Raw genomic sequence first — 115,343 nt, forward strand, 5'->3', positions numbered from 1 at the left:
ATATGCCGGCTATGAGGCTTTGAAAGCTGAAGATATTGCCGATGCCATCGCCTACTGTGTGAATGCTCCGAAACATGTAATGATTTCTGATATGACCATTTATCCAAGTGCACAGAGTGAGCCGAGAACAATCTACAGGAAATAGTTAAAATAAAGACATAAATTTGCAGAATATTCGGAGCAATAGCGTCTCCGTAATTTTGCCATCAGCTTAAAATAAAAGAGATGAAAATTCTATATCTGGAAACCTCTTCCAAAAACTGCTCTGTAGCCATTTCAGACAATGAAAAGCTCCTGTGTCTGTGCGAAGAAGTTTCCGAAAACTATAAGCAGTCTGAAAGTCTCCATACCTTTGTAGAATGGGCACTTGAGGGAGCCGGTCTTACCATGAAAGACATTGAGGCCGTTTCATTAGGTAAAGGACCTGGATCCTATACCGGCTTAAGAATAGGTGCAGCTTCTGCAAAAGGTTTCTGCTACGGGCTGAAAGTCCCGTTGATTGCAGTGAATTCTTTAGAAAGCATGATAGAGCCTTTTTTAGGCAAAAACTACGATTATATCGTGCCATTAATCGATGCAAGGAGAATGGAGGTTTATACAGCCGTTTATGATGGCGAAACAGGAAAAGAACTGTCTCAGACTGAAGCCAAGATTTTAGACGAAACTTCTTTTGAAGAATTTAAAGATAAAAAAGTGATTTTTGTGGGCGACGGAGCAAAGAAAGCTAAAGAAATTCTGCACCTTCCGGACGCAGAGTTTAAGGATGACGTCTACCCTTCTGCACAATACCTGATCAAAAGAAGCCTAGAAAAGATTGGGCAAAAGGATTTTGAAGATATTGCCTACTTTGAACCCTTCTATCTCAAAGATTTCCATGGAGTAAAGAAAAAGAAATCGTCAGATTCTATATGACATAAAAAAGCGAAGAGTAAATCTTCGCTTTTTTTTATGTTTATTTGGGCATTTCAGGAACACCATCAGGAATTTTTTCTTTATCCTTTTTCAGTTTTTGTTTAGGCTTTTTAGGCTCAGTGTCTATGCCCTGTACGGACTGCTGAAGCAGGGTATTATCATTTCCGGCAGGACTCTGAGGAATACCGTTATTCATATCCTGTACCGGCTGTGTTGGCATTTGTGGTTGCTGTTGAAGAGAGTTTCCTTTATTATCCGTTGCCTGGAAAGAAAGCTCACTTTTCAGATAATTCAGCATTTCCTTTGCCTTTATGCCTTCCGGGGTTTTAGAATAATTCAGGGCGATCTGCTCAAGCTGCAGGATCATCACCTCTTTTCCGCTGGTTTTTCCGGTATTGAAAGCATTCAATAGGTGGAATTTAGGAACAAGGGCATCCTTAGGATATTTCTGTATCGTCTGATCTATAATATCACGGCTTTCTCCGAACTTTTCAGATTCATAGAGAGCATAAGCCTTCTTATATTCGCTTTCAACATCCTCCGATGACTTTACGAATGAATTATTCTTAGGATTTCTTGCAAATTCTGCATAAGAGGTATATGGATAATCGGTCAAAAGGATCTGTTTTGCTCTTTCAGAAGCCTGAGGATTCTTTTGGTAATTCATTGCAAAGATTTCATAAAGAGCCTGAAGCATTACTTTTTCCTCAGGTTTTACGTCAACAAGGTCATATAGTGTCTTTGTTGCCAAAGGAGTATTTGTAAAATAATTCTGGTACATTACACCCAACCCTAGCGAAGCGGTATCTCTGTCTTTCTTTAGCTGGCCCAGTTTTTCCTGATCTGTAGGAATCTGTTCAATATAGTAGGTTGGCTCAAAACGTCTTGGATTAGGTGCTGAAGTCACACCAAGAGCTTCATTTTTCATGTCCTCAATAGTCGCCATTTTTTTAGAATACCGCCAGTTATCAGCTAACGCTCTGTCGCCCCAAATCTGTTTAAACGAAGATGTCCCTTTGCTTATTGTTCCTGTATTGCTGAAATAAAAGCCTTTGGTAGTTACCCCAAAATCTTCAAAAGAATTGGCATTATTGGCAAAAATTGAATTGGCATTGTAATCTCCGCTATCAAAACCTTTGCTTCTTTCTGCACGTATTCTCTCCTGCTCTTCTTTTTCTTCCTTAGCTTTCAGTTTAGCGATATACTTCGAAAAAAAGTCGGTTTTCTGAGAATCATTCATCTTTGCTAAAGAAAGAATACTGTCGTTCTTCTTAATCAGATAATAGTTTTTGGAGATCTTTTTAATATATTCAGACTGGTCTTTTAAAAGGATCTTAGAAGGCTCATAGGTCATCACCGTAAGAGCAGAATCATAGTACGTTCCTGCCCCGATATAATCATTTTTTTCAAGATAGCTCTTCCCTATTTCATAATACGTAAGGCCTCTTACCTGTGGATCTGATACCTTCTCAAACAGAGATTTTTTGAAGAACTCCTGAGCTTCCTCTTTTTTTCCTGCCTTGTTGGCCATTAAGCCCAGAGCATAGTAAAATTCGTTCTTTCTGGAGCCGTAAGTTCCTTTTTTACTGATACCCTCCAGGTAGTTTTTGGCTCCGTTATAATCCCCTTTTCCATTGAAAGTTTTAGCAATGGCAATTTGGGATTTTACTTCAAATTCAAAGTCGTTGGCATATTTATAAGCCTGGGTAAAGCTTTCACGCGCTTTATCATTTTGACCCAGGTTTTCGGAAACCTGTCCTCTCAGATAAGCTATCCTGCTTTTCAATTTTCTGTCGGAATTCAGTTCAAAAGCCCTGTCCAGTTCAGCTCCTGCCTCCTCCAGCTTCCCTGCGTCCAGAAGAGCTTCAGAATGATAAATGCTCAGCAGTTTTGCATAGCTTTTATTAATGTCCTCTCCCTTCAGTTTGGCAAAAGTTTCGTTGGCCTTATGATAATCCTTGATCTGTGCATAAGCTACTCCCTGATAAATTCTTGCTAAAGGAAGTCTTTTATCATCCTTCATGTGGGTGAAAACATAGTTCAGGGCATCCAGAGCCTGTACAGCTTTGTTCTGGTAGATCCTGGACTGTACAAGAATCATATAGGCGTCAAAAATCTTCTTATTTTTTTCTTCGCCGTTTCTGATAACTGAGTATTTATTGATCGCTTTCTGCGCCTTTGCCTCTGCAATTTCTAAAGTGGTCGCTCCTTTATTCTGAAGCTCATCAGGCATTCCGGGCGTTGCATTTCCCTGCGCGCCGGGCAATCCGGGTGGCATTCCAGGAGCTCCTCTTTCAGAAGAAGATCTGGTCACTTCAGCCATTTTCATGGAATTTTCAGCGAAAGCGGTGGATTGTCCCAAATCGCTTCCCAAAGGCTGGTCTTCAAACGTAAGGATAGGAATGTAAGGAGCATAAAAATTGTCTTTGTGTTCCTTATCTCTGCTCGTAAATTCACTGTTTAACGCATCTTTTGCATTAAAAAGGGTATTATAATATGTGTTGAATCCTTTCATGAATTTTGATCGCTGTTCCGGCTTTTTGGTCTTGGTAGCACAGGAAGCAACGATACACATGATTAAAAGGAATAAAATATTCTTTTTCATTATTCAATATAACTCTCTTATCTGCTTTTTATTATAAGCAGCTGATGATTTTGTAAAAATAACAAAATTTTGTAATGAATAATATTTATATTTCTTTCAAAATTTTATAAACCAAATGAGTAGGAAGTCCCATGATGGTATAAAAGCTTCCGTTCATCTTGCTGATCTTTGCCATACCCAGCCATTCCTGTATGCCATAGCTTCCTGCTTTGTCGAAAGGCCTGTAATTCTGAATGTAATATTCTATTTCATCATCTGTAATTTCGTCCAATTCTACATCTGCAACATCGGTTTCAGTCCATGTTTTATTAACGGATTTTATGGTAATTCCTGTATAAACCTGATGAGTTTTCCCTGAAAGCGAACGCAGCATATGCCTGGCTTCATTCTCATCTTTCGGTTTTCCAAGGATCTGATTATCTATTGCAACTACAGTATCGGCAGTTAACAGTACTTCATCATCAGTTAATTCCCTGAATGCTGCCGCCTTTAAATCAGACAGATAGGCTGCCGCCTCTCCTATTTCGATATCTTCAGGAAGAATTTCTTCACAATCTATTTTGATGACCTCAAAATCGAAGCCTAAGCTTGAAAGCAGCTCTTTTCTTCTCGGTGACTGGGATGCTAAAAGTAATTTCATAGTGTTATACGGATTGCGTATTATCATCATGCCAGTTCCCCTGAACTTTCATCACCTGCTCTATCACATCACGTACTGCTCCGCTGCCCCCTTTTTTAGCTGAAATATAGTCAGATATTCCTTTTACTTCTGGAACAGCATTTTCAGGACATGCTGAAATAGCGGAATTCTCCATGATATGGATATCGGGAAGATCGTCTCCCATCGTCAGAATCTCTTCGTTTTTAAGATTGTATTTCTTTTTAAAGTCTTCAAAATCAACCATCTTATCATGTGATTTTGGATAATAGTCCTCTATTCCAAGATAGGTGATCCTGTGTTTCACCATTTCATCATTTCCGCCAGTGATTACTCCTATTAAATAATTGTTTTTTAATGCTTTAACTACTGCATAACCGTCCAGGACATTCATTACCCTGCACATATTTCCGCCCGGAAGCAGATAAACACTTCCGTCTGTAAAAACTCCGTCTACATCAAATACAAACGCCTTTATATCTTTTAATTTCTCTTTATAGCTCATACATTTTTTGAATAGAATGATTCATTGTTTTATAAATCTTAAGACTTTCGTCTTTTAACAGCTGTTCATGTGATTCCAGTATCCTTACATCATTTCTTACGGCAGGCCCTGTTTGTGCATCTTTAGGCTCGATCTCATGAATTTTCTGCACCGTTTCATCAATCAGAGGCAGAAAATAGTTAAATGGAATTTCCTGCGAGTCTGAAATCTCCTTTGCTTTTGCAAAAAGATGATTGACAAAATTGCAGGCAAAAACCGCAGTAAGATGGATGTATTTTCTTTGCTCGTGGCTGCTTTCCATCACATTCTCTGAAATTTTGGAAGCAATTTCAAAAAGAAGCTGTTTATCCTGTTCATTCTCAGTTTCTATAAAGAACGGGATTTTCTCATAATCAAGCTCTTTCGATTTTGAAAACGTCTGCAAAGGATAGAAACTGGATTTCCTGTACTCTCCTTTCAGAATCTCTTTCGGAAGAGATCCTGAAGTATGGGCAACCAGACAGTCTTTCTTTGTAATAATCTGAGAAACATTTTCCACAGAATTATCGCTTACGCAGATGATATACAGGTCTGCATCTTGAAGGTGCTCAGTAGAATAAGGAACGTTAAGTTCCCTGGAAATTTTTTTCAGTTCTTCGCTGTTCCTTCCAAAAACCTGCAGTAATGGAATGTTTTTCAGGCTAAAAGCCTTTGCCATGTGATAAGCCACATTTCCGGAACCTATAATTACAGTTTGCATCTAACAAAGATAAGATTTTAAAGGAAGACGGATGCAGGCCATGGAAGTTTATTGATGAAATGCTTGTTGCCTGTTGTGTAAGGTTCACGGTATAACGATCTGATATTATTTTAAATATTTGGACCGAAAATTGAATAAGTAATTTAACTTTCGGCTATTTTTGTAATCCAAAACAGTGAAAGCATCTTATGAAGATTAAGGACGCGGAAATTATTTCGTTGATGCAGAATCCACGGACCCAGGAAAAAGGTGTCCGTGCCTTGATGGATGCTTATCAAAGCAGATTGTACTGGCACATCAGAAGAATTATTGTGGATGGAGACCTTGCCCAGGATACGCTGCAGGAGACTTTTATTAAAGCCTACCAGAATTTTCACCAGTTTAAAAATGACAGCCAGCTATATACCTGGCTTTATAGAATTGCTACGAACGAAGCATTGCAGCAGGTCAATAAGCTGAAGAAAATGCAGAAGACGGATGAAGATCCCGAGTATTATATGCAGAACCTGGTGGCCGACAATACGGAAGGAGATGCAGAAGAAATACAGAAGCTGCTCCAGAACGCCATACAAAGCCTGCCCGAAAAGCAGAAACTGGTATTTATGATGCGGTATTATGATGATTTGCCCTATGAAGAGATCTCTAAAATTGTAGATATGTCTGTAGGGACGCTAAAGACCAATTATCATTATGCCAAACAAAAGATAGAAGAGTATATTAAAGAAAATTACGAGAGATAATTTTTTGAACAAACAAAGATGAAAGAGTTCGACATAGAAAAACTAGAACGAAAGAATATTTACAAAGTTCCGGATCATTTATTTGAAAATATCCAGAATAATGTAATGAACGAAGTGAAAGCGAATAAAAAGGCACCGGTTTTCAAGCTGAACTGGATGTATGCCGCTGCGGCATCGCTGGCTTTGATATTCGGGGCAACGTATGTTTTTAATTCTGATAATGACCAGTCGAAAGATGTGTTGAATTCAAAAACATTGGCTGTTAACAATCATCAGCCTAAAACAGAAAGCGAACGCGCTTATGAAACTCTGGAAGCAGATTTAACTTCTGTTGAAAATAATAATCAAACAGGTAGTAATCAGGGAACTAAAACCGTTTCATATACTCCTAAAAAAGATGTTGAAAACAGAACGGCCCCGCAACCGGTGAAAGCTGTTGGTAAAAAAGAAGAAATTAAAATGAATGAATATCTGGATTCGTTTTCTAACTCTGAGATATCAGAACTGGCAAGTAATTCAACCCAGGACGTTTATTTGGATTTATATAATTAAAGAAAGATGAAAAAGATATTATTTGCACTTTTTATTATTTATGGTTTTGGTCTAAATGCACAAAATGCGCAGACTACAGATTATGACTGGAAAAAAATGGACCCTAAACAAAGAAAAGAGGTAATAAACAATCTTTCTCCTGAAGAGAGAAAAGAACTTCTTAAGAAGTTTAGGAACAATATGGTGGTGGAAAATCTTGAAATTGACGCGAGCGATAAAACAGAATTTACGCAGCTTTATAACGAATATTTGGATAATCAAAAGCAGATAAAAAGCCAGTTTAATCCTGATTTCAACCCGGAAACATTATCCGATGATGAAGCCAAAGCAAAGCTTCAGCAGAGTTTTGAAGTAGGACAGAAACTGCTTGATAACAGAAAGAAATATGCTGACAAGATGCAGCAGGTGATTCCTTGCCAAAAAGTATTGAAACTGTTCCAGTCTGAGGGAATGATGAGAGATAAGATGAATGAGAGAAAACCTCACAGCGGACGTAATAATAGTATGGCAAAGCCCAAACAAAACCCATAATAGTTTATTTTTTTAATGTTGGACGGCTCTTACAGACAATTGTTTGTGAGAGCCGTTTAGTTTTAAAAGGATTTCATAGTTTTACGGAAAATTCAAATATGAAAAAAGTATTATTGTTTTTAATCTTTTCAGCTCTATTATCGGCTCAGAAAGCCGAAATCATTAAACTGGATCAAAATATTAAGGATAAAAAAGGGCTTACCAGATCATTGACTCTGATAGATAACCGGATGGATAAAACGATTGGTACCATTATCGGTAAAAAAGAAACAGCAGAAATTAAGTTTGATACTGAAGATCTGAAAAGTCACTTCGAAAATTGGTTTTCACAGGATAATAAAGTAAAAGGGAATAATGATATTACTTTAATTCTTGAAGAGCTAAAATTTTATAATGAACAGGATCCAGGACAAAAAGAAGTCTTTGGAAAAGCTAAGATTAAGATAGCAAGTTTTCTGAAAAGAAATGATAAATATTACTTTATAAACCGTTTTGAAAATGTCATTGTTTCAGATTCTAAAAATAATGGAAACATGCCGAAGTTTTTGGCTCAGCAGATCTCTACTGTTTTTTTAGAATTTATTAAAGCCTCATATTCCAATATTGTTTCCGGTGCTATGATTCCTGAAAATGAATTGAGTAATTACACGGCTTATCTCAATAAAAATTTTAAAGCCTATAATGAGCCTCAATTAAAAGAGGGTGTATATAAAAACTTTAAAAGTTTCTACGAGCAAAAACCGGAACCGGGATATTCTATTATTAAAAACCGAAAAGGAAAATTGGTAAATGTTAAGGATCGTGACTTTTCAGTTCCGCTCAGTGAAATTTATTGCTATGTAGATTCAGGAAAGGCGTATAGGGCCATACCTTTGGGATTTGTAGAAATGTCAAAAGGAAATAGGGGTTTTTATATCATTTCATCAAGAGCGCAGCTTGCCATTCAAAAAATGACAGGTGGAATGATGGTAGGAGCACTTGCGGGAGGTGTTGTCGGAGCACTCGTAGGTGGCGCAATTGATTCCGGAACCTCTCATACCGCTGTAATAAACGGGGCAAAAACAGCAACCTCTACAAAGGTTTATATAGATTCTTTAACAGGTGCTTATGTGTTTGAAAAATAAATTTCACGCTGTAAATTAAACCGAGATAATGTCTCGCTTTTTTTTATCTTTGCAAATTACAACGTTCTTAAATGAAAAACATACGAAATTTTTGCATAATCGCTCATATTGACCACGGTAAAAGTACTTTGGCGGACCGTCTTTTGGAGTATACCAATACAGTTACTCAAAGAGAACTGCAGTCTCAGACCCTGGATGATATGGATTTGGAGAAAGAACGTGGGATTACCATCAAATCTCACGCGATCCAGATGGATTATGAGTATAAAGGAGAAAAATATATCTTAAACCTTATTGATACTCCGGGACACGTAGACTTTTCTTACGAGGTTTCCCGTTCCATTGCTGCCTGCGAAGGTGCACTTCTTATTGTAGATGCTGCACAGAGTATTCAGGCACAGACCATCAGTAACCTTTATCTGGCATTAGAAAATGATTTGGAAATTATTCCAATTCTGAACAAGATAGACCTTCCGTCAGCAAATCCTGAAGAAGTTACCGACGAAATCATGGGCCTTTTAGGCTGTAAATATGAAGACGTCCTTAGGGTTTCCGGAAAAACAGGAGAAGGAGTTCATGATTTGCTTGAGCAGATTGTGAATAGAATTCCAGCTCCCGTCGGAGATCCGAAAGCGCCGTTACAGGCATTGATCTTTGATTCTGTTTACAACCCGTTCAGAGGGATTGAAGCTTATTTCAAAGTGGTAAACGGAAGTATTTCTAAAAATGAGAAAATCAAATTTTTCGCGACAGGAAAAGAATATGGTGCTGATGAAGTAGGAACGTTAAAGCTAAAGCAGGTTCCGAAGAAAACAATTGAATGTGGTGATGTAGGTTACATTATTTCCGGGATTAAAGATGCCAGAGAAGTGAAAGTAGGTGATACCATTACCTCTTTTGTGAATCCAGCCACAGCTGCGATTGACGGTTTTGAAGAAGTAAAACCAATGGTTTTCGCAGGAATTTATCCTATTGAATCAGAAGATTTTGAAGAATTAAGATTCTCATTGGAAAAATTGAGACTGAATGATGCCTCCCTGGTTTTCGAACCGGAAAGTTCGGCGGCACTTGGTTTCGGTTTCCGTTGCGGATTCCTGGGAATGCTTCACATGGAAATCGTACAGGAACGTCTGGAAAGAGAATTTGATATGAACGTAATTACTACGGTTCCCAACGTTTCCTATCACGGATATTCTAAAAAAGATCCTGAAACGGCCATTTTAATCAACAACCCATCTGAAATGATTGATCCCAATCTTTTAGATAGAGTTGAAGAACCGTATATAAAAGCTTCCATTATTACTAAATCTGATTTCGTAGGAGCTGTAATGACGCTTTGTATTGAAAAAAGAGGGGAGATTGTCAACCAGAGTTATTTAACGGCAGACAGGGTAGAGCTAACATTCAATATGCCTTTGGCAGAGGTTGTTTTCGACTTTTATGACCGTCTGAAATCAATTTCCAAAGGATATGCGTCATTCGATTATTCTCCAATCGGTATGCGTTCTTCCAAATTGGTTAAAATGGATATTCTGATCAATGGTGATATGGTAGATGCCCTTTCTTCACTGATTCATGACAGCAACGCTTATTACATCGGTAAAAAAATGTGTGAAAAACTTCGTGAACTGATTCCTAGACAGCAGTTTGATATTGCAGTTCAGGCAGCATTGGGAGCGAAAGTTATTGCCAGAGAAACCATTAAAGCCTTAAGAAAAGACGTTACTGCAAAATGTTACGGAGGAGATATTTCCAGAAAACGTAAACTTCTTGAAAAACAGAAAGAAGGTAAGAAAAAAATGAAACAGATCGGAAGGGTAGAAGTCCCTCAGTCTGCATTCATGGCTGTATTAAAATTGAATGATTAATATAAAAAAGACCGGTAATTTTTACCGGTCTTTTATTTTTCAGAAAGTTCGCTGCTTCTCCGTCAGATTGGCCTGTATTACCAAAGCTCCGAGGCCGAGAATTACTTCAGCGATTCCCAAAGTCCGTATAAGGTTGACTCCGCATACAATACATTCAGGTTCCGGGAAAGGCTTTTTTCCCACAACAATGATCAAAACTCCTCCTAAGATGATAATGACCACGATAAAGACTCTTAATAATGTTTTCATGATGGTATAAATTTTATTTCTATACCAAAGTTGAGCATATCTGTTATGAAATCATTAAGGAAAATCACTGTTTCAGGAAAGTGGTTTCACCGTTTTATTATTTCTTTTTGGTGAATTTTATCTCCATGGTCTTATATCCCTTTCCCGTTTTAGAATCTGGGCCATACATTTCCATTGTGTGATTGTTGGCATCGATGAAAGTGTAAGTCTCTCTGAAATCACAGTCTTTTCCGGGTCTTGCGGGATCAGTCATTTTACCTTTCAGCTCAATAGACTTTTTAGAAGGGTTCCAGTCGCCTTCCGCATGCATAATACCTGTTCCCATATTATCGATCCAGGTGCTTACAAACTTTTTCTTGGCATTATCATAGCCCATGATGCTCATTCCTTCAAACGGCATTCCCATAAAGCTTCCTTTAAAAGTACTGTGCTGATATCTGCCGTCGAAAATCATTTTATTGATACATTCGGATTGGCTTGTGATGGGTTGCGCACCATTTTCCATCCAGCTTGTTGTTGCTCCGGTCCAGTTTCCGTCATATAATGCTAATGTTTTGTGCATTTCACCAGGGGTGGCATATTCCATCCAGGCTTTGGTTGCAGTAGCAGAATCTACAGGTTTCCATTCTGCAGAATCAGTTTTAGCGTTGTCTTTCTCAGGTACGGGCTTTCCTTTTTCACAAGCGATCAAAAGAAATGTAACTGATAATAGTAACAGTAGATTTTTCATAATTGTTTAGTTTTAAGTAGGTTATTGTGAAATAAAGGTAGTTAATTTTATTAAGTGCTCAATTCTTTTTTGATGTCATTTATAAATCTTATCTTTGTGTATTCATAACGCAAACTAGATTATGGCCTCTCCAAAAAAAATTCAGGATATTAAAGTGGCGGTTGATGCCGTTATTTTCGGATACTTTGATAAGCAGGATCTTCAGCTACTTTTGATCAAAAGAAAGATTGATCCTTTCAAAGGAGGCTGGGCGCTTCCCGGAGGCCTTGTCCTGGATGATGAAAACCTGGATGATGCAGTGAAAAGAGAACTTCACGAAGAGGCGGGCATAAAGCCCGATTTTCTGGAGCAGCTCTATACTTTTGGTAACGTAGGCCGTGATCCGAGAAACAGAGTGGTTTCTGTGGCTTATTTAGGCCTTGTAAACCCTTCTTACCATGAACTTTTTGCAGACTCTGATGCGGAAGATGCCCAGTGGTTCAGTGTAAACAAGCTCCCGTCACTTGCCTTTGACCATAGATCTATTATTGATATTGCGTTAAACAGACTTCGTACCAAACTTCAGTACCAGCCTATTGGTTTTAATCTCCTGAATGAAGAATTTCCCTTTTCCGATCTTGAAAACCTTTACAGAACTATTGTTGGCCGCGAAATAGACCGCCGGAATTTCCGTAAAAAGATCATGAGCTACGGTTTGCTGAATGAAACTGACAACGTTAAAAAAGAAGGCAGCGGCAGGCCGGGAAAACTTTTTACATTCAAAAAAGAGAAGTATGAAGAGCTTGAAAAAGAAGGCTTCTATTTCGAGATCAAATAACTGTTATCAGGTTATCTCAGTCTCTATAAAAATTCTCATATTATCATCCAAAATAAATAACCTAAAATTTTAGTTTATATTGTATTTATGCTGTTGGTGAAAACATTTGTGCCATTAGTATTTCATGCATTTCAAATTTTATAACTGATTATCAGTTATTTATGGTTTTAGTGTTGAAATAACGCAAATATATTTTGTGTCTGAACTGATATTGTTTTACATTTGTGTAATAATAACACAATTATGAAATACACATTACAACATATCATTGAGAAATTTCAGAGAAAAGAGAAGCTTGAATTTCTGTTTTTCTGGGGACATACGGTAAAAGATGAGATCAGCAAATCATGTTTCAGTCAGTGGTTTCCAATAGAGTTTGAAGAAAATGGTACAATCTATAAAACAGCGGAGCATTATATGATGGCCGGAAAGGCAAAGTTATTTAATGACCAGCAGATCTTAGAAAAGGTTTTAAGATCTGAAACACCTAATCAGGCCAAAAGCTTAGGAAGAAAAGTGAAAAATTTTGATCCGAAACTTTGGGATGACCATAAATATGAAATTGTTAAGAGAGCCAATGTTCTGAAATTTTCTCAGAACACAAAGTTTAAAGATTTTTTATTGTCAACTGATGGTAAGGTTCTAGTAGAAGCCAGTCCTTATGATAGAATTTGGGGAATTGGAATGCTTGAAACTGATTCCAGAACTATGGATCCGAATCATTGGGAAGGACAAAATCTACTTGGTTTTGCTTTAATGGAAGTGAGAGATGAATTAAGAAAATAAGATAATTATCAAACACAAAAATTATTATGGAAAAGACAGAACTGCACCCACAGATATTTCTTATTGAAGATTTTCTGACCTCTGATGAATGCGATCATTATATCACAATGGTACAGGGAGAAGTATTTGAAGAAGCTAAGATCAATATGAATGGCCGCCAGATGATGAGTAAAGACATAAGAAATAACGACAGGCTGATGCTCTTTGATAGTAATTTGGCTGACAAGCTTTTTACAAAAGCGGCAGAATTTCTTCCGCAGGAACAGGAAAATTATAGCCTGAAGAATTTTAATGAAATGATCAGAGTTTATAAGTATTCTCCTGGACAAAGATTCAAAATGCATCGGGACGGAAGTTATATCCGTAATGAAAATGAAAAAAGCTTCTACACCTTTATGATCTATCTGAATGATGACTTTGAAGGTGGAGAAACAGAATTTGAGAATTTATTCACGGTTGCTCCAAAGAAAGGAACTGCACTGGTTTTTTACCATCCTTTAAGACACGAAGGAAAAACGCTCATCAGCGGTCAGAAATATGTTTTAAGAACCGATGTAATGTATTCCAATAAGTAATCATCTGCAAAGAAATAGGCATTACCATGTCTTTCCTTATTAGCGTAAAAACAACACAAACAAAAATGGAAAACGAACTAAAACCAAGATTCATCCAGTCATTACAGAGGAATAATGATCAGATAAGAGAAGACCGGGCACGGACCATCGGAGCAGACTCCGAATTGATCTACAGGCGCCGGGTTGAAGATATAGAACTGAAAATAAAGAGACTGGAACGCGAGCAGGAAGGACTTATTGATATCAGTCCTTTAGACAGAAACAGCCTGACATTTGCTGATTTTCAGCCGGAAGCATTTGTTCAGAAAGACATAGAATATTCATTAACAATCAGAAATTTAAATATTCAGCTGGAAGTCGCAGTAAAGAGATTCGAATATTTATTTGGTAAAACATTTTAATTATGGGAGGTACAAGATACGATATGGATGCTCGTTTCGACAGAGCAAGAAAAGCAGGTTACGGATCCAAATCCGCAGGTGAAATTTTCACTCAGAACGCCAAAAGAATGGCACATGAATCTATGAATCCCAAGGGAGTTTCTTTCAGAGAATCCAGAGATTCAGAAGTGCACCCCAATTCTGTTCCAATCATTTTAGGATTGGATGTGACAGGTAGTATGGGACATATTCCTCATGAACTCATTAAAGAAGGACTTCCAAAATTAATGGGCGGGATTATCCAGGGAGGTGTTCCTGATCCGGCGCTGTTGTTTTTAGGAATTGGAGATCATGAATATGATAATTATCCTTTACAGGTCGGGCAGTTTGAATCCGGAGACGAAGAACTTGATATGTGGCTTACCCGTACCTATATTGAATCCGGCGGTGGCGGAAATGCCGGAGAAAGTTATCTTCTGGCTTGGTATTTTGCCGCTTTTCATACCAGAACGGATGCATTTGAAAAGAGAAATCAAAAAGGAATTTTGTTTACAGTGGGTGACGAACCCTGCTTAAAAAAACTTCCGGCATCAGCTGTCAGAGAAATTATGGGGGCCGGTCAGCAGACCTATACGCACCACGAATTACTGGAAGAAGTCAGAAAGCGGTACGAAGTCTATCACATCAGTGTTCTGCATTCCGATCAGGCCATGAGAGCAGATAGAGGTTGGAAAGAATTATTAGGTCAAAATTGTCTTTCAATAGCCGATCATAGAGAAATTCCAAATGTAATTAAAGGAATTATCTGCGAGACATTTAAAAATAAGATTTTCGGAGCAACAGATAAAAATGGATTTGACAATATTCAAATGTTTTAAGTCATGAAAAAAGCACAAATAGTAATAGGACTGGGTTTTGGTGATGAAGGAAAGGGAATCACTACAGATTTCCTCGCACAGCAAAACCCGGAGTCTGTTGTCATCAGGTTTTCAGGAGGGCAGCAGGCAGCTCATACGGTGATGATTGAGGATAAAAAGCATATTCATTCCAGCTTTGCAAGTGGAGCACTTCGCGGGCTGCCGTCTTATTTTACAGAACACTGTACCTTTAATCCGGTATTCTTACTGAATGAAAGAAAGGAATTAATAGAAAAAAACGGGAATACTGAACTGCATATTCATCCACTGGCCAAAGTAACCACTCCGTTTGATGTCTGGCAAAACAGAACCAATGTAAAAAACCTGGAGCACGGAACCTGCGGAAAAGGAATCGGAGCAACGATGAAAAGACACGAAAGCCCGTACAAACTATTTGCAGCCGATTTAATAGCTCCAAGATCAATGTTGATCGAAAAATTAAAAGGAATAGCTTATTACTATGGTTTTATGAATGATAATCAGCTGAAAGAAGCACTTCAGGATTTTCTGAATGCGGTAGATCAGATCGACTGGAAAATAGATGGTTATAACTATCTGAACTCATTTGAAAACTTAATTTTTGAGGGAAGCCAGGGAATTCTTCTGGATATGGATCACGGGGTATTTCCCAATGTAACCTATGCCCATACCACTTCAAAAAACGCTTATGAAATCTGCAGGCTGTTGAAAATTGAGGATATTGAGATGTATTACGTGACCAGGATCTACTCCACACGTCACGGAAGCGGATGGATGAGCAATGAAAAAGAATTGTTGCTGAAAAATAATGAGGAGGAAACATGTGTCTTCAATGATTATCAGAAAGAGCTCCGATTTGGAGATTTAGATTATGATTTGTTGAATTATGCCCTTCTTTTAGATGGAGCTTATGTTGCAACAACCAAAAAAAATCTGATCGTGACGTGTCTTGATCAGGCTGATGAACTATTTAAAATAGAAAAATTAGAAACAAAATTTGATACAGTCTACGGATCTTATTCTCCGTATTCAAAAGACTTCAAACAAATTTTTTAAACCAAATAATGGTTTTATATTTAATGGCAGAAAGGAGCCGAATACCCATAGAATAATGAAAGAATTTGAAATAAGAGCAGATTACAGCAGCAATACAATTGTGATATATCAGTCATACAATGAGCAGATTGCAAAATCTGCCATGATGAATCAGAAGTTTTCTGCTCCTTTTTCATTCAACAGGATGACATGGATCAAGCCTTCTTTTCTCTGGATGATGGAAAGGAGTAGTTACGGACAAAAATCCGGACAGGAATGTACGCTGGCCATCCATATTAAAAGAAAAGCATGGGAAAAAGCGCTAAGCAAAGCCATTTTAACTTCTCCTGAAAAAAGGGTATATCCCAATCCGGGAAACTGGGAAAAAGACTTTGAAAAGGCTGAGGTTTATGTACAATGGGATCCGGAAAGGAATATCAAAGGTAATAAACTGGAGTATCGTTCCATTCAGGTAGGCATCAGCCGGTATCTGATTGAGGAATTTAATAATGATTGGATCGTTAAAATAGAAGATTATACACCTTTGGTAAAAAAAATCTTAAGTTTCACGAAATCCGGAGAATATGATAAGGCCAAAAAACTTTTACCCAATGAAAAAGTATATCCATTGCCGGCTGAGCTTGCTCATACAATAGGGGCAAGTATTTAAAAATAAAAACTATGAAACAATACTTTTTGACTTAAAGCTACAGAACTAATGAAAGAGATACAATATTTAAAAGGAGATGCCACCAATCCTCAAACGGAAAGAAATAAGATCATCACTCATATATGTAATGATATTGGAGGTTGGGGAAGGGGTTTTGTGATTGCGATTTCTAAAAGATGGGAACAGCCTGAAATAGAGTATAGAAAATGGTTTAAAAGTGGAGAAAATTTTAATCTTGGTGAAATCCAGCTCGTTGAGGTTGAAACTGATATTTGGATTTGTAATATGATCGGGCAGCATAAAATTAGGACCAGTTCAAACGGAATTCCCCCAATACGATATGATGCTGTAGAAGAATGTTTGGAAAAACTAACCCATAAGGCCTTAAAACTTAATGCAGAAGTGCATATGCCCAGAATCGGATGTGGTTTGGCAGGAGGAAAATGGGACGAGATAGAACCCATTATTGAAAAAACATTAGTCAGAAATAATATCTCGGTATATGTTTATGACTTTGAATAACAGAAGAAATAAATGGATTAAAAGTTTTACCAAGAAAGAAGAAACATAAAACCGGTTGAAGAAATAGTAATGAAACTTAAATTAAAAAAATATAAAGAACAACTACAGAATTGGCCTCAAAAGGGCTATCACATCATGGCTCAATATGATGAAGATAAAATCATTGTCTATCAGTCTTACCGAAAGGAAATTGGAGATTTTGCATTTGAAAATCAATATTTTGGAGGGAAATTTAGTCTGGAAAGAATGACATGGATAAAACCTAATTTCCTTTGGATGATGTATCGAAACGGATGGGGAACCAAAGAAGGCCAAGAATATGTTTTGGCGATTCATCTGAAAATGTCTGCTTTTAAAAGGTATTTAGAAAATGCAGTCTATTCTTCCTTTAATGATAAGCTAGGAATTTCCCGTGAAGAATGGCAGAATCAGGTGAAACAATCTTCTGTACGATTACAATGGGACCCGGATCATGATCCTTTTGGAAACAAGCTGGAGAGAAGAGCGATACAAATAGGTTTGAGAATGAATTTACCCGTTCTTTTGCTCAGGAAGATATTTTGTTAATTGAAAATATTTCAGATTTTGTAAAAGAGCAGTATCAGTTTGTTTTAAAGGATGATTTGGAAAATCTGATTATTCCTGAAGAAAAACCTCTGTTATTCAATCAGGAAAGATTAAATGAAAAGCTAAGATTAGATCAAAACGAATTGCTATGAACATTGAAGTTATAAAAGCAGACATCACAAAAATCCCGGCAGACATTATTGTCAACGCAGCCAATTCCTCATTGCTTGGAGGGGGTGGAGTGGACGGAGCAATTCATCGCGCAGGGGGAAAGCAGATATTGGAAGAGTGTATCCGGATCAGGAACCGCCAGGGAAAATGCAATACGGGAGAAGCTGTGGTAACTTCAGCAGGAAATCTTCCGGCGAAGTATGTCATTCATACAGTAGGGCCCATCTGGAATGGAGATGTTGAAAAAATGTCAAAGCTTTTATCAAATTGCTATAAAAACTCTTTAGAACTGGCAGAAAGTCTCGGTGTTAAAACCATTGTTTTTCCAAATATCAGTACCGGAGTCTATAAATTTCCAAAAGAACTGGCTGGAAAAATTGCCCTAGAAACAGTACATAAATTTCAGTCGGAGAATATTGAGAAAGTTATTTTTGTATGCTTTGATGACGAAAATGAAATGATTTACAAAAAATTATTAGACTAAAACACATGAAAAAACTAACCATATTAAGCGGTGCAGGAATTAGTGCCGAAAGCGGAATAAAAACTTTCAGGGACGGAGATGGTCTCTGGGAAAATCATAATATAACCGATGTGGCAAGTCCGGAAGGATGGCGAAAAGACAGGGAACTGGTGCTGGAATTTTACAATCAGAGAAGAAGACAGCTTCATGAAGTACAGCCCAACGAAGCCCATCAATTGTTGGCAGAACTTGAAAAATATTTTGAGGTTCAGATCATTACCCAAAATATAGATGATCTGCACGAAAGAGCCGGATCAACCAATATTCTTCACATTCACGGAGAATTGTTCAAATCCTGTTCTTGTAACAATAAAAACCTGATCTATGAACAGAAAGGGGATATCCGGATCGGCGATAAAGCAGAAGATGGAGCCCAATTAAGACCATTTATCGTTTGGTTTGGAGAAGATGTTCCTTTGTACAAGACCGCACAGGAAAAGGTAAAAGAAACGGACATTTTGGTCGTTATCGGAACCTCTCTGCAGGTATATCCGGCAGCAGGATTGATTCATGAAATCAAGGACGACTGTCTGCTCGTGGTCATCAATCCCAACGAAACAGGATTCGGATACGGACAAAGAGCCATAGTGATGAAAGAATCTGCAACAAGAGGTATGCAGCTGCTGTTTGATAAACTGGTAAATTTAGCCTGATGAAAAATAGGGTAAAAGCCGGAATTTTTGGAGTCTGCATCGGGGATGCACTTGGGGTTCCGGTAGAATTTAAAAAAAGAGAAGATTTAAAAAGATTTCCGGTTACAGGTTATCTGGAATATATGTCTTGGAACCAACCAAAAGGAACGTGGAGCGATGACAGTTCACTAACGCTTTGTCTTGCAGAAGAGCTCACAAAAGGGTATAATTTAGAAAAGATCGGGCAAAGCTTTGTCAAATGGAACAAATATGGGCATTGGACTGCTCACGGAAGACTTTTTGATATTGGTGGAACTACAAGGCATTCCATTGCAAGATTGATCAAAGGCGAAAGTGCAAAGTTTTCCGGAAATATTTTTGAGGAAGATAACGGGAATGGTTCTTTGATGAGAATTCTTCCCTTGGCTTTTTATCTTAAAGATGAAGAAAATATCGAGAAACTGTATCAAACGGTAAAAGAGGTTTCTGCAATTACCCACGGGCATTTCCGTTCTGTTTTTGCATGTTTCATTTATGTTATTTTCGCCATAGAATTGATCAAAGGAAAAAAGAGAAAAGAAGCTTATATTCGTATGCAGAAGGCAGCCTTGGAATATTCAGAAATTCAATGTTTTAACCCTAAAGAGATAGAGCTTTATTATAGGGTTTTAAAAAACGATATTTCGGCTTATCCGGAAGAAGAAATAAAAAGCGGAGGTTATGTCCTCCACAGCCTAGAAGCTTCCCTGTGGTGTTTTTTAAACTCTGAAACCTATGCTGAAGCTGTATTGAAAGCCGTGAACCTGGGTGAAGACACGGATACAACCGGAGCGATCACAGGAGGAATAGCAGGAATTTATTACGGTTTTGAAAATATTCCGGAAGAATGGATTGCTGAACTGGTAAGAAAAAATGATATTGAAGTTTTATGTGAAAAGCTTCAGAAAAAATTAATACTATAAAAACACGATACTATGAATGAAGCAGAAAACAAAAGAATAAGCAAATTTCTAAGCCTTATTCTCAGACACCAGCCGGAAACCATACAGCTGAAACTGGATGAAAACGGTTGGGCAGATGTTGATGAACTGATTGCAAAATCGGCAAAAGGCAGAATGCATTTTACTTTCGAAGATCTGGAAGAAGTGGTAGAAACCAATAATAAAAAACGCTTCGCTTTTAATGAAGATAAAACCATGATCAGAGCCAGCCAGGGACATTCCATTGATATAGATCTGGCCCTGAACGCAGTACAGCCACCCGGCTTCCTGTATCACGGAACAGCAGAAATCAACATTTCTTCCATTCTGGAAAAAGGAATTGATAAAAGAAGCCGCCAGCATGTTCATTTAAGTGCAGATAAGGAAACAGCGGCAAAAGTAGGAATGCGCCATGGAAAACCAGTTATTCTGACCATCAGAACCAAAGAAATGCATGATGAGGGGATACCTTTCTATCTTTCGGCAAACAGAGTGTGGCTGACGGATTTTGTAGATCCCAAATATATTTCAAAATAAAGATGATGAGCAGAACATTAGTCATTGGTGACATCCACGGAGGTTTTAAAGCACTGAAACAGGTTTTTGAAAGAGCAGGAGTTACAGCGGAAGATCAACTTATTTTTCTCGGCGACTATGTAGACGGCTGGGGTGAATCTTCACAGATTATCCAGTTTCTGATGGAGCTTTCCGAAAAGCAGGAATGCATCTTCATCAAGGGCAATCATGATGTCTGGTGTGAGGACTGGATGTCCCTTGGAGAAGCCCCGGATGTTTGGCTCTTCAACGGGGGAAAAAGTACCGTCGAAAGTTATAATGACTACTCATTGGAAGATCTGGCTTTACATCTTGAATTCTTTCAAAGAATGAAAAATTACCATGTAGATGATAAAAACCGGCTGTTTATTCATGCAGGTTATTCCTCCATGCATGGCCCTGAAAAGGAAGTCTATTCCAGTAATTACCGCTGGGACAGAACTTTGTGGGAAACTGCAGTCGCAATGGACAGGAAATTGGCCAAAAATTCAGAGCTTTATCCCAAAAGACTGCTTTTGTACAGTGAAATATTTATAGGACACACGCCAACGTTAGATATAGGAGTTAGCCACCCTGTCAACAAGACCAACGTCTGGAATATGGATACCGGAGCCGCTTTCACCGGATCCCTGTCAATAATGGATATTGACACCAAAGAATTCTGGCAGAGCGATCCCCTTCCGTCTTTATACCCTGACGAAAAGGGAAGGAATAATGATATCACAGGCAATAAAAGCCTTTGAACGATTTTTATCCAGGGATCAAATTACAAACGGAAATTTCTGATTTTCTTGCGCCTTAAAAAATCATTAGGAGCAAAAAACCTTATGTCCTTGCCTCAATCCAACCTCACAGAATGGCCTCAATAAATCCACAATTTCCCTTTCTCACCCAAATCATATTAAGTAATTTTGAAGTTTAAAAACTGCTTCAATGAAACTGAAATACCTCCTGATTTTTCTAAGCACATCATTATTTTTAGCCCAAAACTCATTTCAAACCCCTTTTGAAAAAGGAAATAAAAACCAAACGGTTACTTATGACGAAATGAACAGCTACTATCAGAACCTGGCTAAAAGCTTTAGCACCATCCAATATCTTAAAAAAGGAGAAGATGATAACGGAAAGGCTATTTATGTGGTCATTTACAATCCTTTTTCCGAAAAAGACATGGAAAAACTGAGAAAAGATAAAGCCATTCTTTTCGTAAACAACGGAATTCACCCCGGTGAGCCTGATGGAATTGATGCTACCATGATGCTTATGCGTGATCTCGCGACCGGTAAAATAAAAACACCGCAGAACTTTATTATTGCCGCTATTTCTGCCTATAACGTCAGTGGAATGCTGAACAGAGGTTCTCATTCCAGAGCCAATCAGAACGGCCCGGAGCAGTATGGTTTCAGAGGAAATGCCAGAAATTACGACCTGAACAGGGATTTCATTAAAGCAGATTCAAAAAATGCCCGAAGCTTTCAGGAAATTTATCAATGGCTGCAGCCTGATGTTTTTATTGATAACCATGTCAGTAACGGGGCTGATTATCAGTATACTTTCACGTATATTTCAACCTTTAAGGAACGCCTTGGAAATACATTGGGCAATTATTTTTATAATGATTATCAGGCCAAAAACCTTGAAGATTTGAAAAAGCTGGGCTACGAAAGCACTCCTTATGTCAATATTCACGGAGATATTCCGGATGAAGGATTTGCGGCTTTCGAAGACTCTCCGAGATATTCTACAGGCTACACATCGCTGTTTAATTCCCTGGGAACCGTTCCTGAAACACATATGCTGAAACAATATGATAAAAGGGTGGATGCGACGTACAAATACATGCTGGTGAATCTTCAGAATTTAGACAAAGATTACAAAAAAATAAAACAGCTTCGAATTGAAAATGTAAAGCAGTACAAAGCAGGAATGCAGTACGGAATACGCTGGAAGATAGATTCTACCCAATTTTCTACAATGGATTTTAAAGGATATGACGGGAAATACAAGGCGAGTGATATTTCCGGAAAGCCAAGGCTGTATTACGACAGAAACAAGCCTTTTACAAAGAAAATAAAGCTTTTTACCACGGCAGTTCCTGTCGGGTTTGTCAAAATCCCGAAATATTATGTAGTTCCGCAATCCCAATACCGCGTGATTGAAGAACTGAAAAGAAATAAGATCCAAATGACAGCACTCAGGAAAGACAGCACGGCAACAGTTGAGGCTTATAAGATCAAAGACTTTAAAACCGTAAAAAACCCTTACGAAGGACATTATCTTCATTATGATACCACCGTGGAAACAGCAAAAAGAACCCTGAGTTTTTCGGCAGGAGACTATGTAATTCCGACAAATCAGCCTGGCGTAAAATATATCGTTGAAACGCTTGAACCTGAGGCTTTAGACTCATTTTTTAACTGGAATTTCTTTGATGGAATCCTGGCGCAGAAAGAATATTATTCCGCCTATATCTTTGAAGATACCGCTTCTGAATTATTGAAATCAGATAAAAAGCTGAAAGATGCTTTTGAGGCTAAAAAATCATCAGATCAAAAGTTTACGGACGACGGAGCTGCCCAACTCGACTGGATCTACAGAAATTCTCCCTACTTCGAAGAAAAGACATTCAGACAATACCCGGTTTACAGAATTTTATAAATATTTTTTTTGATTTAAAATGTTGATAACCAGAATCTAATTTACAGGTTTTACACGCACGCAATTAGGGTGTTTTTCCTCATAGATTTGATCATACTCTGGCGAAATTTGCTTTATAAAACCAATAAAAACTATAGTTATGGCAACTAAAAAGCATTTTTTCGTTTCACTGGAAGGAGTAGATCTTTCGGATGAACAATTGAAAAACATTGACAGAGGAATTCAGAATGTAGTTCTTTCTGAACTTTCAAAGATTGATAATACACAGGCTTTCGGAGCCCACAGAGATTTCAAAGGACTCTTAAGACCCATGAAAATAAAAGACTGGTTTCCCTGGGGCATCATTATTTTCAAACCGGGAATTGATATTCAGAGCCAGGTGAAAACCATTCAGTCCCAGATAAAAAGCTATGGAGGCTAATTCCGATACTTCAAAAAAGATGTGTCCCAGTTACATAGGAAAAGTTGGGGCACAGCTTTTCGGAGTGGTCAGCAAAGACGGGAAAGTACAGTTTATCACACCACTCGCCGTCACAGAAGATTTTCTGAAGCAGAATCAAGGTAAAAACAGTCTTGAACAAAGATTCCGTTTTACCGGGAAATGTGTTGAAAAAGGCTGCGCACAATGGGATAAGGAAGAATCTAAATGTTCTCTTTCCCGGAAGGTTCAGAATTTGGATTTCCATAAAGAAAAAGAGCTTGTTTTTTGCCCGATCAGGTCGCAATGCAGATGGTTTTCCCAGGATGGAAAAGAAGCCTGCTTTTCCTGCAATGAGGTGACAAGAAATATGGAAGAGCTCCTTGTAAATGTGCAGCAATAAAAAAGACGCTTCAAACTGAAACGTCTTTTTGTTTTATCTTGGTAAGCCTCTTTTTAAAGCAATTTCTGCCCTTTTAACGGCCACTTTTTCTTTCCAGTCCATGTATTTCTTTTTGAAATTCGACTTCATAATATCGTCAAATTTACGCTGTACGGTAAGGTTCCATAAAGAATGGGCTTTTACCGCCCAGGATTTATCCCATGCTCTTAAAGAGATGGAGAAACTTCCGTCCAGATATTTCATCCAGTGCCACCATCCTGTTGGCATGAAAAGCGTATCACCATGCTCAAGGAAACACTCAATTCCCTCTACGCCGTCCAGGGCAGGATACTTCTCAAAATCAGGATTGTCTATATCATAATCTTCCAGCGCATAGGTTGCATAAGGAAGCCGGTAAAGCCTTTCCTTCCACTTGTATTCAAACAGCTTTACATGTTTTCTTCCATTGAAATGGGTGTGGAAAATATGTGCCATATCAATGTCAAAATGAAGAAACGTTACAGAACCTTTTCCTCCAAAAAACATAGATGGATATTTATCCAGAAAACCTCCCATCAGTGCTTTAGGAGAAATATAGTCTTCCAGTAATTTTTTAGCGTGTTTTATAGGGTCAAAAAAGAAGATTCTCAGATCCGTAGGCTCTTTTTGGATAAGATCTATATAATCTGCGAATTTCATTTTTGTGGTAGGCGTATTGATGGGCGCTGCAGGATCAGCTTTCTTGGAATCATAAAGAGGAACTTCCACATCACCTACTGCTTCTTTTACATAATCCATAGTCCACTTCTGGTAAGCAGGCCAGTTTCTTGCCATATTTTTAATGACAACGGGCCTTCTGGGCTTTAGATATTTTTCCGTAAACTCTTCCTGAGTAATATCATCTACAACATCTATAGGCTTTAAAATAATTCCCATTCTATAAATTTTATGTTACAAAATTATTAAATAAATATATATGAATCAGTGTTTAGCTATTTTTTAATCTATGATTCAAATCATTTTTAACTATTTAGACTAAATAAAAAATTAAAAAAGCCATTTCTTTCTTAAAAACTCTTAGCTATTGCTCAATTTTAGCTATTATTTATTCAAAAATACCATAAACGGGCAAATGAGAGATTAAAATCATGTTCAAATTTTGCAACCATATTTTAAAGAATTGACAAGCCAAACAAATTTTTGAAACGAAATTTACATATTCCTGTCTCAATAGTTTTGTTTAAAACACAGGATTTATAAAAATATCACTAAGTTTATAGTGTTAAGCATTTAACCTTTATCATTAAAATACATCTTTATAAAAGTGTAACAAAAAACACAAGCTACGAACTAATTAAGCAAATAATAAATTATGAGAAGAAAGATTTCTTTATTTCTGATGCTTTTTTTCACGGTGCTCTCGTTTGCACAGAAAACGGTGTCAGGGAAAATTACTGATGAAGACGGATCTGCTATTCCCAGTGCCAGTGTTACCATAGAAGAACCGGGCAAAGATGCTATTTTGGCATACGGAATCACCAATTCCAAGGGAGAATATAAAGTGACTTTTACCTCTGCGGAGCCTAATGTTGATCTGAAAGTAAAAGCATTCAACCAAAAACCACTGACTAAACAGATCAGTAACAGCGACCAGACTCTGACTTTCAAAATGCAGTCTGAAGCTACAGAAATAAAAGAAGTCCAGCTGAAAACAAAGATGATCACCGCAAGAGGCGATACCATTGCGTATGATCTTAAAGCTTTTGACAGTAAAAACGACAGAACGCTTGCCGATGTAATGAGAAAAATTCCCGGTATTGAAGTGAATAAAGACGGAACAATTCTTTATCAGGGAAATGCCATCAATAAGTTTTATGTTAACGGAAAAGACCTGATGGAAGGCGGATATGGAACAATCAACAACTCGCTTCCCAAAGATGCAGTACAGAAAGTGGAAGTCCTTGAAAACCACCAGCCGGTAAAAATTCTTCAGGATAAAGTGCCTTCTGAACAGGCGGCAATCAATATTAAGCTGAAAAATTCGGTTACCATGACCGGAAGAGGAGAAGTGGGAACCGGTTTTGGAGATCCGTGGCTATGGAATGTTAAATTAACACCCATGTTTTTTGGACAGAAAAGCCAGTGGGTGGTGAATTACAAAACCAACAATATGGGTGAGCAGGTGGAAAATGAAGGAAATATCTTAGCTTTCGGAAACAGATTTGAAGGAAGAAGAACCAATACTACTCAAAATGACTGGCTGAATGTAGAAAATGCAAGTACACCCAATCTTCCGGTAAAAAGATATTTGATGAACAATGTGCATTATCTTTCGGCAAATTATCTTACCAATATCGACAAGAAGAAAGAATGGGAGCTTAAAGCCAATGCCAACTATACCAATAATGCAGTTGAAAGAGAATCTTACAGCCAGACAGATTATTTTGGAGGAAGCTCCAATATGGTAAACATTCTGAATAATTTTTATACAGATAAGGCAAAAGGGGAATTAATATTTACAAAAAATGCTAAAAAAGGATTCTTTAAAAACACCACAAGCTTTTCTCAGTTTTGGAACGCCGACAGAGGAATGGTTGACAGAACGGATGCCGCAAACGGAGTGAAAAGACATGCCGATGAAGCGATAGAATCTCCAACAACATCTTTCCAGAACTCCCTGAGCACCATTATACCATGGAAAGAAAAAATGGTGAATCTTTTATCTTTTATAAGTTATCAGACAGACAAACAGACATTGAAAGTTTTCCCGGCCTCTTATCTGGACATTCCGGGATTCACTCCTGAACCTAAGAACTTTGCGAAACAAAACCTGAGACTTAAAACGATTGAAGCCAATCATTCTGCCAATATTGGATTCTCTACAAAAGGATGGACATTCACTCCGGAAATCGGATTTAATTTTAAGACAACAGATTTAGTTTCAGATTTATCAAATATTATTACAACAGGAGCGCTTCCGGAAGCCTATAGTAATGATCTTACCTATACTACAGCAACACCTTACGGAAGCCTGGGCGTAAATTATAAAAATGATTCATGGATGGTGTATGCCAATTTTCCTGTAAATTCTAATAACATTAAAGCGGAAGATCCATTAAGAAATGTTGCTAAAGATGTGAATAAAGTAACTTTTGAACCAAGCGTGTTTGCACAGTATACTTTTGCTTCTTTTTGGAAAGCTTCGGTAAATGCTAATATCAATAACAATTTTGGAGAAATAAATACAGCTTATTCAGGGTTCTTGATGACCTCACCAAGCGGAATCAGTGCAATGGATATCAATAATCCTATACCTCAGAATAATAATAAATCTGCAGGAACAAGACTGGAATACCGAAACCCTTTGAATAATTTATTCTTTAATATCAATTACAGATTTTCAGATGCCAAAAGAAACCTGATTTCAAACCCGTTGATTAATGGAGCAGGTTATACCGTAATGCAATATATAGAACAGGATAATCATGTATTAAATAATGGCTATAGTGTGGAAGTGGGAAAATACTTTCCAAAATTTAAAACAAATGCTTCTCTTAGCTACAGCAACAATACTGCAAAATCTGATGCCTTCCTGAATAATAATTCATTTACAAACAACAACAACAGCCAGTCTTACGGAATTAAATTCAACAATACTTATTTCAGCTGGATGAGCTTAGATTACAATGCAAGTATTTCCAGAACAAAACAAACCAGCACAGGAAATATAAACTCCAGTGCTACCAGAACCGGATTTACCCATAATCTTGGGGCGTTTTTCTATCCGGTAGAAAATCATACTTTTGGATTCAACTGGGATCAGGTCAATACAAATGCGGCAGATCAAAAATACCACAACGGATTCTATGACGTTTCATATCAGTTTACCTGGTCAAAAAAGAAAATTGATTTTGAACTTAAATGGATGAATATAGCCAACAAAAAAGTATTCGAAACCTATGATATCAATACTACCAATATTACTTTTACAAGATATCAGCTTCGTCCAAGCCAGGTTATGTTTACCGTAAAATTTAATTTCAAGTAACAATAAAAAATAAAACACAAAACCCAATCTCAAAGAGGTTGGGTTTTTATTTGAGACATATATTCGTCCGGATTTTACTAAAAGCTCTGATGATCTGCAGATGGACCATAGCTTCCGGGAAGAGGGATGTCATTAAGTCTGTAATACACTCCCAGCTGCGCTCTGTGATGCGTAATTTGATTTAAAGAATGGCGGATAGAGCCGTATTTGGTCCACTTTGCCACTTCATGACCATTGTTTTTCAGGGCCCAGGTTTCATTCAGGTCTTCTTCCCTGGCATTGTCAAGTGATTGCTGTGCAGATTTAAAGTTCTCATCAAGGGTCTGCAGAAGGTCTTCCTTTGTAGAAAGGTGCTTAGGCTGAAAATCTCCCTTCGCAAAATCCAGATCCGAAGTTTTCAGCATCACATCCGGCCATCCGAAAATTTCGGAAATATGAGTGGCAAGAGGCATCATTTTCATACTTTTCTCATGAGGAGCATAGTCGTTTTTTTCTTCAGGGTAAACTTCGAAAAATTTCCGGGTTGTCTGGTACTCGGTTTCAAGTTCATCTTTAAATTGTGATAAAGTATCCATAATATTTGTTTTTAAGTATTTAAAGATAAGGGTTTTAAGAAATAAAATGTGGTAAGAAAATCATAATTTTATTCCATAGCTGAGAGATAGTTCATTGGTCCTGGAAATTCTGGCCATATTACAATGAACAGTATGTAGGGTATGTCGCTAGTCATCAACGATCTACGCCGGTTTAAATAAAATTTTGAAAAAAAACTGTAACATATGACAACAATTGATAACTAATTAATAAACGTTATTACAATGAAAAATCTATTTTCTGTATTCTTTATCGCTCTTTTTGCCTTGGCATCGGCGCAGGATTCAAAAGAATCAAAAGAGACAGCAAACCGCTTCTTCTATGAACTGACTTTTAAGCCGAAGAAGGATTCTGCTAAGATGGATAAAGTAATTACAATCCTGGATATTACAGACAAAAACAGGTCCATTTATCAGGATTATACAGTGATCGCTCAGGATTCTATTATGAAAGTTGAAATTGAAGCCATGCAGAAAGCAGGCATCATGAAAGATTTGTCAAAAACCATTAAAACTCCTAAAATTTCAGCCAGAATATACAAATCATATCCAGGCATGAAAGTGCAGTATGTAGATAAAATAGCGAGCGGATTTACACCAGCTAATATTGGATATAGTGAAGACTTAAAATTCAACTGGAATATCCTTAATGATAAACAAAAAATAGGAGAGTACAACACTCAAAAAGCGACCACTGAATTCGGAGGAAGAAAATGGACCGCCTGGTTCAGTACAGACCTGCCGTTTCAGGATGGGCCTTATAAATTCTTTGGACTTCCTGGTTTAATTGTTAAAATTGAAGATGATCAGAAAAATTACTCTTGGGTTTTACAGGGAAACAAGAAAGTGAAAGACTATACGGAATATTCTTATATTGAAAATCTGATGCAGGCAAAAGGTGGAAAAGTTAATGAGCTGTCAAGGGAAAAGTTTGAAAAAACATTCAGCGATTTCAAAAAAGATCCTTTTGCATCCATAAGACCTATGATGACTCAGGAAATGCTGTCCAAAACAGTTCCGGGAATGGATGGTACAGTTGGCGATATGGTGAAAAAGCAGGAGAAGCAGTACAAAGACTTTTACAGCGCCAATGATAATCCAATAGAAATATCATCAGCACAGGACGACAAAAAGAAAAAATAAGCATTCATATCAACTAAATTATATTCTGAATCAACCCAGATACAACAATGTATTTGGGTTGATTTTTTATCTACCATGAATATTTTGCAGATTTACAGTAATTTATATTAAAGATATTCTCAATTATAGGCGGAAATTTAAAATTTTGCCTACTTTTTTAAAAAATAAATCACAATACTTTGAAATTTGCACCTTCTTTTATATGTTTGCCAGACCATAAATTAAAGATTTTAGATTAAAGTGTATGTGCAGCTTTAGAGGCTGCAGGATATCAATTAAATCAGAAATAAGAATTAGTAAAACATTCATATCAGCTAAATTATATTTTGAATCAACCCGGATACAGCAATGTATTTGGGTTGATTTCTTTCATACCTTTTCGTTATTTAGATTAAATTTAAATAGCGTATATTTGCCCTTACAAAAATTCAGGCTTTGAAACAGATTGACTTACATAAATTAAGTGGTTTCCCTAAAAACAAAATGGGGAAGATTTTAGGGTATGATAACGATTACCTAAAAATGCCAAACAAGATCATAGAAATGGGACTTTTGCCGGAAACTATTTTCAGAATATTGTACCAGGCACCCTTCAATGGTCCCATGTATGTAGAATTTGGAGAAGAAAAAAGCCGTATTGCTCTTCGTGAAGAAGAGGGAGAATATATCATTGTTGAAGAATTGAATTAATGCAGGAAAATAAGAAAAAACAGGTCCTTTTAGTCGGGAACCCTAATGTTGGAAAGTCTACGGTTTTCAATGCGCTGTGCAACAAAAAACAGAAGACCGGAAACTATGCAGGAGTTACCGTTGCAAGCCATTCCGGAAATTATACCTATAAAAATGAGGAGGTTGAGGTAATCGACCTGCCGGGCTCATACAGCGTTTATCCAAGTTCGGAAGACGAGGCTATTTTTTCCAAATTTCTTATAGATGAGCAGAAAAACTATGAAGGCGTAATCTATATTCTTGAAGCATTAAGTTTAAAAAGAGGATTGCTTCTTTTCCAGCAGATACAGGATCTTGGTATTCCTATGATTTTGGTGGTCAATCAGATCGATCAGGCAGCAAGAAGAGGAATTAGCATTGATATCCAGAAATTCTCTGATGCCCTGGGAATCAAAATTATTCAGACCAATGCTAAAGAACAGATTGGAATAGAAGAAATCAAAGAAGCTGTCCTGAAAGAAGGATTTAAAAAAGCAGATAAGATCTCCTTTGAAACGCCAAACGAACATAAAGATTTTATTCAAAAGATAGCAGCCCACAAAGGTCTCGACAACGAATATAAAGCCTGGATGAGCCTTTCATTAGGCTCCGATCTCGGAAGAATAGAATCCATAAAAGACCTTCTTAACCAGCCCGATTCTAAAAGTCTCGTTCCCAAACGGCTTCAGGTTCAGGAAACGGTAAGAAGATACCAGAGTGTAGATAAAATACTGGCGGATGTAATCTCTAAAAAAGCCCAGTTCAAAGAGCTTTTAACTGAAAAATTAGATAAAGTCCTGGTTCACAAATTCTGGGGCTATGTTGTTTTTCTCCTGATCCTGCTGATTATTTTCCAAAGTGTTTTCTTCCTGGCAGAATATCCGATGAACTGGATCGATGATTCATTCTCATGGCTGGCTGCTTTTACGGGAGAACACCTGCCGGAAGGGCCTATCAATTCACTGATTTCAAGTGGAATTATTCCCGGAATCGGAGGAATTGTAGTTTTTGCCCCACAGATTGGTATTTTATTGTACTTTCTGTATTTACTGGAAGATTCAGGATATATGGCGAGAGTGGTATTCCTCATGGACAGGCTGCTGCGTCCTTTCGGACTGAATGGCAAAAGTATTGTACCCCTGGTATCAGGAACTGCCTGTGCTATTCCTGCAGTGATCTCTACAAGAAATATTGAAAATGTAAAAGAAAGACTCTTAACCATATTGGTTACTCCTTTTATGACCTGTTCCGCAAGACTGCCGGTATACAGCATCATTATCGGACTGATCATTTCTGACGGATCATTCCTTGGAATTAAATATAAAGCGCTGGTGCTGATGGGAATGTACCTTTTAGGCTTCCTGGTAGCGCTGTTTTCAGCGGCAGTTTTGAAAAGATTTATAAAAAATAAAGAAAAGACCTATCTTGTGATGGATCTGCCTACCTATAAAAAACCACTTTTCGGATACGATCTCAAAATGGTGCTGGGTAAGGTTTGGGACTTCGTTACAGGAGCAGGAAAGATTATTTTTATTGTAAGCATCATTGTCTGGTTTTTAAGCTACTTCGGACCCAAACAGAATCCCAATCAGTTGGTGGCAACGAATGTAGAACTTGATCATTCTTATCTTGCCAAAATGGGTAAGGGAATTGAACCCCTTATTGAGCCTCTTGGCTACGACTGGAAGATGGGCGTGGGAATACTGACAAGTTTTGTGGCCAGAGAAGTTTTCGTGGGAACCATGTCTACGCTCTACAGCCTGGATGATGATGCTCCGGAGGTGAAAGTAATAGATAAAATGAGACGAGATGTAAAACCTGACGGTGAAAAAGTGTTCAGCTTCGCAACAGGTATTTCCGTGCTTTTATTTTATGCATTTGCAATGCAGTGTGTTTCTACGCTTGCAGTAGTCTACAGAGAAACCAAAAGCTGGAAATGGACCGGCTTTCAGGTTGTGATGATGACCGGTTTGGCATATTTTGTGTCGTTGATAGCTTATCAGATTTTAAAATAATGGATACCTCATTAATTTTTCAGTATGTAATCATCATACTGATCGTTGCATTCGCCTGTTACTCTTTATTTAAAGTACTCAGAAAGAATTTTGCGCCGAAAAAATTCAGTTCCAAAAGAACCAACTGCGACAAAGACTGCGGTTGCTCCTGATCTGCTTTTAAGCTTATAATTGAAAAAATTGTAGTAATTTCATTCTCTGAAACTAAAACCCAATTCCATTTGAGCACGAAATCAGCAGCTGTCTTTTTATTCTCTCTTCTAACCGTTTGGGCAAACGCCCAGATCGACACCACTAAAATAAAGTCCTATGCAGATCAGATAATGGTCCGTGTAAATCTAGACACCAATATTGAAAAATATGTTTTTACTGAAGGTCCTGAGGATAACCCTTTAGAAACCATCTTTTCCATCAACAATAAAACAAGAGCTTCATTTTCTATTGATTATAGGATTATAAGTGCAACGGTTTCATTTACACCCGGTTTCCTTCCCGGCAATAATGATGATAACCTCAAAGGAAGCAGTTCTTATGCTGACCTGAGATTCAGGTTTTTTCCGAAAAAGTTTATCCAGACCGTTTATTACAAAAATGTAAAAGGGTTTTACATGGAAAATATGAGCGACTTTTTCCCGGACTGGAAAGAAGGAAGAGATCCATATTTTCAGTTTCCGGATCTGAGGGTTCAGAGCTTTGGAGGATCTACAGCCTATGTGCTGAAAGATCATTTTTCTCTGAAAAGTATTTACACACAGGGTGAATGGCAGAAAGAAAGCCGTGGAAGCTGGGTGCCCATTGTAGATTATGACCTTTCTATATTCAGAGATATTTTAAACGGACAGAAAAGCAAGGAAACCCAGTACAGTTTCGGAGGAAGCATGGGATACTTTTACAATTGGGTGCTGGGTGCTAAAAAAAGAGTGAATATTGCTCCCCATATATCGCTGGGGCTAGGCGGAATGTTTTCCAACAGCTGGGATATCCATGATGACGGGACAAAATTCAACAAGCAAAATACCCAGTATTTAACACTGAAGTTTGCGACAGGACTTCATATAGGATATAATACGGACAGATTCCTTTTCGGAGGGAAATTTAATGTCAATGCTTATGCCTATAATCAAAGCAATAACCAGAATGTGCAAAATAACAATCTATACGGACTGCTTTACATAGGCTATCGTTTTCCGCCACCGAAGGTTATCAAAAGGAATTATGATAAGGTTCAGAAAAAGATTCCCATCCTATAACTTATTGGGTCTTTTAAGTATCTTTGCTACTGAAACCAATTAAAAAAATATAAAAAGAATGTCGTTAATAAAATCTATTTCCGGGATCAGAGGAACGATCGGCGGAAAAGTAAATGATAACTTAACCCCTCTGGATGTCGTGAAATTTGCATCAGCATTTGGAACATGGCTTCAGAATACACAGAATAAGAAGGATTTAACTCTTGTCATAGGAAGAGATGCCAGAATTTCCGGGGAAATGGTTTCTTCGCTGGTAACAGCTACCCTGCAGGGATTGGGAATACATGTGGTAGATCTTGGACTTTCTACAACACCAACGGTGGAGATAATGGTTCCCGAACTTAATGCAGACGGAGGAATTATCCTGACTGCTTCCCACAATCCAAAACAATGGAACGCTCTTAAACTATTGAATGGTAAAGGAGAGTTCATCAGCGGAGATGATGGCGCAAAAGTACTGGCCCTTGCCGAAAGTGAAGATTTTAATTACGCAGAAGTTGATGATCTTGGAAAATATGAAACAAGAAATGATGCTTTTGATATTCATATTCAGCAGATTTTGGATCTTCCGATGGTAGACGTTGAAGCTATTAAAGCTAAAAAGTTCAAAATTGTTCTCGATGCGGTAAATTCTACAGGAGGAATTGCAATTCCAATGCTGTTAGACAAATTAGGCTGTGAGACGATAAAGCTATACTGCGAACCGAACGGACAGTTCCCGCACAACCCAGAACCACTGAAGGAACATTTGGGAGATATCTGTGAGCTTGTCAAAAAAGAAAATGCAGATCTAGGAATCGTTGTAGATCCGGATGTGGACAGATTAGCATTAATTGATGAAAAAGGAGAAATGTTCGGGGAAGAATATACCCTGGTGGCTGTGGCAGATTATTTACTGAAACATAAAAAAGGAGTTGCCATATCAAACCTTTCTTCAAGCCGCGCGTTGAGAGATGTGGCCAGAAGCCATGATTCAGAATACTTTGCCAGTGCTGTAGGAGAAGTAAACGTAGTGAACCTGATGAAAGAGAAAAACGCTGTAATTGGTGGGGAAGGAAACGGAGGAATCATCTACCCTGATCTTCATTACGGAAGAGACTCTTTAGTGGGTGCTGCCTTATTTTTAACTCATCTGGCCAAAGAAAACAAAACGGTTTCCCAGTTAAGAGCCGGATATCCGGAATACTTCATGGGCAAAAAGAAAATAGAGCTGACACCGGAGATCAATGTGGATGATATCTTAGCCAAGATGGAAAAAGAATATCAGAATGAAGAGGTTTCCACCGTGGACGGCGTTAAGATTGACTTTGAAAAGAACTGGGTTCACCTGAGAAAATCCAATACGGAACCCATCATCAGAATTTATACTGAGGCCCATTCACAGGAAGAAGCTGACAAGCTTGGAGACGATATCATCGCTAAAATTAAAAGCTTGATTTAAAATAAAAACAGGAACGGAACAGAAATGCTCCGTTCTTTTTTTGTTGAATCTTTTTTAATATCCCCGAAAAGAAGAACGCAAACAGGATAAATAAATCAGTTTTGAATTTGAAATTGGTGCCGGAAATGGATCATCATCACTATTTAACCACAATTTCCGTTTTTTATCCACAATCCTTTTATCTGTTTTCTTTTTTTACTATCTTTAATATAGAAATTTATGAAAAAATAATTCAAAAAAAAGTTGCAACTTTGCATAAACATTTGAATTTCAGTTTCAGAGGTTATTATTAATTAAAAAGTTTGCCGAGGTTTGTAAGCATATTCAGACATCGGGCCGACAAAGACAACACTATTGGAAGAGTATTTTGGAAATGAACTTGTAAAAAAGTTCGAGGAAATGATGGAAAATAATGATGAATTCTACTTCGATACCGAAGAGCTAGAAGACATTATTGTTTATTATTTGGAGCTGGGAGATTTTAACTACGCAGACAATGCTGTTAATTATGGACTTAAGCTTCATCCCAATTCATTGGATATCAAGATCAAAAGACTTGAGATTCTTTTGGAATGGGAAGATTATAATACCGCAAAAGAGCTCATTGACGAATTGAAAGGTTCATCCATGGAGAATACAGACTTTATGGTCTGCTATGCGAAGTATTATTCGAACCTGGGAAATCCCAGAAAAGCCATTGACATCTGCAAAAAAGCCTTAGAACTGCAGGAAGAAGAAAACTTCCTCCACAACTTTATTGCGGATGAATATGTAAACCTTGGAGATCCCTTTAACGCGCTTAAACACTACAGAAAAGCTCTGAAAGAAGATCCTATGGATGAGTATTCTCTCGAAAACTGTATGATCTGCTTCAGCGACCTGAATAAGAGCGAGGAGGCTATTGCCTTTCTTAATGAATATTTAGATGAATTTGCCTATTCCGAAACCGCATGGTTCGAATACGGACAGTTTTACTTCAACAGAAAGAATTATGAAGAAGCCATAAAAGGATATGATTACCTTTTGGCCATCAATTCAAGTTCTGTAGGAGTGTATGCCAATAAAGCAGCCTGCTATGAAGCCCTGGGACAGTTCCAGAAGGCAGTAGAAGTATATGAGGAAATGCTTGAGCTTGAATATACCAAGGCATTTACATTTTATAAGATAGGACTGTGTTATAAAGCGCAGAAACAATCCATAATGGCCTTAAATGCATTCCAGAAATCATTGAGAGAAGACCCACAGTTTTATCTTGCAATGATGGAACAGTCTTATCTCTATGAAGAAATGGGAGGGATGAAGGAAGCCCTGCATTTTGCAAAAGAAGCCACCCAGCTGAATGACAGCAATCTTGATTATCAGAAAAGACTGGCGTTTCTGTTCATTGATTCCGGAAAATTTGAAGAAAGCCTTGCCTGTCTGAAAAAGCTGGTAGATGCAGAGCCTTCAAGATTTTATAACTGGTATGCCTATTCAGAAGTTTTGATGCTTCTCGGAGAATATGAAGAAGCGGTGACTATTCTGGATAACGCCTTGAAGGTGCATGACAGGGCAGAGCTTTATTATCAGCTCAGTAACTGTTATTTCAACCTTAGAAATCCGGAAAAAGGAGCAGAATCTCTTCAGAAAGCTTTAAATATTGACGCATCGCTTGCCCAGGATATGCAGAAAAAATATCCTTTCATCAAAGATGAAGTAAAGAAGGTCAAAGCCAAAGTAAAGAAGAAGAAGAATTCCTAGAAGTTGGAAGAAGGAAATTTACTTGAAAGATCTGTCTTAATTCTCCTTAACAGCTTAAAGACTCTTAATGGTTTAGATTAACAATCATAAATAATTAATCCTGCAGCAATGCAGGATTTTTAGTTGATACAAGTTTAAAATAAGAATCTATTTTCTTAATAGTAAGGAAAATGCATTTCCCTATCCCTAGTATTACTTATCAATAAGTGAAACGGCTTTGTTTATCTTAAAAATCAACAGAATGCTTTATAAAACTTTGTTTATCATTGCGTTTAATCTTAACCCTAATCCAGGTTAAATAATCTCCTTTATATCTTTATTACAGTTTTAAAAGCACAAAAAACCTTACTTTTTTACAGCAACGGATTTAGCTCTTAAAAAAATAAGTCCACCAATAATCACCCCAGCCCCTATAAACTGTAAGAAGCTCAGTTTTTCACCATCTAAGAAGCCCCAGATAATAGCAACGATGGGCATCAGCAGGGTTACCGTGGACGCAAATAGCGGTGTAGATACCTTCAGCAGCCGGTAATTTAAAGTCATAGCCAACCCGGTTCCAAAGATGGATAATAAGCCTACAAACATCAGCCCCAGCATATTGTCCTCATTAAAACTGAATGTTGAAAAGAATCCCGTGAATGTTAAAGCAATAAGAGAAGGAAAAAATAAAACAAATGAGAAAACAAACGCTGATAAAATAGTGGAAGAAACATCCATAAGTTTAGACTTCACCGTGGTTGTGCTTACAGCATAGCACAGTGTGGCCAATAACAACAGTAATATCGGAATGAGTTTAAACTTTCCGCCTTCTCCGTCTCCTCCGAAAGCCAGTAAGCAGACTCCGGCAAAGCTGATCATTGTTCCCACGATCTGCCTTTTGGTTGTGTCAAACTTCCAGATCAGCGCGCCTACAATGATCACGAAGATAGGCATCATAGAGTTGATAATTCCGGCGATACTGCTGCTCACTTCCGTTTCCGCAATCGGAAACAGGAACATAGGAATGAAATTTCCTGTAAATGCAGCCAGAATAAGCCACTTCAGATGCTTTTTGGGAAACAGCTTATATTTTGAAATTGCGACCGGCATTAAAATAATTCCGGCGATCAGAACCCGGAGTGCTCCAACCTGATATGGACTGAAGTGCTCAAGAGACTTTTTGATCAAAATAAAAGACGAGCCCCAGATAACAGTTAATATAATAAGAAGGACCCATTTTTCTCTATCTGCGTTCATTGTTTTTGTGTAAGATGTTTAAAAATTCTTTTTTAGGAATCATTTTTGCGCCTAAGCTTTCCAGGTGCTCTGTATGGGATTGACAGTCAATGAGATCAATGTTTTCTTTATTGCTTTCCACAAAATGAATAAAGCCGGCTTTAGAAGCATTGCTTACTTTCGCAAACATACTTTCACCACAGAAAACATTCCCGATCTTAAGCCCGTAAAAACCTCCAACGAGTTCTCCATTCTGCCATACCTCGATACTTTTGGCAAGACCATATTCATGAAGCTGAATAAAAGATTCCATCAGCTCGTCCGAAAGCCATGTCCCTGTCTGCCCCTTTCTGCTGGCTTGCTGGCAGTTTAAAATAACCTCCCTGAAGTTTTTGTTCTCCGAAAATGTAAAAATACCCCTGTTCAGTATTTTCCGCATCGATTTGGAAACTTTCAGCTCCTCAGGAAACAGGACAAATCTTGGATCCGGGCACCACCACAATATTTCTTCTCCGGGATTGTACCACGGAAAGATCCCTAACTGATAGGCAAACCAAACCCGCTCTGTAGACAGGTCTCCTCCAAAGGCAACCAGCCCGTCGTGACCGTCATAAAGTTCAGGATCAGGGAAAGAAATTTCGTTTTCGTCTAATCGGACCATTTTTTTGGAAAAAAAATCCCACTTGGGAAAGCAGGATTTATATTAGATCTTATTTTTTTAATTAAAAAGGTAAATCATCATCATCGTCACCAGCGAAAGGATTTTCATTGGAAACCGGAGATGCAGATTGAGAAGGAGAGGCCTGAGTAGGCTCAGATCCGTTGTCCATTACTTTTTCAATTTTCCATCCTGTGATAGAGTTGAAATATTTAGTTTCACCCTGAGGAGAAACCCATTCTCTTCCTCTGATGTTGATTCCCACTTTTACATTTTCGCCTTCCTTAAGATTATCTAATAAACTGATCTTATCAGACAAAAATTCTATGTTTATCGGCTGTGGATACTGTTCCTGGGTTAAAATAACCATTTCTCTCTTTTGAAAGCCACTTGCAAATGTCTGAGCATCAAAAAGTTTCTTTACCGTTCCTTGTAATTCCATATTGTAATTATTAACGTTGTAAAAGTAAGAAAATGAAATGTAATAATTAGGGGACCTGAAAAAAAATGTGAGAATTTTAATTTTTTTTTCTGAAAAGTTTGGAGACAATAGAAAAAGTCCTATATTTGCACTCACAAAAACGAAGCAAGCTCTTTAAAATAAACAAAAACAAACCAGCGGATGTGGTGTAATTGGTAGCCACGCCAGACTTAGGATCTGGTGCCGTGAGGCGTGGGGGTTCGAGTCCCTTCATCCGCACTATGCGAAAATAGCTCAGCTGGTAGAGCACAACCTTGCCAAGGTTGGGGTCGCGGGTTCGAATCCCGTTTTTCGCTCCACACCTGCCCTGGTGGTGGAACTGGTAGACACGCAGGACTTAAAATCCTGTGTTCGTAAGAACGTGCGGGTTCAAGTCCCGCCCGGGGTACTAAACTCTCTGTTGATCTCAACGGAGAGTTTTTTTATTTTTAAAAGGTTTGTCAAATCTGTTTATTTATTCATTGTTTGTGAGTTTTTATATTTTTTTAGTTCTTATTTTAAAGCAAAATGTTTTATATTTGTAGCTGTAAAAGGAATAAGTTCTTTACATAAAAAACAACCGGCGGATGTGGTGTAATTGGTAGCCACGCCAGACTTAGGATCTGGTGCCGTGAGGCGTGGGGGTTCGAGTCCCTTCATCCGCACTTTGCGAAAAAACTCTCTGTATTATTTACAGAGAGTTTTTTGTTATGCCTTTCATATAAAACGTTTCGAATATTTAGAGTCTTAGATGATGCGTCTCGGTTAAACTGGAAATTCTCAGGCTTTTTGTTTAATCTGTACCCAAGATAATAGTAACTTCTGTATCTGTATCCTTAATGGAATACTCCATAATTTTGTTATACTAAAACAGAGTATTATGGAAACTATTATTCGAAACCAGCAGCTTCAGTATGCTGACGTCTATATTTCAGATATGCAGTCTCTGAAAAATATTTTTCTGCAGTCACAGAATCTGTCCAGATTAAACCATCATTTCGGCGTACCCTTTCTTTTGGCTAAGAAAAGGAATGAGATTCTGGGTTTTGCAAGTCTGGTCATTAATGAAAAAGGAAAGATTACATTTAAAATCTATGGGAAAGGCAGCCTTACAGATTCTGAAAAAAGAAATTTTAATCTTCAGGCAGAGCACTATTTTAATAAAAACAATTCAGCGAATTTTCGTAATGCAGAACAGCTGAAAAGCAGTATCAGCAGAATGATCAGCTGGCTGAATTTGGGCTGAAACTTCAATAAAGTTGTACATTTACTTAAAACCGAGGCTTTATGTCAAAAGACGTTCTCTATCTTAAAATAGCAAAATCTGTCACCGAGCAGATCAAAAGTGATACGCTGCAGTTGGGTGACAGGCTCCCTTCACTAAGAAGTGCTCAAAAACTCTATAATGTCAGTCTGAATACTGTAAAACAGGCTTATATGGAACTGGAAAGCCGATCTTTAGTGGAATCCCGTCCTAAATATGGCTATTTTGTGAGCCAGACTTCTCAAAGAAAACTGGCCTTGCCTTCGGTGGCTCCCATGAAAGTGGCGGAAAAGAAAAATACGCCGGAAGATCTTATTGATAAAGTATTCGGAACTATTGACGGAACAGATGTTACCCACTTTGCCTTAGGAATTCCGGGGAAAAGCTTCCTGCCTTTAGCGAAGCTTAAAAAATGTATGATCAATGTGATTAAAAGAAAGAATGACAGCGGTACAGACTATGAGTCGGTACAGGGAAGCGAATATCTCCGTCGAGAAGCCGCCAAATGGGCTCTGGTGCTGGAAGGGAAAATTTCAGAAGATGATCTTGTTATCACCTCGGGAGCGATGAATGCGGTATATACCTGCCTGATGGCCGTGACGAAGCCCGGAGATTCTGTAGCGGTAGAAAGTCCGGTTTATTTTGGGGTACTTCAGGCGATCCGGCAGCTGGGTCTGAAGGTAGTGGAAATTCCTACCCATCCTATTTATGGAGTAGACCTGGATGCCTTGAAAAAAGTGCTGCCTACACTTTCTGCCTGCTGTTTTGTAACGAATTTCAATAATCCGCTGGGCTTTCAGATGCCCGATGAAAACAAAAAGGAACTGGTAAGGATGATCACGGAATATAATATTCCTCTGATTGAAGATGATATATACGGAAACCTGTATTTTGGTTCAGAAAGGCCAAAACCGTGTAAATTTTATGATGAAGCAGGTCTCGTGATGTGGATAGGATCTGTTTCTAAGACGCTGGCACCGGGCTACCGTGTGGGATGGGTCGCTCCCGGAAAATTCAAAGAAACGGTAATCCGGCAGAAGTTGGTACAGACTGTATGCGGTCCTTCACTGTATCCGGATGTGATTGCCGATTTTCTTGAACACGGCCGCTATGACCACCATTTGAGAATGTTCAGAAATAAGCTGTATGCGAATTATCTTCAGATTCAGAAATCGGTGACCCAGTATTTCCCGGATAATACCAAGATTTCGGAGCCGAAAGGCGGCTTTATGTTGTGGCTGGAATTGGATAAAAGAATATGTACGGAAGACCTTTATGATGAAGCAATGAGTCAGAAAATAAGCTTTGCTCCCGGAAGGATGTTTTCTCAATACAATCAGTACCAGAACTGTATGCGCCTGAATTATGCCCTGGAATGGACGGACAGGGTAGAAAGTGATCTTGAAAAACTGGCAAAAATGGTAAAGAAAAGAATATAATTAACACTATAGTAATGAATAATATAAACAATGAAGTAAAAATCATAGCCTATGATCCTCAATATAAAGAGGCTTTCAAGGCATTAAATGAAGAATGGATCAAAACATTCTTTACCATGGAGGGTGGTGATCACAAACTACTGGATAATCCTGAAGAGCAGATCATAAACAAAGGAGGATATATTGTTTTTGCAATATTGGATAATGAAGCTGTCGGAACATGTGCTTTGGTGAAAATATCCGATGAGCCTCTCAGATTTGAGCTCTCAAAGATGGCTGTAAGCCCTAAAGCCCAGGGAAAGAAAATTGGATATCTGGTAGGGCAGGCCCTGGTGGATAAAGCCAGAGGATTAAATGCGGAAAGTGTTTCCCTTGAAACAAATTCTGTGCTTGTTCCTGCGATAAAATTATATGAAAAGCTTGGTTTTAAACATATGCCAGTGTGTGGCTCAGCTTATAGCCGTTGTAATAGACAGATGCTGCTGGAATTTAATGTTTAGAAGAGGCTGAAATTAGTTAAGGAAGCTTTGTTATCTAAGATTTCCTCTGCTTATAAGGTTTCGCTTTCTCCTTTTTTGTCTCACGTCTATTCACTCTTTTTCCCTATTTTTGTGAAATTCCTTATTTCAATGAAAAAGATTATCCTCATCGAAGACGAAACCAGCGTAGTCTCTTTTATAAAGAAAGGGCTTCAGGAAAACGGGTACGAAGTTTCCGTAGCTTTTGACGGGCGTACAGGTGTGCAGCTGGTGCAGGCCAACGATTTTGATATGGTAATTCTGGACATTATGCTGCCGGAAATGAATGGTCTGGATGTTTGCAAAGAAATAAGGAAAACCAATCAGCATGTTCCGATTCTGTTTTTAACGGCCCTGGGAACCTCCGAAAATATTGTTTTGGGCCTGGAAAGTGGCGGCGATGATTATCTCGTAAAACCTTTCAAATTCATTGAACTGGTAGCCCGTGTAAAATCACTGTTGAGAAGGAGTAACGGAATAAGCCCTCAGGAAACTGCCGAACCGGAGCCTGATAACGAGCATGTGTTCCAGTTTTCTGACCTGGTTGTTAATGATTACACAAAAAAAGTGACCCGCGCCGGGGATGAAATTTCGTTAACTTCTACAGAATATAAGCTCCTGCTGTACTTTCTGAATAATCCCGAAAAAGTAATTTCCAGAGCTGAAATTCTGGATGCGGTATGGGGTGTCAATTATGAGCTGGGAACCAATGTGGTAGATGTTTACGTAAATTATTTAAGGAAAAAGCTGGATAGCCAGGATGATAATAAGCTGATCCATACCGTGATAGGAATGGGATATGTACTGAAAAAGCCTTAATGGATGTTTAATAAAGTTGTTACAAATCAGACCAAAACAATGGTGCTCTTAATGCTGGTATTTACTGCCATCATTCTGCTGTTCAGTGGGCTGGTTTACTTTTCTATTGTCAACTTTTCACACCAAAGGTTTTACGAGCTGCTGAAGATCCGTACAACGACCATTGTTCAGATCGAAAAAAGTAAGGACCATCTTGATCTTCCCGAAAACTATATCCTCAACGGCCTCAATGATGAGGAGCTTCCTATGGAAAGAGATTATGTTTTTGCGGTTCCGGCGGATTCCAATTTCAGAAAGATCTCGCAGGAGGTTCATATTCCGGACTATTTTTTCAAAAGTATCGTCAGAAAAGGGGAGGCCAATTATAATGACAAAGAATTCTATTATATCGGGCAGACCTTCAAGTATGATGATAAAGATTATATAGCCATTGCTTCTGCCAAGAATCACTATGTAATCTATTACCTGGGGTTTTTAAAGAGAACACTGATTACCTGTATTGTGCTGTCCCTGTTCTTCAGTATGATCTTTTCTTTTTATCTGTCTAAAACTTTATTCAGGCCCATCTTAAAGATTACAGGTAAGGTAAAAGAGATCAGCTCCGAAAATCTTCACCTTAGGCTGGAACCGCAACCGGATAATAAGGAGCTTAATGAGCTGGTAGATACTTTCAACGGAATGCTGAACCGTATAGAAACCTCATTTGAAACCCAAAACCACCTGATCGGGAATGTTTCCCACGAACTGAGAACACCTCTTACCTCGATCATGGGAGAAGCGGATGTCGCTCTTTCTATTGGCAGAACCGCTGAGGAATACAAAGAAACCCTGGAAATTATCCTTGATGAAGCAGAAAAGCTGGATAAAAAAATCAAGGCCTTATTAATGATTGCTCAGACCGGTTTCGACGGGAAGATCCAGAAAATTGATAAAGTAAGAATAGATCAGCTGCTTTGGGATGTCATTGAAACATTAAGAAAGATCGATTCAAGGAACAATATCTACCTGGATATCAGTATGCTGCCTGATAATCCTAAAAAATTAAAAGTACAGGGCAACGAACAGCTGCTCCACCTTGCGGTAGCCAATATCATCAATAACGGCTGTAAATATTCTAATTTCCAGCAGGTAAAAGTTTCGCTGGGTGCCACGGATACAGATGTTTATATCATTGTAAAAGACTTTGGGATCGGGATTCCGGAGGTAGAAATGAACAAAATCTATGATCCGTTCTTCAGGGCTTCCAATACCAAGAATTATGAAGGCTACGGAATAGGGCTTCCGCTGGCAAGAAATATTGTAAGAATGCACAACGGCGAGCTGATCGTGAGTTCTCACGAAAACCAGGGAACCACTGTACAGATGCGTTTTCCTAATTTCTATAGTACAAGACCGGAAGGATCTTAATAGCAAAATCAATTAAAAAAAAGAAAAAATCTGCCCAATCTCTTAAATCTGCGAGAGAAATCTACATGCTTTCTATTTTCATTACTCCGAAAAGCTAAGCATTTCAATCTCAAATTCTCTTATGTTAACTCCTGTTAACAATATTCTAATCTCATTTTAATCTCTTTAATCACATTTTAATTCCGTTCCAAAGAGCTTCTAATCTTGCCGCTTTAGTTTTGTATCATCAAAATATGACAACAAACCTAAATCTAAAAGATATGACCAAAACAATCTTAATCGCCACGGATTACTCTCTTGAGTCACTGAATATATTAAAAAAAGTGCTGAAAGAGAAAGAGGCCTCGGAAGACCAGAATCAGTATACTATTTTTTTGGTTTCAGGATATGAAACCGGAGATTCCATCAGAGACCTTCTTTTCAATACAAAAAGCACCATTTTTAATAAGATCAGGCCGCAGGAATTCTGTGATGCCTATGGAATTATCAGAAATAAGTATCCGCATTTAGTTAATAAAATAGTCTGCGATATTTTCACGGGAAGCTTTCAGAGAACATTCAACAATTATGTGAAGGCGGAGAATATTGAGGAAGCTTACTATTCACCGTCTATTAAGAGTAAAGGCAAAGGAAAGTTTGATATAACCCCTTACATAAAAAAATGCAGAGCGCTTCAGGCCCGGGAAATTAAGGTGGAAATTGCTGAGAGGCTTCCGGAAAGAGGAAGACTGGCTGAAGTCTTCGTGGAGGTCTGAGAAAAAAAGAAAACACAACCATATAAAAGATAAAAAAATGTTAAGAAATTATAGTAACAGCCGAACGTTGGGAGACAATATCAGATTGGGAACGCTGACTGCATTCACTGCAGGGACTATAAATATTGCCTCTCTGTTAATATTTCTCTCTTTTACATCGAACGTAACAGGGCATTATGCCATCTTAGCAGCCGAAATCAGCAAAGGAAACTGGGCGCAGGTAGCCGTGGTGGGAGCGTGGATCTTCCTGTTCTTCTTCGGAAGCTTCCTGTCCAACTTCATCGTGATCAACTTCAATAAAAAGAGTAAATATTTTGCCCATTCCATGCCGATTGTTTTGGAAATCATATGCTTACTGTTTGTGGGGATATATGGTCAGTTTTACTATCAGAAAACACTGGAAGAGACTGAATATCTGGTAGCGCTGATGCTTTTTGCCACAGGCCTTCAGAACGGCCTTACAGCAAGTATCTCCAATTTCTCGGTGAAAACGACCCACCTTACAGGTACCACTACCGACCTTGGAATCCTGCTTTCCATGTTTACCCAGAAAAAATACAGAAAGAATGGTGAGCTGATCGGAAGGGCAAAATTACTTTTGAGTATTATGGCGGCCTATGTTTTGGGAGCTGTTTTCTCGGGACTTACGTATTATTATCTTGAATTCAGGGTATTTTATGTGATCAGCCTCTGTCTTTTAATGGTAATCGGATATGATGCCTATAAGATTCATATAAGACATTTTAATACCAAATACCGGTATAGCAGAATTTATAAAAAACCTAATGTGCTGGCCTATCTGTACGACAAAGTTCACGGTATTCCCAAAAGAAAAGAAAAAAGAACGCTTGCCTTTGATAAATAAGCGATAAAATAAATAATATCAAATTTTGTAAACTAGCTGTGCAACACTCTTTTTCGATCATAGAAAAAGGGTGTTTTTATTAGGTACAGGCTGGAAACCAGAATCAATCAAAGATTGATTCGGTTAAGCATATGTCTTATCCATGGACTTAGTCAGTGGTGCAGCCACATCTCTTTGCTCAACTGAAAACTAAAGCAGTTCAGCTTTAAACTTTGCGTTAAAAAAGTCCAGCCGTCGGTATTCGGGATTCAAAAATGTGATGAAAATGTTGATAATTAAATTTTAATTCACGGTTTTAATGTTTTAATTCCGGTTTTCATTGACTATTTTTGTAAGTTGATTATACGTTTTATGTCAGATATTATTCAGCTTTTACCGGATCATGTAGCTAACCAAATTGCGGCAGGAGAAGTGGTGCAGAGACCTGCGTCCATTGTGAAGGAACTTTTGGAGAATGCTATTGATGCAGGAGCATCCAAGATAGAATTGATTATCAGGGATGCCGGAAAAAACCTGATCCAGGTGGTGGATGATGGTAAAGGAATGTCTGAGACCGATGCCAGAATGGCGTTTGAAAGACATGCTACGTCAAAGATCAAAGGAACAGAAGATATTTTCAAGATCGTTACAAAAGGATTTCGGGGTGAGGCGCTGGCTTCTATCGCTGCCGTTTCCCAGGTCGAACTGAGGACAAAGCAGAATGATGCGAAAATCGGTACGAATATCTACATTGAAGGCGGTGTTTTTCAGTTCCAGGATCCGATACAGACTGCCGACGGGTCTAATTTCCTGGTTAAGAACCTGTTTTACAATGTTCCGGCCAGAAGAAAGTTCCTTAAGAATAATAATGTTGAATTCAGACATGTTATTGATGAATTCCAGCGTGTTGCCCTGGCTCATGAAAACCTGGAGTTTTCCCTGTTTCATGATGACGAGGCGGTTTTCAGATTAAGAAAAGGAAGCCAGATGCAGCGTATTGTGGATGTTTTCGGACGTAAACTGCAGCCGCAGCTGATTCCTATCAAAGAAGATATTATCTGGTGTAAGCTTCACGGATTTGTTGCGAAACCGGAAGGCGCTAAAAAATCCAGAGGTGAGCAGTTTCTTTTCGTGAACGGAAGATATTTCAGAAGCCCGTATTTCAATAAAGCGGTTCAGGAAGCTTTCGAAGGACTGCTTCTGCCGGGTTATGTCCCTACATTTTTCTTGTATCTTGAGATGGATCCGGAAAAAATAGACGTAAATATCCACCCTCAGAAAACCGAGGTGAAATTTGAAGACGAACATCTTATTTTTGCTCTTCTCCGTTCCACCATTAAAAGATCCCTGGGAATTTACAACGTTTCTCCAAGCCTTGATTTTGATAAAGATCCTGAAATGGATGCGATGATGAATAAACCTTTTCCAAGCAAGGGAAACGGCAGCGGGGGAGTGATTAAGATGCCGGAAATTATAGTAGACAAAGACTACAACCCGTTTATTGAAGAAAGGAACGTGCGTCCCGAGGAAATCCAGAACCTTACGGAAATGTACCACCAGAATATTACAGCAGAACCCTCAAAGATTAATTTATTTGAAGACGAAGATTTTGATGAGGATCTGATGAGGCTGCCGAATGGGTACTGGCTGTTCAATAAAGGCGATGTGACCCTGATGCTGGACCTTGGAAGAATGCACCGGCTGGTCGTATCTGAAAATAATAAAAGCTCAAAGAAGCCCAATCTCAATCCAAACAGCCATACGCTTCTGTTTTCTCTTGAGTATCATATGAACGAAATAGAAAAGAGTAAATACAATTCTTTCAAAAAATTTCTTCCTGAACTCGGGTTTGACATGAAAATTGCACATGAAAGTGTGCTGAGGATAGATGCTCTTCCCGAAGGATTGAAAGAAACCCAGGCCATGAAGTTCCTGGAGAACCTTTTTGAGATCCTGGAATATAAGACTGAAGAAGAATTTATGCAGTTTTATCTCAACCAGTGGAACAAGATGCATTCGAAATCAAGGTTTGACTTTATCTATAAAAAAGATGCGGAACAGGTGATCAAAGATTTTACAGCTTTAGGCTTCCCGGAATTTTTACCGGATGGCAAAAGATGCTTTTACGAAGTTCCGTTTAATGATTTTAAAAACAAATTTTAAAAATGTTTAACAATATACCCCCCATCACCAGGAATATTATCATTATCAATGTTATTGTATTCGTTGGGACTTATTTTCTTGGAAACCAGGTAATTGGTTATCTTGCCGGTTTTTACCCTTTTTCTCCGTTTTTTCATTCATGGCAGATCATTACACACATGTTTATGCATGGAAGCATCATGCACATTCTGTTTAATATGCTCACCCTGTACAGCTTTGGGCCTATCCTGGAGCAGTCGTTAGGTGATAAAAAATATTTAATTCTCTATTTTCTAAGTGGATTAGGGGCATTTTTCCTTTTTAATCTATGGAATTTTGTTGAGGCGCAGCAGTTGACGAGTGAATTGCAGCAGCTCGGATTCAATGTCAATGCTTATTTATCCGGAGCAAGCGTAGGATTTAATGGAGATGCGGCATCAGTTCTTAAGCAGAAAGAACTGTTGGAGAGTTTAAAAGGGATTGTAGCAACGCCTATGGTTGGTGCTTCCGGAGCTATTTTCGGAGTAGTAACGGCCTTTGCCACGCTTTATCCTGATTCAAAAATCATGATGATGTTTATTCCTATTCCTATAAAGGTAAAATACCTGATGCCTATCGTTATTGTGGTGTCCATCTATCTGGGAGTTTCCGGAAATGGAGGAGGTATTGCCCATCTTGCCCACGTTGGAGGAGCGCTAGTTGGCTGGATTCTTGCAAGGATCTGGAAGAAACATCTGTATAGATTCAATTAGAAATATCTGTGAAAGTTTTCCGTCTTATTATACTGATCCTGCATGTAGGCGTTTTGTTCCTGCTGCTCTGTACCTTTCTGAATGCCTATGTTCCGCCTAAAATATTTCCGTGGTTCAATCTGCTTTCCTTAGGTTTTCCTATCCTTATTGTCATCTATGCTGTATTTACGCTTTTCTGGCTTTTCAGCTGGAAAAAGAGAACGTTTGTATTTATGCTGGCCGGACTTATTTTTATGCACCCCGTACAGAGATGGGTGAACTTTTCCTCTGATAAAAAAGGAACAGAAGATCTTAAGGTCATCACGTTTAATGTAAAAGCAGGCTTAATGGGAGCCTCTGACATTGAAAGATTTCTGAACAGTGCCAATGCAGATGTCGTTATGCTGCAGGAGGCCGGTAAAAAAGTTTCTGTTAAAGATAGGGAAGTGATTGATAAGAATGGAATTCTTAAAATCTTTTCAAAACATAAAATTATAGATTCCAAAGAGCTTATCAAGAGCGATTATGAAAGTAATAATGCTTATGCTTCCCAGGCAGATATAGAGATTAGGGGTAAAATATACCGTTTCATCAATATTTATTTAGAACCCTTTAAATTTGAAAAAGGGATGATTAAAATGGATGGTGTTCAAGAAGAAGACGAAAGAAAGCTGAAAAATATTGTTAAAAGGCTTATTCCGGTTTTTAAAAAACATCAGGATCAGGTAAGTGCGATTAGAGAAGGAATTGAAAATTCGCCCTATCCTGTGATTGTTATGGGAGATCTCAATTCCGTTCCCAATTCTTATGAATATTATCATTTATCCGAAGGGCTGGAAGATGCCTTCCTGAAAGCAGGAAAGGGAAGCGCAACAAGCTTCCATGACTATAAATTTCCAATAAGAATAGATTATATTTTTACCTCGAAAAGCATCCGGCCGGTTACTTATAAAGTGGACCGGACTATTAAGCTTTCAGATCATTATCCGGTGATAGGAACATTTTCAATAAACAACTAATAATCATAAAATTAGTTAAATTGGCGGCCTTGGTAAGGTTTTTGATAAAAAAAATGTATCCTAGACCGTTATTTCATGAAGCTGAGCCAATTACTGCTGTTTATACATATCGCTGTTGCCGTGTTGCTGCTGTGCACATTAGGCAATGCATGGATTCCGCCTAACTTTTTGGGCAGCCTTAACCTTCTTTCGCTGGGGTTCCCTTATCTGATCATAATATATGTTCTGCTGACACTTGTCTGGGTTTTTAAAAGAAAGAAAATAGCTATTGCCTTTGTATTGGGTAGCCTTCTTTTCTATAATCCGGTAAGAAGATGGGTGAATTTCTCTCCAAAAACAGAAAGTTTAAAGTCGATCAGAGATATTAAAGTAATTACATTTAATGTGAAATACGGAGATTTCGGCTGGGATAAAGTAACAAAGTACATTACGGATCAGGATGCAGATATCATTCTTGTTCAGGAAAAGGATACCAACAGAGCAATACAGCGTGATATGATAAAATATCCATCAGTTATTCTGAAGACAAAACATAAAATCTTAAGACAGGAACAGCTGATTGAAGATAAGGCAAGAGGGAACTCTTTCTATGCCGATGTCGATATTAACGGAAAAATTATAAGAGTGGTTACCGTTTACCTGGAACCTTTCAGGCTTCACAAATCAATGCTTAAATTTGATGGTTTTGCAAAGGTAGGAGGAAAAATTACCAATCTTCTCTCCCATATGACACCAACTTTTAAGGCCCATGAAGATCAGATCAGAAAGATCAGAAAAGTAATTGATTTTTCCCCTTATCCCGTAATCCTGGCAGGAGATTTTAATTCGGTGCCTAATTCCTATGAATATTATAGTCTGGGAAAAGATCTTCAGGACGCTTTTGTTACTGTAGGAAATGGGGCTTCTACCAGCTTTCATGATTACAAAGTTCCGCTTAGGATCGACTATATATTTACTTCAAAATCTATTATTCCTTTAAGCTATAAAGTGGATCATGCTGTAAAATTATCGGATCATTATCCTGTAATTGCAGAATTTCTGCTAAATTAGTTCCATGAAAAATTTACTGTCTGCAGTTTTTGTGGTGTCACTGCTATTAACGGCCTGTTCAAAGAAAGAAACTCCGGGTTTCGCTGCTGAGCAGAATGTGAAAATTCATTATGATACGGCAGCGGTGGATTCATTTTCAGCAGGAGCAACATCAATAGATATTGTGCGCCAGATCAGAATGTCCTCACAGAAATACCAGGATTCTATAAAACAGGCTGAAAAACTTCAGAAAGAAGAACAGAAGCTGAAAGAAGAGCTTGAAAAAGAAAACAAAAAAAAGCTGGAAGAGGACAAGAAGAAGACGGAAGCAGATAAGAAACAGAAAACAGCTGACAGCCCACCAACCAACGGCGTAAAACCACAATAAAATACATTTAAAAAAATATACAATATGAAAAAACAAATTTTAGCAGCAGCTGCGGTAGCAGTATTCGCTGTGTCATGCACAAAATCAACGACTAAAACAGAACAGGTTGAAAACGCGGACGGATCTTTAACAACCACTACAACAACGGTTTCAGAAACACCTTCTGCAGTGATTGATACCGCTAAAATAGATAAGGCTAAAGAAGATGTAAAAACTAAAGTTGATGCAGCTGGAAATAAAATAGACGATGCCGCTCAAAAAGCTAAAGAAGATCTTAATAAGGCCGGAAAAGATATCAAAGCCGGAGCTCAGGAAGTTGGCCAGGATGTAAAAGATGCTGCTGCAAAAGGAGCCGCCAAAGTAGAAGAGGGAGCAAAAAAGCTGAAAGAAGATCTAAATAAATAGTGATACTAATATACAGAAAACGCAGTCAAATTTCGACTGCGTTTTTTATGAGATATATTTTTCTTTTAAGGGAGAACGCGAAATTCTCTCTTAATGGTAAAGTAGCTTCTACCGTTTAAAATCCAATGGTGCTCATCTTTCTGTATCTGAACTTACTTTACGGCAAATTTACATATTATTAAGTTCCAGTAGAGGGTCTATATATTCCCTGTCATTGCTCAGTCTCGGGACTTTATTCTGGCCGCCGAGTTTTCCTTTAGATTCCAGCCAGCGGTAAAAAAGATCCGGTTTTGCAATGTGGACAATTGGTCTTTTCAGGGTCAGATTATTATACCTTTTGGCTTCATAGTCCGAATTAATTGTTTTCAGATGATGATCAAAAGCATCGGTAAAACGTTCCAAGTCATCCGGATGCCGGCTGAATTCAAAAATCCATTCATGGGCGCCGCTTTCATTTTCTTTCATGAAAACAGGAGCTCCAGTAAAATCGGTGATGCTTGCCCCGGTAACTTCACAGGCTTTGGTAAGGGCAGACTCCACATTGGTGATCATAAGTTCTTCTCCAAACGCATTGATATAATGCTTGGTTCTTCCCGTAATTTTTATTCTGAAAGGATTGGTTGAGGTAAATACAACCGTGTCCCCGATCAGATATCTCCACAGTCCTCCGTTTGTTGTGATCACCAGTGCATAATTTTTTCCCACTTCAACATCTTCCAGGCTTACCACTTTCGGATTGGAAAAATGAAACTGATCCATCGGAATAAACTCGTAAAAAATACCATAATCCAGCATCAGCAGCATTTCATCGCTGTCAGATCTGTCCTGTATGCCGAAGAAACCTTCAGAAGCATTGTAAATTTCATAGTAATTGATCTTTTTTCCGATGATCTGCCTGTACTGGTCCTTGTAGGGTTTAAAGCTGATTCCACCGTGAAAAAAGACCTCTAAATTAGGCCACAGCTCAGAAATACTTCCGCTGCCCGTCTCTTTTAAAACTCTTTGAAGGAGAACCATCATCCAGCTTGGTACTCCAAGGATACTTCCCACATCTTCATTTTTTACTTCCGATGTAATGGCTTTAAGCTTACTTTCCCATTCAGCCATCAGGGAAACTTTTTTACTTGGCGTTGTGGTGATCTCTACCCAAAAAGGAAGATTGTCAATTAAAATAGCAGAAAGGTCTCCGAATTTGGTATTGAAATCTGCATGAAGCTCAGAGCTTCCGCCCAAACGCAGGTTCTTATTGGTGAATAGTTGGTTATCCGGGTGGTTATTGGCATAGATGGAAACCATGTCCTTTCCTGCTTTCATGTGGCAGTATTCGAGGCTTTCTGCAGAAATTGGGATAAACTTGCTTTTGGCATTTGTGGTACCCGATGATTTTGCAAAATGTTTGATGTAACCAGGCCAGCTTACATCCTTATGCCCCTGTCTTGCCTTTTCAATATAGGGTTCAAAATCTTCATAAGCAACGATGGGAACCTTGTTTTTAAAGTCCTGATAGCTCGAAATTGAATTAAAGCCGTATGTCTTGCCGTATTCAGTGTCTTCCGCATGAAACAACTGCGAAAAGAGTATACCTTTCTGGGTTTCAATAGGATGATCCATGAAATTCTGAATCTGATCTATCCTTTGACGGATAAACCAGTTGACGACAGTATTGAAAAGTGCCTTTGTTGCCATTCCAACAAATATAATAATATTTGGATTTTTAGAGAATTTTTATGGTGTTAAATAAAAAAAACCGCTACAAATTATGTAACGGTTTGGTATTTAGATTTATTATTTTTAGCAATACTCATCAAAAGCTGCCTGAAGATTGGCTGCAATAGCCCCTGCAGGATTTCCTTCAATGTGGTGTCTTTCCAGCATGTGAACTAGTTCTCCATCCTTGAAAAGAGCTACGCAAGGTGAGCTTGGAGGGAATGGAGCCAGGTGCTTTCTTGCTTCTGCTACAGCTTCTGTATCAAAGCCTGCAAAAACAGTTGTTAAATGATCAGGCTTTTTATCTCCCGTCAAAGAATATACAACTCCCGGTCTTGCTGCACCAGCCGCACATCCGCAAACGGAATTAATAACCAATAGAGTAGTTCCCGGCTGTTTTAAAGCCTCTTCTACCTGCGCTGGAGATGTTAAATCTTCGAAACCTTTATCTGTAAGTTCTGCCTTCATAGGCATTACCAAATCTGTTGGATACATATTTTTTGTTTTTATCGGTACAAAGTTAAACAATTCTTTGCGTTTGTTCAATATATAAAAACTATCAATGCTTTAGTCATAAAAAATTAATATAATATTAATATTTCAATAATATATTAAAAAAGATAAAATAAAATGATGGATAATGGTAATTATTTGTTAAATTTGAAATGATTCTAAAAGAACTGACCATGAAAAAAACATTTACAGCTTTCCCTCAAGCTCTCAAATTATTTAACACGGCATGATGCACAGCAGTTAAGTAAAAGCTTATTCAGTTTTGAATATAATAAACTGAATTAAAAAATTAGAATATCCAAAAATGAAGCCCGGAACGCTAGCGTTCCGGGCTTCTTTAATCAAATCGATATGCAAAGGTTGGATATCCTGTTTTAAGTATAGGGAATTCGGTTATTTATCCTCAGCCCGAATGGGTTCAATGTTTACGAAAGCAGCTTTTTAGCCATTTCGGAAATACTTTTTCCGTCAGACTTTCCTGCCAACGCTTTTGAAGCCGCTCCCATCACTTTCCCTAAGTCTTTGGCAGACTCGGCTCCGGTTTGGGCAATAATATTCTTAATTTCTGTTTCCAGTTCTTCCGGGCTGAGCTGTTCAGGAAGGAACTTCTCAATCACTTTCATCTGGGCTTCTTCTACTTCCGCAAGGTCATTTCTTCCCTGTGCAGCGAACTGTTCGAAAGAATCCTTACGCTGCTTGATCATTCTCTGCAGGATGGCAATTTCCTGTTCCGCAGAAATTTCAGCGCCTCTCGCTTCCGTCTGTAGATTTAAAATCTGAGCTTTTACAGCTCTCAGAGAGTCCAGAGCAACTCTGTCTTTTTCTCTCATCGCTGTTTTAATAGCTTCACTTATGGTATTTTCTAAACTCATGGTATTTAATTTATCAATGTAAAAGTGTATCAATGTACCAATTTTGAACAAGCAATTGTTACACTGTTAAATTGATACATTGTTACATTATTTAGTCAACATCTTTATTTAAAAATCTGTTTTCTCTCACCTGCATGGATCCGTTGTTGTCAGACAGATAGGTGTTGATATTCTGGTCTGATGCATTAGTTCCGTCAATGGCGATATTCTTTCTTTTGAAAGCAGGAACAGATTCAAATTCACTTGTGCTGTCAAAGCTTTGATAGCGTGAATTGAATTCTTTCAGTTTATTTCTTCTTTCCGAAATTCTTTCCTGATCCACTGCTTTATTCACAAAAGTGAATTCTGACTCAGCCGGCTTTGGAGTTTCAATTTCAGTTTTTTCCTCAAAAGCTGGTTTTGTTTCAGCTTTCGGTTCTTCCTGTCTTGTCTGGAAGATAGCTTCAACTGCCTGAACCGGGATTTCAGTTACTGCACCGGCAGGAGCTGAAAACTCTGCTTTTGGCTGTCCGAAATCTGTTTTAGGCTCATTATTAGATGAAGGCTGATTGTTTACAAAGAAACTGAACTCAACAGGTTTTTCATCAGAAAAAGCACGGGTTGCCGGAGTAGACGGAGTTTCATCTTTTCTCGTATCAAAATCAAATTTGAAAGATTCTATTTCCAGATCATTGGGATCTTCTCCTTCTTCATCATCATGAGAAAACAGGCTGTAGGATTCTTCTTCCGCTTCCTGTTCATTTCTCCAGCTATTCTGTGTATCTTCCTCTTGATCAAAGAATTTTATTTCTGTTTTAATTTCTTCTTCTTTAATAATCATTTTTTTTTCAGAAGAAGTCATCCCGAACTGTGGAGCATCGCTGTCTTCATCATCCAGTCTGAATGTGTGTTTTCCTCCGAAATCACGCGTTGTTTCAGATGTGGCATCTCTTTCTTCCCTTGTTTTAAAAGGAGAGGCTTTCGGAGTCTCCAGACTGTCGTTAAGGCTGATTCTGATCTTCTCTGTAGGGCCTGCAAATCTTTTACTGTCATTTGAAAAACCAGTAGCGATAACAAGAACGCTTACAGAATCTCCCAATTCCTCATCAGCACCCACCCCGAAGATAATATCAGCGGTATTTCCGGCTTCTTTCTGGATATGGTCCATAATAACCCCGATCTCATCCATGGTTACTTCTTCCGCACCACTTCTGATCAATAGAAGGACGTTTTTGGCACCGGTGATCTTGTTGTCATTCAACAACGGAGAATCCAGCGCTTTTTTAACGGCTTCTTCTGCCTTATTTTCACCTGAAGCAATTCCTGTAGACATCAGAGCCGTACCGGAGTTCTGAAGGACAGATTTGGCATCTCTAAAGTCAATGTTTACATCAAAGTAACCGGTAATAACTTCTGCCATTCCTTTCGCGGCATTGGTTAAGACTTCATCGGCTTTTGAGAATCCCTGCTTAAAGCCAAGGTTTCCGAACTGCTGTCTTAATTTATCATTATTGATCACAATCAGTGAGTCAACATTATTTCTTAGTTTTTCAAGTCCTATTTCGGCCTGTTCAAGTCTTCTTTTCCCTTCAAAGCTGAAAGGGACGGTAACGATACCTACCGTCAGAATTCCCATATCTTTGGCTACTTTGGCAATAACAGGAGCGGCTCCTGTACCGGTACCACCTCCCATTCCGGCTGTAATGAACACCATTTTGGTATTCTGGCCCATGGATGCTTTGATCTCTTCGATGCTTTCAATAGCAGATTTTTCCCCAACTTCAGGGTCTGCTCCGGCACCAAGACCTTCCGTGATGGTAGTTCCCAGCTGTACTTTGTTGGCAACAGGGTTATTGTCTAAAGTCTGGGCATCGGTATTACAGACCACGAAATCTACTCCGTAAATACCTTTCTCGTACATGTGTTTCAGGGCATTGTTTCCGCCGCCTCCTACACCGATTACTTTTATGATGGATGAATTTCCTTTTGGCAAATCAAATGAAAATCCTTGTGTACCTATATTTTCCATAACTATGCTTTTTATAATTGATGATTGACGAATGATAACTGATGAGTGATAAATGGCGCCGGCAATACACTGTGCATTTTATTTATCAATTATCAATAATCTTCTATCATTTATACTTTACTCTACTTCTTCAAAGAATTTTTTAACTTTTTCCATAAGCGACTGCCCGAAAGTCAGTTTCGCTCTTCTGTTTTCCTGTTGCTCACTCATAACGGACTGCTCCTGAACTATTGCTGCCGGCTGGCTCTGCTGAACGGTTTCCGTCTGTACCGGAGCCGTTTCTGCCTTAGCCATTTCCTCTTCAATAAGTTCTTCTGTTTCTGAGCCCTGTTTTTTGTCGCGGATCTTTAAACTTTCCATCAGCAAGCCGATTGATGTAGCAAATTCCGGGCCTTTCAGGTACTGATTTTTATCGTTTGCAATATATTCGTTCGCAAAACCGATTCTGCTGTCAAATCCTGTTGTATAATTGGCAAGCTGGCGAAGATGCTTTAAGTTAGATCCACCTCCAGTAAGGACAATCCCTGCAATCAGTTTTTTCTTTTGCTCAAATGCCCCATAGGCTTTTAATTCCGTATTAACCATTTCAAGAATCTCTTCTACTCTGGCATTGATGATCTGTGCCAAAGTTTTAAGGGAGATTTCTTTATCCGGTCTTCCATGAAGTCCGGGAATAGTGACAAATGTACTGTCTTTTTCTAATTCAGGAACGGCAGAACCGAATTTTACTTTCAATTGTTCTGCATGTTTTTCTATAATGGAGCAGCCTTCTTTGATATCTTCCGTAATGATTCCGCCTCCGTAAGGAATGACGCAGGTATGACGGATGATATTGTCTTTGAAAATTGCAATATCTGTGGTACCACCACCGATGTCTACAATAGCAACTCCGGCTTCTTTTTCTTCTTTTGTTAATACAGCTTCTGAAGACGCCAAAGGCTCCAGGGTAAGGGCTTCCATTTCCAGGCCGGCCTCTCTTACACATCTTGCGATGTTTCGGATGCTGCCCATTTGTCCTACCACTACGTGGAAGTTAGCTTCTAAACGTTTTCCGTGCATTCCTACCGGCTCCTGAATTTCACCTTCGGAATCCACCTTGTATTCCTGTGGAAGAACATGGATAATTTCTTCTCCGGGAAGCATCACAAGCTTCTTTACCTGATCTTTCAGTGCTTCAATGTCGTCGTCTGTAATAAATTTATCCGGATGCTCACGCATGATATAGTCGGAATGCTGCAGAGAACGGATGTGTTTTCCTGCGATACCTACTGTCACTTTACGGATAGGAACTCCTGCGCTGGACTGTGCTTCAGAAACGGCGGCCTTGATTGAATTAATGGTCTGTGAGATATTATTCACAATACCTTTATGAACTCCAAGACTTTTGGCCTTTCCAACCCCGAGAACTTCTATTTTCCCGTGCGCATTCCTCCGCCCGACAATCGCGACAATCTTCGTTGTCCCGATGTCCAGACCTACTGAATACTCTTGATTTTCCATTTTATGTCGATTTGATTTTTTCTTCTACTTTTTCTTTGTTTTCCAAACTGGGATTTATTCCAGTTTTATGCTAGATTGTCCATCAGGACTTTTTTATTCTATTTTTACTTTTGCTTTTGGCTTTTTAGCCGCCGGCTTCTTCTCTGTTTTTGGCTTGGCTGTCGTTTTTGGTTTTATGTTTTCCTTCGGTTTTGCTGAAGGTGTTTTTGTTTTATTTGTTGCAGTTCTTGGCAGTACATCCGGTTTTTTTACGGCTGCGAGAACCGGAGCTTTTGCGAGCTCTTTATTGCCTGCTTTAAGAATACTGTCGTTTTCTTTGAAATAAGGATTTAAAGTGGTTACAATCTGGTTCTGGTATTTTACAGAAACCATACTGTACTTTTGGGGATCCTGAAAAACCAGATATTTTTCTACAAAGGTTTTCAGTCCTTTTACTTTAAATTCAATATTATCAAGATCTCCTATTTCCACTTTATAATTTCCGTCGCTGGTCAGAAGATTATAATCGTCTTTGTCTTTTGAAATTCCGATAAAGAATTTTTTACTGAAATCATCTTTATCAATTTTCCCAACCAGCTCTGCCAGTTTCTGATATTCATCCGGCTTCACATTGCCGGTTACCAGCATGCATGGATGCGAGTAGGTTTTGGAAATAGGAAATTCGGTTCCTTTTTCATCTACATAGAAGTCTCTTCCTTCTTTATTCAGCCTGAAAACAGGAACTCTCTGTTTAATATCGAGATACAGTTTTCCGTTCAGGTTCAGATAGACATTGGCACTGTCTACGGCAGGAAGTGAATTTATTTTCTTTTCCAGCACCGGAATATTGAGATCTCCTACTTTTCCGGAAGGGTTTTCTTTTTTTACAATTTCGCGGATATCTTTCTCATCAATAAAGTATACAGGTGTTTTTTCATTCATTTTTACAGAAATCTTATTGTCCGTGATCTTCTGGCCGCTGAATCTCTTCAATGAGAAACTCAGCAGTAATCCAAGGATGATCACTGTGACAGCAATTTTTAATATTCTGTATTTATTTTTCATATATTTTGTACAATGTAAAAAGTACAGAGTACGATGTATTTTTAGTTATTTATTATAATTTATACTGTACATGAAATACTTTTTACATTGTACTTTGTACAGAAGAATTTATCCATTCACAAATGGGATCATACAGGGTGTCGATATTTCCTGCGCCAACCGTGAGAAGAATGTCAAATTCTTTTTCTTTTATTTTTTCAAAAGCACCGGACAGGTCCGATTTTTCTTTTTTATCTAAATTCACCTTTTCCAACAGCCAATCAGAAGTTATTCCTTCGAAATTTTCCTGAAGCTCTCTTGCAGGATAGATGTCAAGAAGGACCAGTTCATCAGCTTTACTTAGGCTTTCTGCAAATCCGTCCGCGAAATCTCTTGTTCTGCTGAAAAGATGCGGCTGAAAGACCACTAACAGCTTTTTATCCGGGTAAAAGGTTCTTATTGAACCCATTACCGCATTGATTTCCGTTGGGTGATGGGCATAATCATCAATATAAATTTTACCGTTCGGATAAATATGCTTGGTATATCTTCTTTTAATTCCTTTAAAATTGGCAATAGCCTTTTTCAGGGTTTCAAAATCTACGCCTAAATTGTGAAGGATCGCCAATGCTGCTGTAGCATTTTCCACATTATGGATTCCGGGGATCTCCCACACGAAATCTTTTATGGTTTCAGAAGGAGTATGGAAATCAAAATAGATCTTATCATGCTCCATTCTCAGATTATCTGAATAATAATCCGCCACTTCATTAACAGCATAGGTTTTATGGTCTCTGCCCACATCCAATCCTTTTCTTACGAAAAGCTGTCTGTCATTCGGAGCAAGGGCTGCAAACTGCCTGAAACCTTCTTCAATCATATTTTTGTCACCGTAAATATCCAGATGGTCTGCATCGGTAGAAGTTACTACTGCCCAGTCAGGAGAAAGAGTCAGAAAGCTTCTGTCATATTCATCTGCCTCTACTACGGAATACTGTGTGCCATTATACAGAAAGTTTGATTTGAAATTCTCAGAAATACCACCTAAAAAGCATGAAAACGGAAGATCAGATTCTTTACAAAGATGAGAAACCAATGTAGACGTTGTTGTTTTTCCGTGGGTTCCTGCTACAGCGATACAGTCTGTATTCTCTGTGATCAGACCCAGAACTTTGGCGCGTTTTAAAACTTCAAACTGATTCTGGTTAAAATAATCCAGGATCCCCAGCGTTTTGATGGCGGGAGTATAGATTATCAGAGTATTTTCTGGTTGAAGCTCTGTTATTCTTTCGTCAATGGTGTCTTCAAAAACAATATCAATCCCTTCGTTCATCAGCTGTGTGGTCAACTTGGTATTGGTCTTGTCATAGCCCAGCACTTTTTTGCCTGAGGCATTGAAATAACGTGCCAAAGCACTCATCCCGATACCTCCGATGCCTACGAAGTAATAATTTTGATATGTTTCTAATATGTTCATTCTTTTTGTATTAATGTATTTTGTAAAATGTATTCCTGTATGCTTTTGTCGTTAATACTTTTTACATTGTACTTTTTACAGTTTTAAATATTTCATCTACAATTTCTTTTGCTGCATTTGGCTTGGCAAAATATTCCAGATTTTGAGACATTTCGTCTCTTAAACTTTCATTGATGCATATCTCCTCCAGCGTATTCCAGAATTTGTCCTGCATTTCAGAATCTTTAACCATTCTGGCTGCATTTTTTTCAACCAGGTTCATGGCATTTTTGGTCTGGTGGTCTTCCGCTGCAAATGGGAATGGGACCAGAAGAACTGGCTTTTTAGCTACTGCCAGTTCTGAAATGGCAATGGCTCCGGCCCTTGAAACAATAATGTCAGCTGCAGAGTAGGCCAGTTCCATATCTTTGATGAATTCCAGAATCTGAATGTTTCTGCTGTCGCTATCTTTTGTTTCTTCTACAATATCTTTATAATCAAGCTTTCCTGTTTGCCAGATCAGCTGATAATCTTTTTTGATTACTTCATTTAAATGAGATTTCCAGGCATTGTTTAATGTTCTGGAGCCTAAAGAACCCCCTACTGAAAGTATCGTAAGCTTATCTTTATTCAGTCCCATTTTTTCTTTTGCCTGAGCGGTTTCCTGCATTCCTGTAATAATATTCTCACGGATAGGGTTGCCCAGGAATTTTATTTTTTCAGCAGGGAAGCCTTCCACTTTCGGATAAGCTGTGAAAACCGCCTTAGCTTTCTTGCTCAGTATCTTATTCGTTACACCGGCATGGGCATTCTGCTCCTGAATGAAAATTGGGATTCCCAATTTACTGGCTTCATATAAAGCCGGTCCGCTTGCAAAACCTCCTGTTCCTACCGCAAAATCAGGAGCAAAACTTTTAATGATCCTTTTTGATTTGGATAAGCTTTTCAAAATTTTGAAAGGCAGTCCTAGATTTGATAATATATTCCCTCTGTCGATTCCGGCAATATCAATTCCTTCAATTTTATAACCTGCCTGCGGAACTTTTTCCATTTCCATTTTTCCGTTGGCTCCTATGAACAAAAATTCTGTATCAGGAAATCTTTTTTTGATCTCTTCTGCAATGGCAATAGCCGGGAAGATGTGTCCTCCTGTTCCGCCGCCGGATAATACTACTTTCAGTTTTTTGTTCATTTTTATTTTCTTATTGATACCGGTTATTTTGGATTAAGCGATATCATTAATTTCTGCTACACTTTGTTTTTTGCCCATTCCTTCTTCATCGTAAATCTGGATTCTTGAGCTTATATTTAAAATAATTCCAAGCTGGAGATAGGTTACCAGCATGGAGGTTCCTCCATAACTTATCAGTGGCAGCGGCTGTCCTGTTACCGGGATCAGATTAACGGCTACTGCAATATTGACAGCAAGCTGTATGAAGATCATCACCCCGAGACTGAGCACGAGCAGCGACCCGAAAAATGCGGGCATTTTGCTGGCAATCATGACAATCCGGATCATCATGATGAGATAGAGACATATCAGAAAAGCAGCCCCGATCAATCCGTATTCTTCTACAATCACGGCAAAAATAAAATCGGAGGCAGACTGTGGAAGCATTTGTTTCAATGCACTTTTCCCAGGTCCCATGCCGGTAATTCCACCATGCACAATAGCGGCTTTGGCCTGCATTACCTGATAATTCTTAGCTTTTACGCTTTCGTCGTCTACATCAGCGGTTTTTGCTTTGCTGGAGGTAAAGGTTTCAATCCGGCTCATCCATGTATGTACACGGTTTCCACCGATGAGGTTGGTGTTTAATGCAATAATCAGGAAGAGAACAATGGCCACAACCGATGAAGATATAAAGCCTGCAATGTATTTCCAGTGAAGCTGTCCTATGATCAGAACAATTACAGAAACCATCAGGATCATCAATGCTGTAGAACCGTTGTCTTTCGCTACCAATACAAATACCAGCAGGATGGGCCCGAAGATGTACATAATGTTCTCAATCGGAAGCCTTTCCCGTGTTATTTTCTTGGTCAGATACCTGCAGAGATAAATCACAAGCATTAAAAACGCAAATGATGACGGCTGGAATGAGATAGGTGTTCCCGGGATTTTCAGCCATCTTGAAGCACTGGCCCCATCAATGGTTTGCCCTGTAAACATGGTGATTACGAGCAGAACAATCATTAAGCCGAGCAGGATACTGCTGAGCTTTCCGATATACTCATATTTCACCATTCCAACCACTCTCATGATCACCAGACCTAGAACTACAAAGAACATATGCTTGATAACGTGGCCTGTAGTGGTCCCGTTATTAACAATATATTCCAGATTTGAACTTGCAGAGTATACCGGGAAAATAGAGAAAATGGAGATCACAAGGATGACCATCCAAAGTACTTTATCGCCCTTTAGCAATTCAATTCTGCTTTCTGTGTTCTGTTCGTCCATATTTTTGTATTGATGTAAAATGTATTGTACAATGTACTTTTACATCCAACTTTTCTTTTACTTTAATACCTGCTCCTTAAACTGTTTTCCTCTGTCCTCATAGCTTTTGAACAGGTCAAAACTTGCGCAGCATGGGGAAAGAAGAACGGTGTCTCCGCTTTTTGCCAGTGATTTTGATATTTTCACGGCTTCTTCCATGCTTGACGTATCATAAATGAATTCTTTTTTGTCTTTAAAGAAGTCTATGATCTTCGTATTGTCTATTCCCAAGCAGACAATTGCTTTTACTTTTCTTTTAACGAGCTCTTCAATTTCTGAATAGTCGTTTCCTTTATCTAATCCTCCCACGATCCATACTGTAGGAGTTTTCATGCTTTCTAAAGCGTAGTAAGTAGCGTTTACGTTCGTGGCCTTACTGTCGTTGATGTATTTTACACCATTGGCTTCTGTTACAAATTCAAGTCTGTGCTCTACGGCCTGGAAAGTCATCAGTGAGTTTCTGATGCTCTCGTTGTTGATTTCCAGTATTTTACCGGCAATGGAAGCCGCCAGGCTGTTGGCTACATTATGGTTTCCAAGAAGGGAAAGTTTGTCAATTTTCATTGAAAATTCGTCCTTCATTTTTACCACGATCTGATCGTCATCCATGAAACCTCCTTCAGCCAGTTTTTCTTTTGTGGAGAAAGGGATCATTTTCGCTTTTATTTCCAGCTTTTCAAGAATATTTTTACTCATTTCATCATCTTTGTTGTAGATGAAGAAATTGTCATTTTCCTGATTCTCGGCAATTCTGAATTTAGCTAAAGCATATTCTTCATAATTGTAGTTGTACTGATCCAGGTGATCCTGAGACAGGTTCAGGAGCAGGGAAATATAAGGTCTGAAATTCTGAATGTCATCCAGCTGGAAAGAACTTACTTCCAGAACATAATATTCATGATTTTCGTCAGCCACCTGCTTTGCAAAGCTGTAGCCGATATTTCCTCCGAGCCCTACATTCAGTCCGTCATTTTTTAGGATGTAGTAGATCAGGGAAGTGGTTGTTGTTTTTCCGTTGCTTCCTGTAATGGCAATGATCTTCGCATCAGTAAATTCTGAAGCAAATTCAATTTCAGAGGAAAGTCTTATTCCTTTTTCATGAATTTTGTGAACGATCTCCGCCTTTTTGGGAATTCCCGGGCTTTTTACGATCCAGTCGGCATTTAAAATCCTTTCTTCGTTGTGGTTTCCTTCCTCAAATTCAATTTCATTGTCGGCTAAAAACTGCTTATAGTTATCCTTAATAGCGCCTTTGTCTGAAAGAAAAACCTCCAGACCCTGTTTTTTCGCTAAATAAGCAGCTCCGCATCCGCTCTCTCCACCTCCTAAAACAACTATTTTCATATTTATTCTTTTGTAAAATGTAAAATGTATTAATGTAATTTGGTTTTATTTTTAATACTCTTACTTTAAAATTTATCTCATTTTTAATGTGATCAGGCATACAATAGCCAGCACTACACCGATGATGATCATTCTGTTCACGATCTTGCTTTCGTGAAAGCCTCCTTTCTGATAGTGATGGTGTAATGGCGACATTCTAAAAAATCTGTTATTCTGAGCGTATTCCAGCCCGTATTTTCTTTTTCTGTATTTGAAAACAATCACCTGCAGCATAACAGACACATTTTCAATCAGGAAGATCCCGCATAACACCGGAATCAGAAGTTCTTTTCTTAAAATAATTGCTAAAACGGCAATGACCCCTCCCAGCATCAGACTTCCTGTATCGCCCATAAAAACCTGTGCAGGATAGGTATTGTACCAGAAGAAACCAATCACGGCTCCTACCATGGCTACCGCAAAAATGGTGGTTTCACCCATATTCGGGAGGAACATGATATTGAGGTAGTCTGCAAAAATAATGTTCCCTGAAAGATAGGCGAACAGGGCAAGGGTAAGCAGTATGATGGCACTGGTTCCTGCTGCCAGCCCGTCTATTCCGTCTGTGATATTGGCGCCGTTTGATACGGCAGTCACGATGAAAATAACGATCGGGATAAAGACAATCCATGCCCACTCATGGGCATCTTTATCATTCACCCAAAATAGAATTCCACTGTAATCGAACTCATTGTTTTTGGCAAACGGAACGGTAGAAACGGTGATCTTTTCTGTAGGCATAAAGTTCTGCTCTACATTGTTTCTGTTTACCACTTTTGCGTCTGCATACTTTCTTTTAACGGTAATATCCGGGTGGAAATACATTGTAATTCCGACAATTAGCCCTAATCCGACCTGGCCTACAATTTTAAATTTTCCGCTCAGACCGTCTTTATTTTTCTTGATTTTCTTTAAATAATCATCTACAAAACCTATAGCACCCATCCATAACATGGAAACAAGCAGCAGAACGATGTATACATTGGTGATTCTGGTAAAAAGAAGCACCGGAATGATGGTTGCAACGATAATGATCAGTCCGCCCATGGTAGGAGTTCCTTCTTTCTGCTTTTGTCCGTCTAGCCCAAGGTCACGTACCAATTCGCCCATCTGTTTTGATCTCAGATAGTTGATGATCCTCTTTCCATAGACCAGGGCAATAATGAGAGAAAACAGCACAGCGATGCCTGCCCGGAAAGAAATGTATTTCAGCATTCCCAATCCCGGTATGTGGATTCCCTGACTGGTTAGATATTCGTATAGATAGTATAGCATAGTTTCAATTATTAATAAATGATAAGTGATTATTGATGAATGATAAATTACTAGCTTCCAATAATCGTTTATAAATTTATTTACTCATTAACTTCCAAAGTTCGTTGATCGTCTCTTTGTCGTCAAAATGGTGTTTTACGCCATTAATTTCCTGGTAGTTTTCGTGGCCTTTGCCGGCTACTAAAACAATATCTTTCGGTTCTGCAAACCTGATCGCCATTTTTATGGCTTCTTTTCTGTCCGGAATTGAAGTGTATTTGCTGAAGTTTTGAGATTCAACACCTGCTTCAATTTCTTTGATGATCTGGGCAGGATCTTCTGTTCTCGGATTGTCTGAAGTGATGATTGCCAGTGTTGATTTTCTGGTGGCAATATTTCCCATTTCAGGTCTTTTGGTGTGATCTCTGTCGCCTCCACACCCGAAAACGGTGATCAGTCTTTCGTTTTTCGTTCTGATGTCATTGATGCTGTCCAGAATATTTTCTAAAGCATCCGGAGTATGTGCATAATCGACGATGAAGAAAATTCCTCCATCTGATTTGAATGTTTCAAACCTTCCGGAAACTCTTTTCAGCTTACTGATCGCCTGTAAAATTTCATCCTGCTCAAAACCCAATTCGGAAGCAATTCCAAACACCAGCAGTAGATTATAGACATTGAATCTTCCGGTCAGTGTGGTCCAGAATTCTTTTCCGTTGAAGTTCAGAAGCATGCCGTTGAAATCGATTTCCAAAGATTTTCCATGGTAATCGGCCATGGTTTTCAGGGCATAAGACTTCTTTTTTGCTTTTGTGTTCTGAAGCATTACCATACCGTTTTTGTCATCTACATTTGTGATGGCTACGGCAGAATCTTCGAGTCCGTCAAAAAACCTTTTCTTTGTTTTAAGATATTCGTCGAACGTTTTATGATAGTCTAAATGATCGTGGGTAAGATTGGTGAAACCTGCCACTTTAAAATGTAAGCCTTCAATTCTGTTTTGGGCAATTCCGTGAGAACTTACTTCCATAAAAGCAAATTCGCAGCCCTCTTGAACGGCCTGAGCTAAAATTTTATTAATGGTAATAACATCCGGAGTGGTATGTGTTGCCGGAATAATTTTTTCACCGATTCTGATTTCCACTGTAGAAAGGAGTGCAGAATCATAGCCTAAGTTTGTGAATACATCAAAAAGAAGGGTAGACACAGAGGTTTTTCCATTAGTTCCGGTAACGCCGATCAGTTTAAGCTTCTGAGATGGGTTTCCATAAAAGTTGGATGCCAGATATCCCAGTGCCTTGGATGAATCTTTCACCCTGATGTAAGTTACCCCTTCATCCATTGTTCCGGGGAATTCTTCACACACAACAGCTTTTGCACCTTTTTCAACAGATGATGCAATGTATGAATGTCCGTCTGCAACGGTTCCTCTCACTGCAATATAGAGTGAGCCTTCCGTGATCTTCCTGCTGTCGAAAACCAATTCTGTGATCTCACGGCTATCATCGCCGTGAATTTCTAAAACTGGAATCCTTTTTAATAATTCTGTTATTATCATTTTATACCTGACAGGAACTTTCCTATCCTTTATTAATAGTCCTTTTGGGACTGGTTCTGTTATTTTAATTCTGCAGAGACAAATAAATTCTCTGGTTTTTGCTGATTATGGTGCCTTCCAGCGGGAACTGTTCTTTGATTCGTCCAACTCCTTTATAATCAATTCTGTAGCCCATGTTTTCCAATTGAGGAATCACATTTTTACCGATAAGTCCTACTACATTAGGCATCTGCTTATTATTAACCGCTACCTTCACATTAGGCTCAACCATTTTATTAAGGTTTACCTTTCTGTCTACCAGCATTTCTTTTTCAATATTCTGTGGCGTTTTCAGGAATGTTTTTCCTGCAATTTCCTTAAATACCGGAGCTGAAACAGGTCCTCCGTAAAAGCCTATTGCCGTATTAGGCTCGCTGATCATCACATAACATGTATATTTTGGATTGTCAGCGGGATAAAAGCCGGCAAAAGAAGCTCTGTACTTCATTGGACCGGGAAGCCAGTATTCAAATCTTGCGGTTCCTGTTTTTCCTGCCATTTTCAGGTTCGGGGTGAAGATGCTTCGTCCTGTTCCTTTTTCTACAGCTTTGGTCAGTGCGCTGGTCATCATTTTGATTGCTTTTTCTGATGCCATTTTGCTGACCATTACTTCGGGTTTTGCGTTGTAAACTACTTTTCCTTCTTTCATGATCTTGTCGATGAATAGAGGCTTAAGCATTTTACCGCCGTTAGCAACGCCGTTATAGAAGGTTGTTAACTGTAAAAGATTGATATTTGATGAATATCCGTAAGATATGGAAGCCAGTGTTGCGGCATTCCATCTTTTGTGTTCAGGAGTCAGAATCTTCGGTTTTGTGATTCCCGGAAGCTCAATGTCCATTTTATCGAATAATTTCCATCTTTTCAGGTGATCAAGGAAGATCTGTGGCTTTTCTGCATAATATTTTGTAATTAATTTTGCAGTTCCCACGTTGCTTGACTTGGCTAAAACATCACTTATATCGTAAGTTCCTCCGCCGTGGCCGTCAGAAATTCTCTGCTTTGCATAGGTCCAGACTCCGTTACCGACATCTACTGTTGTATTTTCATCAATAAAACCATCGTCCATTGCTGCCAACAGAGATATGGTCTTAAAGGTAGAACCGGGCTCAATATTATCTTTTAAAGCATAGTTGTAAGAATCCTCGTATTCTCCGGACTCTGTTCTTCTCAGGTTCACCAGGGCACGTACCTTTCCGGTTTGTGTCTCCATGACAATCACTGTTCCGTGCTTGGCTTCATAAGTAATCAGCTGCTTCTGTAAAGCAGAATGCGCAATGTCCTGAATTCTGAGATCTAAGGTGGTGTAAACATCTTCGCCATCTACAGGTTCTTTTACTTTCCAGTAATCGATTGGCTTCCATTGTGACGAGTTGATTCTTTGCTCCAGTCTTTTTCCATCGGTTCCTGTAAGGTATTTTGAAAAAGCACCTTCCAGGCCGGCTTTCACTTCTCCGTTATCCATACCTATAGTTCCGGATCCTATCTCTGAAGTGGCAAGCTCACGCTTATAATTTCTGTCTACGATAAAGCCTCCTTTATTTTTGCCTTTTTTAAAGATCGGAAAGTTTCTGATCCTGTCGTATTGGTCGAAATCAAGGCCTTTAACCAAAGTATAGTATTGGTTTTTCTTCTTTTTCTGTTCGTCAAACTTCTTTCTGAATTCTCCTCTGGGTTTTCCGAACATTCTGCTCAGAGAATCTGTTAATGCACCGATATTGTTGGTGTATATCGTATCCTTCATTGTTTTAAAATCAAGGTAGATATCATAGCGCATTACGGTGGTGGCCAGAATAGATCCGTCTGAAGCGAACAGGTTTCCGCGGGCAGCCTTAAGAGTGGCTTCGCGGTAGTTTTTATTAATGTAATCGTCTTTAATTTCCTGAACATTAGTGTTTTGCAGGATTACAATCCTTGCAAGGAACATCACAAATACGCACAGAACTCCTACAGCGAAGAGGTAGCCCCACCTTAACGTTTTTTTACGTTTGTTATCGTATTCATTTTGTTTTTGCATCTGTACTGTCCAGTTTTATTAGCAGTTTATGAGGATGGTTTTCCAAAGTCATCAGTGAGTCTTTTGCTACTTCCTTCCCCAGCTGGGATTCCATTTTTACTTTGATAAGCTTACTCTGGGCGTAAGCGTTTCTCGATTTATATTCTTCTGTTTCTTCTTTTAATGCATTGACAATTTTGATCTTCTTGTTGACGAGGTGATTGCTATAAATCATTGCCATCATGAGGACGAACAACAGTAAAAAATACTTGTAATGAGTTTTGATCTCATCACGGTTCAGAAAGTTTCCTTTTATAATGTCTATAAAAGTGAGCTTCTTCTGAGGGCGGTTTGTTGTTCTTTTTGCCACGTTGTTTACACTTTAATTCCGGTTCTCATTTTTGCACTTCTTGCTCGTGAGTTTTCTTCAATTTCCTTATCATCCGGGATGATCGCTTTACTCTTTAGTAATTCAAAGACCTTTTTATAATTTCCGTAGATATCTCTCTGCTGCTCTCCTTCAAACATCCCATTCTTCAGGAATCTTTTTACCAGACGATCTTCTAATGAATGGTAAGAAATCACAACAAGCCTTCCGCCGGGTTTTAAAATATTCAGAGACTGAACAAGCATTTCTTTCAGGGCTTCAAGCTCCTGGTTAACTTCTATTCTTATGGCCTGGAAAAGCTGAGCATAGAATTTATTAACCTTATGGGGCGGAAGGTAGCTGAAAAGTTTTTTCAGGTCTTCGGTCGTAGTGATGGTTTTCGTTTTTCTGTGATGGACAATATCTCTTGCCAGCTTTCTTGCTTCTCTCAGTTCACCGTAGTGATAAAAGATATCGGCAAGTTCTGTTTCCTCATACTCATTGATCACCTTTTTGGCATCAAGATTCTGCATCACGTTCATTCTCATATCCAGAGGAGCGTTGTTTCTTGTAGAAAAGCCTCTTTCTGCTTCATCAAACTGATGGGATGAAACGCCAAGGTCTGCCAATACTCCGTCTACCTGAGAAATTCCATACATCAGCATAGAGTTTTCCAAAAACCTGAAATTCTGATTTACCAGTGTAAATCTTGGATCTTCAATTGTATTTTTAAGAGCATCCAGATCCTGATCAAAACTGAAAAGCTTTCCCTTTTCTGAAAGTCTGCACAAAATTTCTCTTGAATGGCCTCCTCCTCCAAAAGTGCAGTCCACGTATATTCCGTCAGGATTCGTCACCAAATCATCAACGCTCTGCTTCAATAAAACGGGGTTGTGGTACATACTTAATTGTGTTTTTACTTGCTTTTTACGGCAAGTGTGGTTTATTCTTCATCGAAAGAGCCCATTACATCTTCGGCCAGGCTTGCAAAATCAGCTTCATTGGTAGAAATCACCTTTTCATAGGCTTCTTTATCCCAAATTTCAAAAAGCTCTCCTGCGCTGGTAATTACAGTATCTTTCTGAAGGTTTGCAAAATGAACCAGATCTTTTGAGATCTGAAGTCTTCCTGCATTGTCCAGTTCTACTGTTTTTACCCCTGCCGTAAACATTCGAATGAAATCAGCATTCTTTTTAATGAATCTGTTTAGCTTGTTAATTTTGCCCATCAGTTTGTCCCATGCATTCATAGGATAAACTTCAAGGCAAGGTTGGAACACAGATCTCTTGACTACAAACGCCTTATCGTCGAAGTTTTCCATCTGTTTGATCAGGGAGGAGGGAACTTTTAACCGGCCTTTGTCGTCAATTTTACACTCATATGTTCCAATGAAACTTTTCATTTGGGACAAATTTATATAATAATTTCCAAAATTTCCCACTTTTTCCCACTTTTTGACTTAATGTTAATAAGTTTTATTAAAGATTCAATTTGAAAGAGGTAAGTGGTTGATATTTTGTCTATTGCAAAAATTGTTATTTAAGCCATAATAAAGAGGTTCTGAAAAAAATAAAGAAAAAGGATGATATTATATTATTTTTACTTTAAATTAGGGTAATCAAAATTTTTTTGAGGTTTAATTTGTATTTTTGCAGAGCTTTATTAAGGCATTTTATGATATTTAGTACAAAAAAAGAAAAGAAATATACTTTTGTAGAGGCGGGAGAAGGACATCCATTGGTGCTGTTGCACGGTTTAATGGGTGGTTTGAGTAATTTCGATAAGATGGTAGATTTTTTTTCTGAAAAGGGATTCAAGGTATATGTTCCCCAGTTGCCTATCTACGATCTGCCGGTACTCAATACTAATCTTACTACTCTTGCCAAATATATTATCAAGTTTATAGAAAGTCATATTTCCGAGCCTGTTACGATTGTAGGAAACTCAATGGGAGGGCATGTAGGATTGATTATGACTCTGGCAAGACCAGATCTGGTAAAGAATCTTGTATTAACAGGAAGCTCCGGATTGTACGAAAGAACTTTCGGAGACAGTTTCCCAAGGAAAAACGACCGTTCCTATATAAGGAAGAAAACGGAAGAGGTTTTCTATGATCCTGCTATCGCCACGGAAGATCTTGTAGACGAGGTTTTTTCTGTAGTAAATGACAGGATGAAGGGAATTAAAACAGTAATGCTGGCCAGAAGCGCGATCAAACATAATATGCTGAACGACCTTCCTAAGATTGTAACACCAACATGTCTGATCTGGGGAAGACAGGATAATGTAACGCCTCCTGAAGTGGCTGAAGATATGCACAAGTTTATTCCAAATTCGGATCTCTTCTGGATCGAGAAATGCGGACATGCTGCGATGATGGAGAAGCCGGACGAATTTAATGAAATTCTCTACAGCTGGTTAAAAGATAAAGTTTAAAACAAATAAATTATAGACCATTAAGAGCTTTTCTTAATGGTTTGTTTTTCTAAAAAATATTCGAAAGATGGTTATTAAAACAGCAAATTTTGTAAAGAGTAGCGGGAAATGGCAGGAATGCCCTGAGCCTACTATGCCTGAATATGCTTTTATCGGAAGGTCTAATGTCGGAAAATCATCATTGATCAATGCAATGATGAATCATAAAGATCTGGCAAAAACTTCCGGAACTCCGGGGAAAACTCAGCTGATCAATCATTTTTTAGTGAATGAAGACTGGTACCTGACGGATTTACCGGGCTATGGGTATGCAAAAGTTTCAAAATCTATAAGAAAGGACTTTGAAAAGCTGATCACCAATTATATTTTAAACAGAAGAAACCTTGTGAATCTTTTTGTTTTGGTAGATTCACGACATACTCCGCAAAAGATTGATCTGGAATTTATCCAGTGGTGTGGGGAAAGCGGAATTCCTTTTTCGATTGTTTTCACGAAAGTGGATAAGCTGAAACCGAATATTGCCATCCAAAATGTAGAAAATTATAAAAATGAACTGCATAAAACCTGGGACGATCTTCCTGAGCTGTATGTAACTTCTGCAGAAAAGAAAACGGGTGGTGATGAGATTCTGAACTTCATTCAGAAAACGAATGAATTCCTGAAAAATAATAATGTAAGTTTTGATGAGTAACATAATCTGGAAAATTAAAAGCTTCGATGAGTTTACGGTTCCTGAGCTGTATGCTGTTTTAAAGGCCCGTATTGATGTTTTTGTCATTGAGCAGAACTGCCCCTATCCTGATCTGGATAATTATGACCAGAAGGGAATTCACATCTGGGCTGAAGAAGATGGCCAAGTTCTGGCGTACTGCCGTGTTTTTGACAAAGGAATAAAGTATGATGAAACTTCTTTCGGAAGGGTTCTGACAACGGAACAGGCGAGAGGCAAAAACTTAGGCAGACAGCTGATTAAATATGCAGTAGAAACCATAGAAAACCGTTTCCATACTTCAGAGATCAAGATTTCGGCGCAGGATTATTTATTAAGATTTTACTCTGAATTCGGATTTATAGATACCGGAAAAAAATACCTGGAAGATGATATTCCGCATACGGAAATGATTAGGAAATAGAAAAAAGCGAAGAGAAATCTTCGCTTTTTGTGGTATGATGAGTGTTTTTTAATTTTTGCCTGTGATGGCTTTTACAATAATAGGTTCCAAATTAGATGGCAAATCAGCGGATTTTATCTGATATTTTTTGATTTTCATTTCTTTAAACCATTTTTCCCAATACTCTTTAATCACGGCTTCTTCAAATGGGTTTCCTTTTTCTGGATTGAGTCCTAGCACGATGACTTCCAGGTTACTTAGGTTATCATTGGCTTTTACGAAGCCTAAATTATTCTTCTCAAATATCGTTTTAAAATCAGATGCTGTTAGATTGTTTGACTTAATGAGCTTTGAGGTTAAATATGATGTTTTTTTGTCCTGAGAAAACATGGTGTCCTTATGGTACATATATCCATCGGTCAAAATGAAAAGTATATTTCTGTGATCATCCTTTACACAATAGTCTTTAATCTTATTTCTAAAAAATTCCCAGATGTCAGAACCTACATAGTTTCCGTCTTTAATGGCTGATTGATAGATGTTGGTAGGGAATTGAGCATATCTTTTTTCAACGGTATTGAAATAGGCTTTGTTAGTATTTTTATCGAAAGAAACTTGAAGTTCTTTCGTAAAATCATTGATTTTGGGATCAGAAGGTTCGGGATTGAAGAAAACCTGCATCTGATCATTATATGTGACGATTCTTTTTGTTTTGATATGGTTCAGAAATCCTTTTTCGATCGCTTTAATATATTCTATATCTCTCTGGAAATGCTCCATTGTCGGATTGGGGTTTGTTTTGGGATCAATCCGGTCGGATAAATCAATCAGAATACTGACATTGATGTTGTTTGAATCAACAGGAGGAGGACAGTGTTTACAGGGTGGAGGCGGGTTTTTACCACATGAAACCAAAGATGTGATGAGTAATAAGTATACTATTTTTTTCATAACAAGTGATTTATAATGCAGATAAATAAACTAGATTCTGGTTATCAGCGTTGGCTCCCACAACATCTAGATTGCTACTGTAGGTATCAATACAGCTGTCGATCATGGTTTGTTTCTCCGTTTTTGAAACGGCTATTTTTTCACCAATATAAGTAACCCAGCCCTGAACATATTCTGAAGCATAGAGTTTGTAATCTTTAGTTGGAATAATCACTCCGTCAATGATGTTTTGAAGTTCTTCAATCCTTCCGCGTGTCTTTATGATGAGTTCTTTAGTGGTTCCGATATTAGCAAGGATTTCTTCAATTTCTTTTTTTAGAACATTGATTTTCTCCAAGAGAAAAAGCACCTTTTTCTGTCTGATTTCCTGTTCGTTTTTAATTTTATCTTTCTCTCTGTGTTCCTTCATCACAAAATCGAAAACCAGTCCCCAGATAAGGTACACAATAAATCCCGCGAAAATAATCCCCCAAAACTGATTTTTGGTAAAAGCGATTTTAAGATCAAATGGGGGAGAGTCGAAGGTTTTGTTAAGTTCATATAATTTAGACTCAATTTCATACGCCAAAATAGCATCAAAGATAAAGGTGATGATGAATAGCAGTCCCAGTTTGATATAATTGAGCCAGGTTTTATTTTCTCCGAACATATGGATCAAAAACCCAAGTCCTAAGAAGACAAATGGAATTAGGGTGACAAAGGCTCCTTCAATAAGGCCTTCGTTCCAGGCTTTGCTAAGTGCCTGTGCATCTAAAACACTTTGAATAACTGTACTTTTTGCATCAAAACTTTTAAAAAATGCGGAATAGGAAGTTGAAATATAAAATGTAAGCAGGTATAAACTGATGGGAATAAGCAGAATAGTGCCGATCCAGAATTTTGTGGAAGCCCCTTTTGTTGCTTTTATATTGTGTTTTTCCGGATTCCTGGGTAAATCGTTGATTTCTGCTTTTAAGCTTTCAATTTTATTCTGATGGTCTTCAATTTCTGTATTTCTATGGGTAAGCTGTTCTTCTTTGGTTTCCAATGAAACAGAGAGTGCTTTAATCTCTGTTTCTCTATTTTTTTGTTCGTTTACATAAGATTCTTTGAGCTTTTGCTGCTTTTCCACCATTTCTTTTTCCTCATTCTGGAATTTGGAATAGACGGCGTCCAGGCAAATGAAGAGGGTTGTATGATTTCCATTATTTCTGGAACTGTCCCTGTAACCGGATTCATGGTATGTTCTTTTTCTGCTTTCCTCAGGGGATTCTGCATTGGGATCAATTTCCGGTTTTGGAGACTCTTCTTCCAGAGTTTCAACCGGAACTGACTTTAATTTGAATAAATTTTTAATATGGGTCGTCATGATCAGTTAGTTTTTTAATTCATATAAAATATCTGTTTTATTTTTTCCGGTCTTAACAGAGTGTATCAGATAATCGACAATCTCTTTTACGTTTTCTTCCAGGAATCCAAACATCAGAACATATTTTTCCATCGCAGAATATTCGTTTGGAGAGACGATTCCGTCTGCCCAGATCATTACCGTGAGGTCATAGAGATAGTCTACTTTTTCTTCAATTGTCTGGGGAACGAGCGATCTAAAATTGATGGGGTTTAAAAGGATCTCATCCAGGTTTTTAGGCGAAATACCTCTGTCTTCCGCACATTTATAAAGCATTTTCAGTTCCAGGGTACTGAAATCATCATCGCAGATAGCCATTTGATATAATCTTAAAAAGTGTGCTTTAAGATTTTCAGTAATTTGAATATTTTCCATGGTTCGATTAGTTTTCTTTGTTTTTTCTAGGATTAATAATAATATCCCGGGAATGCGCTCTCGGTTGTGTCGGAAACGCTGTACCTTCTACCGGATTTTCTACGATTTCTTTCTTTTTTTCTTTTGGCTTTTCAACAAAGGCAATGAGAAGAAAGAGAATTCCGGTTATAATATCCATAGGAGTCCAGATACTTTTTCTATAGAGATAAATAGGAAGCACAGGGTTGAAAAGAATGAGAATAAAGAGAAAAATGATGCTGAAATAATATTGTTTAAAACGGACAGCATTATATAAAACAAGTAAGGCTCCGATGGAGACAAGAATTCTCAAAATAGTATAATATTCTATAGGAAGTCTGAAAATGGCTACGAAACAACAGATCGCACATAGGGTAAGAAAAGGTTTCATGGGATAAAGGTTTTAAAATCCGGTTTTGAGATTAAATTTGTAATTAAAATTATCTTCAGACATAAAAACGAAAATGAAAAAATCAATCAGTGCAATGAATGCGGGAATGAAAGTCCAACAGAATAGCAAATAAAATAATCCTAATTTATTTTGGCCTAAATAAAATCTATGAATGCCTAGTCCGCCTAAAAAGAAAGCAAGCATTGCTGCAGTAAATTTTGATTTCATATGGTTAAACTCTTGATAATATTTCGTTCTTTTTACTTTCAAACTCTTCAACAGAAATAATTCCGTTATCCATTAATCCTTTCAGTTTTTGTAAAACAGCAAAGGGATCTTCAGCTTCTATAAGCGTTGTAACAGGCTGTGAAGTTGGAAAGGGTTGTGCTATTATCGGAGTGGCATTGTTTACTGTAACCCCACCTGCTGATGCTCTTCTGACTTCAAGGTCTTTTTCTCGTCTTACTCCTCTCATTTTCTCTTCAATTTCCTGGGCAAACTGATAGAGTTTTCTGGCTTGGGCTTTGGGAAGATAATCCATCATATTGGTGTAATTGCCTACGGTTTTCATTGTAAACGTAGCCCCTAAAATCCCTTCTTTAATATGGCAATCTGCAATATCTACCCAATTATAATCCTGGAAGTCCATGGATAATCCAAAGTTTTTAGGTCTACAGAAAATAATTCTTCTGTTGGTAAGCGCTATACAGTCTGGAGAAAAATTGATAGCAGGCTTTTTTTGGACCGCAATATATTCTACAAATTCCTGAGATGTTATAAGATCATTGATTCTCTCTAAAAGCTTTTCAACAGCTTTGGGATCTTGTTCTTCGTTTAAAAAATTCTTTAAATTCATGATGTTTTGTTTTCAAGTTATTTCACATCTTTGTAATATACGTACCCTACCTTTTTGCTTTTTATCACCTGTACTTTATACCAGGAATCCTGTTTGGATAAGTGTTTTAGTTCAGTGTTTTTAGGAACGGTCTCTATTACTTTAGACTTTAGAAAAGGTTTTTCATAGATCTTAGTTACTGCAATCCCTGCGAAATACCGGTTGTTGGTATTGATGTTGATTTCATCAATCCGGATTTTCGAAGAGTTGTAAGATTTGTTTTTTTTAGTGTAATGGAAATCTGGTGATGCTTTAGATTTCTTTTTTCTAGAAGATGATTTCTTACCATAAGAACCACCACTGCATACGCCGCAGCTCCCCCCGGAAGAGCAATGAGCGCAACCTGTACAATTGGAACAGGCGCTACAGGATGCAGAACCGATACATCTTCCCCCGTGACTGGAGCTTCCGGAGCCGGAAGAACTGAAAGAATCAGCAGTAAGCATACCGATGCTTAGGATAAGTATAGAGATAAATGTTTTCATGGATATTAGTTTCCGTTAATAGTTTTCTAAAGTTTTATGGAGCTCCTGTTTGAAATTATATATTTCATCCAGATTATTGAGCAGTATTTTTTCTCCGGCTTCTTTACCATTGTGAAAGGTTTCCAGATATTTGTTGGCCGTATTAAAATGTAACCTGCAGATTGGCTTTCTGTTATTATCATCCAATAAAATTCCGAAATAGGATAATGTATCTCTGTAAGCAATTCTTGCAGAAGGTATTTTTTCTCTTAAAATAGCTTTTATGATTTGAAATCCTTCCAGTTCTTCTTCAGTGGTTACAATTTTAGAATCAGTGTTTTCATCGATAGATTGGGATGATTTTATGCTTTCTTCCTGCTTTTCAATCTGCTCGTTGATGCTTAATGCAGATTTAAGCCTGAAACTGATGGATTCATTGATGGAAGTTGCCAGAGCCTTCTTGGTATATTCCTTAAAAGAAACCATTCTGCTGGCCGTCAGATGTTTTTCAAAAAACCTGCTGACTAATAATTTTACCAGTTCATCAGAAGGGGTTTCAATTTCTTTTTCAAATTCTTTTCTGATCGCCTTGATGTATTTTAAGGCTTCGGCAGAATCTAAAATGCTTTCCAGATTGTAATCTTTTTTAGTGAAGCTTTCAAGGATTTTGATAGAGCTGTCTTTTAGATCTTCAATATTAATGGTGAAAAATGGCTTTTCATCCATAATATTAGGTTTTTCCAAGTCTGTATAAAAATTGTAAATAATTCCATTGGTCAACACGCCAAACCGTGTTTTTGAAACATGATAATACCGGTGAAGCTGGGAATTGTGAGCATCAGCACTTTCTTTCCAGTGCTTGCATTCAATGATGAAAATGGGTTCATCATTATTTTTGATCACATAATCTACTTTTTCTCCCTTCTTTGTTCCGATATCACAAACATGTTCGGGTACAACCTCCGTAGGGTTGAAAATGTCATATCCGAGGATTTGTATAAATGGCATTACAAATGCATTTTTTGTAGCTTCTTCCGTGCTTATCTGGTCTTTCAGACCGACTACTTTCTGGTGTAACTGTTCAAGTTTAATTTTAAGATCCATAGTGTAGTTTTTAAAGAGTTTCGTCAACGATTTCAGCAGTAGACGCATTTTTTTTCACAGAAGAAATCCCGATTTCCATTAAAGATTTGGAGCTGTAATATTGACTTTTACCAATGATTTCTCCGTTTCTTGCTTTTAATACAAAGTAATCTTTATGGTTCTTAGCAACTCTTCTGTCGTATCTTGACTCTTCCTGGGAATTGACCTTCACGGATTCAATGCCTTTTATACAAGATGCTTTCTGGACATAACCTTCACTGGTTAAAATGATTTCGCCATTTCCGGCCTTTAGATTAAACTGATACTCGCTGTTGACTCTTTGAGTGATAACAAATTTTTCCATGATTGTTAATTTTTGCATCCGTTTTTGTCACATGTTATTTTGTCATTTGTATTTACCCAGTGATCAGAATGGACATTAGTGTTAGTGCCGCAACCTGTTGTTCCTCCTTTTTGTCCTTTGTGAGTAATGTTTGTTGGAGTGTGTTTTACATTCATAATAAAATTTTTAAATGATTAATTGAGTCAAAAGTATAACGATTAGAAAATGAATCCTTACGGTTAACCGTAAAAGAAAAAAACCTTTCAAATTTTTGAAAGGTTTTATACAATATTTAAAAACAAGATTAAATAATTCCCAGATCTTTGCAGAAAGCTATTAATTGTTCATTGCTTGTAACTTCTAGTGCTTCTTTTAAACTGTTTAATTTTTTTTCCACACTGCTCAGGCTATTAGGCGTTATATGATTATTCTGCAGATACGTCGGGATATTTTTTTGCTGTATTCCCTGTGAAAGAAGAGAAACAAGCGTTATGTCATATGACGTAAATTCATAGCTATTTAGTCTTTTAACATCTTGTTTAAGGTCAAGAGACAGATAATTTTCATTGACGTAAACGGAAGCAATTGCTTTTTTCAGTTCTTTAGAATCGTTTCTGGCTTTACGGACGTACCCATTAATTCTGGATTCAGTAAAAAGCAAATCAATAATTCCTGATTTACGCTCTCCAGAAAAGACTATGATTTTTAATAAAGGCTGTAACTTGCGGACTTCTTCAATCAGTTCTTTTCCATCTTTAATATTCTGAAGGTGATGGTCTTCTTCATAAGAAAGGTCAGTAATCAACAAATCGTAAGGGTCATTTTCCCGAATAGATTTTTTAATTTTTGCTAAGGCATCATCGCAATAATAGACATAATCAACATTCGGAATGTTGAGCTCTTCTAATGTTTTCTGGACAGATAGACTACCCATCTCTTGGTCTTCGGCTATTAAAATTTTTTTGAACATTTTTTTAGTTTTTAGTAACAGGAAATGAAATGTCGACTTTCAGTCCCTTTTCTGTTTCGGTGTCAAAAATAATTTGTCCCTGCAAAATTTCTATACGGGAAACCGCATTTGATAATCCATTTTTATAAATTACCACTCCGGACATTCCAATACCATTGTCTTTATAATGGATGGTAATCTCATTATTAATTCTTTCAAAACGGAAAGAAACAAGGTTTGCTTTGCTGTGTTTTTTCATGTTGACAAGCAGCTCCCGAATGATTTGATAAATTTCTTCCTGTTTAGGTTGATTTACGTTTTCCCAAATGTTTTTCTCATTTCCGGCAACATATGTTTTTACAGTATCATTATTAAAAGAGCCAATTATATTTGATATTTTTTCGCTAAAATCCTGTTCATTTTTAGAATCTTCCTTTTCATAGGAAATATCTCTTGATTTCTCGTAAACGAATTCCAGCTCGTCCAAAGCCTCTTCTTTATCAAAATGTTCCTGATTTTCTATTTTGGTCATTACCTGATAAATGCCGTTGGCCACGATGTCGTGGACTTTTTTAGAAATTTTGAGCTGAGAGTTTTTTACTTCGATTTCTTTTTCTTGTTGAAGCTTTTTTTGTCTTTTCTTATATAAAATGATAATAATGATTAGTAGGGCAACAAGTAATCCTGAAAGGAAATACTGCCATAATAGTTGGTTTTCCTTTTCAGCTTTTTCAGCCTTAACTTTTGTGTTTTCGTATTTTATAAAAGCAAATTTAGTTGTGTAGTCATTACGACTCGCTTGTATGCTGTCGGATAAACTTTTATATATTTGAAAATGACTATTTGTATTTGCTGGTTTATCAACATAAATTATTCGTTCAATAGCTTCCAGTCTATCTTCAGGACTCTTGTTTAATTGAGCAATATCAAGCATTTTTTTTGCATAATAAAGTGATTTTTCAGGATTTGATTTCTTATTTATTTCTGCTAAATGAGCATAGCTTGAATTAGCCCCCCAAAAGTCATCATTTTCTAACTTAAGTTTTAGTATATTTTCTATATTAATTTGAGCCTCTGCATTATTGTTGTCAAGCCATTTTATATATTCAATATTGTCTTTGATTCTGTTTTTTAAGTTTAAATCTGAAAGGTTAGATAAATCAAGCTTTTGTAAAATGTCCAATGCTTGCTTATATTTCCCTGATTTATATTCTGCTACAGATTTATTGTTTAATATACTTAGTCTTTTTTGTTCTGATTCAATCTTAACGGAAAGAGCCTTATCGTACCATTCAATTGCCTGAGAATATTGATTTTGATTTAATTTCAAAGTAGCCATAGTATCATATAGCGAATAAAGGCTTTCATCATTTTCCTTCATCATTTTTAGGGCTTCTACTAATGTTGATTCTGCTCCTAAAAAATCACCTCTATTTTTTTGAGCGTTTGCTTGTACAATCAAGCTTTTAGAAATATTAGAAAAATCATTTTCTTTACTATAATAGCTTATGGCTCCCTGAAGTTTTTCATAAGCTTTAACGTCATTTTTTTCAAGCAGATTAATGGCTTCTTCATATAATTTATCTGCTTTTTTTATGTTAGGATTAATTTTAGAACTTTCCTCACATGAAGCAATGAGAAAGAAAGAAAAAAGGGAAAATAATAAATTTCGTATCATTTTACTAAAATAAAAAAAACCACTCTATAAAGAGTGGCAAAAATTTTTATTTTTTAGGAGGGAGTGTTGTTCCTGTCTCTCCTCCCGTATCTCCGGGGTTTACTCCGTCTCCGTCTGAACTTGTATGCATAGTCACCGGATTATTAGTTTGATTGTTCGTACATGGTGCCGTGTTGGCATTATTATTTGAAAATGCTAAACCGAATAGCATTAATATAAACTGGATCATTTTCCTTAAAATTTTGAAGTTTTTAGACTGTTTTTCTTCCTCTCATGATTTTCGATCACAAGCTGTACACGTTTAAAATTTCGAAGCGCTTCTAATTTTTTGGGAAGTGAACCTTCAAAAACGGAGGAGAAACATCTGCTTCCCAACCCGGAGTTTTCCTCCGTTTTATCTGGTGAATTTTGAAATCAGTTTTTTTGAGTTTGTTTTTTACTGTTTATTTCTTGCTGATCTCTGAGGACAAAGTAAAGACAGAAACGGGTGTCATTCCTAGACAGCGGAAAGACATCTGAAAGGGTGTAAATGTTTGATTTTTATGGGAATCCGTAATGTAATTGTCTCAGTTTTGTCTAATTTAGACAGCACTAATCCATTTAAACTAATTCCATGTTTGATAAGAAGAAATTGTTGCTAAAAAAAGCATACGAAAAAGCAAAAAAAGAGCTCAACAGGGTTAACTCTAGTAATGATTCTGTTTTAAATTACTTAGTCTTAGAACTTGAAGAAAAGTTTGATTCGGTTAAAGATGTAAGAACGTTTGTGAGGTATCATAAAAGACTTATAAAAGAAAATAAGGATTATGAAATAGATGAAATTACACTAGATCAGCTAAGCTGGTATGTGGGATATGATAATTTTTGGGAGTTTTGTGAGAATGCAGTGATTGAGAAAGATAAAGGGGAAACGAAGATAGAACTTAAAATAGACCAGGATGAAGATTCCCTTTCTGAAAGGCTATCCAAGATCATTATAAACATTACCAATCAGCCTATTTTTAACGTGCCTCAATTGGCAAAAAATGGGATGGGAATCGGAGCTGTGATATTGACTTTAGCTTTTGGGTTGGCTTATAATAGAGGTGAATTGGGTGAAGATAAATATATGTATTGGAACGGTGAAGAATACATAGGTACCAGCGATGCAAATGCTAACCCGAACTTCGAAATAGTGGCAATGGATAAAAATATACTTGACCACTTTAAGAAAATTACAAGACCGGATACTTTAACTGCAGAAAACGCTGTAGGTAAGGCCTGGTATTCAAAATATAATAATAAGGTGGAGTTCTTTACAATGGATGGAAAAAATCCAGAAAACGGGAAAGAGCTCAAAAAAGTTAGCGAACATATGGTGAACTTTTATGCTGGAATAAAGTAAAATATATTCCGCTTCAATTACTTTAATAAAAAAGCGAACATCAAATAGATATTCGCTTTATATTTTTAAGCTTCATTCAGCATTCCCAGCTCTCCGAAATGTTTTTTAAACTTCTGGATCTTCGGACCAACTACGGCGCTGCAGTATGGCTGTGTGGGGTTTTCATTATAATAACCCTGGTGATACTGTTCTGCGGGCCAGAACTTCTTAAACTGCGTTACTTCGGTTACATATTTTCCGGGCCATTTTCCCGATTCTTCAGATTTTTTAAGAGCTTCTTCTGCTTTAGCTTTTTCTGCTTCATCTTTATAATAAATAACGGAACGGTATTGTGTTCCGATATCATTGCCCTGTCTGTTCAGTTGGGTAGGATCATGAAGGAAGAAGAATACATCCATCAGTTGTGCATAGGAAATGATCTTAGGGTCAAAAGTGATCTGAACGACTTCAGCGTGTCCCGTTTCTCCAGTACACACTTCTTCATAGGTTGGATTGTCCTTGTTACCTCCCGAATAGCCTGAGACCGCAGACTGTACTCCTTTAAGCATATTGAAACAGCTTTCCACGCACCAGAAGCATCCGCCGCCGAAAGTGATCTGTTCTAAATTATTATTATCCATTATCTGTTGATTATTTTATTTATGGTTTTTCTGTTTCGCGATGGTAGAAATCAGTAAAAAGCCAATCAAAAGTAAGAAAAACTTTTTCATTTTGGATGAGAAATCCGATGATTTAAAACAGAATTGTTAAGCTGTTTTTTTAATTATTGGGTAGATATTAAATCTTATAAGTTGATACGCACAAAGGCGCAGGGCTAATATTCAACGTTCGTTTTTAAAGCGTGAGAAAATCAAAGTTTTTCAGCAAGAATGAATGTATAAATGTTCAGCAGGATTCAATTTTATCTTAGATAATTCTTACGCCTTAAAACCTTCGAATTAGAAGAAACTTGCGCCTCCGCGATAACCAACAATATATTTAGGATTTCCGTAACAACGAAAATCTGTGTTATTTAGGCAATATGCAGAAAATCAATTCAGAATCTGTGTTTTGAAACAAAAAAAGCATCCCAAAAGGATGCTCCCATTATTTTTTTAATGTTGTTTTTGAGTTATTTTTCCCATACTAAAGCGCTCGCACCAAGAATGGCAGCATCTGCTTCATCAAGTTCACTGAAAACCAGTTTCACCTTATTTCTAAAAATAGGAAGAAGATTTCTTTCCATATGAAGTTTTGCAGGCTTCAAAATAAAATCACCGGCCTTGATCACGCCGCCGAATAAAAGTATGGCTTCCGGTGAAGAAAACATAACGAAATTAGCCAAAGCTTCGCCCAGCTTCTGCCCCGTATATCTGAAAACCTCAATAGAAATAGGGTCGCCTTTCAGTGCACATTCATGTACGGTTTTTGAATTAATAGACTCTTCAGGATATTGGCTTAGCATAGATTCAGGAAATTCAGCCCTCATTTTTTTTGCGGTGATCGCAATTCCTGTGGCTGAGGCATAAGCCTCCAGACTTCCTTCAGATCCAGTGCTCCAGTGCTTTCTTCCGCCGGGTTTTACGATAGTATGGCCAAGCTCTCCTGCAAAACCGTCATGTCCGTAAATCAGGCTTCCGTTGGAAATAATTCCGCTGCCTACCCCTGTTCCCAGCGTAATCATAATGAAATCCTTCATACCCCGTGCTGCTCCGAAAAGCATTTCTCCAAGGGCTGCAGCGTTGGCGTCATTAGTAATGGTACACGGCAGACTGAATTTGGCTTTCATCAGCTCACTGAAAGGGATCATTCCCTTCCAGGGTAAGTTAGGAGCCTGTTCGATGGTTCCTTTATAATAGTTGGCGTTAGGAGCGCCTACCCCAATTCCGTCAAAGTTTTTTTCTGTACCGTATTTTTCGATCAGGGGCTGAACCTGTTCATACAAAGCATCGATAAAATCTTCCACTTTTTCATACTCATCAGTTCTCAGACTTCCTTTTTCCAGAACTTCACCGCGATGGTTTACTACTCCGAACTTTGTATTGGTTCCGCCGATATCAATTCCTAGAGCAACTTGTTTTGATAAATCTATTAATGACATTTCCTGTTTATAAATTCTAAAGGGTTAAAATTATAAAAAAGATTGTATTAATGAATTATTAACAAACTTTTATTTGAAAAACTTTTACGCAGCTTTTGCCGGTTTCTTTTTTCTTCTTCCCCACCAGATCATAAATCCGGTGACAGGCAGCGAGGCGCACAGAAGGCTGACAATAAATGCAATGATCTTTGTGGGAAGTCCTAGAATAGCCCCCACATGAATATCATAGTTGGCTGCTACTGCTTTTTCCCCGAAGTTTTTGTCCTTAGGATCATGGGTGTGGAGCAGTTCACCGGAGTTTTCATCAAAGATCAGGCTGCTGTTTTTGTGATAAGAATAAGAAAGGTGCTTTATAAACACTTCAAAATTAGGATGCTCATGGTCATCCATATGCTCATGGCCGAGGTCAATAGCAAAGCCGAAGGCATCAGGATATTTCTGCTGTACAGTATTAATAACTTTATCCAGTGTTCCTTCAGTTCGTAGTTCTATAGGAGCTTTGGTTTTGATATGAGAGAAATCCGGATATTTTGTTTCCCCGCCGGAGAATATCACGTAGATCATGGCCTGTACAACAAAAAAGGCATAAAAAAGCCCTGTAATGGCGAAGATCAAAGCGAAGATGGAAGAATAAAAACCAAGCACATTATGAAGGTCATAATTTTTTCTTTTCCAGCTTTTTATGTTCTTCCACTTAAAAGAAAAGCGCTGCTTTCTGGCTGCTTTATTTTTAGGCCACCAGAGAACAATTCCGGTAATAAGCATGATAATAAAGATAATAACAGGGATTCCCACGACATAGGTTCCCCAGTCCTGCTTCAGTAAAAAGCTCCAGTGGATCATTTTTACAATATTGAAGAATCCGTTCTTTTCATCATATGTTCTGAGAACTTTTCCCGTATAGGGATTTACATAAGCTGCTTTATAAATAGGAAACTCATCAAAATAATTCCAGGTATCCGTATTATGTTCATACCAATAAAATATGTACGACATTTTTTTGTCGATCGGGACGTTTACCCAATGGATGGGATACTTTTCTTTTACCTGTTCGGCAACAGATTTTTCCATTACTCTTATTGGGAGAACCTGCTTTTGTGCTATATTCTGCTCGTTGTGGTAGATTACATCCTTTCTGGTGATGTTTTCTATTTCATCTTTGAAAACATAAAGTGCTCCTGTAATGGATATAATAAAAATAAGAAAGCCAATTCCCAGACCCAGCCACAGGTGCAGCTTGGCTGACCATTTCTTGAAAAAGCCCGGTTTTTTCTTATGATGATGTTTTCTCTTCATATCGCAGTTCAAAGTATCAAAGATAAGTTTATCTTTTTATTTAGTTTAATTAAAATTTATATTCGAGCATCAGGGTGCCTCTTCTTCCCAGTGAATTCACGAATTCGCTGTCACGTGCAGACCACCATGCAATGGCTGGCTGATACATTTTGTTGAACAGATTTTCAATACCCAAAGAAACTCTCCAGTTTTTATTGATTTCGTAGCTCGATTTAAAGTTAAAAACGGTGTATTCGGGAACATAGCCTTCTCCATACACAAACAATCCGGTTTTTGCATTGGTCTGGAATCTGTCCTGCTCAAAGGCATGCAGCATATCAAAACCAATGGATAGAGTCTGTAAAGGTCTTGCCTGAATGTAAGCAAGTACCTTAGGTGCAGAAATACGGCTGTTGTTAATTTTTGCTGAATAATCTCCGTCGTCTTTAATAGAAGTAATTCCTTCCATCCAACTGTAGCTTCCACCGAAATTGATCCATTTTGCAGGGGTAAAATGCAGGAATCCTTCCACTCCGTAAACAATTTCCGGCGACCTCTGTATGGTTAATGCCCGGTCCGCGCTCTGTACAAATGAAGCCCCCAGTTTTGAAGTACTTACATAAGAGGTGATTTCGTAGTTGACCCATTTGGAGATTTGTCCTGTGGCACCCAGCTCATAATTGTTAACGATGATCGGTTTGGTTTCGAGATTTTGAATAGTTCCCTGGGTAGATGTTCTCAGAATTCTTCCCAGCTCGTTGATAGAGTAGGACTGTGAAAAGCTTCCGAACAGATTAATGAAAGGTTCAATATTATAGCGTACTCCTAAATTGGCCACTAATGCATTATATTTTAATTTTCCGCCGGTAACAAAAATACTTGTTGTGAAAGTACCGTCACTTTTTACCGAAGAAAGGGTATTGAAATCTCCCACTTTAACAGTCATGTTTTCGTAGCGGAGGCCTCCTTTAATGGTTAATTTTTTCAGTAAATCGATTTTAACCAAGACAAAAGGAGCCAGGTTGGTCATATTCATATCCGGTGTCCAGTAACGTCCGTCCTCAAGCTTCTGAACGGTCTGGTCATTAAGAATGTCCATTCCGTACATCACTTCAGCCTGCGAATTTTGAGCGCTCCAAAGCTTTGTGTCAAAGTTGAATCTGGCGCCATACTTTTTGGAAATCACATTGGACTGTCCTCCTCCGAAGAAGGTATCACTGTATCCGTATACCGTCTTGAAATCCTGCATATATGCATTGAAATTCAGTGAAGTGGTTCCTCCAAAAAGATTCTGGTTATCATAATTGATCCTGAAATTGTGGTTTTTGGGTGTTCCCTGAGGTGTTGTTTCAAGATTTTTTCCTACGCCTTCTCCAATGGTTGGTTTTAAGCTGTATTTTCCGGTTACAAGCCCTAAATTAAGATCTGATCTGGAGGAATATCCGATATAAGAAGCTTCAATTCTCTGGTTATTATTGATGTTGTACCCTACTTTAAGCATCCCGTTATAGTTATCCATCTTTGCGGGACTGTAGGTTGGAGTAAGGTTTACTCCGTCGGCATCTTTCATATAGCCGGTTCTTTCATAAGCAAGAGAGAAAACATAATCAAATTTATTTACTTTTCCGGATAACAGCTGGCTGGCCCTTACACCTAAAGTTCCACCATACGTCTGGCCGGTAAAACCAACCTGAGTAAGTCCGGAAATATTTTTATCAGATTTGCTTCTTCTGGTGATATAGTTGATGATTCCTCCATCTGCTCCGTTTCCGTAGATAGAAGAGGCTCCTTTGATTACTTCAATTCTTTCAATAACAGAAGGATCAATACTTCTGATGTCTCTTGCTCCATTTCTAAGCGGTGTAGATTGTGGAATCCCATCGATAAGGACAAGAACCTGACGGCCTCTTAAAGTCTGACCTGTATTGGAGGTCTGGCCGGAGTTGGTTCCTAAGCTGGGAACCGTATACTGAAGAATACTGGTGATATCTGAATTGACGGTAAGCTGAGACTGGATCTGCTTTTCTGCAACAATCGTTACTGAGCTAGGTATTTCTTTAATATTTTCTTTTTTTCTGGAAGCAGTCATCACAACTTCATCCACATTGTTGGTCTGCAGGCTGTCTTTAACCTGTGCAAAAACTGTTGCCGACCCTAAGCATGCGGCTGATAAAAGCGCTTTTTTCATTATATTTTCTTTCCTTGTTTCTTTTGTTTTCCCCACCATACTAAAAAGCCGGTAACGGGGAGTGATGTACAGATGAGGCCCGTAATGAACCATAGAATTTTCCCGAACAGCCCAAAATAAGATCCTGTGTGGATATCATAGTTGGCATTGGCGTATTTTTCTGCATTGCTCAGTTTCTGATGAGGTTTATCTGCCAGTATTTTCCCGGAATATTTGTCAAAAACGAGCGTATTTCTTTCACTGTACCGTCCTTCTTGTCCATATATGGTAACCGGAATGTTCTTTAATTCTTTTCCTTTCTTGTTTTTCCCGTTTAAAGGAATTCTGAAACTGGAAGATGTGGGATAAAGTTTTCTGGTTTCCTGAGCGGTAAGATCAAAAACGGATGTATTTTTTATGATCAGGGAATCCGGAGATTTGATCTCCTTTTCTTTTGGCAGCTCTAAGGAGCCGGAAAGAGCAAGATTAAAGGTGTTTTTTACATATGGATAGGCAAAGTAAATTCCTGTAATGCTCATCAGCAGTGCCAGAAATGAAGCATAAAACCCTAATACATTATGAAGATCATAATTTTTACGTTTCCAGGTCTTCACGTTTTCCCAGCTGAACCAGAAGCGTCCCTTTCTTGCTTTCTTGTTCTTTGGCCACCATAAAACAATTCCTGTAACCAGCATGAAGATAAAGAGCACGGTAGGAATTCCTACCACATATTTTCCCCAATCTGATTTTAATAATAAACTCCAGTGAATGGCTTTTAAAATTGGAAAAAGGTCATATTTTTCATTGTAAACGGCTAAAATTTTTCCGCTGTACTGATCTACATAGACCAGTTTATTGATCTTTACCTCGTCAAAATAATTCCAGCCTTTTTTGTTCTTTTCGTAATAGGAGAAACGGTAGGATTTATTTTTATCCAAAGGAATTTCCACAGCATTTACGGGATACTTTTCATTAAGCTCCAGGCTGACCTTTTCTTTCAGAATATTTATAGAAAGTGGAGTTTCCGCAGCTTTCTGTACATATATGGCTTCTTTCCGGAGACTGTTCTGGATTTCATCTTTAAAAACGTATAAAGTCCCGGTAAGTGAAACAATGAAAACAATGATGCCAACGGACAAACCAAACCACAAATGCAGTTTGGCAGACCATATCTTTGTTAAAGAAGGTTTCTTTTTATGATGATGCTTCCTTTTCATTAAAATAAACTATTCCTGAGTTTCAGGAATAGTGAGTATGTGGTGATTAAAATTTATATCCGATAGATAATCTCCAGTTACGCGGAGCATTATAGATCCATGCATAAGAACCGTCATCTGATCTGTAACCGCTGTAAAGCTTTCTGTTCAAAACGTTATTCAGCAATAGATTGACATCGAATTTTCTGGCCACATAAGAAATACCGAAGTTGGTGTCAAAATAATCTTCCAGGCTTTGATCATACTTTGCCGTTGTTCCAAACCAGGACTGTCTTCCTCCCTGGTACTGGTAACCTGCTGAGATCCCAAATCCTTTTAATTGGCCATGTTCAAATCTGTAGCTTAGCCAGGTATTCTGTACGTTTTTAGCATTTCCGGGAGATTGCACACCTATTCTGCTGGCATCGGTGTCTTTAATTGTTTTGGCATCCGTATAGGCATAATTTACCACAATGTTTAATCCTTTTATGATTTCTCCTTTAATGTCAGCTTCAAAACCACGTGATCTTTGTTCTCCTGTTGGAATCATAAAAGCATTTCCATTATTATCATTTGAATTTCCGGCAACCAAAATATTTTTTCTTCGGATTTCATAGACTGCAAAAGTAGAGTTCCATTTTCCTCCAAACCAGTCCTTTTTTACTCCAAGCTCAATATTCTGTCCTCTGAACGGATCTGTAATTGAAGTTCCGCCAATCCCTGTTGCAGATTGAGGTACAAACGTTTTGTCATATACTCCATAAGCTGAGAAATCTTTCATGATGGAATAGCTTACTGCTACCCTGGGTGTAAATTCTCCGGCTTTATCTTTAGGAACTATATTTCCTTCCGAGTAGTAAGGATATCCTGCGAAAGTAGTTCCGCTTGTGTATCTTCCTGCTAATGTAAGGCGTAGCTTATTATTGAACATTTCTATTTGATCCTGTGCGTAATATGAAGTGTATTTTACACCTTGATCATTATAAAAAGGAGCTGCAGAGTTTAAAGTGTAAAAACTGTCCGGCGGCAATGTAGAAGGATCTACACCATATTGAGGATTTTGAATATTGACAGGGTAAACTCCAGGTCCATATCCGGAAAAATCAGCGTTGTATTTTCTGTCTCCGTAGTCAAATCCTGCAATAATTTTGTGAACGATATTTCCTGTATTCAGTGTTCCTCTTAAATAAGTCTGGAATATATGGTTTTTTCCGGTGGCCTGCCAGTTGCTTAAAGTCCTGTTAAAAATGTTTTTATCAGCCGGATCAAAAGTTCCCCACCATGAGCCTCCGTCATAATTCATATCCATATAGGCATACTGTGTACTCCAAACCCAGTCTTTGAATAATTTCTGATCTAAGGTTAAAAATAAACTCTGATCTTTTACTTCAGTTTTTTTGAAGTTCGGATCATTAAAATTGGTATGAACATCTAAGGAAGCATAACCGTCTTTAGACATTAAATAAGCTCCCGGCTGGTTGAATTTCAAATACTGATAATTATACTGTGCCGTGAAAGTCGTTGTTTTTGTAGGTCTGAATGTAATAGACGGAGCAATAATTATTTTGCTTGTTTTATCATTTTCTGACCATGATTTGTTGGAGCTTCCCATTAAGTTTAAACGGTAGTCCAAAACGCCGTCCTTAACGATAACACCGTCAAGATCTGCCTCTCCTCTGAAAAGGTTGTAGCTTCCCGTTGTGAATCTTACGCTGTTGGCAAATTTTCCCGTAGGTTTTTTTGTGACTACATTGTAAAATCCGGCGGGGTCACCCATAGACCCCATGAAGCCCGCAGGTCCTTTTACAAATTCTATTCTGTCGATAATAGATGCGTCCGGATTAATTGGTCCCCATGTTGAAGAAACATTCATTCCGTTCATATAAGTTGCGATACTTGCCCCTCTCATGAAAACGTTTGAGTAAACATTGTCCCAGTGCTCTACTTTTCTGGCACCACTCACGTTACGGACAATTCCTTCGGACATATTTAAAGTGATCTGGTCGGATAAGACCTGTCCGCTTATAGACTGTACATTCTGTGGCAGTTCTATGATAGGAGTCTGCAGTCTTAATGATCCTGAAACTTCATTGAGTTTATATTTTTGATAATATCTTCCACTAACAACAACCTCCTCAATATCATTAGATTTAATTGTATCCTTTTCTTGGGAAAAAGCCAGTATAGAACCCAGCAACGAGGCACAAATCAGTACATTTTTCATGAATAAGTCAAATTTTCTGCAAATATATTGTTTTTAATTGTTCTAAATAAATAATCGAATTGATATTTATCATAAAATTATTAGGTCTTGAATAACAAAACCCCGCTTCAGCATTGCTGAAGCGGGGTTTTTATAATATTTTATTATTGAATTCTTAAGCCGGGATTTCTCCTTTGTATAAGAACGAAATAATTTCTTTGTTCATTTTGTCTACCATTTCACTGAATAAGTGGAAAGATTCCTGTTTGTAGATTACCAGTGGATCTTTCTGCTCGTAAACAGCTCCCTGTGAAGATCTTCTCAGGTCATCCATTTCACGAAGGTGAAGTTTCCAGTTTTCATCAATGATTGATAAAGTGATATTCTTTTCAAAATCATTGATAAGGCTTTCACACTGAGTTTCGTAAGCTTCTTTAAGGTCAGCCACAATAGTCATTGTTTTATGGCCATCCGTGAAAGGAACCTGGATCATTTTGAACATGGAACCCTGGTTTTGATATACATTCTCAATGATAGGGAATGATTTCTCTTTCAGTAAGTTCAGCTTCATTTTGTAATCTTCCTGAGCTGCTTTGAAAACAAGATCTGTTAATTCTGCAACCTGCTTGCTCTTGAAATCATTTTCAGAAACAGGAGATTCCATAGTGAAGAACTTAATGATATCAAATTCGAAATCTTTATAGTTTCCTGTAGCTTTTCCTTTGGCAACAATTGAATTGGAAACATCGAAGATCATGTTGGTAATATCATATTTCAGGTGATCCCCGAACAGAGCATTCTTTCTTCTCTTATAGATCACATCACGCTGCTTGTTCATTACGTCATCATATTCAAGAAGTCTTTTTCTGATCCCAAAGTTGTTTTCTTCCACCTTCTTCTGTGCTCTTTCGATAGATTTGCTGATCATAGAGTGCTGAATAACTTCACCTTCTTTATGACCCATTCTGTCCATCATTTTCGCAATTCTTTCAGAACCGAATAAACGCATCAGGTTATCTTCAAGAGACACATAGAACTGAGAGCTACCAGGATCTCCCTGACGTCCCGCTCTACCTCTAAGCTGTCTGTCCACACGTCTTGAATCGTGTCTTTCTGTACCGATAATGGCTAAACCACCGGCTTCTTTTACTTCTTTGGTAAGCTTGATATCCGTACCACGACCGGCCATGTTTGTTGCAATCGTTACAACTCCCGGCTGTCCGGCTCCGGCAACAATTTCTGCTTCTTTTTTGTGAAGCTTCGCGTTCAGTACCTGGTGTGGGATTTTTCTTAACTGAAGTGCTTTAGAAAGCAATTGAGAAATTTCAACAGAAGTAGTCCCTACAAGTACAGGTCTTTTTGCTGCGGTTAATTTTTCAATTTCCTCGATTACGGCGTTATATTTTTCACGGTTAGTTTTGAAAACTAAATCCTGTCTGTCATGTCTTAAGATAGGGCGGTTCGTAGGAATCACCACAACATCTAATTTGTAGATTTCCCAAAGTTCTCCAGCCTCTGTTTCAGCAGTACCTGTCATCCCCGCAAGCTTATTGTACATACGGAAATAGTTCTGAAGCGTTACTGTTGCAAAGGTCTGCGTAGCGGCTTCAATCTTTACATTTTCTTTAGCTTCGATTGCCTGGTGAAGACCGTCTGAATAACGTCTTCCTTCCATGATACGTCCCGTTTGCTCATCAACGATTTTTACTTCACCATCAATTACCACATATTCATCATCTTTTTCAAATAATGTATATGCTTTTAACAGCTGGCTCATCGTGTGTACACGCTCAGATTTTTCAGCGAATTCAGAGAAAAGTTTTTCTTTAGCCTCAAATTCCTCTTCTTTAGATAAATTTTTAGCCTCAACTTCCGCGATTTCTGTCCCGATATCCGGAAGAACGAAGAAATTATTATCTTCATTTCCCTGAGACATATATTCTACTCCTTTATCTGTAAGATCAACCTGATTGTTTTTCTCTTCAATAACGAAGTAAAGATCTTTATCTACAATCGGCATATCACGGTTGTTGTCCTGCATGTACTGCGCTTCAGTTTTTTGAAGCAATGCCCTGTTTCCGCTTTCCGATAAAAATTTGATTAACTGTCTGTTTTTAGGAAGGCCTCTGTATGCCTGAAGCAATTTGAATCCTCCTTCTTTTGTGTTTCCTGCAGCGATTAATTTTTTCGCCTCATTAAAGATGGCAGAAACCGTTTTTTTCTGAACTTCAACAATTCTGTCGATAGAAGGCTTAAGAACATCGAACTCCTGTCTGTCCCCCTGAGGAACCGGACCTGAAATGATCAATGGTGTTCTGGCATCATCCACCAATACGGAGTCAACCTCATCCACAATAGCAAAGTTGAGTTCTCTCTGTACAAGTTCTGTAGGTGAAGTTACCATGTTATCTCTCAGATAATCGAATCCGAATTCATTATTCGTTCCGTAGGTAATATCAGAATTGTATGCTTTTCTTCTTCCGTCTGAGTTCGGCTGGTGATTATCGATACAGTCGATAGACATTCCATGGAACTGATAAAGAGGGCCCATCCATGCGGAGTCTCTTTTCGCAAGATAGTCGTTTACAGTTACTACGTGAACGCCTCTTTCAGGAAGTGCATTTAAGTAAATAGGCAATGTTCCTACCAAAGTTTTACCTTCACCGGTTGCCATTTCGGCAATTTTACCACTGTGAAGAATAACCCCTCCGATAAACTGAACATCATAATGGACCATATCCCAAACTACAGGAGTTCCGGCTGCATCCCATGAGCTTTTCCAGATTGCAGTATCTCCCTGGATCTCTACGAAATCTTTACCAGCAGCAGCCAGTTGTCTGTCCCAATCAGTTGCTTTAACACGGATTCCTCCGTTCTGGGCCCATCTTCTTGCTGTTTCTTTTACCAGGGCAAAAGCTTCAGGAAGGATCTGAGCAAGAACTTTTTCTTCAATGTCGTATGATTCTTTCTTCAGAGATTCAATCTTTGAGAAAAGAGCTTCTTTTTCATCTACGTTAGCTGAATTTTTTACCTGCTCTTTTATTTGTTCTATCTGCGCTGTTATTTTGCTGGTTGAAGATTTTATGTTCTCTTTAAATTCAGCAGTTTTTTCTCTCAGCCCATCATCAGTTAACTGCTGAATGGCTGGTTCTACAGCTTTGATTTTTGTTACAACTTTTTTTACTTCTTTTAGGTCCTGCGCTTTTTTGTCTCCCAAAAACCCTTTAAGAACTTTGTTTAAAAAACTCATAAATTTTTTGCTTTATGCTTAAAGCAATATGCTTTAAGCGTTTTACTGACACGCTTATCGTGTGAATGTTATATATAAAAAAGGGCAAAAAAGCTCTAAGCATGACGCTCAAAGCTTATTGCTTTCATTAATATTCGTCTTCGTTCCAAAGGAAATCCTCGTCGGTAGGATAATCACTCCAAACCTCTTCGATAGATTCATAGATCTCTCCTTCGTCTTCAATTGCCTGAAGGTTTTCAACGACTTCCATTGGTGCACCAGTTCTGATTGCATAGTCAATAAGTTCTGCTTTTGTCATTGGCCAAGGTGCGTCACTTAGGTATGAGGCTAATTCTAATGTCCAGTACATAATTTTCTGATTTTTTGCAAAAGTATAAAATTAGCTTATATTATACGCTTTTTTATACTTGATTTTCAATTCTTTTTGATTAATTTTTATTCATTGGCCGTCATAGACTGCGTTACAGCTGTGTCAGCAACTTACATGATGTCATTTTCTCAAAAACCATTCCACAAATTTTTTTATGCCATTTTGGAAGTCTGTGTCTGGTTTGTAGCCAATTAATGTCTTGGCTTTTGTAATATCTGCATTGGTTTTCTGGACATCTCCCGGCTGCATTGGCAGATTTTTCTTCGTGGCAGAAATTCCCAGGGTATTTTCTATTGTATGCAGCATTTCGGATAAAGTAACCACCTCACTTTCTCCAAGGTTAATAATTTCATACACTCCGGAATGAGTTTCTAAATAAAGAATAGATTTCGTAATTCCGTCTATAATATCATCAATATAAGTATAGTCTCTTGCTGTATTTCCATCACCATAGAATGGAATTTCCTGTCCTTCCGAGATCAGTTTTGTAAACTTGTGGATGGCAAGGTCTGGCCTCTGTCTGGGACCGTAAACCGTGAAAAACCTAAGCTGGATCATGTCTATATGGTACAGATTATGGTAAACATGTCCTAAAATTTCGCCGCTTTTTTTGGTTGCGGCATAAGGTGAGATAGGGTGGTCTACATTATCCGTTTCTGAAAAAGGAGTTTTTTCATTGTTACCGTAAACACTTGACGAAGATGCACATATGAACTTATTAATATTGAATTCTTTACAGAGTTCCCAGAGATTCATCGTTCCACGAACATTCACCTCTTCATATTCCAGAGGTCTTTCAATGGATGGACGTACGCCCGCAAGGGCTGCCAGATGAATAACAAGGTCAATTTTGTGGTTTTTAAAAATGGTTTCAAGGCCCCTTTTATCACGGATATCCTGATAATACATCTGATACCTGTCCGAACGGGAAATAGCCGTTAAATGTCGGATATCGGTCTCTTTGTCCGAAAACTCAAAATCCGAAATTTTGTCAATAGATTCTAATGTGTTTTTAATTTTTGTCTGATAATTATAGAAATCATCAAAATTGTCAACGTTTATGACAGAATGTCCATTCCTTAATAATCGTTCTATTAAGTGTGAACCTATGAAGCCGCTTCCTCCAGTTACAAGATAAATCATTTGTGGATTTTTAATGGGCAAATTTATTAATAATACTTGAATGCTGTTTTCATACTTTTGTCAGAAAAATAATCAATGATCAATTTCCGAAAACTATTTGTATTACCCAAGGAAGAAGATGAAGAATTTACATTCCAGGAAATAGAAGAAGGAATTTATTTTCGGGGACACAATTTATGGCTTCTGGTAATTTCTATGGGGATTGCATGTGTAGGCCTGAATATCAACAGTTCAGCAGCTGTTATTGGGGCAATGCTTATTTCACCGTTAATGGGACCTATTGTAGGAATGGCGTTTGGTCTTTCTACAGGAAACAGAAGGCTTATAAGACTGGGAATTATCAATTGGGTTTTGATGATTGTTGTTGCGATTTGTTCCTCCGCGCTGTATTTTTTTATTTCCCCCTTTCATTCAGAGACTTCACAATTGGAAAGTTTTAAGACCGCTACGATTTTTGACTGTTTCCTGGCTTTATTGGGCGGTCTCGCCTGGTTTCTGGGAATTGTCAGGAAAGAGGCTGTGAAGGTAATTGCGGGCGTTGCGGTTTCCACGGCATGTATTCCGCCTCTCTGTACAGCTGGTTTTGGAATAGCAAATGGAAATTGGGAGTATTTTTGGGGAGGCTTTTATTTTTATCTGATCAATTGCTTTTTTATAGGAGTGGGCACCTGGATATTAAGTATATTTTTAGGCTATCAAAGATATTACAGAATAAAGGATAAATCTCACAACCGTAAAATTTCCGGTTTTATCAGTTTGATTTCAATTGTTATATTATTTCCGAGTATTCTGCTTACCAAAAAGAAATGGGAAAAGGAAAGGCTGAAAGAACGTGCGGAAAATTATATTAAGAATATTAAAGAAAGTCATTCGGAGCTGGCTATCATCAGCTATGAGGCATTTAAAGAAAATGATCAGGATTTTCTGAAGATAACACTTTTGAATGACAGTGTCACGATCAGTAAAAAAAGGCTGGATGCCCACAATGAAATGGTGAAAGATATTCACCTGATCTGGCAATATTCACCAGGGGTAAAAAGTACTGAAAATCCGGAAATGCAAAAACTTCAGAGCCAAATAACAGCGCTGAAAGAAGAAATAGACAGGATCAAATCTCAGAATAAAGTCAAATAAGTTTAATTTTAATATATTTACGTATAAACAGAACAATTATGCAGTTTCAAGGGCAAATTTTAAAAATGACAAGCTTCGATGCACAACCCATTCAATATTATCTGAATCTTTCCGGAGATCTTATTCATATGAACGAGTTGTTCGGAAAAGAGCTGAGGATAAAACATACCGGATTTCAGTGTGTTAACTGCGGAGAGAACAAACCTGTTTATAGAATGGGGTTCTGTAAGAGCTGCTTTTTTGAAAGTCCTTATGCGAGCGATACAATTATCCGGCCTGAGCTTTCTACGGCCCATCTGGGGGTCGCCGAACGTGATCTGGAAGTGGAAAAACAAATTCAGCTGCAGCCTCACACCGTATATCTTGCTTATACCGGAGATGTAAAAGTTGGTGTAACGAGAAATAACCAGATCCCGACAAGGTGGATCGACCAGGGAGCTACTTTTGCCCTTCCGATTGCCAGAACAGAGAACCGTTATGAAGCAGGAATGATAGAAGTAGCCCTAAAAGAGCATCTTCCTGACAAAACAAACTGGAAAAAAATGCTTCAGGATGATTTTGAGGGAGAAATGGATCTTGCCGATTTTCAGCAGAAGATCAGGCAGTATTTTCCTGAAGATTTTCAGAAATTCTATAGTGAAGGAGAAAACCTTTGGAAATTCGATTATCCTTTTGAAAAGCCCGCCAAAGTAACATCTTTTACGCTGGACAAAAAGCCAGAGTTTACAGGAAAGCTTATCGGTATCAAAGGACAGTATCTGAGTTTTAGCGGTGGAGATTTTATAAATGTAAGAGGACACGAGGGTTATGTAATTGAGCTGGAAATAAATAACTGATTTAAAAATTTCAGCTTAGAATAAGCTATATTCTAAGCTGAAATCAATAGGCGAAACTTTCGTTCAGCGGATGTAATAATTCACGCCGCACTCTAAGAATTTCTTAAAATCTTCTTTCGGCATATATCCGGAAACGGGGGTATTGATCACTTTTCCGTCCGGTGTTATCAGGACATAATGCGGCTGGGAATTGTTGTTGAAATTCACCTGCTGGAATAGACTCCACCGGTCACCAATCGTTTTTACCTTTTTGATTTGCCCGTCCCCAAGATCTATTTTCGTTTTCTGATCCTCAGGAAGCTCTTCCTTGTCATCCACATACAGCGAGGCCAGTACCACATCATTCTGTAAAATCGGAAGGATGTCAGGTTCGCTCCATACGAATTCCTCCATTTTCCGGCAGTTTTCGCAGCCATAACCCGTGAAGTCGATCAAAATGGGTTTGTTTTCCTTTTTAGCCAGCTCAACAGCTTTAAAGAAATCATGTTCAGGATGCATCCCCAGAATACCGTCTTTTTCATCGTGAAGATAACTTACATTCAGAGGAGGCAGGATTCCGCTTAAAAGCTGTAGTTTAGGGCGTTCAGCAGGAATTAAGCCCTGGATCAGATAGATCACAAAACCTATTCCCAGTACTCCCAGTATCTTTCTTGTAACAGAAATTTTCGGTTTTTTATCATCGTGCGGAAACCGTATGATTCCGAATAAATAAAGCGCAAGTCCCAATGCAATGACAATCCAGATAGCAATAAAAAGTTCTCTTTTTAATAAGAAAGTCTTTGAAACCAGATCCGCCTTGGATAAGAATTTTAAAGCCAAAGCCAATTCTACAAAACCAAGAACCACTTTTACCGTATTCATCCATCCTCCGGATTTCGGAAGGCTCTGTAAAGCCTGCGGGAATAAAGCCAGCAATCCAAAAACGATGGCCCATGCCAGCCCGAATCCTGCCAGTGCAAAAGTAAGCAGCATAGGCACGTTGGTAGATCCCGTCACTGCGCTTCCCAGAAGGCTTCCTAAAATAGGCCCGGTACATGAAAAAGAAACAATAACCAGTGTCAGAGCCATAAAGAAAATCCCGATGATCCCTCCCGCTTCTTCCGCTTTCGAAGATTTGTTGGCAATAGAGCTCGGTAATGTGATATTATAATATCCGAAGAAACTTCCTGCAAAGAAGATGAATATAATAAAGAAGGCAATATTCAGCCATACACTGGTGGAAATTTCATTGAAAATATTTCCGGCAATTCCATCAATCAGATGAAAAGGAAGGCTCAGAAGAACGAAGATCAGAAGGATAAAAAATCCATAGATCAGCGCATCTCTTTTACCTTTTGCCTTATTTTTATTCCCTTTCGTAAAAAAAGAAACCGTCAGCGGGATCATAGGAAAAACACAGGGTGTCAGTAAAGCGATCAGCCCGCCTACAAATCCTAAAAATAAATAAGTCCAGTAGTTTTCTCCTACTTCTTCCACAGCTGTTCCGCAATCCGTCAAAGGTTTCTGAAAATCAATCGTTGCTATTTTTAACTGTTTTGGATCCAGTGTTGAAGTTTCTGTAACCGTTACTTCTCCTTTTTCAGGAGCTGCAGCCACCGTTTCTATAGCTTTTACCGAATCTTTTGTGGTTTCAGTTTTTTCTTCCGCCGCTTCCTCAGTTGCTCCTTTCGGGGTTACTTTCTGATTGAATTCTAACGTATTCGGAGCCAGACAAACCCTGTCATCACAAGTCTGATACGTAATTTCAGAAATAACGTCTGCAGGTTTTGCAGGATCTTTTAATTTAAATTTCTGTTTGAAACCGGCTGAATTGGAATAAAAAATGATGGTCCCTCCAAAAGCTTCTGAAAATTCCTCGTGCTTTTTGCCTACTTCAGTAAACTTTCCGATCAGTTCAATATTTTTTCCTGAAACCTTGTATTCAGTAGGAATTCCCGTGTCTTCAGGAAGATCTTTAGAATAAATATGCCAGCCGCTTTCCATCGTAGCATTTAAAACCGCTTCATATTGGTTGTTCCCTAAGTCGTTCACGGTGAACTTAAACTTTACAGGGTTCTTGATCTGTGCATTCATTCCTGCCGCTAAAAACAGCAGCACTGCTAAAAACCAGTTTCTAAATTTCATTGTCTGTTTTACTAAAATTAATTTGTATTTTTAATAGCTGGTGCTTATCCCCAAGGAAAAACCGGCACTTTCGGGAACAAACCTGCAGACACCACCTACGCAAAGCAATCCTCCTCTTTGTCTGCCATAAGAAGCCTGAATTCTTGTACTGCTTTTTCTAAAAACCAATCCTCCGGTATAATAATGCATTTGCTTTTCTTTATCAGAATTTCCATAGTTATAAAGATCATTTATGAACACCGACCAGTTTTTATTGAAATTATATTCAAAAAGACCAGCTGCCCAGTTCCCATGGTAGCCTTTTGCCCATTGATGCTGTAGTTCCAGTTTCATAGAGCTTTTGGAAAACCTGTAAATATTATCCAGAATGACGGTCTGTGCTTTTACTTCACCACTTGTCTCTTCAACTCTGTTCGTATTGTAGTACTGATTAATAAGCACCAATGCAGCCTTCCATTTGTCCTTCAGCCTGGTTCTGATATCAAGACTTTGATCGGAGTAATATTTTTCTCCTAATGCGAGAAAATCAGTATTGTAGCTGCGGGCATCATTGATGTATGATCTGTATGTTCCTTTCAATCCGTACCAGTTTGAAATATTCAGGGAAAGATCTGTCCCATATTTCCCGCCCAGTAATGTTCCTTTTTTTATCTTATAAAAGATGTCAAATTGAGAACCTATTTCTCCTGATTTCTTTTGAGGCAGAAATGAAAGCCTTGGTTGTGCCTGATACACATAAATATTGGCCAGGCTATAATCATACTGTTTGGTGAGCGACGGAATATAATTCAGAACGGCATTGTGGTAAATGTTTCCGGTCTGGTCCCGTTCCGAATAAAAATTAAAGTTTTCCAGCCTTCTCAGTCCCGCAATGATTCCGAATCTATCTGTAGCATAAGAAAGATTGAGCAGAAAAGCATTGCCTGAGAATATGTTATTCGGATCCAGAGTAGTTACTTGCTTAATATTGTCTTTGGTTTTGTAGAGGTATTCAGCTTCCATTGCGAACTTCGAATATTCCATTTTCATTCTGGAAGAATAGATGCTGACATCTTTAGGAAATTTAATGTTTTCCTTATTGTCTTCATATTTATTGACATAGCTGAATCCTATACTTGTGTGGAGGTCTTTTGTCTTTATCATATTATCCAGGTTCAGTTCGGCATCCAGTCCCGCGATCAAACCATCTGAAAGATTAAATCCTAATCTTTGTTTACCTAATAAAGCCTTTAGGGTAATGATTTGGCTTGGATCTGTGTATTTTATTTTTCCTCCCAGCAGAGAATTGGCAATCCCCAGCTGTTTGTCTTCCCACACACGTAATGCTAAACCACTTCCGAATTGTTCGTAAAAATGGCCTAGAGTTGCATCTATTCCTGCTTTTTCATTATTATAATTTATAAAATAAGTTCCCAGATTGGTTTTATTCAGTACCGGAGAATAATTAAGCAAAGCTTTAGGCTCGTAAGATTCAAGCTGTACTCCTGCTGTGAAATTTTTTAATTTATAACTGACATTCAGGTAGTTGTTTGATCTGAATCTTTGATCTTTTTCAGCATCAGAGAGCTTTACTTTATTGTCATCTATATAATATTGTGAATTGGATTCCAGATTTACGGATAATTGGCTGAAAAGATTAATACTGGTAAATAGGGCGGCCCCACAAATTAATTTTTTTTGCATAATTAATTACTGGTATTGTATTCTTTAATCTTTTTTATAAGTTCATCTTCATCTCCGGCAGAATAGCCTACATGAGAATATACCACTTTACCCTTGTGGATGATTATGGTGTGGGGAATGCTGTTGATATTCAAAGCTCTTTTGAGTGTTTGGTTAGAGTCTAGTAATACGGTGTATGGCCATCCTTTGCTTTTTACAATGGTTTTTACTTTTGATACCGTGCGGGCATCGTCTGTAGCAGCGGCAAACAGGGTAAACTTGCTTTCCTTCTGCCAATCTTCGTACTTATCATTGATAGAAGTAAGCTCCTCCATACAGGGAAGGCACCATGTTGCCCAAAAGGCAACCACAACCGGGTTGGAGGAATCTATTTTGGAAAAATTGACCCTATCACCGGATAAGGTGTTTACAGAAACATTAGGGATGTCCTGAGCATTAAAAAAGCTTAAGCAAAAAAACAAAGACCCTGATAAAATCATTTTCATCATAAATATTATTTTTAATAATTAAACGTATATTTTATTTGCTAATATATAATTAATTATGTAGTTTTAATGCGAAATCTTTACAATTTAACTGAAAATGTTGGTTTTATCTAAAATTTAAAATTAAAATTTTAAACCTATTTATTAACATAAGCCACACAAAGTTTCAGCTTTTATTTAAACGCATTAAAAAATTCAACAAACAATGAAAAAAAAGTTATTATTTCTAAGCTGTGTGATTTTATTTTTTTTGTTACTGTCTTCCTGTAGCGGATCGGCAAGTGACGAAGGAAATACTGTTGCTACTTATCTTACCATTTCTTCAGAGGGTGGTAACGAAAAGCTATTGGGAAAAACCTTTACTTTCAGGATAAAGGATAATCTCAATAATGACATTACTGCAGAAAGTGAAATTTTTGTCAATAGTGAGCTGATTAATGGAAATCTCTATACCCCTACTGACAAAGGAGTGTATACCATTAGTGCAAAATACAGAAACCTTCCGGTAAACCCTATCTCTGTAAATGCTGTTATCAATGACGGTGTCAATTTTAAGCACAGAATTCTGTATGAAGATTTCACGGGTACCTGGTGTGGAAACTGTACCCGTGCAGGTGCAAGGGCAAAAAACCTGAAACTGCAAACGGATGATGGTTTTGTCTTTATAGGGATTCATGGTCCAAACGGCCAGGATCCGTGGTCCAATACAGTAAGTACTGAAACTGAAATTTTTAAAAATGTTACGGGAACAGACCTCGGCTGGCCTACTATGTTCATTAACAGAAATACGATGTGGGATGATAGTGAAAACTATACAGACATGTCATTGCCGTTGTCACAGCTAAAAGCCTTCAGTAAAATTGGGATAAAAATAGGTTCTGCTGTGTCAGGAGATATCCTGAATATTGAAACCCGGATTTCTTTTGCCCAAAATTTTTCAGGGCTTAAAATGGCGGCGTTTATTGTAGAAGATGAGCTGGTGGGTAAGCAAAAGAATTATGTTCCTGCTTTAGGGCCTTCCACTATTTACGATTATGTACACCACAATGTTTTACGGAATAAACTGACCGCAACAGTAGCGGGAGAAAATATTCCGGATTCCCAGACAGGGATTTCCAATGAATATTCAAGATCATTTCAATACGCTGTTCCTTCAGGCTACAATCGTGCTCATCTTAAAATCATTGTTATGATAATGGATGGTAACGGAACGGTACTGAATGTGAGAGAAGAAAAAATAGGAATAACAAATACCTATGAATTTTTATAAAATTATTTAACAACCCTAAATCTCAAAAAAATGAAAAAGATTTTATTCGCTGTGTGTATCCTGATGTTCGGGATATACCACTCACAGACTTATTACAGTCAGGATTTTAATACCGCAGGGCTCAACGGATGGGTGAGCACTGATATTGATGGAGACGGGAAGCAATGGCTTAATGCAAATGCTTCCGGTATATATCCCAATCTCGGTTCGGGAACTCTGATTTCATATTCTTATAAAAACGGACAGGCACTTACACCCAATGACTTGATTACTTCACCACTAATCAATTTGAGTACGGTTACCGCTTCCAATGCTTTCCTGTTATATGATTTGATGACACATCCTCAAAATCCAGGAACACCAGAAAAATACTCTGTTTATGTCACTACAACCAATAATCCCACGGCCATTACAGCTACTGTTCCGGTTTATACTGAAAGTCCTTCGTATGCCGGAGTGGAAACAAAAGCTATTGACCTTTCGTCTTTTATAGGGCAGCAGGTATATGTATCTTTCAGGCATTATGATTCTATCCCTTTTTGGTTAATTGGGGTGGATAATGTTGTCGTTAAAACACTAAATAACAATGATGTCACCTTGAAAAACATTTCCTTAACCCGCTACGGAGTGATCAATACGGATTATTTTATTAAAGCAACCATAAAAAACAACGGGGCACAAAATATTAATAATGTAACACTTAACTGGAGTGACGGCACAGACCATTCTTCTGTGGTAGCTTTACCTATACCTTTAGCTGCCGGCCAGGAAAAAGTAATTATCCATCCTGTTGCTGTAAATTATTCTTCAGTAGTAGACAAGAATATCAGTGTAACCATTACCGGAATCAACGGATCTCCGGATTCCACTCCTGCAGACAATACATTGTCAACCCGATTTATAAGTATAAGCCAGAATTCTCCTAAAAAGGTTGTAATTGAAGAAGGGACAGGAACTTGGTGTGGCTGGTGTCCTAGAGGCGCGGTTGGAATGCATAATGCTGAAAATAGTTTTCCTAATGATTTTATAGGAATTGCTGTGCATGCGAGCAGTGGTCAACAGCTGGATCCTATGGAAAAAACCGAATATAAAGCAGGAGCTAATTTTTCAGGCTTTCCAAGTATGAACGTGGACAGGAGTCTCCTCGACCAGGCTGTGAGTTCTGATTTTTCTCAGGTTATTACGGAAAGAAAAAATTTATTAGTTCCGGTTGCACTGAATGCAGCTACTTCTTTAGCTGGCAGAACAATGACGGTGAATGCCTCAGCTATTTTCAGAACGAATTTCACGAATGCTAATTACAGATTTGCTGCAGTTGTTATAGAAGATGGTGTAAAAGGAACAACGTCCGGATATAATCAGAGAAATTACTATGCGGGGGGATCCTACGGAGCTATGGGAGGATATGAGACTAAGCCGGACCCGGTACCTGCAGCGGATATGGTTTATGATCATGTTGGGAGAATGTTGTTGGGAGGTTATACCGGACAGGCAGGTTCGGTGCCGGCTAATATTACTGATGGTCAGGTTGTCAGCTATACATTTACAGCAGATATTCCAACAGCTTATAATATAGACAAAATAAAAGTTGTTTTGCTTCTATTGGATGCCACAACCGGTGAAATAGTTAATGCGGCAGGACCATTTGCAGCGAATGGAGCATTAGGCACCAGTGATATTGATATGGGCACCAGCGATCCAACCTTATATCCTAACCCTGCAAAAGATTATTTCAAAATTGATGGAAAAGAAAAGGTAAACATTAAAATTTTTGATACAAATGGAAGAGTAATTCTTGAGAAAGAAGGTATAGAACCTAACACTTCAATTTCTATACAAAATTTAATAAAAGGAATTTATCTGGTTTCCATTAAAGAAAAAGATAAAGAACCGGTTACTAAAAAATTAATTATTAAGTAATTCCTCACAAAAACAAGGAAGTACAATAGTTAACTTCCTTGTTTTATAAATAAAAAATTATGAAAAACATGAATTACATTGTATTCCTGTGTGTTTTTCTGTCTGTTTACGGAAAAGCGCAGCTTACCTTAGCAAAAGAAGATGGAACCCCAATAAATAATGGAGGTATTATTACCTATAACAGTACGGAAGAAAACCAGGCAACTTTACATTATAAAATCATAAACACCTCTTCTTCAACCATCTATGTCCGGGTAAAGGTTGTGGATATTGTTAATGCTACTGGAAGTAATTTTCAGTTCTGTTACCAGAATACGTGTTTGCCATTTGTATCTTTGGGAGCCGTTTATCCAGGTAACTTAAAACCGGCAATCAGTATACCCGGTAACTCTGAAGTATCAAGCGGGTATACTATGTGGAACTCTGATACCGGATCAGGAACATTTCCAATTGATTATGTGCTGAAATATTATCTTGTTGATGATTTTAATAATGAATATGGCACACCTGTGACATTCACCTATAGATATAATCCAAATGCGACATTAACAGTAAATGATGTGGAAAAGAGCAAAGCTTCTTTTGCTGAAATCTCTACAACCAGTGTCAAATCCGGAATCATTATAACTTCCAAAGAAAACATATCCTATGTTTTGTATACTATAGATGGGAGAACTGCTTCTGCAGGAAGCCTTAAGAAAGGAAAAGATATAATAGATGCTTCTAATCTGGCACGTGGAAGCTATATCGTTTTTCTGAAAAATAATCAGGGAGAAATCATATCAAAAAAAATAATGAAAGAATAATTTCATTTAACCCGGAATACTTTACTTCACAAGCAAAAGGGCTATCTCACATTGAGATGGTCTTTTGCCTTTGGGGTGCAGTATCCTTTTTTTATCTTTAAAAAAAGGATGAACTGTATTGATTTTAGCATTATGAACTATAAACGAGTGAAAATTTACACTTAATAGTCTTATATTTAAACTAATATTTAGCAAAATGATGATATGAAAAGATGGATTAAAAAGTTACTCATTGGCTGCGGGGTTCTATTGGGACTTGTTCTCGTCATGAATTTCGGACTGAATATCTGGCTTAAAACCCAGCTTCCTGAATATATAAAGAATAATACAGAGTATAAGGTTTCCTATAAAACACTGGATGTGGACCTTAGTTCGGGAAATGTTTTTGTGGCGGGAATAACGGTAAACAGCAAAGATCCCCAAAATACAAACGTAATCGGGCTTCAGGGAACAATTGATACCATAAAGATCAGCCGTTTCGGAATCTATGACGCGGTTTTCAATAAAAGGATCAGTTCCTCTGATCTTCTTCTGGCTAAACCTAATCTAAATATCAGTCTCGCAAAACCTGTAGACCGTAAAACCGGGAAAAAACGAAATCCGGTCTTGTTTGAGAATATAAGGATCAATAAAGGAACGATCAATATTTTCAAGCATACCAAACAGAAATTTCTGTCTGTTCAGGAGCTTGATCTTTTTGTTGAAAACCTTCAGATGACCGAAGAATCTGTAGAAGATAAGCTTCCGGTAGTTTTTGACCGTTATGATATCAAAGGGAAGAATTTTTTCTTCCGCCCGGATAATGTTTATGCCATTACGATAAGCAATATTGCAACATCAGACGGACATATGTCGGTCGGAAATTTCCGTCTGGTTCCCCTGCTTTCTTTTGAACAGTTTAAAAGATTCTATCCAAAGAAACCAAAACTGTTTGAGTTTTCCATTCCAAAGATGGATTTTAAAGATGTGGTTTTAAAGAAGAACAAGATCTCACTGGCCAATGCTGATTTTGAAAATCCGGTTCTTACTGTACATAATACAGGAGTAAAGCCCAAAAAAGCTGAACAAAAATTGAATTTTGAGGTCAATCTGGAGGATGTGAAACTTAACAACCTCTCTGTATTAATCAATAAACCTGATGGAACCAGGCTGTTTTCTGCAAAAACACTGAATGTAAAAGTCAACCAGCTGAAGTTTGATAAAGTCACGGCAGCAGAAGTGATTCCTGTAGGGTATAAAGACTTTCATTTTTCAGGAAAAGATATCCAGTATTCAAATCACCGGAACTTTGCCCTTAAGAGTTTTGCGCTAAATCCTAAAAGCGGTGAAATCAGGAATCTGGTTCTGTCTCCTGGAACAATGGCAGCAGAGCGAGGTTCTGTGGACTTGCGAACCAGTCATATTGCATTCAATATCAATAAATTTGAATTTATTGAAAGGAAACTTAATCTGGATATTAAAGATCTTCTTGTTGAGAATATAAGCGGAACAGTTAAGGCTGCTAGAAATAAGATTAAAAGGAAATCAGGGCAGGGAATAATACAGTCAGTAATAGTCCGGAAAATGACCGTTAAAAATTCTGATATTGTTTACGATAAAGGAGCACAGCCGTTAGCATTTCACGACCTTAACGCAACTGTCAATGCCATTGAAATAGCCCGGAAGCCCAACAATCAGGGACTCTCTTTCAAAATTAAAGATTATTATCTCACAACCAGGAATTTTGCCTACAAAACACAGTTCTATAATTTAAGTGCAGGTCTTTTAAAATTGAATAAAAATAAGATCCAGATTAATAACTTTGCCATGAAGCCTCTCGTTTCAAGAGCCCGGTTTATCAAAATGATACCTGTTGAACGTGATCTGTATGATCTCAAGGCAGCACAGATAACGGCAGCTGGAACCTGGAACCTGTTTTCAGGGAATAAGTCGATTAATGCTTCCAATGTGACTGTTCTTTCTGCTGATGCCAATATTTTCAGAAGCAAGATCCCGAAAGATGATCCTAAAATAAAGCCTTTGTATTCCAGGCTGCTCCGGTCTGTAAAAATTCCAATGACCGTTAATAATCTTGATCTGAAAAATTCAGTTCTGGTCTATGAGGAAGATACTCCGGAAAGTGCTGGCCCAGGGAAACTGACATTCAGCAGTTTTAATATGAATGTTAAAAACCTTAATTCTGCCAAAACAAAAGGAAAATCAACCAAAGTAGATATCAGCATCAACTGCTCGTTCATGAATCTTGCGCCGCTTTCTGTGAACTGGGGCTTTGATGTGGCAGATCACAACGACAGATTTTCAATTTCCGGGAGAACATCCAATCTTCCCGCAAGCGGAATTAATCCGTTCATCAGGCCTTACCTTCATGTCACAGCTACTTCAGGAACCATCCAGGAAATGTTGTTTAATTTCAGAGGGAATCCTGCAGGAATAAACGGAACCTTCAACCTGAAACATAAAGACCTGAAGATTGCTGTTCTGAATAAGGATAATCGTGAGAAAAAAGGAGTGCTGACAGCTGTTGCCAACCTTTTTATAATTTCCAACTCCGGAAAGTTTCCGGAAGCGGTGGCGGTGGAAAATGTTGAGCGGGACCCTACAAAATCGTTTTTTAATCTTTTCTGGAAAGGAATTGAGCAGGGGCTGAAGAAAACTTTAATAGGACGGAATGTTGATAAAACAGAAAAAACTGTAAAAAATGCAGTTTCTTCAGTAAAAGAAGTGAAAGAAACCGTAAAAGAGGTAAAACAGGAGATTAAAGCCAAGAAAGAACTTAAACCACAGGAAGAGAAAAAGGAAAAAAAGGGGTTTCTAAAAAATGTCTTCAGGAAAAAAGAAAAGCCCGAAACTGAGTAATTCCGGGATTGTATCTTGAGCCTAAAGCCAGATTTAAAATCTTAAATTCAAATCTTAAAAATTAAATTCATCGCTTTCCTGAATTGGAATGTCTCTTAAAAAAGCATCAAATTCTTCACCTGGATAATTGCTGTCTGCTCCATAAGAATCTATGATCATTCCGTGGTTTCCGGCATTGTCCTTTACAACGTACAATACTGCATTGTCATCCGGATTGCTGTCCCCTTCAAAACGGTATGTTTTTAATATGGTAAGATCGGAAGGCTGGTATACTTTTTCTGAATTTTCAAATTTCATTTCACAAGCCTCATTCATTCTGAACTCTCTGTGAATCCCTCTTCCTGAAAGAGTATTCATGACCTGGCTCAAAGTTGTCATCCTGTCTGTATTTTCTGAATTATCCATAATATTATTTTTTAAAAGTACTACAATAATTAAACCATTGAATTGCCAAATTTAAATAAAAACACAATTACATCTTTGATTGAAATAATGCTGAATGTTAACAAAATTTATAATTCAAAAAAATAAAATAGGTATACTTTTTGCAATAGATAGGTTAATAAATCGGACAAAATATGAAAAAAGAAGTTGGCGTTTTACTGGCAGGGGGAGTTGGTCTTTTGGCAGTATTAGGTTTTATTGGAATAAAAAAGATATTGACTAAAAAAGATAAAAAATATAGTGATACCTATTCGGATTATCACAGACATTTTGATGAAAAAAACCACGAAGATGAATATCACGGAGTGGAATTTTATGCACTGAAGTAGTAAAAGAATATATTCAATTATGTTAAATCCGGCTCTGTCAAAGGGGCCGGATTTTTTGTGGATAACTTTAATGTTAAAACTTATTATTTTATAAGAAATCCACTTTAATTTTACATCACAATGCAGGACGAAAAATTCATAAAAGGACAGGGAGCGCAGCGAAACGTGATCAACCGTTTCGACAGGTATACCTATGAGCCTGATGATGAAGATTTCGAAACCGTAAAAACCTCTTTTACGGAAGTTTTTCCTAAAACCATTGTGAATCAGGTGAAAAGCGAAGACCTTCCCATGGAGTATTCCATGAATCCGTACCAGGGCTGCGAACACGGATGCTCCTACTGCTTTGCAAGGCCCACCCATGAATACTGGGGTTACAGTGCCGGAATTGATTTTGAAAGAAAAATCATGGTAAAGAAAAATGCTCCTGAACTGCTGGAGAAATTTTTTCAGAAAAGAGGTTATAAGCCAGCCCCCATTCTTCTTTCGGGAAATACCGACTGCTATCAGCCTGCAGAAAGGCAGTTTGAAATCACCAGAAAACTGCTTCAGGTGTGTCTGGATTACAGACATCCTGTTAATATTCTGACAAAAAATGCACTTGTTCTGAGAGACCTGGATATTCTGAAACCTATGGCAGAGCAGAATCTGGTCTCTGTGTCACTCAGTATTCCTACTATTAATGAAGATCTGAGGAGGAAAATGGAACCGAGAACAAGTTCGGCTCCAAATAAATTAAAAGCAGTGGAAATTCTTACAGAAAACAAAATTCCCGTGCATGTCATGGTGGCGCCTATTATTCCAGGGCTGAACAGTGATGAGCCGTTAAGCATTTTAAAAGCTATTTCTGATGCAGGAGCCTTAAGCTTCGGTTATACGCTGGTAAGGCTGAATGATACGGTAGAGCCTGTTTTTGTTAATTGGATAGAGACTTATTTTCCGGACAGGGCACAAAAGGTTTTAAACCTTATCCGCTCCATGCGCGGCGGAAAATTAGGCGATAAAAGATATTTCGAAAGGCAGAAAGGGGAGGGAAATATCGCAGAAATGATTCATAATACATTCAAAATCGGCAGGAAGAAATTTTTTGAAGGGAGAGAATTCCCCAAACTTTCTACAGCAAATTTTACCGGGGCCAAAGATCAGCAATTGAGGTTGTTTGATTGAGTTTAATCATTGTTTTCAGTAAAAAACGTTTTTAAAATAAAAACCGCTCCAAAAAGGAACGGTTTCTTATTCGTTTGATTTCAAAATCACATAGAGTCATCCGGGCATTGGAAATTGTCACTGCAGGCTGCACAGATTACAGTTCCGCTGCAATAATACATGCAGAATTCCGGTTCTGGAAGATTAATTCCTCCTGCTCCTGAGATACTTTTTAACTGGCCTTTGTTTAGTTTTTTTAAATTTTTCATACTGTTTTAATTAAAAATTTGATAGTAAAATAAAGATAATCAAAATATTTTTAACTAAAATGAAATGTGGTAGGTTTTAATATTAAAATTTTGTGATAATATGGGATTGGCAAAATAAAAAGTACTAAATCTCATAGTATAGTGAATAATATGGTTTAAGTCTTTGATTATTAGTAAAAAATATTTAATTTTAGTTTAATCAAAGCGGTATCCGAAAAGCTGATAGAGTAGGAAATATTAAAAACAATAACTATGAAAAATTTAAAAAGACTTTCACGGGGAGATCAAAAGAGAATTTCTGCCGGAGATCTCACTCCTTCTTTCTGTTTCGAAGGCGAAGGTCCGGGAACAGGAGGATGTTCTGCAGGGCAGATATGCTCAGGTGGAAAATGTGTACCCTATGTAGATCCGGGAACTGGCGGCGGAGGTTCAGGACCGGGTGGCGATACCTATACCTGTATTTGCCCATGGGGAACTTTTACGCAAACCACTCCATGTCCGGAATTTTATTGTATAACAGGATAATTTTATAAGTAAGGAATTTTAAGGCTGAATGAGAACCGTTAAAGGTCATAATGACAACGATGCTCTGTTGTATGGTCTAATCGAAGGCTAGATAAAACCTTTCAAATAACAGCTCTTTATTCGTCTTCAGTAACTAATACCAACTATAACTATGAAAAATCTAAAGAAAATTGAGAGAAAAGATCTGAAAGAGATCATTGGAGGATCAAAAAAATGTTTTGAAATAAGAGATACATTTGAAGATCCCTGTGCAGAACTGAATAATACGGGTATGGCCTGTTACCGGTTTAACAGCTGTAGTCTGTCCTGTGAGGTGACGTCTTGCGGACTTGGCTTCTAATCAGTTGCCTGTATAAAAAATAAAGTCAATAATTAATCTGAGGAATGAATTGACATTCAAATACAGATCAATTATTGACTTTTTATATTACTTTTTGATAAGTCCTAATTCAATAAGTCTTTCATGTAAAAATTCTCCTGCAGTGGTATCTTCATATAACTTAGGATTATTTTCGTCAATACAGTTTTCAAGAGCATTCAATGACATTTCGCTCACCGGATGCATAAAGAAAGGAATAGAGTATCTTGAGGTTCCCCATAATTCTCTTGGTGGATTAACCACTCTGTGAATAGTGGATTTCAGCTTGTTGTTGGTATGTCTGGACAGCATATCTCCAACATTGATCATTAATTCGTCCGGTTCCGCAATTGCATCGATCCATTCTCCGTTGTGGTTTTGAACCTGAAGGCCTTTCCCTTGAGATCCCATCAAAAGAGTGATCAGGTTAATGTCTCCATGAGCAGCAGCTCTTACCGCATCATCCGGCTCCTGAGTAATTGGCGGATAGTGGATAGGTCTTAAAATAGAGTTTCCTTCAGCGATCTTGTCGTCAAAATAAAATTCGTCCAGACCAAGATACAGAGCCAGAGCTCTTAATACATACTGACCTGTTTTTTCAAGCATTTGGTAAGCTTCTTTACCTACTTCGTTGAACTTTGGAAGTTCCTCAACGATTACGTTGTCAGGATACTGGGATTTGTATTTTGAATCATCAGACACATACTGCCCAAAATGCCAAAATTCTTTTAAATCACCTTTTTTAAAACCTTTTGCGGTTTCTTTACCGAATCCTACGTAGCCTCTCTGGCCACCGATTCCTGGGATTTCATACTTCTGCTTCGTTTCTACAGGCTGGTCAAAAAAATTCTTAACCTCTCCATAGAGTTCATCTACTAGTTTGTCATCAAGAAAATGGCCTTTTAAGGCAACAAAACCAATTTCTTCATAAGCTTTTCCGATTTCATTTACAAATTTCTGTTTGCGTTCCGGGTTGTCCGAAAGGAAATCACGCAGGTCTACACTAGGTATTTTATCCATTTTTAGAAATTTACGAATCACAAAATTACATATTTTTTAAATGAAATGATTTTAAAATAGGTATTTATCAGCTAAATTTGCTGTATGAAAAAATATTCTTCTAAGAGAAGTATTCAGATACTTGCCCATCTTCTTCAGCAGTACGGAATTTCAGATGTCATCATTTCCCCGGGATCCAGAAATGCACCTCTGGCTATTCATTTTTCGGAAACTGATGCTTTCAACTGTTACAGTATTGTAGATGAAAGAAGTGCAGCTTTTGTAGGAATAGGAATGGCTAAGAGTGAAAAAAAGCCCGTAGCAATAACATGTACAAGCGGTTCTGCGGTAGCAAACTATTACCCTGCAGTTACAGAAGCTTTTTATCAGAATGTGCCACTTTTGATCCTGACTGCCGACCGGCCTACAGATTTTGTAGATATTTTTGACGGGCAGACCATCAGACAAAAGGATATTTTTCATCAGCATTCTTATGGCGATTTTCAGCTCTTGGAAGACAGTAAGGAAAATGCTGAGGATGTTAATTTTGATATTATTAAAAAAGCTATTGAGCTCTGTTTTGAAAAACAGGGACCGGTACACATCAATATTCCGTTGGAAGAGCCTTTATACGAGCTGGTTTCAGAGCTTCCCTCTTTTCCTACCGTTGAAAAAACGATCAGGCATAAGGAATATGAAGTGCCATCCAATTTAATCGCAGACTGGCATACATCTCAGAGGATAATGATTCTTGTAGGAACCAGAGATCACAGTCCGGAGCTGGAAAGTCAATTGACGCAGCTGGTGAAAAACCACTCTGTTGTCATATTGAGTGAAGCTAATTCCAACCTGTATCATGAGAAATTTTTCAGACATATAGACCGTTATATCTTTAATTTTACTGAAGAGGATTACAAAACCTATGCTCCGGATCTTCTGATTACGATAGGTCAGAATGTGGTGTCCAAGAAAGTAAAACAGTTCCTGAGAAATGCCCGTCCGAAACAGCATTGGCACCT

General features: G+C 38.0%; 113 protein-coding genes and 4 tRNA genes (2 of these 117 cut by a window edge). 63 read left to right on the top strand and 54 right to left on the bottom strand.

The features are described 5' to 3' along the window. Together J4Q03_RS11015 and tsaB are read left to right on the top strand one after the other, a co-directional pair. A protein-coding gene (locus J4Q03_RS11015; protein ID WP_426048227.1) for an SDR family NAD(P)-dependent oxidoreductase crosses the window boundary here: on the top strand, positions 1-145 show its 3' portion. It extends 605 nt beyond the left edge of the window; 145 of the gene's 750 nt are visible here — the last part of the coding sequence; the start codon falls outside the window, past its left edge; it ends in the stop codon at positions 143-145. 80 nt (positions 146-225) lie between these two features. Next, entirely contained in the window at positions 226-912 is a 687-nt protein-coding gene (tsaB, locus tag J4Q03_RS11020) for a tRNA (adenosine(37)-N6)-threonylcarbamoyltransferase complex dimerization subunit type 1 TsaB (RefSeq protein ID WP_426048228.1), read from the top strand. Between the two features lie 40 nt (positions 913-952). On the opposite strand, the gene J4Q03_RS11025 is transcribed toward tsaB, so the two are convergent. The 4 genes from J4Q03_RS11025 to J4Q03_RS11040 all read right to left on the bottom strand — a co-directional run bounded on the left by J4Q03_RS11025 (position 953) and on the right by J4Q03_RS11040 (position 5,419). Beyond that, on the bottom strand, positions 953-3,517 hold the full coding sequence (locus J4Q03_RS11025) for a tetratricopeptide repeat protein (protein WP_426048229.1): 2,565 nt from the start codon (positions 3,515-3,517) through the stop codon (positions 953-955). A gap of 85 nt (positions 3,518-3,602) precedes the next feature. Then, entirely contained in the window at positions 3,603-4,157 is a 555-nt protein-coding gene (locus J4Q03_RS11030; protein WP_426048230.1) for a Maf family protein, read from the bottom strand. A gap of 4 nt (positions 4,158-4,161) precedes the next feature. Next, a complete protein-coding gene (locus tag J4Q03_RS11035) occupies positions 4,162-4,680 on the bottom strand; it encodes a KdsC family phosphatase (protein ID WP_426048231.1) in 519 nt (172 codons plus the stop codon). Beyond that, positions 4,670-5,419: a Rossmann-like and DUF2520 domain-containing protein gene (locus J4Q03_RS11040; RefSeq protein ID WP_426048232.1), complete on the bottom strand. Its 750-nt coding sequence runs from the start codon at positions 5,417-5,419 to the stop codon at positions 4,670-4,672. The genes J4Q03_RS11035 and J4Q03_RS11040 overlap by 11 nt, the downstream gene beginning before the upstream one ends. A 188-nt stretch (positions 5,420-5,607) precedes the next feature. Here J4Q03_RS11040 and J4Q03_RS11045 point away from each other — a divergent pair, with 188 nt between their 5' ends. The 5 genes from J4Q03_RS11045 to lepA all read left to right on the top strand — a co-directional run bounded on the left by J4Q03_RS11045 (position 5,608) and on the right by lepA (position 10,234). After that, positions 5,608-6,159: an RNA polymerase sigma factor gene (locus J4Q03_RS11045; protein WP_426048233.1), complete on the top strand. Its 552-nt coding sequence runs from the start codon at positions 5,608-5,610 to the stop codon at positions 6,157-6,159. A gap of 18 nt (positions 6,160-6,177) precedes the next feature. Then, a complete protein-coding gene (locus J4Q03_RS11050; RefSeq protein WP_426048234.1) occupies positions 6,178-6,711 on the top strand; it encodes a hypothetical protein in 534 nt (177 codons plus the stop codon). A gap of 6 nt (positions 6,712-6,717) precedes the next feature. Beyond that, entirely contained in the window at positions 6,718-7,242 is a 525-nt protein-coding gene (locus J4Q03_RS11055) for a hypothetical protein (RefSeq protein WP_426048235.1), read from the top strand. Between the two features lie 98 nt (positions 7,243-7,340). Beyond that, positions 7,341-8,366, top strand: coding sequence for a hypothetical protein (locus J4Q03_RS11060; protein ID WP_426048236.1), 1,026 nt, complete (start codon positions 7,341-7,343; stop codon positions 8,364-8,366). 71 nt (positions 8,367-8,437) lie between these two features. Continuing rightward, a complete protein-coding gene (gene lepA / locus J4Q03_RS11065; protein ID WP_426048237.1) occupies positions 8,438-10,234 on the top strand; it encodes a translation elongation factor 4 in 1,797 nt (598 codons plus the stop codon). 39 nt (positions 10,235-10,273) lie between these two features. Here lepA and J4Q03_RS11070 read toward each other — a convergent pair whose 3' ends face one another. Next, entirely contained in the window at positions 10,274-10,483 is a 210-nt protein-coding gene (locus J4Q03_RS11070) for a hypothetical protein (protein WP_426048238.1), read from the bottom strand. A 97-nt stretch (positions 10,484-10,580) separates the two neighbouring features. After that, entirely contained in the window at positions 10,581-11,213 is a 633-nt protein-coding gene (locus J4Q03_RS11075) for a DUF1579 domain-containing protein (protein ID WP_426048239.1), read from the bottom strand. A gap of 139 nt (positions 11,214-11,352) precedes the next feature. Here J4Q03_RS11075 and J4Q03_RS11080 point away from each other — a divergent pair, with 139 nt between their 5' ends. The 17 genes from J4Q03_RS11080 (at position 11,353) to J4Q03_RS11160 (ending at position 23,801) form a co-directional block, all read left to right on the top strand. Continuing rightward, a complete protein-coding gene (locus J4Q03_RS11080; RefSeq protein WP_426048343.1) occupies positions 11,353-12,030 on the top strand; it encodes an NrtR DNA-binding winged helix domain-containing protein in 678 nt (225 codons plus the stop codon). A gap of 243 nt (positions 12,031-12,273) precedes the next feature. Next, a complete protein-coding gene (locus tag J4Q03_RS11085) occupies positions 12,274-12,816 on the top strand; it encodes an NADAR family protein (protein WP_426048240.1) in 543 nt (180 codons plus the stop codon). Between the two features lie 26 nt (positions 12,817-12,842). Then, positions 12,843-13,391, top strand: a complete 549-nt coding sequence (locus tag J4Q03_RS11090) for a prolyl hydroxylase family protein (RefSeq protein ID WP_426048241.1) — start codon at positions 12,843-12,845, stop codon at positions 13,389-13,391. A gap of 65 nt (positions 13,392-13,456) precedes the next feature. Beyond that, a complete protein-coding gene (locus tag J4Q03_RS11095) occupies positions 13,457-13,792 on the top strand; it encodes a hypothetical protein (protein ID WP_426048242.1) in 336 nt (111 codons plus the stop codon). A 2-nt stretch (positions 13,793-13,794) separates the two neighbouring features. Further along, a complete protein-coding gene (locus J4Q03_RS11100) occupies positions 13,795-14,649 on the top strand; it encodes a hypothetical protein (protein ID WP_426048243.1) in 855 nt (284 codons plus the stop codon). Between the two features lie 3 nt (positions 14,650-14,652). Then, positions 14,653-15,723 (top strand): adenylosuccinate synthetase, encoded by a 1,071-nt coding sequence (locus J4Q03_RS11105; RefSeq protein ID WP_426048244.1) that lies wholly within the window; start codon positions 14,653-14,655, stop codon positions 15,721-15,723. 55 nt (positions 15,724-15,778) lie between these two features. Beyond that, positions 15,779-16,372, top strand: a complete 594-nt coding sequence (locus tag J4Q03_RS11110; RefSeq protein WP_426048245.1) for a DUF4291 domain-containing protein — start codon at positions 15,779-15,781, stop codon at positions 16,370-16,372. 48 nt (positions 16,373-16,420) lie between these two features. Continuing rightward, a complete protein-coding gene (locus J4Q03_RS11115; RefSeq protein ID WP_426048246.1) occupies positions 16,421-16,894 on the top strand; it encodes a macro domain-containing protein in 474 nt (157 codons plus the stop codon). A gap of 69 nt (positions 16,895-16,963) precedes the next feature. Beyond that, entirely contained in the window at positions 16,964-17,461 is a 498-nt protein-coding gene (locus tag J4Q03_RS11120) for a DUF4291 domain-containing protein (protein ID WP_426048247.1), read from the top strand. A gap of 148 nt (positions 17,462-17,609) precedes the next feature. Further along, positions 17,610-18,116, top strand: coding sequence for an O-acetyl-ADP-ribose deacetylase (locus J4Q03_RS11125; protein ID WP_426048248.1), 507 nt, complete (start codon positions 17,610-17,612; stop codon positions 18,114-18,116). A gap of 5 nt (positions 18,117-18,121) precedes the next feature. Further along, positions 18,122-18,808: an SIR2 family NAD-dependent protein deacylase gene (locus J4Q03_RS11130; protein ID WP_426048249.1), complete on the top strand. Its 687-nt coding sequence runs from the start codon at positions 18,122-18,124 to the stop codon at positions 18,806-18,808. Further along, entirely contained in the window at positions 18,808-19,749 is a 942-nt protein-coding gene (locus tag J4Q03_RS11135; protein WP_426048250.1) for an ADP-ribosylglycohydrolase family protein, read from the top strand. The genes J4Q03_RS11130 and J4Q03_RS11135 overlap by 1 nt, the downstream gene beginning before the upstream one ends. A 12-nt stretch (positions 19,750-19,761) precedes the next feature. Further along, positions 19,762-20,304, top strand: a complete 543-nt coding sequence (locus J4Q03_RS11140; RefSeq protein ID WP_426048251.1) for an RNA 2'-phosphotransferase — start codon at positions 19,762-19,764, stop codon at positions 20,302-20,304. A gap of 5 nt (positions 20,305-20,309) precedes the next feature. Next, positions 20,310-21,065: a metallophosphoesterase gene (locus J4Q03_RS11145; protein WP_426048252.1), complete on the top strand. Its 756-nt coding sequence runs from the start codon at positions 20,310-20,312 to the stop codon at positions 21,063-21,065. A gap of 190 nt (positions 21,066-21,255) precedes the next feature. After that, entirely contained in the window at positions 21,256-22,980 is a 1,725-nt protein-coding gene (locus J4Q03_RS11150; protein WP_426048253.1) for a hypothetical protein, read from the top strand. 139 nt (positions 22,981-23,119) lie between these two features. Beyond that, positions 23,120-23,401 carry a hypothetical protein gene (locus J4Q03_RS11155; RefSeq protein WP_123902709.1) on the top strand — a complete coding sequence of 94 codons (282 nt, stop codon included), beginning with the start codon at positions 23,120-23,122 and terminating at the stop codon, positions 23,399-23,401. After that, on the top strand, positions 23,391-23,801 hold the full coding sequence (locus J4Q03_RS11160; RefSeq protein WP_426048254.1) for a hypothetical protein: 411 nt from the start codon (positions 23,391-23,393) through the stop codon (positions 23,799-23,801). Before J4Q03_RS11155 ends, J4Q03_RS11160 begins: the two co-directional genes overlap by 11 nt. A gap of 33 nt (positions 23,802-23,834) precedes the next feature. Here the strand turns inward: J4Q03_RS11160 and J4Q03_RS11165 are convergent, their stop codons facing one another. Continuing rightward, complete coding sequence (locus J4Q03_RS11165; RefSeq protein WP_426048255.1) at positions 23,835-24,716, bottom strand: cupin-like domain-containing protein; 882 nt, start codon at positions 24,714-24,716, stop codon at positions 23,835-23,837. A gap of 436 nt (positions 24,717-25,152) precedes the next feature. Here J4Q03_RS11165 and J4Q03_RS11170 point away from each other — a divergent pair, with 436 nt between their 5' ends. Beyond that, entirely contained in the window at positions 25,153-27,828 is a 2,676-nt protein-coding gene (locus J4Q03_RS11170; protein ID WP_426048256.1) for a hypothetical protein, read from the top strand. Positions 27,829-27,905: 77 nt separating this feature from the next. On the opposite strand, the gene J4Q03_RS11175 is transcribed toward J4Q03_RS11170, so the two are convergent. Next, positions 27,906-28,403 (bottom strand): DinB family protein, encoded by a 498-nt coding sequence (locus J4Q03_RS11175; protein WP_426048257.1) that lies wholly within the window; start codon positions 28,401-28,403, stop codon positions 27,906-27,908. A gap of 243 nt (positions 28,404-28,646) precedes the next feature. Here J4Q03_RS11175 and J4Q03_RS11180 point away from each other — a divergent pair, with 243 nt between their 5' ends. The 6 genes from J4Q03_RS11180 to J4Q03_RS11205 all read left to right on the top strand — a co-directional run bounded on the left by J4Q03_RS11180 (position 28,647) and on the right by J4Q03_RS11205 (position 36,718). Then, the gene (locus tag J4Q03_RS11180) at positions 28,647-29,564 is read left to right on the top strand and encodes a GLPGLI family protein (protein WP_426048258.1); all 918 of its coding nucleotides are present in this window, start codon (positions 28,647-28,649) and stop codon (positions 29,562-29,564) included. Positions 29,565-29,999: 435 nt separating this feature from the next. Further along, entirely contained in the window at positions 30,000-30,254 is a 255-nt protein-coding gene (locus J4Q03_RS11185; protein ID WP_426048259.1) for a FeoA family protein, read from the top strand. Beyond that, a complete protein-coding gene (feoB, locus tag J4Q03_RS11190; protein WP_426048260.1) occupies positions 30,254-32,287 on the top strand; it encodes a ferrous iron transport protein B in 2,034 nt (677 codons plus the stop codon). The genes J4Q03_RS11185 and feoB overlap by 1 nt, the downstream gene beginning before the upstream one ends. Positions 32,288-32,508: 221 nt before the next feature. Further along, positions 32,509-33,537 (top strand): DUF4421 family protein, encoded by a 1,029-nt coding sequence (locus tag J4Q03_RS11195; RefSeq protein ID WP_426048261.1) that lies wholly within the window; start codon positions 32,509-32,511, stop codon positions 33,535-33,537. Between the two features lie 58 nt (positions 33,538-33,595). Next, positions 33,596-34,978 carry a phosphoglucosamine mutase gene (glmM, locus tag J4Q03_RS11200; RefSeq protein WP_426048262.1) on the top strand — a complete coding sequence of 461 codons (1,383 nt, stop codon included), beginning with the start codon at positions 33,596-33,598 and terminating at the stop codon, positions 34,976-34,978. Between the two features lie 354 nt (positions 34,979-35,332). After that, positions 35,333-36,718 carry a tetratricopeptide repeat protein gene (locus J4Q03_RS11205; protein WP_426048263.1) on the top strand — a complete coding sequence of 462 codons (1,386 nt, stop codon included), beginning with the start codon at positions 35,333-35,335 and terminating at the stop codon, positions 36,716-36,718. 345 nt (positions 36,719-37,063) lie between these two features. Here the strand turns inward: J4Q03_RS11205 and J4Q03_RS11210 are convergent, their stop codons facing one another. The 3 genes from J4Q03_RS11210 to J4Q03_RS11220 form a co-directional block, all read right to left on the bottom strand. Next, positions 37,064-37,954: a DMT family transporter gene (locus J4Q03_RS11210; RefSeq protein WP_426048264.1), complete on the bottom strand. Its 891-nt coding sequence runs from the start codon at positions 37,952-37,954 to the stop codon at positions 37,064-37,066. After that, on the bottom strand, positions 37,941-38,594 hold the full coding sequence (gene aat, locus J4Q03_RS11215) for a leucyl/phenylalanyl-tRNA--protein transferase (protein WP_426048265.1): 654 nt from the start codon (positions 38,592-38,594) through the stop codon (positions 37,941-37,943). Before aat ends, J4Q03_RS11210 begins: the two co-directional genes overlap by 14 nt. 61 nt (positions 38,595-38,655) lie before the next feature. Beyond that, complete coding sequence (locus tag J4Q03_RS11220; RefSeq protein ID WP_034739828.1) at positions 38,656-39,033, bottom strand: DUF3127 domain-containing protein; 378 nt, start codon at positions 39,031-39,033, stop codon at positions 38,656-38,658. Positions 39,034-39,209: 176 nt separating this feature from the next. Between J4Q03_RS11220 and J4Q03_RS11225 the strand changes: the two genes are divergently transcribed. The 17 genes from J4Q03_RS11225 to J4Q03_RS11305 all read left to right on the top strand — a co-directional run bounded on the left by J4Q03_RS11225 (position 39,210) and on the right by J4Q03_RS11305 (position 51,811). Then, positions 39,210-39,291, top strand: a tRNA-Leu gene (locus tag J4Q03_RS11225). Between the two features lie 4 nt (positions 39,292-39,295). Further along, positions 39,296-39,371 (top strand) — tRNA-Gly (locus J4Q03_RS11230). 5 nt (positions 39,372-39,376) lie between these two features. Further along, positions 39,377-39,460 (top strand) — tRNA-Leu (locus J4Q03_RS11235). 174 nt (positions 39,461-39,634) lie between these two features. After that, a tRNA-Leu gene (locus J4Q03_RS11240) sits at positions 39,635-39,716 on the top strand. 215 nt (positions 39,717-39,931) lie between these two features. Then, complete coding sequence (locus J4Q03_RS11245) at positions 39,932-40,297, top strand: hypothetical protein (protein ID WP_426048266.1); 366 nt, start codon at positions 39,932-39,934, stop codon at positions 40,295-40,297. 41 nt (positions 40,298-40,338) lie between these two features. Continuing rightward, complete coding sequence (locus J4Q03_RS11250; RefSeq protein WP_426048267.1) at positions 40,339-41,754, top strand: PLP-dependent aminotransferase family protein; 1,416 nt, start codon at positions 40,339-40,341, stop codon at positions 41,752-41,754. A gap of 14 nt (positions 41,755-41,768) precedes the next feature. Then, on the top strand, positions 41,769-42,254 hold the full coding sequence (locus J4Q03_RS11255; RefSeq protein WP_426048268.1) for a GNAT family N-acetyltransferase: 486 nt from the start codon (positions 41,769-41,771) through the stop codon (positions 42,252-42,254). Between the two features lie 129 nt (positions 42,255-42,383). Continuing rightward, complete coding sequence (locus tag J4Q03_RS11260) at positions 42,384-43,091, top strand: response regulator transcription factor (protein ID WP_426048269.1); 708 nt, start codon at positions 42,384-42,386, stop codon at positions 43,089-43,091. A 3-nt stretch (positions 43,092-43,094) separates the two neighbouring features. Further along, positions 43,095-44,498 carry a HAMP domain-containing sensor histidine kinase gene (locus J4Q03_RS11265; protein WP_426048270.1) on the top strand — a complete coding sequence of 468 codons (1,404 nt, stop codon included), beginning with the start codon at positions 43,095-43,097 and terminating at the stop codon, positions 44,496-44,498. Between the two features lie 233 nt (positions 44,499-44,731). Then, complete coding sequence (locus tag J4Q03_RS11270; protein WP_426048271.1) at positions 44,732-45,253, top strand: hypothetical protein; 522 nt, start codon at positions 44,732-44,734, stop codon at positions 45,251-45,253. Between the two features lie 37 nt (positions 45,254-45,290). Then, entirely contained in the window at positions 45,291-46,118 is an 828-nt protein-coding gene (locus J4Q03_RS11275) for a YoaK family protein (RefSeq protein ID WP_426048272.1), read from the top strand. Positions 46,119-46,469: 351 nt separating this feature from the next. Next, positions 46,470-48,260, top strand: a complete 1,791-nt coding sequence (gene mutL, locus J4Q03_RS11280; RefSeq protein WP_426048273.1) for a DNA mismatch repair endonuclease MutL — start codon at positions 46,470-46,472, stop codon at positions 48,258-48,260. A 2-nt stretch (positions 48,261-48,262) separates the two neighbouring features. Then, the gene (locus tag J4Q03_RS11285; protein WP_426048274.1) at positions 48,263-48,991 is read left to right on the top strand and encodes a rhomboid family intramembrane serine protease; all 729 of its coding nucleotides are present in this window, start codon (positions 48,263-48,265) and stop codon (positions 48,989-48,991) included. 8 nt (positions 48,992-48,999) lie between these two features. After that, entirely contained in the window at positions 49,000-49,989 is a 990-nt protein-coding gene (locus J4Q03_RS11290; RefSeq protein WP_426048275.1) for an endonuclease/exonuclease/phosphatase family protein, read from the top strand. A 75-nt stretch (positions 49,990-50,064) separates the two neighbouring features. Then, positions 50,065-51,039, top strand: a complete 975-nt coding sequence (locus J4Q03_RS11295) for an endonuclease/exonuclease/phosphatase family protein (RefSeq protein WP_426048276.1) — start codon at positions 50,065-50,067, stop codon at positions 51,037-51,039. Between the two features lie 4 nt (positions 51,040-51,043). Beyond that, entirely contained in the window at positions 51,044-51,406 is a 363-nt protein-coding gene (locus J4Q03_RS11300; protein ID WP_426048277.1) for a hypothetical protein, read from the top strand. A gap of 24 nt (positions 51,407-51,430) precedes the next feature. After that, the gene (locus J4Q03_RS11305) at positions 51,431-51,811 is read left to right on the top strand and encodes a hypothetical protein (RefSeq protein ID WP_426048278.1); all 381 of its coding nucleotides are present in this window, start codon (positions 51,431-51,433) and stop codon (positions 51,809-51,811) included. A 168-nt stretch (positions 51,812-51,979) separates the two neighbouring features. Here J4Q03_RS11305 and J4Q03_RS11310 read toward each other — a convergent pair whose 3' ends face one another. From J4Q03_RS11310 to mraZ, 16 genes are all read right to left on the bottom strand, one after another. Then, complete coding sequence (locus tag J4Q03_RS11310) at positions 51,980-53,497, bottom strand: GH3 auxin-responsive promoter family protein (protein ID WP_426048279.1); 1,518 nt, start codon at positions 53,495-53,497, stop codon at positions 51,980-51,982. Between the two features lie 105 nt (positions 53,498-53,602). Beyond that, a complete protein-coding gene (locus J4Q03_RS11315) occupies positions 53,603-54,013 on the bottom strand; it encodes a BrxA/BrxB family bacilliredoxin (protein WP_034701172.1) in 411 nt (136 codons plus the stop codon). A 443-nt stretch (positions 54,014-54,456) separates the two neighbouring features. Continuing rightward, a complete protein-coding gene (locus tag J4Q03_RS11320; protein ID WP_426048280.1) occupies positions 54,457-54,903 on the bottom strand; it encodes a GatB/YqeY domain-containing protein in 447 nt (148 codons plus the stop codon). Between the two features lie 91 nt (positions 54,904-54,994). Next, positions 54,995-56,911: a cell division protein FtsZ gene (ftsZ, locus tag J4Q03_RS11325; RefSeq protein ID WP_426048281.1), complete on the bottom strand. Its 1,917-nt coding sequence runs from the start codon at positions 56,909-56,911 to the stop codon at positions 54,995-54,997. A gap of 117 nt (positions 56,912-57,028) precedes the next feature. Continuing rightward, positions 57,029-58,411, bottom strand: a complete 1,383-nt coding sequence (ftsA, locus tag J4Q03_RS11330; RefSeq protein ID WP_426048282.1) for a cell division protein FtsA — start codon at positions 58,409-58,411, stop codon at positions 57,029-57,031. A 93-nt stretch (positions 58,412-58,504) separates the two neighbouring features. Continuing rightward, complete coding sequence (locus tag J4Q03_RS11335) at positions 58,505-59,455, bottom strand: cell division protein FtsQ/DivIB (RefSeq protein ID WP_426048283.1); 951 nt, start codon at positions 59,453-59,455, stop codon at positions 58,505-58,507. Between the two features lie 82 nt (positions 59,456-59,537). Beyond that, entirely contained in the window at positions 59,538-60,911 is a 1,374-nt protein-coding gene (murC, locus tag J4Q03_RS11340; RefSeq protein ID WP_426048284.1) for a UDP-N-acetylmuramate--L-alanine ligase, read from the bottom strand. A 61-nt stretch (positions 60,912-60,972) separates the two neighbouring features. Next, on the bottom strand, positions 60,973-62,082 hold the full coding sequence (gene murG, locus J4Q03_RS11345; RefSeq protein ID WP_426048285.1) for an undecaprenyldiphospho-muramoylpentapeptide beta-N-acetylglucosaminyltransferase: 1,110 nt from the start codon (positions 62,080-62,082) through the stop codon (positions 60,973-60,975). A 33-nt stretch (positions 62,083-62,115) separates the two neighbouring features. Then, positions 62,116-63,354 (bottom strand): FtsW/RodA/SpoVE family cell cycle protein, encoded by a 1,239-nt coding sequence (locus tag J4Q03_RS11350; protein WP_426048286.1) that lies wholly within the window; start codon positions 63,352-63,354, stop codon positions 62,116-62,118. 57 nt (positions 63,355-63,411) lie between these two features. Then, on the bottom strand, positions 63,412-64,737 hold the full coding sequence (gene murD, locus J4Q03_RS11355; protein ID WP_426048287.1) for a UDP-N-acetylmuramoyl-L-alanine--D-glutamate ligase: 1,326 nt from the start codon (positions 64,735-64,737) through the stop codon (positions 63,412-63,414). A gap of 72 nt (positions 64,738-64,809) precedes the next feature. Then, positions 64,810-66,051 carry a phospho-N-acetylmuramoyl-pentapeptide-transferase gene (gene mraY, locus J4Q03_RS11360; protein WP_426048288.1) on the bottom strand — a complete coding sequence of 414 codons (1,242 nt, stop codon included), beginning with the start codon at positions 66,049-66,051 and terminating at the stop codon, positions 64,810-64,812. A gap of 76 nt (positions 66,052-66,127) precedes the next feature. Next, positions 66,128-67,588 (bottom strand): UDP-N-acetylmuramoyl-L-alanyl-D-glutamate--2,6-diaminopimelate ligase, encoded by a 1,461-nt coding sequence (locus J4Q03_RS11365; RefSeq protein WP_426048289.1) that lies wholly within the window; start codon positions 67,586-67,588, stop codon positions 66,128-66,130. Between the two features lie 64 nt (positions 67,589-67,652). Then, positions 67,653-69,644, bottom strand: coding sequence for a penicillin-binding transpeptidase domain-containing protein (locus J4Q03_RS11370; protein ID WP_426048290.1), 1,992 nt, complete (start codon positions 69,642-69,644; stop codon positions 67,653-67,655). Next, a complete protein-coding gene (locus J4Q03_RS11375) occupies positions 69,628-69,993 on the bottom strand; it encodes an FtsL-like putative cell division protein (RefSeq protein ID WP_040992842.1) in 366 nt (121 codons plus the stop codon). Before J4Q03_RS11375 ends, J4Q03_RS11370 begins: the two co-directional genes overlap by 17 nt. Positions 69,994-69,998: 5 nt before the next feature. After that, positions 69,999-70,892, bottom strand: coding sequence for a 16S rRNA (cytosine(1402)-N(4))-methyltransferase RsmH (gene rsmH / locus J4Q03_RS11380; RefSeq protein WP_426048291.1), 894 nt, complete (start codon positions 70,890-70,892; stop codon positions 69,999-70,001). A 41-nt stretch (positions 70,893-70,933) separates the two neighbouring features. Then, on the bottom strand, positions 70,934-71,392 hold the full coding sequence (gene mraZ, locus J4Q03_RS11385) for a division/cell wall cluster transcriptional repressor MraZ (protein ID WP_048501622.1): 459 nt from the start codon (positions 71,390-71,392) through the stop codon (positions 70,934-70,936). Positions 71,393-71,664: 272 nt separating this feature from the next. On the opposite strand from mraZ, the gene J4Q03_RS11390 reads away from it, so the two are divergent. From J4Q03_RS11390 to J4Q03_RS11400, 3 genes are all read left to right on the top strand, one after another. Further along, positions 71,665-72,426 (top strand): alpha/beta fold hydrolase, encoded by a 762-nt coding sequence (locus tag J4Q03_RS11390; RefSeq protein ID WP_426048292.1) that lies wholly within the window; start codon positions 71,665-71,667, stop codon positions 72,424-72,426. A 67-nt stretch (positions 72,427-72,493) separates the two neighbouring features. Next, the gene (gene yihA, locus J4Q03_RS11395) at positions 72,494-73,117 is read left to right on the top strand and encodes a ribosome biogenesis GTP-binding protein YihA/YsxC (RefSeq protein WP_426048293.1); all 624 of its coding nucleotides are present in this window, start codon (positions 72,494-72,496) and stop codon (positions 73,115-73,117) included. Further along, positions 73,110-73,559 carry a GNAT family N-acetyltransferase gene (locus tag J4Q03_RS11400; RefSeq protein WP_426048294.1) on the top strand — a complete coding sequence of 150 codons (450 nt, stop codon included), beginning with the start codon at positions 73,110-73,112 and terminating at the stop codon, positions 73,557-73,559. The genes yihA and J4Q03_RS11400 overlap by 8 nt, the downstream gene beginning before the upstream one ends. 48 nt (positions 73,560-73,607) lie before the next feature. On the opposite strand, the gene J4Q03_RS11405 is transcribed toward J4Q03_RS11400, so the two are convergent. From J4Q03_RS11405 to J4Q03_RS11460, 12 genes are all read right to left on the bottom strand, one after another. Then, entirely contained in the window at positions 73,608-74,489 is an 882-nt protein-coding gene (locus J4Q03_RS11405) for a hypothetical protein (protein WP_426048295.1), read from the bottom strand. 10 nt (positions 74,490-74,499) lie between these two features. Further along, complete coding sequence (locus J4Q03_RS11410; RefSeq protein ID WP_426048296.1) at positions 74,500-75,837, bottom strand: beta-carotene 15,15'-monooxygenase; 1,338 nt, start codon at positions 75,835-75,837, stop codon at positions 74,500-74,502. Between the two features lie 6 nt (positions 75,838-75,843). Beyond that, the gene (locus J4Q03_RS11415) at positions 75,844-76,251 is read right to left on the bottom strand and encodes a hypothetical protein (protein WP_426048297.1); all 408 of its coding nucleotides are present in this window, start codon (positions 76,249-76,251) and stop codon (positions 75,844-75,846) included. A 7-nt stretch (positions 76,252-76,258) separates the two neighbouring features. Continuing rightward, positions 76,259-76,660 carry a DUF6804 family protein gene (locus J4Q03_RS11420; protein WP_426048298.1) on the bottom strand — a complete coding sequence of 134 codons (402 nt, stop codon included), beginning with the start codon at positions 76,658-76,660 and terminating at the stop codon, positions 76,259-76,261. Positions 76,661-76,672: 12 nt separating this feature from the next. After that, positions 76,673-76,888: a TM2 domain-containing protein gene (locus J4Q03_RS11425; RefSeq protein WP_426048299.1), complete on the bottom strand. Its 216-nt coding sequence runs from the start codon at positions 76,886-76,888 to the stop codon at positions 76,673-76,675. A 4-nt stretch (positions 76,889-76,892) separates the two neighbouring features. Beyond that, positions 76,893-77,516 (bottom strand): PH domain-containing protein, encoded by a 624-nt coding sequence (locus J4Q03_RS11430; RefSeq protein ID WP_426048300.1) that lies wholly within the window; start codon positions 77,514-77,516, stop codon positions 76,893-76,895. A gap of 17 nt (positions 77,517-77,533) precedes the next feature. Beyond that, positions 77,534-78,040, bottom strand: coding sequence for an SH3 domain-containing protein (locus J4Q03_RS11435; protein ID WP_426048301.1), 507 nt, complete (start codon positions 78,038-78,040; stop codon positions 77,534-77,536). Between the two features lie 15 nt (positions 78,041-78,055). Next, positions 78,056-79,123, bottom strand: a complete 1,068-nt coding sequence (locus J4Q03_RS11440; RefSeq protein ID WP_426048302.1) for a type I restriction endonuclease — start codon at positions 79,121-79,123, stop codon at positions 78,056-78,058. A 10-nt stretch (positions 79,124-79,133) separates the two neighbouring features. Continuing rightward, entirely contained in the window at positions 79,134-79,466 is a 333-nt protein-coding gene (locus J4Q03_RS11445; RefSeq protein ID WP_426048303.1) for a YegP family protein, read from the bottom strand. Positions 79,467-79,749: 283 nt separating this feature from the next. Beyond that, a complete protein-coding gene (locus tag J4Q03_RS11450) occupies positions 79,750-80,415 on the bottom strand; it encodes a response regulator (protein WP_426048304.1) in 666 nt (221 codons plus the stop codon). Between the two features lie 4 nt (positions 80,416-80,419). Then, on the bottom strand, positions 80,420-82,072 hold the full coding sequence (locus J4Q03_RS11455) for a tetratricopeptide repeat-containing sensor histidine kinase (RefSeq protein WP_426048305.1): 1,653 nt from the start codon (positions 82,070-82,072) through the stop codon (positions 80,420-80,422). Between the two features lie 46 nt (positions 82,073-82,118). After that, positions 82,119-82,301: a hypothetical protein gene (locus J4Q03_RS11460; protein ID WP_426048306.1), complete on the bottom strand. Its 183-nt coding sequence runs from the start codon at positions 82,299-82,301 to the stop codon at positions 82,119-82,121. A 384-nt stretch (positions 82,302-82,685) separates the two neighbouring features. Here J4Q03_RS11460 and J4Q03_RS11465 point away from each other — a divergent pair, with 384 nt between their 5' ends. After that, positions 82,686-83,456 carry a hypothetical protein gene (locus tag J4Q03_RS11465; RefSeq protein WP_426048307.1) on the top strand — a complete coding sequence of 257 codons (771 nt, stop codon included), beginning with the start codon at positions 82,686-82,688 and terminating at the stop codon, positions 83,454-83,456. A gap of 65 nt (positions 83,457-83,521) precedes the next feature. On the opposite strand, the gene msrA is transcribed toward J4Q03_RS11465, so the two are convergent. The 9 genes from msrA to J4Q03_RS11510 all read right to left on the bottom strand — a co-directional run bounded on the left by msrA (position 83,522) and on the right by J4Q03_RS11510 (position 97,140). Continuing rightward, on the bottom strand, positions 83,522-84,076 hold the full coding sequence (msrA, locus tag J4Q03_RS11470) for a peptide-methionine (S)-S-oxide reductase MsrA (RefSeq protein ID WP_426048308.1): 555 nt from the start codon (positions 84,074-84,076) through the stop codon (positions 83,522-83,524). A gap of 491 nt (positions 84,077-84,567) precedes the next feature. Beyond that, positions 84,568-85,536, bottom strand: coding sequence for an ROK family protein (locus tag J4Q03_RS11475; RefSeq protein ID WP_426048309.1), 969 nt, complete (start codon positions 85,534-85,536; stop codon positions 84,568-84,570). Between the two features lie 84 nt (positions 85,537-85,620). Continuing rightward, the gene (locus tag J4Q03_RS11480) at positions 85,621-86,832 is read right to left on the bottom strand and encodes a PepSY-associated TM helix domain-containing protein (RefSeq protein ID WP_426048310.1); all 1,212 of its coding nucleotides are present in this window, start codon (positions 86,830-86,832) and stop codon (positions 85,621-85,623) included. Positions 86,833-86,881: 49 nt separating this feature from the next. Then, positions 86,882-88,999 (bottom strand): TonB-dependent receptor, encoded by a 2,118-nt coding sequence (locus J4Q03_RS11485; protein WP_426048311.1) that lies wholly within the window; start codon positions 88,997-88,999, stop codon positions 86,882-86,884. Further along, complete coding sequence (locus J4Q03_RS11490) at positions 88,999-90,195, bottom strand: PepSY-associated TM helix domain-containing protein (protein ID WP_426048312.1); 1,197 nt, start codon at positions 90,193-90,195, stop codon at positions 88,999-89,001. The genes J4Q03_RS11485 and J4Q03_RS11490 overlap by 1 nt, the downstream gene beginning before the upstream one ends. A gap of 46 nt (positions 90,196-90,241) precedes the next feature. Continuing rightward, the gene (locus J4Q03_RS11495; RefSeq protein ID WP_426048313.1) at positions 90,242-92,398 is read right to left on the bottom strand and encodes a TonB-dependent siderophore receptor; all 2,157 of its coding nucleotides are present in this window, start codon (positions 92,396-92,398) and stop codon (positions 90,242-90,244) included. 154 nt (positions 92,399-92,552) lie between these two features. Next, positions 92,553-95,627, bottom strand: a complete 3,075-nt coding sequence (secA, locus tag J4Q03_RS11500) for a preprotein translocase subunit SecA (protein ID WP_426048314.1) — start codon at positions 95,625-95,627, stop codon at positions 92,553-92,555. 127 nt (positions 95,628-95,754) lie between these two features. Continuing rightward, positions 95,755-95,976 carry a DUF2795 domain-containing protein gene (locus J4Q03_RS11505; protein ID WP_002662059.1) on the bottom strand — a complete coding sequence of 74 codons (222 nt, stop codon included), beginning with the start codon at positions 95,974-95,976 and terminating at the stop codon, positions 95,755-95,757. Positions 95,977-96,117: 141 nt separating this feature from the next. Beyond that, positions 96,118-97,140 carry a GDP-mannose 4,6-dehydratase gene (locus tag J4Q03_RS11510; RefSeq protein WP_426048315.1) on the bottom strand — a complete coding sequence of 341 codons (1,023 nt, stop codon included), beginning with the start codon at positions 97,138-97,140 and terminating at the stop codon, positions 96,118-96,120. 75 nt (positions 97,141-97,215) lie between these two features. Here J4Q03_RS11510 and J4Q03_RS11515 point away from each other — a divergent pair, with 75 nt between their 5' ends. Further along, a complete protein-coding gene (locus tag J4Q03_RS11515; protein ID WP_426048316.1) occupies positions 97,216-98,274 on the top strand; it encodes a DUF389 domain-containing protein in 1,059 nt (352 codons plus the stop codon). Positions 98,275-98,312: 38 nt separating this feature from the next. Beyond that, on the top strand, positions 98,313-99,110 hold the full coding sequence (locus tag J4Q03_RS11520) for a DUF2797 domain-containing protein (RefSeq protein ID WP_426048317.1): 798 nt from the start codon (positions 98,313-98,315) through the stop codon (positions 99,108-99,110). A 63-nt stretch (positions 99,111-99,173) separates the two neighbouring features. On the opposite strand, the gene J4Q03_RS11525 is transcribed toward J4Q03_RS11520, so the two are convergent. The 3 genes from J4Q03_RS11525 to J4Q03_RS11535 are packed head-to-tail and all read right to left on the bottom strand — an operon-like array spanning position 99,174 to position 103,405. Beyond that, the gene (locus J4Q03_RS11525; protein ID WP_426048318.1) at positions 99,174-101,234 is read right to left on the bottom strand and encodes a cytochrome c biogenesis protein CcdA; all 2,061 of its coding nucleotides are present in this window, start codon (positions 101,232-101,234) and stop codon (positions 99,174-99,176) included. A 30-nt stretch (positions 101,235-101,264) separates the two neighbouring features. Beyond that, positions 101,265-102,917, bottom strand: coding sequence for a DUF6029 family protein (locus J4Q03_RS11530; RefSeq protein ID WP_426048319.1), 1,653 nt, complete (start codon positions 102,915-102,917; stop codon positions 101,265-101,267). 2 nt (positions 102,918-102,919) lie between these two features. Next, positions 102,920-103,405 carry a TlpA family protein disulfide reductase gene (locus J4Q03_RS11535; RefSeq protein ID WP_426048320.1) on the bottom strand — a complete coding sequence of 162 codons (486 nt, stop codon included), beginning with the start codon at positions 103,403-103,405 and terminating at the stop codon, positions 102,920-102,922. A 202-nt stretch (positions 103,406-103,607) separates the two neighbouring features. Here J4Q03_RS11535 and J4Q03_RS11540 point away from each other — a divergent pair, with 202 nt between their 5' ends. The 4 genes from J4Q03_RS11540 (at position 103,608) to J4Q03_RS11555 (ending at position 110,254) form a co-directional block, all read left to right on the top strand. Further along, complete coding sequence (locus tag J4Q03_RS11540; RefSeq protein WP_426048321.1) at positions 103,608-104,672, top strand: Omp28-related outer membrane protein; 1,065 nt, start codon at positions 103,608-103,610, stop codon at positions 104,670-104,672. 30 nt (positions 104,673-104,702) lie between these two features. Beyond that, on the top strand, positions 104,703-106,592 hold the full coding sequence (locus tag J4Q03_RS11545) for an Omp28-related outer membrane protein (protein ID WP_426048322.1): 1,890 nt from the start codon (positions 104,703-104,705) through the stop codon (positions 106,590-106,592). 59 nt (positions 106,593-106,651) lie between these two features. After that, a complete protein-coding gene (locus J4Q03_RS11550; RefSeq protein WP_426048323.1) occupies positions 106,652-107,398 on the top strand; it encodes a T9SS type A sorting domain-containing protein in 747 nt (248 codons plus the stop codon). Positions 107,399-107,602: 204 nt separating this feature from the next. Continuing rightward, positions 107,603-110,254 carry a hypothetical protein gene (locus J4Q03_RS11555; RefSeq protein ID WP_426048324.1) on the top strand — a complete coding sequence of 884 codons (2,652 nt, stop codon included), beginning with the start codon at positions 107,603-107,605 and terminating at the stop codon, positions 110,252-110,254. Positions 110,255-110,308: 54 nt separating this feature from the next. On the opposite strand, the gene J4Q03_RS11560 is transcribed toward J4Q03_RS11555, so the two are convergent. Next, positions 110,309-110,659, bottom strand: a complete 351-nt coding sequence (locus J4Q03_RS11560) for a hypothetical protein (RefSeq protein WP_426048325.1) — start codon at positions 110,657-110,659, stop codon at positions 110,309-110,311. Between the two features lie 173 nt (positions 110,660-110,832). Here J4Q03_RS11560 and J4Q03_RS11565 point away from each other — a divergent pair, with 173 nt between their 5' ends. Both J4Q03_RS11565 and J4Q03_RS11570 read left to right on the top strand, forming a co-directional pair. Continuing rightward, complete coding sequence (locus tag J4Q03_RS11565; RefSeq protein ID WP_426048326.1) at positions 110,833-111,027, top strand: hypothetical protein; 195 nt, start codon at positions 110,833-110,835, stop codon at positions 111,025-111,027. Between the two features lie 120 nt (positions 111,028-111,147). Beyond that, on the top strand, positions 111,148-112,194 hold the full coding sequence (locus J4Q03_RS11570) for a PA0069 family radical SAM protein (RefSeq protein WP_426048327.1): 1,047 nt from the start codon (positions 111,148-111,150) through the stop codon (positions 112,192-112,194). 86 nt (positions 112,195-112,280) lie between these two features. Here the strand turns inward: J4Q03_RS11570 and J4Q03_RS11575 are convergent, their stop codons facing one another. Beyond that, positions 112,281-112,442, bottom strand: a complete 162-nt coding sequence (locus tag J4Q03_RS11575; RefSeq protein ID WP_426048328.1) for a bacteriocin-like protein — start codon at positions 112,440-112,442, stop codon at positions 112,281-112,283. Positions 112,443-112,694: 252 nt separating this feature from the next. Here J4Q03_RS11575 and J4Q03_RS11580 point away from each other — a divergent pair, with 252 nt between their 5' ends. Both J4Q03_RS11580 and J4Q03_RS11585 read left to right on the top strand, forming a co-directional pair. After that, positions 112,695-112,967, top strand: a complete 273-nt coding sequence (locus tag J4Q03_RS11580) for a hypothetical protein (protein ID WP_426048329.1) — start codon at positions 112,695-112,697, stop codon at positions 112,965-112,967. Positions 112,968-113,118: 151 nt separating this feature from the next. Next, a complete protein-coding gene (locus tag J4Q03_RS11585) occupies positions 113,119-113,307 on the top strand; it encodes a bacteriocin-like protein (protein WP_426048330.1) in 189 nt (62 codons plus the stop codon). Between the two features lie 87 nt (positions 113,308-113,394). Here the strand turns inward: J4Q03_RS11585 and J4Q03_RS11590 are convergent, their stop codons facing one another. After that, positions 113,395-114,345, bottom strand: coding sequence for an isopenicillin N synthase family dioxygenase (locus J4Q03_RS11590; RefSeq protein ID WP_306841373.1), 951 nt, complete (start codon positions 114,343-114,345; stop codon positions 113,395-113,397). A gap of 84 nt (positions 114,346-114,429) precedes the next feature. Between J4Q03_RS11590 and menD the strand changes: the two genes are divergently transcribed. After that, positions 114,430-115,343, top strand: partial view of a 2-succinyl-5-enolpyruvyl-6-hydroxy-3-cyclohexene-1-carboxylic-acid synthase gene (gene menD / locus J4Q03_RS11595; RefSeq protein WP_426048331.1) — the 5' portion only. 763 nt of this gene lie beyond the right edge of the window; 914 of the gene's 1,677 nt are visible here — the first part of the coding sequence; it begins with the start codon at positions 114,430-114,432; the stop codon falls past the right edge of the window.

Origin of the sequence: Chryseobacterium sp. NFX27, from assembly GCF_049887855.1 — a bacterium.
Taxonomy (GTDB): Bacteria; Bacteroidota; Bacteroidia; order Flavobacteriales; family Weeksellaceae; genus Chryseobacterium.

Excerpts from the sequence above, each read along its gene's own strand:
- J4Q03_RS11530 (WP_426048319.1), bottom strand. The coding sequence starts at position 102,917 with ATGCAAAAAAAATTAATTTGTGGGGCCGCCCTATTTACCAGTATTAAT.
- J4Q03_RS11410 (WP_426048296.1), bottom strand. The coding sequence starts at position 75,837 with ATGACGACCCATATTAAAAATTTATTCAAATTAAAGTCAGTTCCGGTT.
- J4Q03_RS11590 (WP_306841373.1), bottom strand. The coding sequence starts at position 114,345 with ATGGATAAAATACCTAGTGTAGACCTGCGTGATTTCCTTTCGGACAAC.
- J4Q03_RS11055 (WP_426048235.1), top strand. The coding sequence starts at position 6,718 with ATGAAAAAGATATTATTTGCACTTTTTATTATTTATGGTTTTGGTCTA.
- J4Q03_RS11045 (WP_426048233.1), top strand. The coding sequence starts at position 5,608 with ATGAAGATTAAGGACGCGGAAATTATTTCGTTGATGCAGAATCCACGG.
- J4Q03_RS11555 (WP_426048324.1), top strand. The coding sequence starts at position 107,603 with ATGAAAAGATGGATTAAAAAGTTACTCATTGGCTGCGGGGTTCTATTG.
- J4Q03_RS11130 (WP_426048249.1), top strand. The coding sequence starts at position 18,122 with ATGAAAAAACTAACCATATTAAGCGGTGCAGGAATTAGTGCCGAAAGC.
- J4Q03_RS11155 (WP_123902709.1), top strand. The coding sequence starts at position 23,120 with ATGGCAACTAAAAAGCATTTTTTCGTTTCACTGGAAGGAGTAGATCTT.
- feoB (WP_426048260.1), top strand. The coding sequence starts at position 30,254 with ATGCAGGAAAATAAGAAAAAACAGGTCCTTTTAGTCGGGAACCCTAAT.
- mraY (WP_426048288.1), bottom strand. The coding sequence starts at position 66,051 with ATGCTATACTATCTATACGAATATCTAACCAGTCAGGGAATCCACATA.
- J4Q03_RS11520 (WP_426048317.1), top strand. The coding sequence starts at position 98,313 with ATGCAGTTTCAAGGGCAAATTTTAAAAATGACAAGCTTCGATGCACAA.
- J4Q03_RS11170 (WP_426048256.1), top strand. The coding sequence starts at position 25,153 with ATGAGAAGAAAGATTTCTTTATTTCTGATGCTTTTTTTCACGGTGCTC.
- J4Q03_RS11175 (WP_426048257.1), bottom strand. The coding sequence starts at position 28,403 with ATGGATACTTTATCACAATTTAAAGATGAACTTGAAACCGAGTACCAG.
- J4Q03_RS11035 (WP_426048231.1), bottom strand. The coding sequence starts at position 4,680 with ATGAGCTATAAAGAGAAATTAAAAGATATAAAGGCGTTTGTATTTGAT.
- J4Q03_RS11030 (WP_426048230.1), bottom strand. The coding sequence starts at position 4,157 with ATGAAATTACTTTTAGCATCCCAGTCACCGAGAAGAAAAGAGCTGCTT.
- J4Q03_RS11495 (WP_426048313.1), bottom strand. The coding sequence starts at position 92,398 with ATGAAAAATGTACTGATTTGTGCCTCGTTGCTGGGTTCTATACTGGCT.
- J4Q03_RS11565 (WP_426048326.1), top strand. The coding sequence starts at position 110,833 with ATGAAAAAAGAAGTTGGCGTTTTACTGGCAGGGGGAGTTGGTCTTTTG.
- J4Q03_RS11315 (WP_034701172.1), bottom strand. The coding sequence starts at position 54,013 with ATGTATCCAACAGATTTGGTAATGCCTATGAAGGCAGAACTTACAGAT.
- J4Q03_RS11405 (WP_426048295.1), bottom strand. The coding sequence starts at position 74,489 with ATGAAAAAAATAGTATACTTATTACTCATCACATCTTTGGTTTCATGT.
- J4Q03_RS11145 (WP_426048252.1), top strand. The coding sequence starts at position 20,310 with ATGAGCAGAACATTAGTCATTGGTGACATCCACGGAGGTTTTAAAGCA.
- J4Q03_RS11120 (WP_426048247.1), top strand. The coding sequence starts at position 16,964 with ATGAAACTTAAATTAAAAAAATATAAAGAACAACTACAGAATTGGCCT.
- J4Q03_RS11320 (WP_426048280.1), bottom strand. The coding sequence starts at position 54,903 with ATGAGTTTAGAAAATACCATAAGTGAAGCTATTAAAACAGCGATGAGA.
- J4Q03_RS11460 (WP_426048306.1), bottom strand. The coding sequence starts at position 82,301 with ATGATCCAGTTTATATTAATGCTATTCGGTTTAGCATTTTCAAATAAT.
- J4Q03_RS11260 (WP_426048269.1), top strand. The coding sequence starts at position 42,384 with ATGAAAAAGATTATCCTCATCGAAGACGAAACCAGCGTAGTCTCTTTT.
- J4Q03_RS11250 (WP_426048267.1), top strand. The coding sequence starts at position 40,339 with ATGTCAAAAGACGTTCTCTATCTTAAAATAGCAAAATCTGTCACCGAG.
- J4Q03_RS11075 (WP_426048239.1), bottom strand. The coding sequence starts at position 11,213 with ATGAAAAATCTACTGTTACTATTATCAGTTACATTTCTTTTGATCGCT.
- J4Q03_RS11515 (WP_426048316.1), top strand. The coding sequence starts at position 97,216 with ATGATCAATTTCCGAAAACTATTTGTATTACCCAAGGAAGAAGATGAA.
- yihA (WP_426048293.1), top strand. The coding sequence starts at position 72,494 with ATGGTTATTAAAACAGCAAATTTTGTAAAGAGTAGCGGGAAATGGCAG.
- J4Q03_RS11135 (WP_426048250.1), top strand. The coding sequence starts at position 18,808 with ATGAAAAATAGGGTAAAAGCCGGAATTTTTGGAGTCTGCATCGGGGAT.
- msrA (WP_426048308.1), bottom strand. The coding sequence starts at position 84,076 with ATGGATAATAATAATTTAGAACAGATCACTTTCGGCGGCGGATGCTTC.
- J4Q03_RS11085 (WP_426048240.1), top strand. The coding sequence starts at position 12,274 with ATGAAATACACATTACAACATATCATTGAGAAATTTCAGAGAAAAGAG.
- J4Q03_RS11165 (WP_426048255.1), bottom strand. The coding sequence starts at position 24,716 with ATGGGAATTATTTTAAAGCCTATAGATGTTGTAGATGATATTACTCAG.
- J4Q03_RS11415 (WP_426048297.1), bottom strand. The coding sequence starts at position 76,251 with ATGGAAAATATTCAAATTACTGAAAATCTTAAAGCACACTTTTTAAGA.
- glmM (WP_426048262.1), top strand. The coding sequence starts at position 33,596 with ATGTCGTTAATAAAATCTATTTCCGGGATCAGAGGAACGATCGGCGGA.
- J4Q03_RS11560 (WP_426048325.1), bottom strand. The coding sequence starts at position 110,659 with ATGGATAATTCAGAAAATACAGACAGGATGACAACTTTGAGCCAGGTC.
- J4Q03_RS11440 (WP_426048302.1), bottom strand. The coding sequence starts at position 79,123 with ATGGATCTTAAAATTAAACTTGAACAGTTACACCAGAAAGTAGTCGGT.
- J4Q03_RS11550 (WP_426048323.1), top strand. The coding sequence starts at position 106,652 with ATGAAAAACATGAATTACATTGTATTCCTGTGTGTTTTTCTGTCTGTT.
- J4Q03_RS11390 (WP_426048292.1), top strand. The coding sequence starts at position 71,665 with ATGATATTTAGTACAAAAAAAGAAAAGAAATATACTTTTGTAGAGGCG.
- J4Q03_RS11150 (WP_426048253.1), top strand. The coding sequence starts at position 21,256 with ATGAAACTGAAATACCTCCTGATTTTTCTAAGCACATCATTATTTTTA.
- J4Q03_RS11180 (WP_426048258.1), top strand. The coding sequence starts at position 28,647 with ATGAAAAATCTATTTTCTGTATTCTTTATCGCTCTTTTTGCCTTGGCA.
- J4Q03_RS11585 (WP_426048330.1), top strand. The coding sequence starts at position 113,119 with ATGAAAAATCTAAAGAAAATTGAGAGAAAAGATCTGAAAGAGATCATT.
- J4Q03_RS11275 (WP_426048272.1), top strand. The coding sequence starts at position 45,291 with ATGTTAAGAAATTATAGTAACAGCCGAACGTTGGGAGACAATATCAGA.
- J4Q03_RS11295 (WP_426048276.1), top strand. The coding sequence starts at position 50,065 with ATGAAGCTGAGCCAATTACTGCTGTTTATACATATCGCTGTTGCCGTG.
- murD (WP_426048287.1), bottom strand. The coding sequence starts at position 64,737 with ATGAAAATAGTTGTTTTAGGAGGTGGAGAGAGCGGATGCGGAGCTGCT.
- J4Q03_RS11310 (WP_426048279.1), bottom strand. The coding sequence starts at position 53,497 with ATGGCAACAAAGGCACTTTTCAATACTGTCGTCAACTGGTTTATCCGT.
- J4Q03_RS11220 (WP_034739828.1), bottom strand. The coding sequence starts at position 39,033 with ATGGAATTACAAGGAACGGTAAAGAAACTTTTTGATGCTCAGACATTT.
- J4Q03_RS11540 (WP_426048321.1), top strand. The coding sequence starts at position 103,608 with ATGAAAAAAAAGTTATTATTTCTAAGCTGTGTGATTTTATTTTTTTTG.
- J4Q03_RS11420 (WP_426048298.1), bottom strand. The coding sequence starts at position 76,660 with ATGAAACCTTTTCTTACCCTATGTGCGATCTGTTGTTTCGTAGCCATT.
- J4Q03_RS11110 (WP_426048245.1), top strand. The coding sequence starts at position 15,779 with ATGAAAGAATTTGAAATAAGAGCAGATTACAGCAGCAATACAATTGTG.
- mraZ (WP_048501622.1), bottom strand. The coding sequence starts at position 71,392 with ATGAAAAGTTTCATTGGAACATATGAGTGTAAAATTGACGACAAAGGC.
- murG (WP_426048285.1), bottom strand. The coding sequence starts at position 62,082 with ATGAACAAAAAACTGAAAGTAGTATTATCCGGCGGCGGAACAGGAGGA.
- J4Q03_RS11505 (WP_002662059.1), bottom strand. The coding sequence starts at position 95,976 with ATGTACTGGACATTAGAATTAGCCTCATACCTAAGTGACGCACCTTGG.
- J4Q03_RS11160 (WP_426048254.1), top strand. The coding sequence starts at position 23,391 with ATGGAGGCTAATTCCGATACTTCAAAAAAGATGTGTCCCAGTTACATA.
- secA (WP_426048314.1), bottom strand. The coding sequence starts at position 95,627 with ATGAGTTTTTTAAACAAAGTTCTTAAAGGGTTTTTGGGAGACAAAAAA.
- J4Q03_RS11430 (WP_426048300.1), bottom strand. The coding sequence starts at position 77,516 with ATGAATTTAAAGAATTTTTTAAACGAAGAACAAGATCCCAAAGCTGTT.
- J4Q03_RS11270 (WP_426048271.1), top strand. The coding sequence starts at position 44,732 with ATGACAACAAACCTAAATCTAAAAGATATGACCAAAACAATCTTAATC.
- J4Q03_RS11100 (WP_426048243.1), top strand. The coding sequence starts at position 13,795 with ATGGGAGGTACAAGATACGATATGGATGCTCGTTTCGACAGAGCAAGA.
- J4Q03_RS11365 (WP_426048289.1), bottom strand. The coding sequence starts at position 67,588 with ATGATAATAACAGAATTATTAAAAAGGATTCCAGTTTTAGAAATTCAC.
- J4Q03_RS11480 (WP_426048310.1), bottom strand. The coding sequence starts at position 86,832 with ATGAAGAGAAAACATCATCATAAGAAAAAACCGGGCTTTTTCAAGAAA.
- lepA (WP_426048237.1), top strand. The coding sequence starts at position 8,438 with ATGAAAAACATACGAAATTTTTGCATAATCGCTCATATTGACCACGGT.
- J4Q03_RS11465 (WP_426048307.1), top strand. The coding sequence starts at position 82,686 with ATGTTTGATAAGAAGAAATTGTTGCTAAAAAAAGCATACGAAAAAGCA.
- J4Q03_RS11050 (WP_426048234.1), top strand. The coding sequence starts at position 6,178 with ATGAAAGAGTTCGACATAGAAAAACTAGAACGAAAGAATATTTACAAA.
- J4Q03_RS11400 (WP_426048294.1), top strand. The coding sequence starts at position 73,110 with ATGAGTAACATAATCTGGAAAATTAAAAGCTTCGATGAGTTTACGGTT.
- J4Q03_RS11305 (WP_426048278.1), top strand. The coding sequence starts at position 51,431 with ATGAAAAAACAAATTTTAGCAGCAGCTGCGGTAGCAGTATTCGCTGTG.
- J4Q03_RS11335 (WP_426048283.1), bottom strand. The coding sequence starts at position 59,455 with ATGAAAAATAAATACAGAATATTAAAAATTGCTGTCACAGTGATCATC.
- J4Q03_RS11040 (WP_426048232.1), bottom strand. The coding sequence starts at position 5,419 with ATGCAAACTGTAATTATAGGTTCCGGAAATGTGGCTTATCACATGGCA.
- J4Q03_RS11425 (WP_426048299.1), bottom strand. The coding sequence starts at position 76,888 with ATGAAATCAAAATTTACTGCAGCAATGCTTGCTTTCTTTTTAGGCGGA.
- J4Q03_RS11245 (WP_426048266.1), top strand. The coding sequence starts at position 39,932 with ATGGAAACTATTATTCGAAACCAGCAGCTTCAGTATGCTGACGTCTAT.
- J4Q03_RS11580 (WP_426048329.1), top strand. The coding sequence starts at position 112,695 with ATGAAAAATTTAAAAAGACTTTCACGGGGAGATCAAAAGAGAATTTCT.
- J4Q03_RS11445 (WP_426048303.1), bottom strand. The coding sequence starts at position 79,466 with ATGGAAAAATTTGTTATCACTCAAAGAGTCAACAGCGAGTATCAGTTT.
- J4Q03_RS11265 (WP_426048270.1), top strand. The coding sequence starts at position 43,095 with ATGTTTAATAAAGTTGTTACAAATCAGACCAAAACAATGGTGCTCTTA.
- J4Q03_RS11095 (WP_426048242.1), top strand. The coding sequence starts at position 13,457 with ATGGAAAACGAACTAAAACCAAGATTCATCCAGTCATTACAGAGGAAT.
- J4Q03_RS11285 (WP_426048274.1), top strand. The coding sequence starts at position 48,263 with ATGTTTAACAATATACCCCCCATCACCAGGAATATTATCATTATCAAT.
- J4Q03_RS11475 (WP_426048309.1), bottom strand. The coding sequence starts at position 85,536 with ATGTCATTAATAGATTTATCAAAACAAGTTGCTCTAGGAATTGATATC.
- J4Q03_RS11300 (WP_426048277.1), top strand. The coding sequence starts at position 51,044 with ATGAAAAATTTACTGTCTGCAGTTTTTGTGGTGTCACTGCTATTAACG.
- J4Q03_RS11370 (WP_426048290.1), bottom strand. The coding sequence starts at position 69,644 with ATGCAAAAACAAAATGAATACGATAACAAACGTAAAAAAACGTTAAGG.
- J4Q03_RS11125 (WP_426048248.1), top strand. The coding sequence starts at position 17,610 with ATGAACATTGAAGTTATAAAAGCAGACATCACAAAAATCCCGGCAGAC.
- J4Q03_RS11025 (WP_426048229.1), bottom strand. The coding sequence starts at position 3,517 with ATGAAAAAGAATATTTTATTCCTTTTAATCATGTGTATCGTTGCTTCC.
- J4Q03_RS11575 (WP_426048328.1), bottom strand. The coding sequence starts at position 112,442 with ATGAAAAATTTAAAAAAACTAAACAAAGGCCAGTTAAAAAGTATCTCA.
- J4Q03_RS11545 (WP_426048322.1), top strand. The coding sequence starts at position 104,703 with ATGAAAAAGATTTTATTCGCTGTGTGTATCCTGATGTTCGGGATATAC.
- J4Q03_RS11450 (WP_426048304.1), bottom strand. The coding sequence starts at position 80,415 with ATGTTCAAAAAAATTTTAATAGCCGAAGACCAAGAGATGGGTAGTCTA.
- J4Q03_RS11435 (WP_426048301.1), bottom strand. The coding sequence starts at position 78,040 with ATGAAAACATTTATCTCTATACTTATCCTAAGCATCGGTATGCTTACT.
- J4Q03_RS11210 (WP_426048264.1), bottom strand. The coding sequence starts at position 37,954 with ATGAACGCAGATAGAGAAAAATGGGTCCTTCTTATTATATTAACTGTT.
- J4Q03_RS11485 (WP_426048311.1), bottom strand. The coding sequence starts at position 88,999 with ATGAAAAAAGCGCTTTTATCAGCCGCATGCTTAGGGTCGGCAACAGTT.
- ftsZ (WP_426048281.1), bottom strand. The coding sequence starts at position 56,911 with ATGGAAAATATAGGTACACAAGGATTTTCATTTGATTTGCCAAAAGGA.
- J4Q03_RS11105 (WP_426048244.1), top strand. The coding sequence starts at position 14,653 with ATGAAAAAAGCACAAATAGTAATAGGACTGGGTTTTGGTGATGAAGGA.
- J4Q03_RS11060 (WP_426048236.1), top strand. The coding sequence starts at position 7,341 with ATGAAAAAAGTATTATTGTTTTTAATCTTTTCAGCTCTATTATCGGCT.
- J4Q03_RS11140 (WP_426048251.1), top strand. The coding sequence starts at position 19,762 with ATGAATGAAGCAGAAAACAAAAGAATAAGCAAATTTCTAAGCCTTATT.
- J4Q03_RS11455 (WP_426048305.1), bottom strand. The coding sequence starts at position 82,072 with ATGATACGAAATTTATTATTTTCCCTTTTTTCTTTCTTTCTCATTGCT.
- J4Q03_RS11090 (WP_426048241.1), top strand. The coding sequence starts at position 12,843 with ATGGAAAAGACAGAACTGCACCCACAGATATTTCTTATTGAAGATTTT.
- aat (WP_426048265.1), bottom strand. The coding sequence starts at position 38,594 with ATGGTCCGATTAGACGAAAACGAAATTTCTTTCCCTGATCCTGAACTT.
- J4Q03_RS11350 (WP_426048286.1), bottom strand. The coding sequence starts at position 63,354 with ATGGACGAACAGAACACAGAAAGCAGAATTGAATTGCTAAAGGGCGAT.
- J4Q03_RS11510 (WP_426048315.1), bottom strand. The coding sequence starts at position 97,140 with ATGATTTATCTTGTAACTGGAGGAAGCGGCTTCATAGGTTCACACTTA.
- J4Q03_RS11115 (WP_426048246.1), top strand. The coding sequence starts at position 16,421 with ATGAAAGAGATACAATATTTAAAAGGAGATGCCACCAATCCTCAAACG.
- rsmH (WP_426048291.1), bottom strand. The coding sequence starts at position 70,892 with ATGTACCACAACCCCGTTTTATTGAAGCAGAGCGTTGATGATTTGGTG.
- ftsA (WP_426048282.1), bottom strand. The coding sequence starts at position 58,411 with ATGGAAAATCAAGAGTATTCAGTAGGTCTGGACATCGGGACAACGAAG.
- J4Q03_RS11570 (WP_426048327.1), top strand. The coding sequence starts at position 111,148 with ATGCAGGACGAAAAATTCATAAAAGGACAGGGAGCGCAGCGAAACGTG.
- tsaB (WP_426048228.1), top strand. The coding sequence starts at position 226 with ATGAAAATTCTATATCTGGAAACCTCTTCCAAAAACTGCTCTGTAGCC.
- J4Q03_RS11070 (WP_426048238.1), bottom strand. The coding sequence starts at position 10,483 with ATGAAAACATTATTAAGAGTCTTTATCGTGGTCATTATCATCTTAGGA.
- J4Q03_RS11255 (WP_426048268.1), top strand. The coding sequence starts at position 41,769 with ATGAATAATATAAACAATGAAGTAAAAATCATAGCCTATGATCCTCAA.
- J4Q03_RS11535 (WP_426048320.1), bottom strand. The coding sequence starts at position 103,405 with ATGATGAAAATGATTTTATCAGGGTCTTTGTTTTTTTGCTTAAGCTTT.
- J4Q03_RS11525 (WP_426048318.1), bottom strand. The coding sequence starts at position 101,234 with ATGAAATTTAGAAACTGGTTTTTAGCAGTGCTGCTGTTTTTAGCGGCA.
- J4Q03_RS11490 (WP_426048312.1), bottom strand. The coding sequence starts at position 90,195 with ATGAAAAGGAAGCATCATCATAAAAAGAAACCTTCTTTAACAAAGATA.
- murC (WP_426048284.1), bottom strand. The coding sequence starts at position 60,911 with ATGAACATATTAGAAACATATCAAAATTATTACTTCGTAGGCATCGGA.
- mutL (WP_426048273.1), top strand. The coding sequence starts at position 46,470 with ATGTCAGATATTATTCAGCTTTTACCGGATCATGTAGCTAACCAAATT.